The organism is Paenibacillus tianmuensis (genome assembly GCF_900100345.1).
GTDB lineage: Bacteria > Bacillota > Bacilli > Paenibacillales > NBRC-103111 > Paenibacillus_G > Paenibacillus_G tianmuensis.
Window position 1 is genome coordinate 1 of record NZ_FMTT01000017.1, and the last position, 105,846, is coordinate 105,846.

General features: G+C 49.5%; 105 protein-coding genes, 3 tRNA genes, 2 rRNA genes, 2 pseudogenes and 2 riboswitches. Of the genes and pseudogenes, 101 read left to right on the forward strand and 11 right to left on the reverse strand.

Going from position 1 to position 105,846, the window contains the following annotated elements; translation table 11 throughout:
- The 12 genes from BLO51_RS12900 to map form a co-directional block, all read left to right on the forward strand.
- A 23S ribosomal RNA gene (locus BLO51_RS12900) occupies positions 1-112 on the forward strand; the annotation flags it as partial.
- A gap of 96 nt (positions 113-208) precedes the next feature.
- A 5S ribosomal RNA gene (rrf, locus tag BLO51_RS12905) occupies positions 209-325 on the forward strand.
- A gap of 184 nt (positions 326-509) precedes the next feature.
- Positions 510-1,967: an IMP dehydrogenase gene (gene guaB / locus BLO51_RS12910; RefSeq protein WP_090672143.1), complete on the forward strand. Its 1,458-nt coding sequence runs from the start codon at positions 510-512 to the stop codon at positions 1,965-1,967.
- Positions 1,968-2,089: 122 nt separating this feature from the next.
- The gene (locus BLO51_RS12915) at positions 2,090-3,391 is read left to right on the forward strand and encodes a D-alanyl-D-alanine carboxypeptidase family protein (protein WP_245719647.1); all 1,302 of its coding nucleotides are present in this window, start codon (positions 2,090-2,092) and stop codon (positions 3,389-3,391) included.
- A 119-nt stretch (positions 3,392-3,510) separates the two neighbouring features.
- On the forward strand, positions 3,511-4,392 hold the full coding sequence (gene pdxS / locus BLO51_RS12920) for a pyridoxal 5'-phosphate synthase lyase subunit PdxS (protein ID WP_090672148.1): 882 nt from the start codon (positions 3,511-3,513) through the stop codon (positions 4,390-4,392).
- Between the two features lie 40 nt (positions 4,393-4,432).
- A complete protein-coding gene (gene pdxT / locus BLO51_RS12925; protein ID WP_090672151.1) occupies positions 4,433-5,023 on the forward strand; it encodes a pyridoxal 5'-phosphate synthase glutaminase subunit PdxT in 591 nt (196 codons plus the stop codon).
- Positions 5,017-6,297: a serine--tRNA ligase gene (gene serS, locus BLO51_RS12930; RefSeq protein ID WP_090672153.1), complete on the forward strand. Its 1,281-nt coding sequence runs from the start codon at positions 5,017-5,019 to the stop codon at positions 6,295-6,297. The genes pdxT and serS overlap by 7 nt, the downstream gene beginning before the upstream one ends.
- Before the next feature lie 47 nt (positions 6,298-6,344).
- Positions 6,345-6,434, forward strand: a tRNA-Ser gene (locus BLO51_RS12935).
- Between the two features lie 115 nt (positions 6,435-6,549).
- A complete protein-coding gene (locus BLO51_RS12940) occupies positions 6,550-6,897 on the forward strand; it encodes a hypothetical protein (protein WP_090672156.1) in 348 nt (115 codons plus the stop codon).
- An 18-nt stretch (positions 6,898-6,915) separates the two neighbouring features.
- Positions 6,916-7,095: a hypothetical protein gene (locus BLO51_RS12945; RefSeq protein ID WP_090672160.1), complete on the forward strand. Its 180-nt coding sequence runs from the start codon at positions 6,916-6,918 to the stop codon at positions 7,093-7,095.
- A 17-nt stretch (positions 7,096-7,112) separates the two neighbouring features.
- Positions 7,113-7,256, forward strand: a complete 144-nt coding sequence (locus BLO51_RS12950) for a small acid-soluble spore protein P (protein WP_090672163.1) — start codon at positions 7,113-7,115, stop codon at positions 7,254-7,256.
- Between the two features lie 514 nt (positions 7,257-7,770).
- On the forward strand, positions 7,771-8,514 hold the full coding sequence (map, locus tag BLO51_RS12960) for a type I methionyl aminopeptidase (protein WP_090672170.1): 744 nt from the start codon (positions 7,771-7,773) through the stop codon (positions 8,512-8,514).
- Between the two features lie 54 nt (positions 8,515-8,568).
- Here map and BLO51_RS29205 read toward each other — a convergent pair whose 3' ends face one another.
- Together BLO51_RS29205 and BLO51_RS12965 are read right to left on the reverse strand one after the other, a co-directional pair.
- Positions 8,569-8,724 carry a hypothetical protein gene (locus tag BLO51_RS29205; RefSeq protein WP_167670193.1) on the reverse strand — a complete coding sequence of 52 codons (156 nt, stop codon included), beginning with the start codon at positions 8,722-8,724 and terminating at the stop codon, positions 8,569-8,571.
- Between the two features lie 122 nt (positions 8,725-8,846).
- Positions 8,847-8,919, reverse strand: a tRNA-Arg gene (locus tag BLO51_RS12965).
- A 133-nt stretch (positions 8,920-9,052) separates the two neighbouring features.
- On the opposite strand from BLO51_RS12965, the gene BLO51_RS12970 reads away from it, so the two are divergent.
- From BLO51_RS12970 to BLO51_RS12980, 3 genes are read left to right on the forward strand one after another with little or no spacing between them, the layout of a single operon-like run.
- Complete coding sequence (locus BLO51_RS12970) at positions 9,053-9,664, forward strand: RNA polymerase sigma factor (RefSeq protein WP_281180355.1); 612 nt, start codon at positions 9,053-9,055, stop codon at positions 9,662-9,664.
- Positions 9,661-10,173 (forward strand): anti-sigma factor family protein, encoded by a 513-nt coding sequence (locus tag BLO51_RS12975; RefSeq protein WP_167670194.1) that lies wholly within the window; start codon positions 9,661-9,663, stop codon positions 10,171-10,173. Before BLO51_RS12970 ends, BLO51_RS12975 begins: the two co-directional genes overlap by 4 nt.
- Positions 10,170-11,300, forward strand: a complete 1,131-nt coding sequence (locus tag BLO51_RS12980; protein WP_090672176.1) for a hypothetical protein — start codon at positions 10,170-10,172, stop codon at positions 11,298-11,300. The genes BLO51_RS12975 and BLO51_RS12980 overlap by 4 nt, the downstream gene beginning before the upstream one ends.
- Positions 11,301-11,428: 128 nt before the next feature.
- Here the strand turns inward: BLO51_RS12980 and BLO51_RS12985 are convergent, their stop codons facing one another.
- From BLO51_RS12985 to tadA, 3 genes are all read right to left on the reverse strand, one after another.
- Complete coding sequence (locus BLO51_RS12985) at positions 11,429-11,911, reverse strand: GNAT family N-acetyltransferase (RefSeq protein WP_090672181.1); 483 nt, start codon at positions 11,909-11,911, stop codon at positions 11,429-11,431.
- Positions 11,912-12,096: 185 nt separating this feature from the next.
- Positions 12,097-12,170: transfer RNA gene (locus BLO51_RS12990), tRNA-Pro, on the reverse strand.
- 115 nt (positions 12,171-12,285) lie between these two features.
- Complete coding sequence (gene tadA, locus BLO51_RS12995; RefSeq protein ID WP_281180356.1) at positions 12,286-12,759, reverse strand: tRNA adenosine(34) deaminase TadA; 474 nt, start codon at positions 12,757-12,759, stop codon at positions 12,286-12,288.
- Positions 12,760-13,093: 334 nt separating this feature from the next.
- Positions 13,094-13,182, forward strand: a riboswitch (cyclic di-GMP riboswitch).
- 98 nt (positions 13,183-13,280) lie between these two features.
- Here tadA and BLO51_RS13000 point away from each other — a divergent pair.
- The 76 genes from BLO51_RS13000 (at position 13,281) to BLO51_RS13375 (ending at position 90,154) form a co-directional block, all read left to right on the forward strand.
- A complete protein-coding gene (locus tag BLO51_RS13000) occupies positions 13,281-13,967 on the forward strand; it encodes a flagellar brake protein (protein ID WP_090672188.1) in 687 nt (228 codons plus the stop codon).
- A gap of 92 nt (positions 13,968-14,059) precedes the next feature.
- A complete protein-coding gene (locus tag BLO51_RS13005; RefSeq protein ID WP_090672192.1) occupies positions 14,060-14,779 on the forward strand; it encodes a peptidoglycan recognition protein family protein in 720 nt (239 codons plus the stop codon).
- Between the two features lie 167 nt (positions 14,780-14,946).
- Complete coding sequence (gene ychF, locus BLO51_RS13010) at positions 14,947-16,047, forward strand: redox-regulated ATPase YchF (RefSeq protein ID WP_090672196.1); 1,101 nt, start codon at positions 14,947-14,949, stop codon at positions 16,045-16,047.
- A gap of 175 nt (positions 16,048-16,222) precedes the next feature.
- The gene (gene prfA / locus BLO51_RS13015; RefSeq protein WP_090672429.1) at positions 16,223-17,302 is read left to right on the forward strand and encodes a peptide chain release factor 1; all 1,080 of its coding nucleotides are present in this window, start codon (positions 16,223-16,225) and stop codon (positions 17,300-17,302) included.
- Positions 17,295-18,212, forward strand: a complete 918-nt coding sequence (gene prmC, locus BLO51_RS13020) for a peptide chain release factor N(5)-glutamine methyltransferase (RefSeq protein WP_090672199.1) — start codon at positions 17,295-17,297, stop codon at positions 18,210-18,212. Before prfA ends, prmC begins: the two co-directional genes overlap by 8 nt.
- Before the next feature lie 142 nt (positions 18,213-18,354).
- The gene (gene spoIIR, locus BLO51_RS13025; protein WP_090672202.1) at positions 18,355-19,182 is read left to right on the forward strand and encodes a stage II sporulation protein R; all 828 of its coding nucleotides are present in this window, start codon (positions 18,355-18,357) and stop codon (positions 19,180-19,182) included.
- A 48-nt stretch (positions 19,183-19,230) separates the two neighbouring features.
- On the forward strand, positions 19,231-20,292 hold the full coding sequence (locus BLO51_RS13030; RefSeq protein ID WP_090672205.1) for an L-threonylcarbamoyladenylate synthase: 1,062 nt from the start codon (positions 19,231-19,233) through the stop codon (positions 20,290-20,292).
- 150 nt (positions 20,293-20,442) lie between these two features.
- Positions 20,443-21,006: a manganese efflux pump MntP gene (locus BLO51_RS13035; RefSeq protein WP_090672208.1), complete on the forward strand. Its 564-nt coding sequence runs from the start codon at positions 20,443-20,445 to the stop codon at positions 21,004-21,006.
- Positions 21,007-21,108: 102 nt separating this feature from the next.
- The gene (locus tag BLO51_RS13040; protein WP_090672432.1) at positions 21,109-21,693 is read left to right on the forward strand and encodes a low molecular weight protein arginine phosphatase; all 585 of its coding nucleotides are present in this window, start codon (positions 21,109-21,111) and stop codon (positions 21,691-21,693) included.
- A gap of 82 nt (positions 21,694-21,775) precedes the next feature.
- Positions 21,776-21,856, forward strand: a riboswitch (ZMP/ZTP riboswitch).
- 97 nt (positions 21,857-21,953) lie between these two features.
- The gene (rpiB, locus tag BLO51_RS13045; protein WP_090672211.1) at positions 21,954-22,412 is read left to right on the forward strand and encodes a ribose 5-phosphate isomerase B; all 459 of its coding nucleotides are present in this window, start codon (positions 21,954-21,956) and stop codon (positions 22,410-22,412) included.
- Positions 22,413-22,446: 34 nt separating this feature from the next.
- Positions 22,447-23,064, forward strand: coding sequence for a TIGR01440 family protein (locus BLO51_RS13050; RefSeq protein ID WP_090672215.1), 618 nt, complete (start codon positions 22,447-22,449; stop codon positions 23,062-23,064).
- Between the two features lie 51 nt (positions 23,065-23,115).
- Positions 23,116-24,363 carry a serine hydroxymethyltransferase gene (gene glyA, locus BLO51_RS13055; RefSeq protein ID WP_090672218.1) on the forward strand — a complete coding sequence of 416 codons (1,248 nt, stop codon included), beginning with the start codon at positions 23,116-23,118 and terminating at the stop codon, positions 24,361-24,363.
- A gap of 269 nt (positions 24,364-24,632) precedes the next feature.
- The gene (upp, locus tag BLO51_RS13060) at positions 24,633-25,262 is read left to right on the forward strand and encodes a uracil phosphoribosyltransferase (protein WP_090672221.1); all 630 of its coding nucleotides are present in this window, start codon (positions 24,633-24,635) and stop codon (positions 25,260-25,262) included.
- A gap of 28 nt (positions 25,263-25,290) precedes the next feature.
- Positions 25,291-26,433 carry a non-hydrolyzing UDP-N-acetylglucosamine 2-epimerase gene (wecB, locus tag BLO51_RS13065; RefSeq protein ID WP_090672224.1) on the forward strand — a complete coding sequence of 381 codons (1,143 nt, stop codon included), beginning with the start codon at positions 25,291-25,293 and terminating at the stop codon, positions 26,431-26,433.
- Positions 26,434-26,606: 173 nt separating this feature from the next.
- Positions 26,607-26,843 (forward strand): AtpZ/AtpI family protein, encoded by a 237-nt coding sequence (locus BLO51_RS13070; RefSeq protein ID WP_054977492.1) that lies wholly within the window; start codon positions 26,607-26,609, stop codon positions 26,841-26,843.
- Positions 26,844-27,209 (forward strand): ATP synthase subunit I, encoded by a 366-nt coding sequence (locus BLO51_RS13075; protein WP_090672227.1) that lies wholly within the window; start codon positions 26,844-26,846, stop codon positions 27,207-27,209. It abuts the gene before it with no gap.
- A gap of 26 nt (positions 27,210-27,235) precedes the next feature.
- Complete coding sequence (gene atpB, locus BLO51_RS13080) at positions 27,236-28,006, forward strand: F0F1 ATP synthase subunit A (protein ID WP_090672230.1); 771 nt, start codon at positions 27,236-27,238, stop codon at positions 28,004-28,006.
- Between the two features lie 93 nt (positions 28,007-28,099).
- A complete protein-coding gene (gene atpE / locus BLO51_RS13085; RefSeq protein ID WP_090672233.1) occupies positions 28,100-28,321 on the forward strand; it encodes a F0F1 ATP synthase subunit C in 222 nt (73 codons plus the stop codon).
- A gap of 91 nt (positions 28,322-28,412) precedes the next feature.
- Positions 28,413-28,898, forward strand: coding sequence for a F0F1 ATP synthase subunit B (gene atpF / locus BLO51_RS13090; protein ID WP_090672435.1), 486 nt, complete (start codon positions 28,413-28,415; stop codon positions 28,896-28,898).
- Positions 28,895-29,446, forward strand: coding sequence for a F0F1 ATP synthase subunit delta (locus tag BLO51_RS13095; protein WP_090672236.1), 552 nt, complete (start codon positions 28,895-28,897; stop codon positions 29,444-29,446). The genes atpF and BLO51_RS13095 overlap by 4 nt, the downstream gene beginning before the upstream one ends.
- 16 nt (positions 29,447-29,462) lie before the next feature.
- Positions 29,463-30,977, forward strand: a complete 1,515-nt coding sequence (gene atpA / locus BLO51_RS13100) for a F0F1 ATP synthase subunit alpha (protein ID WP_090672239.1) — start codon at positions 29,463-29,465, stop codon at positions 30,975-30,977.
- 154 nt (positions 30,978-31,131) lie between these two features.
- A complete protein-coding gene (atpG, locus tag BLO51_RS13105; RefSeq protein WP_090672242.1) occupies positions 31,132-31,989 on the forward strand; it encodes an ATP synthase F1 subunit gamma in 858 nt (285 codons plus the stop codon).
- A gap of 220 nt (positions 31,990-32,209) precedes the next feature.
- Positions 32,210-33,616 carry a F0F1 ATP synthase subunit beta gene (gene atpD, locus BLO51_RS13110; protein ID WP_090672245.1) on the forward strand — a complete coding sequence of 469 codons (1,407 nt, stop codon included), beginning with the start codon at positions 32,210-32,212 and terminating at the stop codon, positions 33,614-33,616.
- Between the two features lie 134 nt (positions 33,617-33,750).
- Positions 33,751-34,158 carry a F0F1 ATP synthase subunit epsilon gene (locus tag BLO51_RS13115; RefSeq protein ID WP_090672249.1) on the forward strand — a complete coding sequence of 136 codons (408 nt, stop codon included), beginning with the start codon at positions 33,751-33,753 and terminating at the stop codon, positions 34,156-34,158.
- 243 nt (positions 34,159-34,401) lie between these two features.
- Positions 34,402-34,767, forward strand: coding sequence for an NADH-quinone oxidoreductase subunit A (locus BLO51_RS13120; RefSeq protein WP_090672252.1), 366 nt, complete (start codon positions 34,402-34,404; stop codon positions 34,765-34,767).
- A complete protein-coding gene (locus BLO51_RS13125; protein WP_090672255.1) occupies positions 34,752-35,270 on the forward strand; it encodes a NuoB/complex I 20 kDa subunit family protein in 519 nt (172 codons plus the stop codon). Before BLO51_RS13120 ends, BLO51_RS13125 begins: the two co-directional genes overlap by 16 nt.
- Positions 35,267-36,040, forward strand: a complete 774-nt coding sequence (locus BLO51_RS13130) for an NADH-quinone oxidoreductase subunit C (protein WP_090672257.1) — start codon at positions 35,267-35,269, stop codon at positions 36,038-36,040. The genes BLO51_RS13125 and BLO51_RS13130 overlap by 4 nt, the downstream gene beginning before the upstream one ends.
- A gap of 6 nt (positions 36,041-36,046) precedes the next feature.
- Positions 36,047-37,150 carry an NADH-quinone oxidoreductase subunit D gene (locus tag BLO51_RS13135; protein ID WP_090672260.1) on the forward strand — a complete coding sequence of 368 codons (1,104 nt, stop codon included), beginning with the start codon at positions 36,047-36,049 and terminating at the stop codon, positions 37,148-37,150.
- The gene (nuoH, locus tag BLO51_RS13140) at positions 37,150-38,157 is read left to right on the forward strand and encodes an NADH-quinone oxidoreductase subunit NuoH (protein ID WP_090672263.1); all 1,008 of its coding nucleotides are present in this window, start codon (positions 37,150-37,152) and stop codon (positions 38,155-38,157) included. The genes BLO51_RS13135 and nuoH overlap by 1 nt, the downstream gene beginning before the upstream one ends.
- Before the next feature lie 45 nt (positions 38,158-38,202).
- The gene (gene nuoI / locus BLO51_RS13145; RefSeq protein ID WP_090672266.1) at positions 38,203-38,646 is read left to right on the forward strand and encodes an NADH-quinone oxidoreductase subunit NuoI; all 444 of its coding nucleotides are present in this window, start codon (positions 38,203-38,205) and stop codon (positions 38,644-38,646) included.
- Positions 38,646-39,173 carry an NADH-quinone oxidoreductase subunit J gene (locus BLO51_RS13150; RefSeq protein ID WP_090672271.1) on the forward strand — a complete coding sequence of 176 codons (528 nt, stop codon included), beginning with the start codon at positions 38,646-38,648 and terminating at the stop codon, positions 39,171-39,173. Before nuoI ends, BLO51_RS13150 begins: the two co-directional genes overlap by 1 nt.
- A gap of 3 nt (positions 39,174-39,176) precedes the next feature.
- Entirely contained in the window at positions 39,177-39,494 is a 318-nt protein-coding gene (gene nuoK, locus BLO51_RS13155) for an NADH-quinone oxidoreductase subunit NuoK (RefSeq protein WP_010499416.1), read from the forward strand.
- A 118-nt stretch (positions 39,495-39,612) separates the two neighbouring features.
- A complete protein-coding gene (nuoL, locus tag BLO51_RS13160) occupies positions 39,613-41,508 on the forward strand; it encodes an NADH-quinone oxidoreductase subunit L (protein ID WP_090672274.1) in 1,896 nt (631 codons plus the stop codon).
- A complete protein-coding gene (locus BLO51_RS13165; RefSeq protein WP_090672277.1) occupies positions 41,498-43,129 on the forward strand; it encodes a complex I subunit 4 family protein in 1,632 nt (543 codons plus the stop codon). Before nuoL ends, BLO51_RS13165 begins: the two co-directional genes overlap by 11 nt.
- Positions 43,130-43,133: 4 nt before the next feature.
- Positions 43,134-44,651: an NADH-quinone oxidoreductase subunit N gene (locus BLO51_RS13170; RefSeq protein ID WP_090672280.1), complete on the forward strand. Its 1,518-nt coding sequence runs from the start codon at positions 43,134-43,136 to the stop codon at positions 44,649-44,651.
- A gap of 204 nt (positions 44,652-44,855) precedes the next feature.
- Positions 44,856-47,375 (forward strand): S8 family peptidase, encoded by a 2,520-nt coding sequence (locus tag BLO51_RS13175; protein ID WP_090672283.1) that lies wholly within the window; start codon positions 44,856-44,858, stop codon positions 47,373-47,375.
- 75 nt (positions 47,376-47,450) lie between these two features.
- Positions 47,451-47,702: a DUF1146 family protein gene (locus BLO51_RS13180; RefSeq protein ID WP_090672287.1), complete on the forward strand. Its 252-nt coding sequence runs from the start codon at positions 47,451-47,453 to the stop codon at positions 47,700-47,702.
- 145 nt (positions 47,703-47,847) lie between these two features.
- Complete coding sequence (murA, locus tag BLO51_RS13185) at positions 47,848-49,173, forward strand: UDP-N-acetylglucosamine 1-carboxyvinyltransferase (RefSeq protein ID WP_090672438.1); 1,326 nt, start codon at positions 47,848-47,850, stop codon at positions 49,171-49,173.
- A 169-nt stretch (positions 49,174-49,342) separates the two neighbouring features.
- The gene (spoIID, locus tag BLO51_RS13190) at positions 49,343-50,398 is read left to right on the forward strand and encodes a stage II sporulation protein D (protein WP_174551244.1); all 1,056 of its coding nucleotides are present in this window, start codon (positions 49,343-49,345) and stop codon (positions 50,396-50,398) included.
- Positions 50,399-50,465: 67 nt separating this feature from the next.
- Positions 50,466-51,197, forward strand: coding sequence for a M23 family metallopeptidase (locus BLO51_RS13195; RefSeq protein ID WP_090672294.1), 732 nt, complete (start codon positions 50,466-50,468; stop codon positions 51,195-51,197).
- Between the two features lie 172 nt (positions 51,198-51,369).
- Positions 51,370-51,657 (forward strand): sporulation transcriptional regulator SpoIIID, encoded by a 288-nt coding sequence (spoIIID, locus tag BLO51_RS13200; RefSeq protein WP_036682840.1) that lies wholly within the window; start codon positions 51,370-51,372, stop codon positions 51,655-51,657.
- A gap of 280 nt (positions 51,658-51,937) precedes the next feature.
- On the forward strand, positions 51,938-52,936 hold the full coding sequence (gene mreB / locus BLO51_RS13205) for a rod shape-determining protein (RefSeq protein ID WP_090672296.1): 999 nt from the start codon (positions 51,938-51,940) through the stop codon (positions 52,934-52,936).
- A gap of 15 nt (positions 52,937-52,951) precedes the next feature.
- Complete coding sequence (locus tag BLO51_RS13210; protein WP_090672299.1) at positions 52,952-53,845, forward strand: flagellar hook-basal body protein; 894 nt, start codon at positions 52,952-52,954, stop codon at positions 53,843-53,845.
- A 52-nt stretch (positions 53,846-53,897) separates the two neighbouring features.
- Entirely contained in the window at positions 53,898-54,773 is an 876-nt protein-coding gene (locus BLO51_RS13215; RefSeq protein WP_090672302.1) for a flagellar hook-basal body protein, read from the forward strand.
- Between the two features lie 28 nt (positions 54,774-54,801).
- Positions 54,802-55,020: a DNA-directed RNA polymerase subunit beta gene (locus BLO51_RS13220; protein WP_245719648.1), complete on the forward strand. Its 219-nt coding sequence runs from the start codon at positions 54,802-54,804 to the stop codon at positions 55,018-55,020.
- 129 nt (positions 55,021-55,149) lie between these two features.
- Positions 55,150-55,671, forward strand: a complete 522-nt coding sequence (locus tag BLO51_RS13225; RefSeq protein WP_090672308.1) for a CDP-alcohol phosphatidyltransferase family protein — start codon at positions 55,150-55,152, stop codon at positions 55,669-55,671.
- 169 nt (positions 55,672-55,840) lie between these two features.
- Positions 55,841-56,281: a 3-hydroxyacyl-ACP dehydratase FabZ gene (fabZ, locus tag BLO51_RS13230; RefSeq protein ID WP_090672311.1), complete on the forward strand. Its 441-nt coding sequence runs from the start codon at positions 55,841-55,843 to the stop codon at positions 56,279-56,281.
- 38 nt (positions 56,282-56,319) lie between these two features.
- Complete coding sequence (locus tag BLO51_RS13235; protein WP_090672314.1) at positions 56,320-58,029, forward strand: phospho-sugar mutase; 1,710 nt, start codon at positions 56,320-56,322, stop codon at positions 58,027-58,029.
- Between the two features lie 33 nt (positions 58,030-58,062).
- The gene (locus tag BLO51_RS13240) at positions 58,063-60,108 is read left to right on the forward strand and encodes a DUF5693 family protein (RefSeq protein WP_245719649.1); all 2,046 of its coding nucleotides are present in this window, start codon (positions 58,063-58,065) and stop codon (positions 60,106-60,108) included.
- Positions 60,084-61,211, forward strand: a complete 1,128-nt coding sequence (gene csaB / locus BLO51_RS13245) for a polysaccharide pyruvyl transferase CsaB (RefSeq protein ID WP_090672320.1) — start codon at positions 60,084-60,086, stop codon at positions 61,209-61,211. Before BLO51_RS13240 ends, csaB begins: the two co-directional genes overlap by 25 nt.
- A gap of 214 nt (positions 61,212-61,425) precedes the next feature.
- Positions 61,426-62,544 carry a glycosyltransferase family 4 protein gene (locus tag BLO51_RS13250; RefSeq protein ID WP_090672323.1) on the forward strand — a complete coding sequence of 373 codons (1,119 nt, stop codon included), beginning with the start codon at positions 61,426-61,428 and terminating at the stop codon, positions 62,542-62,544.
- Between the two features lie 234 nt (positions 62,545-62,778).
- Positions 62,779-66,570 carry an S-layer homology domain-containing protein gene (locus BLO51_RS13255; RefSeq protein ID WP_090672326.1) on the forward strand — a complete coding sequence of 1,264 codons (3,792 nt, stop codon included), beginning with the start codon at positions 62,779-62,781 and terminating at the stop codon, positions 66,568-66,570.
- A gap of 287 nt (positions 66,571-66,857) precedes the next feature.
- Entirely contained in the window at positions 66,858-67,319 is a 462-nt protein-coding gene (locus tag BLO51_RS13260) for a hypothetical protein (protein ID WP_090672328.1), read from the forward strand.
- Positions 67,320-68,021: 702 nt separating this feature from the next.
- The gene (locus tag BLO51_RS13265; RefSeq protein WP_090672329.1) at positions 68,022-71,219 is read left to right on the forward strand and encodes an S-layer homology domain-containing protein; all 3,198 of its coding nucleotides are present in this window, start codon (positions 68,022-68,024) and stop codon (positions 71,217-71,219) included.
- 90 nt (positions 71,220-71,309) lie between these two features.
- Positions 71,310-71,915: a hypothetical protein gene (locus tag BLO51_RS13270; RefSeq protein ID WP_090672332.1), complete on the forward strand. Its 606-nt coding sequence runs from the start codon at positions 71,310-71,312 to the stop codon at positions 71,913-71,915.
- 89 nt (positions 71,916-72,004) lie between these two features.
- Complete coding sequence (locus BLO51_RS13275) at positions 72,005-72,274, forward strand: alpha/beta-type small acid-soluble spore protein (RefSeq protein WP_090672335.1); 270 nt, start codon at positions 72,005-72,007, stop codon at positions 72,272-72,274.
- 194 nt (positions 72,275-72,468) lie between these two features.
- Positions 72,469-73,674: a methionine adenosyltransferase gene (gene metK, locus BLO51_RS13280; protein WP_090672338.1), complete on the forward strand. Its 1,206-nt coding sequence runs from the start codon at positions 72,469-72,471 to the stop codon at positions 73,672-73,674.
- 174 nt (positions 73,675-73,848) lie between these two features.
- Positions 73,849-76,470 (forward strand): stalk domain-containing protein, encoded by a 2,622-nt coding sequence (locus BLO51_RS13285; protein WP_090672341.1) that lies wholly within the window; start codon positions 73,849-73,851, stop codon positions 76,468-76,470.
- An 88-nt stretch (positions 76,471-76,558) separates the two neighbouring features.
- Entirely contained in the window at positions 76,559-77,713 is a 1,155-nt protein-coding gene (locus tag BLO51_RS13290) for a sensor histidine kinase (protein ID WP_090672344.1), read from the forward strand.
- A 5-nt stretch (positions 77,714-77,718) separates the two neighbouring features.
- A complete protein-coding gene (locus BLO51_RS13295; protein ID WP_090672347.1) occupies positions 77,719-78,444 on the forward strand; it encodes a response regulator in 726 nt (241 codons plus the stop codon).
- Positions 78,445-78,533: 89 nt separating this feature from the next.
- The gene (locus BLO51_RS13300) at positions 78,534-78,932 is read left to right on the forward strand and encodes a hypothetical protein (protein WP_090672350.1); all 399 of its coding nucleotides are present in this window, start codon (positions 78,534-78,536) and stop codon (positions 78,930-78,932) included.
- Positions 78,933-78,963: 31 nt separating this feature from the next.
- Positions 78,964-80,826: an ATP-dependent helicase ComFA gene (locus BLO51_RS13305; protein WP_090672353.1), complete on the forward strand. Its 1,863-nt coding sequence runs from the start codon at positions 78,964-78,966 to the stop codon at positions 80,824-80,826.
- A 17-nt stretch (positions 80,827-80,843) separates the two neighbouring features.
- A complete protein-coding gene (locus BLO51_RS13310) occupies positions 80,844-81,623 on the forward strand; it encodes a ComFC family protein (protein ID WP_090672357.1) in 780 nt (259 codons plus the stop codon).
- Between the two features lie 110 nt (positions 81,624-81,733).
- Entirely contained in the window at positions 81,734-82,159 is a 426-nt protein-coding gene (locus tag BLO51_RS13315) for a flagellar protein (protein WP_090672360.1), read from the forward strand.
- A gap of 92 nt (positions 82,160-82,251) precedes the next feature.
- Positions 82,252-82,515 (forward strand): flagellar biosynthesis anti-sigma factor FlgM, encoded by a 264-nt coding sequence (gene flgM / locus BLO51_RS13320; RefSeq protein WP_090672363.1) that lies wholly within the window; start codon positions 82,252-82,254, stop codon positions 82,513-82,515.
- A gap of 19 nt (positions 82,516-82,534) precedes the next feature.
- Positions 82,535-83,035, forward strand: coding sequence for a flagellar protein FlgN (locus BLO51_RS13325; protein ID WP_090672366.1), 501 nt, complete (start codon positions 82,535-82,537; stop codon positions 83,033-83,035).
- Positions 83,036-83,063: 28 nt separating this feature from the next.
- Positions 83,064-84,677: a flagellar hook-associated protein FlgK gene (gene flgK / locus BLO51_RS13330; RefSeq protein ID WP_090672368.1), complete on the forward strand. Its 1,614-nt coding sequence runs from the start codon at positions 83,064-83,066 to the stop codon at positions 84,675-84,677.
- A gap of 19 nt (positions 84,678-84,696) precedes the next feature.
- Positions 84,697-85,593, forward strand: a complete 897-nt coding sequence (gene flgL / locus BLO51_RS13335; protein WP_174551245.1) for a flagellar hook-associated protein FlgL — start codon at positions 84,697-84,699, stop codon at positions 85,591-85,593.
- Between the two features lie 19 nt (positions 85,594-85,612).
- Positions 85,613-86,179 carry a DUF6470 family protein gene (locus tag BLO51_RS13340; RefSeq protein ID WP_090672372.1) on the forward strand — a complete coding sequence of 189 codons (567 nt, stop codon included), beginning with the start codon at positions 85,613-85,615 and terminating at the stop codon, positions 86,177-86,179.
- A 49-nt stretch (positions 86,180-86,228) separates the two neighbouring features.
- The gene (gene fliW / locus BLO51_RS13345; RefSeq protein WP_167670195.1) at positions 86,229-86,660 is read left to right on the forward strand and encodes a flagellar assembly protein FliW; all 432 of its coding nucleotides are present in this window, start codon (positions 86,229-86,231) and stop codon (positions 86,658-86,660) included.
- Entirely contained in the window at positions 86,654-86,881 is a 228-nt protein-coding gene (csrA, locus tag BLO51_RS13350) for a carbon storage regulator CsrA (protein ID WP_090672377.1), read from the forward strand. The genes fliW and csrA overlap by 7 nt, the downstream gene beginning before the upstream one ends.
- Positions 86,882-87,022: 141 nt before the next feature.
- Complete coding sequence (locus BLO51_RS13355) at positions 87,023-87,829, forward strand: flagellin N-terminal helical domain-containing protein (protein WP_090672379.1); 807 nt, start codon at positions 87,023-87,025, stop codon at positions 87,827-87,829.
- Positions 87,830-87,895: 66 nt separating this feature from the next.
- Positions 87,896-88,957: a glycosyltransferase gene (locus tag BLO51_RS13360; RefSeq protein ID WP_090672382.1), complete on the forward strand. Its 1,062-nt coding sequence runs from the start codon at positions 87,896-87,898 to the stop codon at positions 88,955-88,957.
- Positions 88,958-89,015: 58 nt separating this feature from the next.
- Positions 89,016-89,390, forward strand: coding sequence for a flagellar protein FlaG (locus BLO51_RS13365; protein ID WP_090672384.1), 375 nt, complete (start codon positions 89,016-89,018; stop codon positions 89,388-89,390).
- Positions 89,391-89,396: 6 nt separating this feature from the next.
- Complete coding sequence (gene fliS / locus BLO51_RS13370; protein WP_090672387.1) at positions 89,397-89,786, forward strand: flagellar export chaperone FliS; 390 nt, start codon at positions 89,397-89,399, stop codon at positions 89,784-89,786.
- A complete protein-coding gene (locus tag BLO51_RS13375) occupies positions 89,783-90,154 on the forward strand; it encodes a hypothetical protein (protein WP_090672390.1) in 372 nt (123 codons plus the stop codon). Before fliS ends, BLO51_RS13375 begins: the two co-directional genes overlap by 4 nt.
- Positions 90,155-90,210: 56 nt before the next feature.
- Here BLO51_RS13375 and fliD read toward each other — a convergent pair whose 3' ends face one another.
- The 3 genes from fliD to BLO51_RS13390 form a co-directional block, all read right to left on the reverse strand.
- Positions 90,211-92,082, reverse strand: a complete 1,872-nt coding sequence (gene fliD / locus BLO51_RS13380; protein ID WP_090672393.1) for a flagellar filament capping protein FliD — start codon at positions 92,080-92,082, stop codon at positions 90,211-90,213.
- Positions 92,083-92,178: 96 nt separating this feature from the next.
- A complete protein-coding gene (locus BLO51_RS13385) occupies positions 92,179-94,113 on the reverse strand; it encodes a glycosyltransferase family 2 protein (protein ID WP_167670196.1) in 1,935 nt (644 codons plus the stop codon).
- A gap of 59 nt (positions 94,114-94,172) precedes the next feature.
- Positions 94,173-94,367: a hypothetical protein gene (locus tag BLO51_RS13390; protein WP_090672399.1), complete on the reverse strand. Its 195-nt coding sequence runs from the start codon at positions 94,365-94,367 to the stop codon at positions 94,173-94,175.
- A gap of 169 nt (positions 94,368-94,536) precedes the next feature.
- Between BLO51_RS13390 and BLO51_RS31185 the strand changes: the two are divergent.
- Positions 94,537-95,220 (forward strand): annotated as a pseudogene (locus BLO51_RS31185) (helix-turn-helix domain-containing protein); the annotation flags it as partial.
- Between the two features lie 163 nt (positions 95,221-95,383).
- On the opposite strand, the pseudogene BLO51_RS31015 reads toward BLO51_RS31185, so the two are convergent.
- Positions 95,384-96,083, reverse strand: a pseudogene (locus tag BLO51_RS31015) (transposase).
- A 200-nt stretch (positions 96,084-96,283) separates the two neighbouring features.
- On the opposite strand from BLO51_RS31015, the gene BLO51_RS13405 reads away from it, so the two are divergent.
- Genes BLO51_RS13405 through BLO51_RS28590 form a run of 8 tightly spaced genes read left to right on the forward strand, consistent with a single transcriptional unit; the run spans position 96,284 to position 103,473 of the window.
- Complete coding sequence (locus tag BLO51_RS13405; protein WP_090672402.1) at positions 96,284-97,891, forward strand: glycosyltransferase; 1,608 nt, start codon at positions 96,284-96,286, stop codon at positions 97,889-97,891.
- A 2-nt stretch (positions 97,892-97,893) separates the two neighbouring features.
- Positions 97,894-98,664 carry a glucose-1-phosphate cytidylyltransferase gene (rfbF, locus tag BLO51_RS13410; protein ID WP_090672405.1) on the forward strand — a complete coding sequence of 257 codons (771 nt, stop codon included), beginning with the start codon at positions 97,894-97,896 and terminating at the stop codon, positions 98,662-98,664.
- Positions 98,665-98,668: 4 nt separating this feature from the next.
- Complete coding sequence (gene rfbG, locus BLO51_RS13415; RefSeq protein ID WP_090672408.1) at positions 98,669-99,727, forward strand: CDP-glucose 4,6-dehydratase; 1,059 nt, start codon at positions 98,669-98,671, stop codon at positions 99,725-99,727.
- Complete coding sequence (locus BLO51_RS13420; RefSeq protein WP_090672411.1) at positions 99,724-100,965, forward strand: class I SAM-dependent methyltransferase; 1,242 nt, start codon at positions 99,724-99,726, stop codon at positions 100,963-100,965. Before rfbG ends, BLO51_RS13420 begins: the two co-directional genes overlap by 4 nt.
- Positions 100,962-101,492, forward strand: coding sequence for a dTDP-4-dehydrorhamnose 3,5-epimerase (gene rfbC, locus BLO51_RS13425; RefSeq protein ID WP_090672414.1), 531 nt, complete (start codon positions 100,962-100,964; stop codon positions 101,490-101,492). Before BLO51_RS13420 ends, rfbC begins: the two co-directional genes overlap by 4 nt.
- 1 nt (position 101,493) lies before the next feature.
- Positions 101,494-101,982 (forward strand): acyltransferase, encoded by a 489-nt coding sequence (locus tag BLO51_RS13430; protein ID WP_090672418.1) that lies wholly within the window; start codon positions 101,494-101,496, stop codon positions 101,980-101,982.
- Positions 101,979-102,800 carry an NAD-dependent epimerase/dehydratase family protein gene (locus BLO51_RS13435; RefSeq protein WP_167670197.1) on the forward strand — a complete coding sequence of 274 codons (822 nt, stop codon included), beginning with the start codon at positions 101,979-101,981 and terminating at the stop codon, positions 102,798-102,800. Before BLO51_RS13430 ends, BLO51_RS13435 begins: the two co-directional genes overlap by 4 nt.
- On the forward strand, positions 102,781-103,473 hold the full coding sequence (locus BLO51_RS28590) for an LbetaH domain-containing protein (protein WP_217266739.1): 693 nt from the start codon (positions 102,781-102,783) through the stop codon (positions 103,471-103,473). Before BLO51_RS13435 ends, BLO51_RS28590 begins: the two co-directional genes overlap by 20 nt.
- A 266-nt stretch (positions 103,474-103,739) precedes the next feature.
- Here the strand turns inward: BLO51_RS28590 and BLO51_RS13440 are convergent, their stop codons facing one another.
- On the reverse strand, positions 103,740-104,981 hold the full coding sequence (locus tag BLO51_RS13440; RefSeq protein ID WP_090672423.1) for an ISL3 family transposase: 1,242 nt from the start codon (positions 104,979-104,981) through the stop codon (positions 103,740-103,742).
- Positions 104,982-105,099: 118 nt separating this feature from the next.
- Positions 105,100-105,315, reverse strand: coding sequence for a hypothetical protein (locus BLO51_RS28595; RefSeq protein WP_143006887.1), 216 nt, complete (start codon positions 105,313-105,315; stop codon positions 105,100-105,102).
- Positions 105,316-105,642: 327 nt separating this feature from the next.
- On the opposite strand from BLO51_RS28595, the gene BLO51_RS29790 reads away from it, so the two are divergent.
- A partial coding sequence (locus BLO51_RS29790) for a hypothetical protein (RefSeq protein ID WP_217266740.1) occupies positions 105,643-105,846 on the forward strand: 204 nt, incomplete at its 3' end.

Genomic DNA, 105,846 nt, shown 5'->3' on the forward strand with positions numbered 1-105,846 from the left:
GAGATTTCCCAGTATGTAAGACCCCTTGTAGACGACGAGGTTGATAGGTTCGGGGTGGAAGCGCGGCAACGTGTGCAGCTGACGAATACTAATCGGTCGAGGGCTTATCCAATACATTCGCTTTACGCTTTGTTTCGGTCCAGTTTTCAGGGTGCAAGTCGCCTTGAGAAAAGTAAAAGATGTTTCGTGGCAGAAACATCGACATCCGTTTGGTGATGATGGCGGAAGGGAACCACGCGTACCCATCCCGAACACGACCGTTAAGCCTTCCAGCGCCGATGGTACTTGGACCGCAGGGTCCCGGAAGAGTAGGACGTCGCCAAGCACAAGAGCTTCTTCGGATTTTATCCGGAGAGGCTCTTTTTCTTATGGAAATTGGCATACTAAATAACAAATTGCCATGGAAACTTCATGACTTTTTGCTTGACACTAAAAATGGGCTTTTGATAAGATTGCTATTAATATCTTGCGGCATGTATAGCATGAAAAAAATAAGGAGGATTATTTTTGTGTGGGAGACTAAGTTTGCCAAAGAAGGTTTGACATTTGACGATGTATTGCTGGTACCGAGAAAATCGGATGTGTTCGGTAAGGAAATCGACATATCGACAAAACTGACAGACCACATCAATCTGAACATTCCTTTTTTAAGCTCGGCCATGGATACGGTAACGGAATCGGCTTTGGCAATCGCTATCGCTCGAGAAGGCGGAATCGGGGTCATCCACAAGAATATGACGATTGCACAGCAAGCGGAGGAAGTGGATCGGGTAAAGCGCTCGGAAAGCGGCGTAATCACTAATCCGTTCTCCCTTACTGCGGAGCATCATGTCTATGATGCCGAAGAGTTGATGGCTAAATATCGGATTTCCGGTGTGCCGATTTGTGACGAGAACAAGAAGCTTGTCGGTATTTTAACAAACCGGGATCTGCGCTTCGTTCATGATTATTCGATTAAAATTAAAGAAGTCATGACGAAAGAAAATCTTGTAACAGCTCCTGTGGGCACGACGCTTCAACAAGCAGAAGGCATTCTGCAGCGGCATAAGATCGAGAAGCTTCCGTTGGTTGATGAGAATGGGATTCTCAAGGGCTTGATTACGATTAAAGATATCGAGAAGGCCATTCAGTTCCCGAACTCGGCAAAGGACAAACAAGGCCGTCTGCTGGCCGGCGCCGCGGTAGGCGTAGCCAAGGATGTCATGGAGCGTACGGCAGCTTTGGTCGAAGCTGGCGCGGATTTGATCGTCGTTGACTCGGCGCACGGGCACCATATCAATATAATTAATACCGTTCGCAAAATTCGCGAGCAGTACCCTGACCTGCCAATTTGTGCAGGCAATGTGGCGACTGGCGAAGGGACGAAGGATCTGATCGAGGCTGGAGCAAGCATGGTGAAGGTCGGAATCGGGCCAGGCTCCATTTGTACGACGCGGGTGATTGCTGGTATTGGCGTACCACAAATTACGGCGATTTACGATTGTGCGACGGTTGCGCAGCAGTACAACGTGCCGATCATAGCCGATGGCGGTATTAAATATTCCGGAGACGTCGTCAAAGCGATCGCAGCTGGAGCCAGTGCGGTCATGCTCGGCAGCTTATTCGCCGGTACGGAAGAGAGTCCGGGCGAATCGGAAATATTCCAAGGCCGCCGCTATAAGGTTTATCGGGGAATGGGGTCGATTGGCGCAATGAAACAAGGCAGCAAAGACCGCTATTTCCAAGAGAACGAAAGCAAGCTTGTACCAGAAGGTATCGAGGGTAGAGTTGCTTATAAAGGACCATTGGCCGATACGCTTTATCAGCTGGTTGGCGGACTGCGTTCCGGGATGGGCTACTGCGGAGCTAAAAATATTTCGGCGCTTATCAACGAAACATCCTTTACCCGCATTACGGGGGCGGGCCTTCGGGAAAGCCATCCGCATGATGTTCAAATAACAAAAGAAGCGCCGAACTATTCGTTGTAGTCCTACGAAGGGGTCGTGCAAAAAAGAACGGAAGCCTGGGGCTTCCGTTTTTGCTTTTGTAAAGCGAAAGAGGCTTGTGGTACAATTAAACGTACGTTATTTTTATAAAATTTTTTTTAGGAGTGAGTTGGTTGTTTTTTAAAGTAAAACGCGTTTGTTCGATCGTAGCTGCGACTCTTTTGCTGAACGCCACTCTTGTTCTGGTACAATCCGCTTCCGTACTAGCAGCGGATGCCCCGGTAGATTTGAAGCTCAATGTCAGATCTGCGATTCTCATGGAAGCGAGTACCGGGCAAGTCTTATATGAAATGAATGCGGACGAAGCTTATCCTCCCGCCAGTATGTCGAAAATGATGACCGAATATTTGGTGATGGAAGCTATTAAAAGCGGAAAGCTTAGTTCTACGGAAATGGTGAATACAACTCCAAATGCGGCCGAAGTCATCGGCTCGGGCGGCCTGCTGGCTTTGAATGAACAAGCGACCGTAGATGATATGTTTGCTGCAATGTCGATCTATTCGGCGAATGACGCTTCGGTGGCGTTAGCGGAAAGAATTGCGGGCAGCGAAGAACTATTCGCCAAGATGATGAACGAGAAGGCAAAACAGTTCGGGCTTTCGGACAAGGCTCATTTTATAAATGCGACTGGCTTGCCAAGAGCGGATATGGGGAAATATGCACCTACTGAAGTGCAAGGCGAAACGATGCTGACAGCCAGAGATACCGCTCTTATCGCTTATAATCTTATTAAGGACCATAAGGAAGTATTGAAATACACGGCGACCCTGTCCAGGAAGTTCCGCGAGAAGGACAAGTCACCGATGATTAACTGGAACTGGATGTTGGAAGGAAACAAGGATAATGTCAATCTTAAAAAGTATGCTTACCAGGGACTAGACGGTCTGAAGACAGGCAGTACGAAAGAAGCGCTTTATTGCTTCACAGGTACGGCCGAGCGTAACGGAATGCGTTTAATCAGTGTCATTATGGGTGCTCCGAAGGAACCGGACCGCTTTATCGAAACGCGCAAACTACTCGACTACGGCTTTACGAATTTCGAATTCGTGCCCGTGTTGAATGCGAAGCAGGAAATAGAAAAATTGAAAACAGTCAATATTAAAAAAGGCGTTGCCACGCAAGTTCCGGTCGTTACGCAATCCGAACTTAGAATTATCGCGAAAAAAGGCACATCTAAAGAGCAATTCCAAATCACGGCGGAGCCGCTGGCGGATGACAGCAAGCTTGTCGCGCCAATTGCTCAAGGGCAAGTGCTTGGAACGGCAAAAGTGACGTATGGCGGCAAAGAATATCCGGTCAATCTGGTTGCTGCGGAGGAAGTGGAGAAGGGCAGTTGGTTCCGGTTGTTGTTCCGGGCGGTTAAAGACTTCTTCGTCGATCTGTTCAGCGGTGCCAAAAAGGGATAAAATCAAGGCGAACGGGTTGTTAAATTGAAGCGCTTGCTGTAAAATAATTGACTAGTAGCTTGTCCTAATTTCAGTGGATGGAAGTAATATTAACGATATGTTCCCAGGAGGAATCGGATATGGAAACAGGTACATCCCGCGTTAAAAAAGGTATGGCCGAAATGCAAAAAGGCGGCGTCATTATGGACGTCATGAGTGCAGAGCAAGCGCGCATTGCTGAAGCTGCAGGCGCTTCTGCTGTTATGGCTTTGGAAAGAGTTCCTTCGGATATTCGCGCGGCAGGCGGCGTTGCCCGGATGGCTGACCCTACCATCGTAGAAGAAGTCATGAAAGTTGTTTCCGTTCCGGTTATGGCCAAGGCGCGTATCGGACATTTTGTTGAAGCAAAGGTACTCGAATCGATGGGCGTGGACTATATCGACGAGAGCGAAGTATTGACTCCTGCCGATGAAGTGTTCCACATCAACAAAAGGGAATTTACGGTACCGTTCGTGTGCGGCGCAAGAGACCTCGGCGAGGCGCTTCGCCGGATCGGTGAAGGTGCATCGATGATCCGTACGAAGGGCGAACCGGGAACGGGCAATATTGTTGAGGCTGTTCGTCATATGCGTATGATCACGGGCCAAATCCGCAAAATCCAAAGCTTGTCCAAAGACGAGCTGATGGCGGAAGCTAAAAACTTGGGCGCCCCTTACGAACTGCTGCTGCAAGTGCACGAAACCGGAAAATTGCCAGTCGTTAACTTTGCGGCCGGCGGTGTAGCGACTCCTGCAGATGCCGCGCTCATGATGCATTTGGGCTCCGATGGCGTGTTTGTAGGATCGGGTATTTTCAAATCGGAAAATCCGGAGAAATTCGCAAAAGCGATCGTTGAGGCTACGACCCATTATACGGATTATGAGTTGATTACCAATATTTCGAAAAATCTGGGTGCGCCGATGAAGGGGATCGAAATTTCGAAGCTGCATGTATCCGAACGGATGCAGGAGCGCGGCTGGTAAGCCGGCTGGAGCTTGTTTCTCGGGAAGAAGGTATAGAGGGATGAACATAGGTGTTTTGGCGCTGCAGGGTGCCGTAGCCGAGCATATCCGCATGATCGAAAAAGCCGGCGGAACCGGCGTCGCGGTGAAGCGGACGGAGCAGCTGGCGGAGATTGACGGAATCATTATTCCGGGCGGCGAGAGCACGACGATCGGCAAGCTGATGCGAACCTATCAATTTATAGATGCCCTACGCGAATTTTCGCGGCAGGGCAAGCCGCTTTTCGGCACATGCGCAGGACTGATTGTGCTCGCAAAACATATTGCAGGGCAGGAAGAGGCTCACCTTGGGCTGATGGATATTCAGGTTGCGCGCAATGCTTTTGGCCGGCAGCGGGAAAGCTTTGAGACGGACTTGGATATTAAAGGCATCGATCGGGATGTGCGCGCGGTATTCATCCGTGCGCCTCTGATCGAACAAGTGGGTGAAGGCGTGGAAGTGTTGGCGACGTACCGTGACCAGATCGTTGCAGCCCGTCAAGGGCATTTGCTGGCTGCATCGTTTCATCCGGAGCTGACCGATGATGAACGAATGCACGCTTATTTTTTGGACATGGTACGTGAGATGAAACAGGAGGGATCTCCTTGTTAGATATAAAATTGCTGCGCGCAGATTTGGACAAAGTGAAACAAGGTATGGCCAACCGAGGCAAAAACTTGGAGGAGCTGGACCGTTTTACGAGTCTGGATTTGAAGCGCAGAGAGCTTTTGCAAGAAACGGAACAATTGAAAAACCGCAGAAACGTCGTTTCGCAAGAAGTGGCGCAGCTGAAAAAGGCGAAAGAAAACGCCGATCACTTGATCGAAGAGATGAAGGTTGTCGGCGATCGGATCAAGTCGCTGGATGAGGAAATTCGAGGTCTGGAAGCCGAGCTGGATGCCATCCTGCTGGCGATTCCGAATATGCCGCAAGCTGACGTGCCGGTAGGCGGTTCGGAAGAGAATAACGTGGAGATTCGCCGGGTAGGTGAAGTACCGTCCTTTTCTTTCGAGCCGAAGCCGCACTGGGAAACAGCACAAGAGCTTGATATTTTGGATTTTGAAGCGGCGGCGAAGGTTACGGGCTCTCGGTTCGTGTTCTATAAAGGGCTTGGGGCGCGTCTGGAACGGGCTCTGATCAATTTTATGATGGACCTGCATGCGGACGAGCACGGGTATACGGAAATGCTTCCTCCATACCTTGTAAACCGTGATAGTCTTACGGGAACCGGGCAACTGCCGAAGTTCGAAGAAGATGTGTTCAAAATCGAAGGCGTGGACTATTTCATGATTCCGACCGCCGAGGTGCCGGTGACGAATTACCATCGGGACGATATTTTGGCTCTGGAGGATCTGCCGAAATATTTCGTGGCGTTCAGCGCTTGTTTCCGCTCCGAGGCCGGTTCGGCCGGGCGTGATACTCGCGGACTCATTCGTCAGCATCAGTTCAACAAGGTAGAACTCGTGAAGATGGTTCTTCCGGAGAAGTCGAACGAGGAGCTTGAGAAGCTGGCTGGCGAGGCGGAGAAGGTGCTGCAGCTCCTGAAGCTTCCTTACCGCGTAATGGCGCTTTGTACAGGCGATTTGGGCTTCTCCTCGTCGAAGACGTACGATCTGGAGGTATGGTTGCCTAGCAGCAATGCGTACCGTGAAATCTCGTCGTGCAGCAACTTCGAGGATTTCCAGGCGCGCCGTGCGAACATCCGCTTCCGCCGCGATGCGAAAGCGAAGCCGGAATTCGTTCATACACTGAACGGATCGGGTCTGGCGCTGGGCCGGACGGTCGCTGCGATTCTCGAAAATTACCAGCAGGAAGACGGCAGCGTGCTGATTCCGGAAGTGTTACAGCCTTATATGGGGAATGTTACACGGATCAGCAAGAAATAGAGCTTGAAAAAGCTTTTTGATTTATGATACAATGCTTGGTGTCACCCGGAGAGGTGGTCGAGTGGTTTAAGGCAGCGGTCTTGAAAACCGCCGTGTTCGTGAGGGCACCGTGGGTTCGAATCCCACCCTCTCCGCCATACATACAAGTATACGACCCTAAGGGTCGTTTTTTTGATGGCTTTTTTTGCTGCTTCATCCTTGGTATAAGAAGGTCGCGGACTTCGCATGTTAACAACCATGGAGGTGCGACTCATGAGCAAAAAGGACAGCTTGCAAGTGGACAATCAGCGTTTGGCGGAAGCTTGGGCGAGAACGCTGCCGACCGTCCTGAACGCCTCGGACCGTGCGGAAGTGAAGGCGGATGAAGCGGAAGCGAACGTCATTCGGGTTCATCTCGCGACAGCCGGACGAAGCAATTACAGCTTCGATTTTAAATGTACGTATGTCGATTCCCGGGAAGTGCAGGTGGAACTGATCGACGTTGAGAGGGAAGGGACGGCTGTCGACGAGCGGACCGACGTCATTCAAACGCTTGTGGACGATTATGTAAGACATATCCACGAATGTGCCCAGCAGCTTCATGCTTTTACGCATAGCTAAACGGAGGAAGGTCACGTCATGACTCAAAATAAAAGCAGTGTCGATAAAAATTTGCAAAATGTCGTGAAGGATTTGGACAAAACGACGGTAACCGGCCATCAGGCTCAACAAGTACAGCAGCAAACAAACGATCACCGGCACCAGGATGCCCTGAACCACGATAAACCGCCTCATGAGCCGATGTCCGATATCGACTGAAGGGAGAAGGTCTAACGATGCCTAAAGACATTCCACAGCCGGTCAACCCTCCAAGCGGCCGGCATAACCGGGAAGAGAGCCGTCAGCCGAATGCCCCCTTATCCGGTTCGAAAAAAGTAAAAAATCAAAACCATAGCCGTCAAAATAACGGCGAAGGGTAACACAAACAGCCTCTTACTTATTGTAAGAGGCTGTTGTTTTTATATTACGTGGTTATAGATTGTTTTTTTCTCTCTCCACCCTAAGAAAACATTCGTTCAATAACAAGTGAGCCATTTCTTCGTTATCCGTATATCCGTATAACAAAGACCCGCCTGCCATCGCATCACATACATCGTCTAACATGGTACAAATGGAAATGGAGTATTCATCATAAATGATGTAATAGCAGCTATTTGCCGGCATCATGTCCACCTCGATTTTGTGATTGAAACCTTATTTTACCATAGAGCGCAACAAAAGAGAATGCATTTTTTGCGTGATATTAATCACTTTTTGCGTCATTATGCAAAAACTATTGCATACATTTGTAATCGGAAAAGGGCTTATCTCGAGCTGAGTGGCAGGACATGGGGAATCGTCGTAAAATAGTTGGAAACCGACTGTTGTCTGCCGTGCACCGGGTTTCCTCCACGTCGCACGCAATCAATGATCGTCGGAGGGAGGAGTGGTCTGATGATTCATTTGAAAACGCCGCAAGAAATTGCTTTAATGGCCAAAGCCGGAGCCGTATTAGCCGAATGCCATCAAGAAATTTCCAAGATGGTTCGTCCCGGGCTGACGACACTTGAAATCAACGATTTTGCCGAACGGTTCATAAACGAGCATGGTGCAAAACAAGTGACTAAGGGTTTCAAAGGGTATCCGTTCGCCACCTGCGCTTCCGTGAACGATGTCATTGCCCATGGCTTTCCTAACCAAGAGCCGCTGCAGGAGGGGGATATCTTAAAGATGGATATTGTCTGCAGCTACGATGGGTGGATGGCCGACTCTTGCCGTACGTATGCCGTCGGAAAGATATCGGAGGAAGCGGAGCGGTTGGTTCGGGTCACGAAGGAGTGCCTGGATCTGTCCATCCCTAAGGCCATTGTCGGCAATCGAATCGGGGACGTCATGCACATGGTCCAGCAGCACGCTCAGCAAGCCGGCTTTTCCATCGTTCGCGATTTGGTCGGACACGGCATCGGACGCGAGATGCATGAAGAACCTTCTTTTGCACATGTTGGCAAGCCGGGGCGCGGATTTCTGCTGCAGGAGGGTATGGTGATCACGATCGAGCCGATGATCAACGCGGGAAAGCATGAGATGTTTATCGACTTCGACGGCTGGACCGCGAGAACGTACGACGGCAGCCTGTCGGCGCAATTCGAGCATACGGTTGCCATTACCCGTGACGGCCCGCTCATTTTAACCGAATGAAGTACAAGAGCCTGCGGTACGAAACGAACTCGTACTGCGGGCTCTTGGCTGTGGTCAAACTTGCTCGTTTGGTTGGTTTTTTGACGTTTCAGAGACATCCGCCGCCCCTTTGGAAGAGCTCCGTTCTCCGGTGGCGTCTGTCTTGACATCGTTAATCGCTTCGTTGTTGAAAATGTAAATCTCTTCGTCCGAATCGTTCCTGTTGGCCATCGGCGTCACCTCTACACTAGTGTGGTATGGGGAACGTTTTTTTATGCATATATGCGGGCCGGAAAAGCAAAAAGAGGCCCCCTTTAGGGCCTCAGCGGTAGCGGATTACATAAGTGTGTAAACGTCCCCGAGAGGACTCGAACCTCTATCGGTCCTTTAGGAGAGGACTGCTCTATCCTGTTGAGCTACGGGGACTTGATTCAAGCAATACTCATTATACCACACCGCGCAAAGGGAATAAAGTCGGTCTCGGCTTTTGTTTTCCATTGTTCCCGGTCAAGATGACCATTACAATAAAAAGATATTTTTTTAAAATTTTTAAAAAATCATGCAGGGTTTGGTTTGTCTGAGTTCGTCTATTCGCAGAGAAGGGAGGGGGAGAACGATTACAGAAGAAGCATGGATTGCGCGCATCATATCGGGCGACGCGGATGCGTTCCGCGAACTGGTGGACAAATACGGACACTATTTGTTCCATGCGGTCTACGGGGTGCTGCGTTCGACGAAAGATGCAGAGGACGTCACGCAGGAAGCGCTGCTGAAAATATATGCGTCTCTCCCCCAGTACCGGTACCAAGGTCTTAAAACTTGGCTCACGCGAATCGCCGTCAACAAAGCCATCGATTTCAAACGGTCACAGGACCGCAAGAAAGAAGACTTAACGGATGACTGGGAGGGACGTACGCCTCCCGAACCGCTCCAGACAGACAGTCCCGTAGAGACGCAGGTCATCCGACGCGAAAGAAGCACGTACGTTCGTGAACGTTTGGATTGTCTGCCGGAAAATTACCGGGATGTCGTGGTCGCCTTTTATATTGAGGAGAAAAGCTATCAACAGATTGCCGAAGAGCAGCGGGTCGCGATCAAAACGGTGGAATCGAAGCTGTACCGGGCAAAGCAATATATGCGGAAAGTATGGAAGGAGGAGGAGTGGGAATGAATCAACACAGGCCGCTGAACATCTGGATGCAGTATGTGAATGATGAGTTGCCGCCGGAGGAGAGGGAGCGCTGCGAGGCGCATCTGGACGGCTGTGACGCCTGCTTGGAGTTGTACATGGAGTGTATCGGGCAAATGGCAGACGGGCTTCCGGTATTACCAGATACGGACGCTTTTGCCGCTGCGGTCATGCAGCGTTGGACGGAAGAGCAGCCGCCTGCTCCCGGGGCCGATGATAATCCGGCGAACCAACCGGCAGAGCGTAAACGGCGTATTCCCTGGACGCAGAGTCCCTTCTTCCATTATGCTGTTGCTGCGGCCATCACGCTGCTCTTAATGAGCACCGGGGTGTTCCACTCGCTCACGGGCAATCTGGAACCCGGCCGCATGTCCTATTCCGCATCCGATCAAGCGGAAGCCTACGTTCCGTTCTCCGAAATGTTGCTGGAAAAAACGATCGGCTTGCTTGATTCCATCCAACCGAAACATGAAAGAGGAGGTATCCGATGAACATATATAAAAGTCCGGTTACGGCGTTCCTGTTGTCGTTCATTCCCGGACTAGGCCACATATATATCGGACGCACGTTCCGGGGGTTAATGTACGGATTCGGATTTTTCGGCCTAGTGCTACTGACTTTCGCTGTCGGTGTATTATCAGGGGAACGCAACGCGTTTCCCGTTATCTTACTTGCAGTCGCTGTAGCCGTTGTGAACGTCATTGATATGGTCTTAGTATTGATCATCCGAAGCGGCCGTCCGCCTGCCGGCTGGCAGCCTACGGGCGGGGATGGCCAGCGTTATGGACCGGCAGATGGAAGTTACCGGTCTTGGGCGCAAGATGCCGCAGCTCCAATGAACGATCGTTTTCGCACCATTGTGCTTTCTTTCGTTCCGGGGCTCGGTCATCTTCACCTCGGGCTTATGCAGCGCGGGCTTGGCTTTATGGTCTTGTTCTTCGGACTGACGGTGATGATCTTCTTCCTCAGCGTCATTACGCACCGCGACGTATTTCTGGTATTCCTCGGCGCCCTGCCGGTCATTTGGCTGTACTGCATGTTCGACTGCGTGCAGCAGTATGGACGGAAGGAGCGGGGAGAGGCTCTAACAAACCTGACGATCTTTGAAGAATTTCAAGCGAGCCGGGAGTCTGGCAAGAAGAATAAAACGCTGGCTACGCTACTCTCGATTTTCCCCGGGGCGGGGCATATGTACTTGGGCTTGCAAAAGCGCGGCCTGCAGCTTATGGCAGCCTTTCTGCTCTGCATCTATATCATGGACGTGATGCGGCTGTCACTGTTCATGTTCCTGATTCCGATCCTGTGGTTTTTCAGCTTCTTCGACGCGCTGCAGATGGTATCCAAGAGCGGCCGCGAGGAATTGAGAGATGTGCCGATCGTTAACTGGCTCCTGCACCACCAGCGATGGCTAGGTTACGGATTGCTTGCGCTCGGGGTGTACTATTTGCTCGATCGCGTGCTGCTGAGTACACTGGGAATATGGCTTTCCGCAGAACAGCAGCAGCAGATCATGCGATGGTTCGGTCAGTATTTCCAAACGTTCGTCATCTCGGTGCTGCTGATCGGCGGGGGCATCCGGCTTCTGCTCGGAAATAAAAAGGGCAAAAGGGATCGCTAATTAAATGGATATGAGCGTTACCGTGGTACTGCCGCGGGATAGGTATCGCAACCAGATTGAGGTCAACGGGTAATCGAAAATGGGCCGTGTACTCACGGTCCATTTCGCATTGAGCCAGCGGCTGTTTTTTACGGGACCGATCGAAAGATTTGAATGGGTCCTTCCCAATCGTCTCTCGTCATCTCTTGATAGTTACTCTTCGAATATTCATCAATAATCCGTCTCCAGAACGTATGGGCCGGCACATTCTCCTCCATTTGCGCCACTTCCCATTGACCTGGAAACCGGTTAAACAAAGCAAAAGCCATTTCACGCCCGACCCCATATCGGCGGTATTTTTTCATAACAAAAAATTCGGCGACTGAATACACCCGCTCATCCGCCCCTAACTCCCGAATCAAGGCAAACCCGGCCAGCTTCCCGTCCACATGAACAAGGAAAGGATGTCTTCCTTCCTCCGTCCAATAATGATCAAGGTACGGATATTCGAATAGTCCGTGCTCGTTTACGTCTTCCGGATCGAATTCGGTAAAATCATATTTGTACAGCTCCAGCAAATTACGCATGACGGATTTTTGCTCCGCCGCTGCTTTCGAAACGACAATTTCCATCTCGGCTCTCCTTTTCCACAATCATGTAGCATTCGTTTTTTATTATACATTGACGGTATGGAAAGTACGACTAGTCCGGGCCACGTTGGAAGGGATGAATTATGCAAGACTTCTTGTGTAGGTTTTTCGTCGAAGAAAATAAAAAAATTGCGGTCGATTTGACCGCAATTCTTGTCTTAAAAGTATCGAGACGACAGGATTTGAACCTGCGACCTCTTGGTCCCGAACCAAGCGCTCTACCAAGCTGAGCCACGTCTCGTCGGTGTGCCTTAGCACGAAGCTTTTTTATTCTACCACCGTCCTAAGAAAATGTAAAGAGGACGGCCTCTTTTTTGCCGTCACAAATTGCGGCAGCTTGATGTAGAAGCCGGCGTTTACTCTTTTCCCCGCAGCTTGCGGAAAAACTGCGTCAGCATCGTTCCGCATTCCTGCTGCATCACGCCGCCGATTACCTCGACCCGATGATTGAACCGGTCTTCTTGGAGCAGATTCATCAGCGTGCCTGCGCAGCCGGCCTTCGGGTCCGGGGTACCGAAGACGACTTGGCTGATTCGGGCTTGCACGATCGCACCCGCGCACATCGGACAAGGCTCCAATGTAACATAGAGCCGGCAGTTCAGCAGACGCCAGGCACCTAGATGTTCGCTCGCTTGCTTAATCGCGATCAGTTCGGCATGCGCCAGCGGGTCCCGCGTCGTTTCGCGGACATTGTGGCCGCGGCCAATGATCTCGTCGCCGAGCACAACGACTGCCCCGATCGGCACTTCGCGTATCGCTTCCGCCTTATGGGCTTCTTCGATCGCGGCTTTCATAAAAGGCAAATGTTCTTCCCATAATGCTGCGGACAAGCTGGACACCTCGATTATCGTAATTGCACAATGTGTTCTCGAACAAATATTCGTTGTTAACACACTGTGGATAAATTTGTGGATAACAAGTGTTATTTTCAATTCATTGTAGATAATCCGAGTCGAAATAGCAAGGAATAATACGAATTTTGAAGTTATCCACAGGCCGTTGAAGATGTGAATAGCAAAGTTATCCCCATTGTGAATTATTAAGAAAAAATGAATTTTGGCGATGATGATTGGGGATCGGCACTAAATATAGTATCGATTAGGTAAATTGTCCTATAATTGATTGATTTGACATATACGATAATGATAATAAAGTATTGCAATCATTCGTTCATGGCAAACCTGCCGAAAGGCAGCGACGCAAAGCTTAGGGTCTAAGGTTCGCAGACGGACTACGACAGCCTGGCCGCCGAAAAGATGCGGAATTCGCCGGCTGTTTCTTCTGTTACGGGGGGAGGCGGCCTTTTTGCGCCAAGGACATCACTAAAAAACCAAGGATGGTGACGTAGCGGATGAACACACCGGCTGTTTCCCGCAAGCATCTTGACAATTCTAAAGAAAGACACCGCAGCTCGGGAACGGTTATGCTGAACAGCCGAATTGTAGTGGAGAAAGAGAAATTTGTATCCACCGGGATATTGACGTACGTCGAAGGGGATATTCTCGAAATCGAAATGTCGGAGTACAAAGCGTTCGAATTGGGGGATGCGGTCAAGCTGACGATTTATTCGCCGGGCGGCTTTTACCCGTTCGAGTCGACGGTCGTTGCCAAGGATCAGGGCGTGGTCATGGTCCTTATTCCACCCCAGCATCAGAACCGGTTCGCGGAAAAGCGCGAGCATCCCCGGGTCCAGGTGAATCAAAAGGGCGCTCTCGTTTCGTATCGCAACGAGGACGGTTCCTGGCAGGTACCGGAGGGGCAGATTCCGCTTACCGTTAAAAACATCAGCCTCAGCGGGGTAGGTTTTATCATTGAAGAGCCTGTTGAGCTGGATCGGGACGCGCTGGTGCAGCTGCATCTCGACCTTGGCTTCGCGATGCACTGCCGTGCGGAAATTATACGAACGGAGCCGGTGGAGTTCGGCTGCTACTACGGGGCCCATTTCGACGAGCTGGCCGCGGATAAGGCCAATTCGCTGCGCGCATTCATTCTGAAAAAACAGGTGGAGACGCATTTTGCGCAGAAACGGGAAGAGTAAAAAAAGGGCGCAGCCTTCATCGACAAACGCGTCTGACCGGATAAGGACTTGGAGCATATCTTAAAGATAAAAGCTTCGAGGTGGTGATCAGCGTGGCGTTTACGATGAAATACGAGATCGTTCCCCGGTATTTGACGGGGCCGAGCCAACGCCGTCCGGTTCTTGCTCTGGACCCGTGCCGCTTCATGGTGGCGCACGATACGGGCAATCCCGGTGCGACGGCTGCATCCAACGTAGCGTATTACGAACAGACCCGAAACGACATATCAGCTTCGGCGCATTTGTTTGCGGACGACCGAGAGATTATCGAGTGCATCCCGTTTTTGACGGGGGCTCCGGAGAAGGCGTATCACGTTGTGTATAACGTAACGACGGACAACACCCGTTACGGGGTGGATGCCAACGATGCGGCCGGTGCGGTCGAGCTCTGCTACGGCGGAAGCATCGATCTGGGCGAAGCGTACAAAAGATACGTTTGGGTACTGGCGTATGCCTGCTACCGGTACGGCCTGAATCCGGAGACGGACATTGCCGGTCATTACATGCTTGATCCGGCACGGCGCACGGACCCCAAGGAGCCGCTGAGACTGCTTGGCAAGTCGTTTGACGATTTGCTGCAGGACGTGGCGAACGAGTACGCTTCCAGCGTTACGCCGGACCCGCCGGATACGCTTCTTAGCGTGGAGGATGCGAATAACCTGATCCGTTTTTTGTCTGCGTCGTATTTGGCAATTGACGATGCGGAAGGTCAGGCGGAATTTCACCGGCTGGCGAACGAGCTCAGAAAGGCTTCCGGTCAACCGGAAGAGTAGGCTGCATACGAGAGAAACGAAGACAGTATGCGAATAGAGCCGGCCTTGCGGAACGCGAAGCCGGTATTTTTTGCTGTGCGGGCATGAGGTGACACAAAGGCCGGTTTTGTAGTATAATTTTAAGTTAGGAATTTGCTTAGAAATACACTGAAGGAGTTGTCCTTTTCATGGCATTGAAAGCAGGGATCGTCGGACTGCCGAACGTTGGCAAATCTACGTTATTTAACGCGATTACGCAAGCCGGTGCGGAGTCGGCGAACTACCCGTTTTGTACTATAGATCCGAACGTCGGTGTCGTCGAGGTGCCGGACGAGCGTCTTGACCGGTTGGCCGAGATCGTGAATCCGAATCGCATCGTGCCGACGGCATTCGAATTCGTCGATATTGCGGGCCTGGTCAAAGGCGCCAGCAAAGGCGAAGGACTGGGCAATAAATTTTTGGCGCACATCCGTGAGGTGGATGCGATCGTTCACGTCGTGCGCTGTTTCCAGGACGAGAACATTACCCACGTTTCGGGCACGGTCGATCCGATCAGCGATATCGAGACAATTAACCTCGAGCTGATTTTGGCGGACGTGGATTCCGTCGATAAGCGCATTGATCGCTCCCGCAAAAACATGAAGGGCGGCGACAAAAAGTACACGCAAGAGGTCGAAACGCTCGAACGGATCAAAGAAGCGCTCTACAACGATAAACCAGCGCGCAGCGTGGAGCTCAGCGACGAAGAGAAGCTGTTGATCCGCGATCTGCATCTGCTGACGATGAAGCCGGTGCTGTACGCGGCCAATGTGAGCGAATCGGAAGTGGCCGATGCCGAGGGCAATCCGTACGTGCAGAAGGTACGCGAATACGCGGTGCAGGAAGGCGCGGAAGTCGTGCCGATCAGCGCGAAGGTTGAATCGGAGATCGCGGAGCTGGAAGGCGAAGACAAGGCGATGTTCCTTGAGGAGCTGGGGCTGCAGGAATCCGGCTTGAATCGGCTGATTAAAGCGGCTTACAAGCTGCTTGGCTTGTATACGTATTTTACGGCTGGCGTTCAGGAAGTTCGAGCTTGGACGATTCGCATGGGTACGAAAGCCCCGCAAGCGGCGGCGGTGATTCATACGGACTTCGAACGTGGCTTTATTCGGGCAGAGGTCGTTGGCTATGAAGATTTGATTGGGTCCGGTTCGATGAATGCGGCGAAAGAAAAAGGACAGCTGCGTCTGGAAGGCAAGGAATATGTCGTTCAGGACGGCGACGTCATGCACTTCCGTTTCAACGTATAGCGAGGCTGGGCTGAGGGACTTGGGGGACCGTCTTTCGCTTCGGCCGCGCGATTCGCGGTGAAACGGAGAGAGGAGCAGCAGCCGGGAGAGAAGGCTGTGGGCTCCACGGGAGCTGCAAAGGAACCGGAACGGGTAAACTTACGAAAAAACGGAACAAAAGAAAGGGTGAATGACGATGCTGGACCGGCTTCAAGCCTTGGCTGACCGTTATGAAAAGTTGAGTGAGCTGCTGTGCGACCCGGATGTTGCGGGGGACGCGAAGAAGCTGCGGGAATATTCCAAAGAGCAGTCCGATCTGCAGGAGACGTACGACGCCTATATGGAGTATAAAAGCGTCTCCGAGCAATACGAAGCGGCGCGGGCGATGCAGAACGAAAAGCTTGACGACGAAATGAAGGAGCTCGTTAAGATGGAGCTTGACGAGCTATCGGAGCGCAAAACGGAGCTTGAGGAACGCATTAAGGTTCTCATGATGCCGAAGGACCCGAACGATGACAAGAACGTCATCGTGGAAATCCGCGGCGCGGCCGGCGGGGACGAGGCGGCTCTGTTTGCGGCCGACCTGTACCGGATGTACTCCAAGTTTGCCGATGCGCAGGGCTGGCGTACGGAAGTGATGGACGTCAACACGAACGATCTCGGTGGCTTCAAAGAGATCATTTTCATGGTGAACGGTAAGGGCGCTTTCAGCAAGCTGAAGTTCGAGAGCGGGGCGCACCGCGTGCAGCGCATTCCGACGACGGAGTCGGGTGGGCGCATCCATACGTCGACGTCGACGGTAGCGGTTATGCCGGAAATGGAAGACTTTGACATCGAGATCAACGATTCGGACATTCGCGTCGACACGTTCTGTTCGAGCGGCGCGGGCGGACAGTCCGTCAATACGACGAAATCCGCCGTTCGGGTGACACACGTTCCGACCGGGATCGTGGCGACGTGTCAGGACGGCAAATCGCAAAACTCGAACAAAGAGAAGGCGCTGCAGGTGCTGCGCGCGCGGATTTACGACAAGATGCAGCAGGAAGAGATGGAAAAGTACGGTGCCGAGCGGAAGAGCAAGGTCGGCACGGGCGACCGCTCGGAGCGGATCCGTACGTACAACTTCCCGCAAAGTCGGGTGACCGATCACCGCATCGGCTTGACGCTGCACCGGCTGGACGCCGTGTTGAACGGCGATATGGACGAGATCATTTCATCGCTGACGATTGCCTCGCAAACCGAGCAGATGGAAAAAGGAGAATACGCCGGTGCGTGACGAGCGGCGGATAACGATACGTGAAGCCTATGCCGAGGCTTCTTCTTTTTTGCGGCAGCGCGGGGTGCGGGAGCCGGAGGCGAATGCCGGGCGGCTGCTGGAGCACCTGCTGGGCGAGAGCCGCAGCGGGCTTCTGCTGCGCTGGCCGGAGCCGTTCCCGCAGGAGCGGGAGGCGGACTGGCAGCGGCTGCTGGAGCGCAAAGCGAGCGGCGAGCCGGTGCAGTACATCATCGGGGAGCAGGAGTTCTACGGGCTCCCCTTTACGGTGACGCCAGCGGTGCTCATCCCGCGGCCGGAGACGGAGCTGCTGGTCGAGCAGGTGGTCCGGCTCGGGCGGCAGCTCTTTGGCGAGGCCGCGGGCGGGCCGGGCGCCGGAGGTGTGGCTTCGCCGACGATCGCAGACGTCGGCACTGGCAGCGGCGCGATCGCGGTGAGCCTCGCGGTGCTGTGCCCGTCGTGGCGCGTGACGGCGTCGGACATCGCGCCGGACGCGCTGGCGGTGGCGCGAGCGAACGCCGAGCGCAACGGAGTGGCCGGACGGGTCGCCTTTGTGGAAGGGGACCTGCTCGGCCCGTGGATCGAGCGCGGCGAGCGGCTCGATCTGGTGGTGTCCAATCCGCCGTACATTCCGGAGGCGGATGAGGCGGGGCTGCAGCCCGAGGTGCGGCTGTTCGAGCCGCGGACGGCGCTGTACGGCGGAGCGGACGGGCTGGAACCGTACCGCCGCCTGACGGCGCAGCTGGGCGAGCTTCCGGCGCTGCCCGCGCTGGTCGGCTTCGAGGTCGGCCAAGGGCAGGCGGACGAGGTACGCCGTTTGCTGGAGCGGGCGGCCGATTGGGATGAGGTGCGGATCGTGCCGGATTTGGCCGGGATCGACCGGCATGTGATCGCTTATCGAAGAAAGGATTGAGCCTGAGGACAGGCAGGCTGGGCCTCCAACCGCTATACAAACACAGCGTGCGGAACTTTATTTTCCGGCCGAGTATAAACTCTCTCAAACCCGAGCATACTGACAACTAGAAATGCTAGAGTTCGAGAGGGGCTGTTCGGAGATGGTCAAACGGTTTGCGTGGAAACGATATGCGTACTTGGTTTTTGCTCTTATGGTGATGCTGGCCTGTTGGGAAACGAACCGTTCCAATGCGATGCTGGTTTTGGCGGAGCGCGAAATGGAAACGGGAAGCTCGATTCCGAAGGAAGCGATCCGTCTGCGCATTCTGGCCAACTCCGACGCTCCGGCCGATCAGTGGGTAAAGCGCGAAGTGCGCGACGCCGTCATGGAGCAGATGAAAAGCTGGGCGACCGAGCCTCAAGGCATCGAAGCGGCCCGCCAAACCTTGCGCGACCATCTACCCGAGCTCGATAAACTCGTCGGCGAAACGCTGCGCAAGAATGGCTTTGACTATACGTATCGCGTGGAACTGGGAATGGTCCCGTTTCCGGCTAAAGTATATAACAACGAAGTGTATCCCGCGGGGGATTACGAAGCGCTGCGCATCGCCATCGGCGCCGCCGAAGGGCAGAACTGGTGGTGCGTGCTGTTCCCGCCTTTATGCTTCGCAGACACGGGTGTCGTGAAAAAGAACAATACGGCGTATGCCGCCGCTTCGGAAGAGTCTGCGGAAAATGGCGGATCGGCTCCAAGCGAAAATGCCCCGGCTTCGAAACGGAGCGCTGCCGAAGCGGGGGAGAAAAGCCAGCCAGAGAGTAAAAAGAGAACCGCCGGAGGCGACGCCAAGGTCCGGAACGGAAAAGCAGCGGATAGCGGCAAAGTATCCGTCCCATCCAAAGCTCAACCGGAAACTCCGGATGCGCCGCAGCCGGAAGTGCGCTTCCTTTTATGGGATCTCATGAACAAAGTCGGCTCGTGGTTTGCCTGAAGCGGCGGCCCGTCCGGGCCGGCCTGTCAGGAAAGGAAGATAACGAACATGACGACGGAAACAAAGGTGTGGAAAGTGAGCGCGGGAGCCCCTTCACGGGAAGCATTGCTCGAAGCGGCCGCGCTGCTGCGGAGCGGACGAACGGTCGCGTTTCCGACCGAGACGGTGTACGGCCTCGGGGCGGACGCGCGGAACACGGAGGCCGTTGCGGACATTTTCGCAGCCAAGGGCAGGCCGTCGGATAACCCGCTGATCGTTCATATCGCGGACAGGTCTCAGTTGGAGGAGCTCGTCGCTCCGCCGGAGGAGGCCGTTTTGCGTTTACTGGACGCCTTCTGGCCGGGACCGCTGACCGTCGTGCTGCCGGTCAAGCCGGGCGCGCTGTCCCCGCTCGTCACGGCGGGACTTTCCACGGTCGGGCTGCGCATGCCGGGCCATCCTGTCGCGCTCGCGCTGATTGAAGCCTCCGGCTGTCCGGTCGCCGCTCCGAGCGCGAACCGTTCCGGCCGTCCGAGCCCGACGAACGCATCGCACGTGCTGGGTGATCTTGTGGGTCGCATAGCGGGAATCGTCGACGGAGGAGAGGCCGGGGTCGGCCTGGAATCGACCGTGGTGGAATTCGCGGGCGATGTGCTTTATATTTTGCGGCCCGGGGGGGTTACGGCGGACCAGCTTCGCGAAGCGCTGCCGGGTATTCCCGTGATCGAGCCGCAGGCGGAGCACCGCGAGCCCGACGCTCCGCGCGCACCAGGCATGAAATATGCGCACTACGCTCCACGGGGGACGATGGTGCTTGTGCAGGGCGCTTCGGACGAGCTGGTGCATGCCTGCATGCAGCGCGAGCTGGACGAAGCCCGGGCGCGGGGCGAGCGCACCGGCGTATTGACCTACGCGGAGCACGCGGACCGCTTCCGCGCGGACCATGTCGTGCCGTGCGGCCGCATGGACGCCCTGGAGACGGTCGCCCATGGGCTGTACGCGGCACTGCGCGAGTTCGACGAAGCCGGGGTCGGCTTCATCGCAGCCGAGGCTTGCCCCGAAGAAGGCCTCGGGGCCGCCATTATGAACCGGCTGCGCAAAGCTGCTGGAGGCCGCATTTTAACGGTGTAGCCATTATTTCAGCTTCGTGTCTTCCGCCCCGTGTGCACACAATAGGATTCACTCGCCTTCTATAAGATTCGTATAGAATTTGTATAGAATTCATGTTTACCCTCTTGTCCGCATATGTTGGTTAAGAAGAGGACAGGGGGTAGGGGAAGCATGGATTTGGCATCGCCGCTGCTGTGGGGACAATTCATTTCCATCGGACTTATGGCGCTTGCCCTCGGTCTGGATGCGTTATCACTGGGGCTTGGGATCGGCATGCGGGGCATCCGCAAGCTCGATATTGCCAAAATCAGCATCGTAACCGCTCTGTTCCACATTTTGATGCCGCTGGCGGGAATGTGGACGGGCGGCTATATCAGCGCGCTGATCGGCAAAGTCGCCACGATCTGCGGGGGCGTTCTGCTGCTGCTGCTCGGAGCGCATATGGTTTACAGCTCCTTGCGTGCGGAAGAGTCCCCGACGTACGATCACCGTTCCTTTTGGGGGCTCATGCTGTTTTCGCTCAGCGTCAGTATCGATTCGTTCTCGGTTGGCGTCTCGCTCGGGATGTTCGCAGGGGATGTCCTCATGACCGTTCTCATGTTCGGTACAGCAGGCGGGCTCATGTCGGTCGCCGGGCTGACGCTCGGCCGAAGGGTCGGCGAATGGGTGGGAGAGTATGGCGAAGCGCTGGGCGGCGTCATCCTGCTTGCGTTTGGCATTCGATTTTTGTTGTGACCGATCCGCATCCGCCTTTGGGCGGTTTAGAGGTAAATCGGATGGTTTTGAGGTAATATATAGGGGAGAACCATTTTAGAGATGAAAGAGGGGGAGAATGCGATGAACCGGATCTTGTTCGTTTGTACCGGCAATACTTGCCGCAGTCCGATGGCGGAAGGATTGATGCGAAAAATACTGGCGGACGAGGGGCTGGCGGGGATTGAGGTACGTTCCGCCGGGGTGGCCGCCCAAGACGGGACTCCGATCTCCGAGCACGCAGCGACTGTGTTGAAATCAAACGGCGGCACAAGGCCCCAGCGTTCCGCTGCCCTTTCGCCATCGACAGTCGAGTGGGCGGAATTGATCCTGACGATGACTTCCGCGCACAAAAGATATACGATTCAACGGTTTCCGGACGCCGTGGACAAGATTCATACCTTGAAGGAATACGTGGAATCCGATTCGGCAGCCGCGACGAAGATCGCCGAGGTCGAAAGGCTGATGACCGATATCCAACTGAAGCAAGCGCTGGCGAAGCCGGTGACGGACGAAGAGCGGTCCCGTATTGTGACGCTGCAGCGGGAGCTTTCCACTCCGGACATCGCCGATCCGTTCGGCGGCTCGCTGCAGCAGTACGAGAGCTGCGCGGCCGAAATTCACGCCTGTCTAATCAAGCTCGCGGCCAAGCTAAAAGAAGCCCGCTGAAGCTCCTTGCGTTACCGCTCAGGCAGCGAGATAGGCTTTACACCGGGCGCAGAATCGGATATGATGGGACGTATACATGAAGGAATCCCGATGTAACTGGCGACGAGTGGGGGCAACCACAGTGGAGCATCGGGACATACGGCCGGTCGCCTGGGCAAAGAGCATCGCAAGCGAATACGCATGCGTCATGCTCTTTTTTCGTTTTTGTCGCGGTTGGGTTATAATTAAATCGACATTATCGAGGAGGCGAATTCACGAAAATGAAAATTGCAATGGGTGCGGATCATGCGGGGTACCGGCTGAAGGACGAGCTGAAGCCTCTGATCGAATCATTGGGGCACGAAGTACAGGATTACGGCTGCAGCTGCGGTGATTCCGTCGATTACCCGGATTATGCGCTGGCTGTGTGCGAGAAAGTGGCGGCCGGCGAAGCGGACAAAGGCATTCTGATCTGTGGGACAGGCATCGGCATGACCATCGCGGCCAACAAAGTGCCGGGTATCCGCTGCGCGCTCGTGCACGATTTGTTTTCCGCCAAAGCGACGCGAGAGCATAACGATTCGAACGTGCTCGCGCTGGGCGAGCGGGTCATCGGCCCGGGGGTTGCGCAGGAAATCGTCAAGATTTGGCTCGAAACCGAATTTTCGGAAGGCGAACGCCACCGGAATCGGGTGAACAAGGTCAAGGCGCTCGAAGACAAATTCGCCATACATCCTTAAATTTGCCATACGGCAGGAAAAGAGGGTGAGATCGATGATCGAACAGCCGAACGTTAACAGCGGGAAGGAAGCGGATTCGCCAGTTTCCGCCGTCCGTACGCAAGTCGAAACGATCGTCCGGGAGTTGGTTCAGGCTGGGAAAATCGAGCCGGGCCAGCTCATCGTGATCGGGACGAGCACGAGCGAAGTGCTTGGCCGCCATATCGGCACCGGGGGCAGCGAAGCGGTCGCCGGGGAGATCTACGAAGCGGTGGAAGCCGTAAGGGCAGAAGCCGATTTCTTCCCGGTGTATCAATGCTGCGAGCATTTGAACCGGGCGCTCGTGATGGAGAGGGAAGCGATGCGGCGGTACGGCTTGGAGCAGGTAAGCGTCATCCCGGTACCGAAAGCCGGCGGCTCTATGGCCTCTTATGCCTACCGGAAGCTGGCCGATGCCGTCGTCGTAGAGACCGTGGCGGCGCATGCCGGCATCGATATCGGAGGCACGTTGATCGGGATGCACTTGAAGCGCGTAGCTGTACCGGTCCGGCCGTCGATTCGGCAGATTGGCGAGGCGCCCGTGCTGATGGCGGTTACCCGCCCGAAGCTGATCGGCGGAGCCCGTGCCGTCTATACGGCAGAGCCGCCGCGCGAAGAAGGAAGCTGCGATTAACAGTCATCATATACAATCAATCATTTTAACTATGAGGAGGACTTATTCATTATGGAACATTTGCGCAAACAAGATCCGAAAATCGTCGAGGCCATGAACTTGGAGCTCGGCCGTCAACGCGACAAAATCGAGCTGATCGCCTCCGAAAACTTTGTCAGCCAAGCCGTGCTTGAAGCGATGGGTACGGTACTGACCAATAAATATGCCGAAGGCTATCCGCACAAGCGCTACTACGGCGGCTGCGAATACGTTGACATCGTGGAGGACATCGCCCGCGACCGCGCGAAAGAATTGTTCGGCGCCGAGCATGCGAACGTGCAGCCGCACTCCGGAGCGCAGGCGAACTTGGCCGTCTATCTTGCGGCGGTGAAGCCAGGCGATACGATTCTCGGCATGAACTTGTCCCACGGCGGTCACTTGACACATGGCAGCCCGGTGAATGCGTCCGGCATTCTGTACAATTTCGTTGAGTACGGCGTATCCGAAAAAGATGCCCGCATCGATTACGACGACGTCCGCAAAGCGGCGTTCAAGCATAGACCTCGCCTGATCGTAGCTGGCGCAAGCGCATACTCGCGCACGATCGACTTTGAAGCGCTCGGTAAAATCGCTGAAGACGTCGGCGCGCTCTTCATGGTAGACATGGCACATATCGCGGGATTGGTCGCAGCCGGTCTGCATCCGAATCCGGTGCCGCATGCGCACTTCGTCACCACGACGACGCACAAAACACTTCGCGGTCCGCGTGGCGGATTGATTTTGTGCCGTAAGCCATGGGCGGCGGCAATCGATAAAGCGGTCTTCCCGGGCACGCAAGGCGGTCCGCTGATGCACATCATCGCAGCGAAAGCCGTAGCGTTCGGCGAAGCGCTCCAGCCGGAGTTCAAGACGTACGCGCAAAACGTCATCAACAACGCCAAAGCGTTGGCCGAAGCATTGTCGGCCGAAGGCATCGACATCGTGTCCGGTGGTACGGACAACCACTTGATGCTCATCGACTTGCGCAGCTTGAACATTACGGGTAAAGCAGCCGAGCATCTGCTTGATGAAGTCGGCGTCACCGTCAACAAAAACGCGATCCCGTACGATCCGACCAGCCCGTTCGTAACGAGCGGCATCCGTCTGGGTACACCGGCGGCTACGTCCCGCGGCATGAACGAAGAAGCGATGAAAACGATCGCGAAGCTCATCTCTCTTACCCTGAAAAATCCGTCCGACGCGGCGGTCCATGACAAGGTGCGGGGGATGGTCAAAGACTTGACCGCACAGTACCCGCTTTATTCGGGGCTTCAATACTAATTCGCTTTTGCAAAAGAATCGGACCTTTTCTCGCGAAGGGGCCGGTTCTTTTGTGTTGTTCGCTTCGGCTGGTCTCGATAAGCTCCGGACGGACTCGGACCCCGGCTAATGGCAGGCCTGCCGCTCCTTACCGCGTGCTAATTTTATTTGTTCCACGTGGATCATTTTTGTCGAAGCTGCATATTTTTCGCGCGATTTGGGATTACTTCTTATAGTTGTGGTATAATAGACAAGGTTTGGCTTCATAGCGTTAGTAGGGGGAGCAATGCATGGGAAAAGTATTTGTTTGCGATCATCCGCTGATCCAACATAAGTTAACGTACATTCGGGACGAAAATACGACAACAAAAGATTTTCGCGAGCTTGTCGACGAGGTGGCCACGCTGATGGCCTATGAGATTACGAGAGATATTCCGCTGGAGAAGGTGGAGGTGCGCACGCCCGTGACCACGGCGGAAGGCCGGGTCATTTCCGGGCGGATGCTCGGGCTTATTCCGATTTTAAGAGCGGGGCTCGGCATGGTGGACGGCATTCTGAAGCTTGTCCCGGCGGCTAAAGTGGGTCACATCGGATTGTACCGGGACCCGGAAACGATGGAGCCGGTCGAATATTACGCCAAGCTGCCGACGGATGTCACGGAGCGCGAGCTGATCGTGATCGATCCGATGCTGGCCACCGGAGGCTCGGCAAATGCGGCGATCGAGGCGCTCAAGAAGCGCAGCTGCACCCAGATCAAGCTGATGTGTCTGATCGCCGCTCCCGAAGGCGTCCAAGCCGTTCAGCAGGCGCATCCGGACGTCGATATTTACATAGCGGCCATCGACGATTATTTGGACGATCACGGCTATATCGTGCCCGGACTCGGAGACGCGGGCGACCGGTTATTCGGAACGAAATAAAGCTTCGGGGAAGGGGAAACCGCAGAGCATGAAAAAAACTAAAGTCATTACGATTTTCGGGACAAGGCCGGAAGCCATCAAGATGGCTCCGCTGGTGAAAGAGCTGGAGAAGCACCCGGAGCACATCGAGTCGCTCGTATGCGTTACGGCGCAGCACCGCCAAATGCTCGATCAAGTGCTCGATATTTTCAAAATCAAGCCCGACTACGATCTGGACGTCATGAAGGACCGCCAGACGCTGAACGAAATCACCATTCGCGTGCTGCAGGGACTCGATCCCGTGTTCAAAGAAGAGAAGCCGGACATCATTCTCGTTCACGGCGATACGCTGACGACGTTCCTTGCCAGCTATGCGGCTTTCTTGCAGCAGATTCAAGTGGGGCACGTCGAAGCCGGACTGCGCACGTGGAACAAACTCTCGCCGTATCCAGAAGAGATGAACCGTCAGCTTACGGGTGTGCTGGCTGATATGCATTTTGCACCGACGAATTGGTCTGCCGGTAACTTGCGCAAAGAAAATAAGCCCGAGAACGCGATCTATGTCACTGGCAACAGCGTGACGGATGTGTTTCAATATACGGTACAGGAGCAGTTCACCCATCCGGTGCTGGATTGGGCGAAGGGCAAACGCCTCGTGCTGATGACCGCTCACCGCCGGGAGTCGCAGGGCGAGCCGCACCGGCAAATTTTCCGCGCCGTGCGCAGGCTGGTGGACGAGTTTGAAGATATTGTCATCGTGTATCCGGTGCATCCGAGTCCGGCCGTCAAGGAACCGGCTCACGAGATGCTCGGCGGGCATGACCGGATCAAGCTGCTGGAGCCGTTCGACGTGTTGGAATTCCACAACTTTTACCGGCATGCGCATCTGATCCTGACCGATTCGGGGGGGATGCAGGAAGAAGCTCCTTCGTTCGGCGTACCGGTGCTCGTGCTGCGCGAAACGACCGAGCGGCCGGAAGGGATTGACGCCGGGACGCTTGAGCTGGTGGGGACGGACGAACAGCGTGTCTACGAACGGGCGAAAGCGCTGCTCAGCGATGAGGCGCTGTACGAAAGGATGAGCCGTTCGGCCAATCCTTACGGCGACGGAAAGGCGTCCGAACGGATCGTTCAAGCCATCCTGTACCATTTCGGGCATACGCCAGATAGGCCGGAGTCGTTCCAACCGTGACAATATATTGACAAACGCTACAGCGTACAGTTGCACTGTTTGGTTTGAGAGCCAAAAAAACCTTGATATACCAACGTTTTTGTGATTTTTGTCATAGAAAAAATGCTAAATTGCACAATTGACAAAATTGACTTTGCTTCGATAAAATATACTAGGATTGTAGGGTGACACCTATGAATGAAAAGGATCCGTACAATCAGCCTTGGCGCGCGGCCGCATTGGTCAGCGCTCTGGGTATCGACATTGTCGTATGCACAACGGTTGGGTATTTCATAGGGAGCTTGGCCGACAAACATTGGGGTGGCGGTACAAAGGCTTGGTTGATCGGCGGGGTATTGATTGGTTTTGCAATCGGTATCTTTACGGTCATACTGGTACTAAAACGGTTTCTGGAGGACAAACGGGAATAAATGAAGAACCAGTTAAAGTCTGTTGTTCGTGTTACGCTGTATTTTTTGTCTGCCTTGCTGCTGGTGTGGGCCTTCTTACCGGCTTACCGGACCTACGTGTGCGGATTGATGCTCGGTCTGGCGGTCAGCCTGATCAACGCCTGGCTTTTGGCCATGAAAATTGAATCGGTTTCCCGGAATGCAAACGAGTACATGGGCAAGCGAGTCAATTTAGGAACGGTCTCCAGGATGTGCATGGCGCTAATCGCAGTGATGATCGCCGTGAAGCTGCCGCAGTTCAACCTTGTTTTTACCATTATTGGATTATTTTTTGTCCAATTGGTAACACTCCTGATGGGTATATTTTTTAGAAGAAATGAATCGTAGTGCATGGAAAGGAGGGAAATGTAAAAATGCATAAATTTCCGGTATGGCAGCTCGGTGGATTGAACATCGATATCTCCACGTTTCTGGCGATTATCGTCACTTGCGTCATCGTGTTTACTCTGGCCAGGTTGTCCGTAAGGAGCCTGTCCGTCACCAATCCTTCCAAGATGCAAAATTTTCTGGAATGGGTTGTCGAGTTCGTACATGGCATCGTTGCCAGCACCATGCCTTTAAACAGAGTGAAGCCTTATGTTTCGCTAGGTATGACCTTGATTATGTTTATTTTCGTAGCTAACCTGTTGGGGCTTCCCTTTGGTATCGTTACGACGCATGATCAACCGCTGACGCTGTTCGGGTATACGGTCGTTTCCGAGGAGATGATCAAAAGCGCCCACGGCGGTCACGGAGTCGAGGTGGCTTGGTGGAAATCGCCGACGGCCGATGTATCGGTCACTTTCGGGTTAGCTGTGATCGTATTTGTGCTGACACATTATTTAGGTCTTAAACTCAATACCAAGCATTATTTGAAGCATTACTTCGAACCGTTCTGGTTCTTCTTCCCTCTGAATGTAATCAAGGAAATTTCGAAGCCTCTGACGCTCGGTCTGCGTTTGTACGCGAACATTTTTGCGGGTGAGGTGCTGATCGCCACGATTCTGATGGCCGGGATCTTCGGAACTCCGCTGCTTGCAGCATGGCAAGGCTTCAGTCTTTTCGTCGGTGGCATTCAGGCATTCTTGTTCACCATTCTTACCATGGTTTATATCTCGCAAGCTACCGTGCACGAGGAGCATTAATTTGATGCCCACCTTCGTGACACTTCGTGACAGTTTGCGAATTTAAGGAAATCAAACAAAAAAATTAGTTATTAGTTGAGGAGGATTTTAACAATGGGATTTTTGGCAGCAGCTTTGGCAATCGGTTTGGGTGCGCTTGGCGCAGGTATCGGTAACGGTTTGATCGTCAGCAAAACAGTAGAAGGTATCGCTCGTCAGCCTGAGCTCCGCGGTACTCTGCAAACGACCATGTTTATCGGTGTAGGTATCGTCGAGGTTGTTCCGATTATCGGTGTCGTACTTGGATTCTTGATCTTCTTCGGTGCTGGTGCTTAATTGAATGAAATTGGTTTGGCGCGGAAGGCAAGAGCCATCCACGCCTTCGTTTTGCCTGAAATGACTGAAAGGAGTGGCATAGATGGGTGGTATGGGTTGGCACTGGGAATCTTTTGTATTCGCAATAGTAGCCTTTCTGATCCTGTATTGGCTATTGAATAAATACGCTTTCGGACCTTTGATGGGAATCATGGAAGCGCGCAAGCGCATGCTTGCTGAGCAAATCGAATCTACGGACAAAAATCGCCGTGAAGCGGAGCAACTGCTTGCCGAACAAAAGCAAGCGATGCAGGATGTTCGCAAGGAAGCTCACGAGATTATCGAGCAAGCCCGCAAATTAGGCGGCAAACAAGGCGAAGAAATCGTGGAGCAAGCGAAATCGGAGGCAGCTCGTTTGAAAAACGAAGCGCTTCAGGATATCGACAGCGAGAAAAACAAAGCGATTGCGGCCGTTCGCGGTCAAGTCAGCGCTTTGTCCGTCATGATCGCTTCCAAAATTATCGAGAAGCAAGTTGACGAGAAGTCCCAGGAAGAGTTGGTTGAACACTACCTGAAAGAAGTAGGGGGCAACCGATGAGCCAGGATCTGATCGCAGCCAAAAGGTACGCCAAGGCATTATTCGATGTTGCTAGGGAGTCCGACCGGGTTGCTCAATTTGAGCAAGAGCTCGGAAAGGTCATTGCGGTCTTTAACGAAAATCCGGACCTGTTCAAGCTCATCAAGCATCCGGGCATCGAGGCTGATGTAAAGATCGGGTTGATCAAGCAAATATTCGATGCGGACGTATCCGAAGTCGTTATTAACACGCTGAAGCTGCTCATCCAGCGCCGCCGGGAAGGATCTCTGGAAGCTTTCGTGACAGCTTACAGCAAAATCGCCAGCGATGCGCTCGGTCAAGCGAACGCCACGGTGTACTCGCCAGTGGAGCTTAGCGAAACGGAGCTCGGCACGATTGCCGAAACGTTCGGCAAATTAACCGGCAAACGAATCCGTGTAGAATCGGTTCTCGATAAAAGATTGCTCGGAGGCATTCAAGTCCGCATTGGCGACCGTCTGTATGACGGAAGTTTGGCGGGCAAGCTGGAGCGTCTGCACAAAACGTTGAATCAATCTCAAGCACTGTAGATAGGGGTGAGGGAATTTGAGTATCAGACCGGAAGAAATCAGTACGCTGATTAAGCAGCAGATTGAACAATATAAATCCGAGATTCAAGTGGTTGACGTAGGTACGGTTATTCAGGTCGGCGACGGTATTGCCCGTGCTCATGGCTTGGAGAACGTCATGGCAGGCGAACTGCTCGAGTTTCCCAACGGCGTGTTGGGACATGCGTTTAACCTTGATGAAAGCAACGTAGGTATCGTTATTCTGGGGCCTTATACCGACATCCGCGAAGGCGACCAAGTGAAACGTACCGGCCGCATCATGGAAGTTCCCGTAGGCGAGGAACTGCTGGGTCGCGTCGTGAATCCGCTCGGTCAACCGGTTGACGGCAAAGGTCCGATCAACACGACGAATTTCCGTGCAATCGAGTCTCCGGCTCCGGGTGTCATGGCCCGTAAATCGGTTCATGAACCGATGCAAACCGGGATTAAAGCAATCGACGCGATGGTTCCTGTCGGCCGCGGTCAGCGCGAGCTTATCATCGGCGACCGTCAGACGGGTAAAACCGCCATCGCGATCGATACGATCATCAACCAAAAAGGCAACGGCGTAAAATGTATTTACGTAGCGATCGGACAAAAGCAATCCACGGTTGTCGGCGTAGTAGAGCAGCTGCGTAAAGCAGGTGCGCTCGAATACACGATCGTGGTTACCGCTTCGGCTTCCGAGCCGTCCCCGATGCTGTGGCTTGCTCCTTATGCGGGCTGCGCGATGGGCGAGTACTTCATGTACAAAGGCGAGCACGTCCTGATCGTTTATGACGACTTGTCCAAACAAGCGGCCGCGTACCGCGAGCTGTCCTTGCTGCTTCGCCGTCCTCCGGGCCGGGAAGCTTATCCGGGCGACGTCTTCTATCTGCACTCCCGTTTGCTGGAGCGTGCTGCAAAATTGAACGACGAGCTGGGCGGAGGTTCGATCACCGCGCTGCCGTTTATCGAAACGCAAGCAGGCGACGTATCCGCATATATCCCAACCAACGTAATCTCGATTACGGACGGACAGATCTTCTTGGAGTCCGACTTGTTCTACTCCGGCCAACGTCCGGCGGTTAACGTCGGTATCTCGGTATCCCGGGTAGGCGGCTCCGCACAAACGAAAGCGATGAAAAAAGTTGCCGGTACGCTCCGTGTCGACTTGGCTCAATACCGCGAGCTTGCCGCATTCGCACAGTTCGGTTCCGACCTGGATAAAGCGACGCAAAGCCGTTTGAACCGCGGTGAGCGCACGCTTGAAATTTTGAAGCAAGGCGTTAACCAGCCGATGGGTCTGGACCGTCAAGTGGCTTCCCTCTTTACGGTTGTCAGAGGACATCTGGACGATATTCCGGTAAAAGACGTGCTTCGTTTCGAATCCGAATTCCTGGCATACTTGGACTCCAGCCGTCCGGAAATTCTCCAAAGCATCCGCGACACGAAAGACTTGACCGCGGACAACGAGAAAGCATTGACGGACGAGATCGCACAGTTCAAAAGAAGCTTCTCGGTTTCCGAATAATATATCATTAACCTGGGAATCTGGTGAAGAAACCCGGTGCTCTACGATAGGCCTGAAACAAGCGTTTCGATGAAGGTTCTTCCTTGCGGAAGCTTCTGGCCGTTCAGGGCCTGCGGAAGCAAGCGGAGAAGCCTCGAAAGAGAGGTGAACAGGTATGGCAAAAGGGATGCGCGAGATTAAGCGCGCGATCAGATCCAAGCAAAACATGAAACAAATAACCAAAGCCATGGAAATGGTTTCGGCTTCCAAGCTTAGAAGAGCCCAAATAGCGGCGGAATCCGCCCGTCCTTACGCGGATAAGCTGAAGGAAGTGGTCGGCAGCATCGCTGCGGGAACGAAGGGTGTGAAGCACCCGATGCTCGAAACCCGCGAGGTGAAGAAGACCGGTTATTTGGTCATTACGTCCGACCGCGGTCTGGCCGGCGGTTACAACGCCAACGTGTTGCGGAAGGTGATGGCGGAAATTCGGGAAAAGCACAACTCTCCTGCCGAATATTCGATCTTCGTGATCGGACGCAAAGGCAGAGACTTTTTCAAGAAGTTGAACGTTCCGCTTCTGGAGGAAGTCACCGGGCTTTCCGATTCGCCAACGTTCGCGGATATTAAGTCGATTGCCGCTGCGGCGGTAGCTAATTTCGAAAACAGGTCGTACGACCAATTATTTTTGGTCTACAACCAGTTTAAAAATGCGATGACCCAAATCCCGACCATCAAACGCCTTCTCCCGATGGAGGACGTATCTGTCGAAACAACAGCAGCCTACGAGTATGAGCCGTCTGCCGAAGGCGTATTGGAAGTGCTCCTTCCCAAGTATGCCGAGACGCTCATATACAGTGCGGTACTGGACGGAAAGGCCAGCGAGTTCGGTGCGAGAATGACGGCGATGAGCAGCGCGACGAAGAACGCGACGAAGATGATCAACGAATTGACGTTGTCTTACAACCGCGCGCGTCAGGCTTCGATTACCCAGGAAATTTCCGAAATCGTCGCCGGTGCGAACGCTCACGCCTAGATCGAATTAGGGTATGTTAATGGCTTTGCCTCCGGCAAGGCTCGGATAAATGCTTACGATGCAGTTTTGCCTACGGCAAAACTTAAGCGGATGCTTACGAAGACAGTTTTGCCATAGGCAAAACTTGGTGGTGCTTACGAAGATAGCTTTGCCTCCGGCAAAGCTCAGATAAGGCTTACGAAGCAGTTTTGCCTACGGCAAAACTTTGAGGAGGGAAAACATGAGCAAAGGGCGCGTTGTGAATATCACAGGGCCGGTCGTTGACATTGAGTTTGAACGTGGACACCTCCCTGAGATTTTGAATGCTATTAAGATTGAAAAGAAAGCCGAAAAACAAGGCGAGCACGACATCAGCCTGACGGTTGAAGCTGCGGTACATCTCGGCGACAACCTGGTTCGTTGTGTCGCTATGTCTTCCACGGACGGTCTGGTGCGCGGTACGGAAGTAGTTGACACCGGAGCTCCGATTTCCGTACCGGTAGGACCGGCTACGCTGGGTCGCGTATTTAACGTGCTTGGCGATCCGATCGACGGAACAACGGAAGTTGATCGTACCAACATCAGCCCGATTCATAAAGCCGCACCTGCGTTCGACAACCTGTCGACGAAGGCGGAAATCCTTGAAACGGGAATTAAAGTTATCGACTTGATGGCTCCTTATGCGAAGGGCGGTAAGATCGGTCTCTTCGGCGGTGCAGGCGTAGGTAAAACCGTTACGATGCAGGAGCTTATCCACAATATCGCTCAAGAGCACGGCGGTATCTCCGTATTCGCGGGCGTAGGCGAAAGAACGCGTGAAGGGAACGACCTTTACCACGAGATGAAGGATTCCGGCGTTATCTCAAAAACCGCGATGGTGTTCGGACAGATGAACGAGCCGCCGGGTGCGCGTCTTCGCGTGGCATTGTCCGGTTTGACGATGGCGGAATATTTCCGCGACGAAGAAGGCCGCGACGTGCTTCTGTTTATCGACAACATCTTCCGCTTTACCCAAGCGGGTTCCGAGGTTTCCGCATTGCTCGGCCGTATGCCTTCCGCGGTAGGTTATCAGCCGACGCTGGCTACCGAGATGGGTCAGCTGCAAGAGCGGATCACTTCGACGAAAAAAGGTTCCGTTACTTCCATCCAAGCGATTTACGTTCCGGCGGACGACTACACCGACCCGGCTCCGGCAACGGCGTTTGCCCACTTGGACGCAACGACGAACCTCGAGCGCAGCATCGCTGCCGCCGGTATTTTCCCTGCGGTAGACCCGCTCGCTTCGTCTTCCCGGATTTTGACGCCGGAAATTCTCGGCGAAGTGCATTACACTGTCGCTCAAGGCGTGAAGCGGATTCTTCAGCGCTATAAAGAGCTGCTCGATATTATCGCGATCTTGGGTATGGACGAGTTGTCCGACGAGGACAAACTGGTCGTACACCGCGCTCGCCGTCTCCGTTTGTTCCTGTCCCAGCCGCTTCACGTGGCCGAGGCGTTCAACGGGATTCCTGGCTTGTACGTGCCGGTTAAAGAAACCGTCCGCAGCTTCAAAGAAATCCTCGAAGGCAAGCACGACAACCTTCCGGAGCCTGCGTTCCACAACGTAGGTACGATTGAAGACGCGATCGAAAAGGCAAAAACGCTGTAATGCAATAGAACGTTGCTGAAGCGCCGATTCCGCAAAAGAATCGGGCTTCGGCGACAAACGGCTTTTTAACGAAAGCCCAGCATATGCTTACGAAGTAGTTTGCCCCTAGGCAAACTCTTAGGAGGGGAATCCAAGTGAGCACATTCCTGTTGGAAATCGTCACCCCCGAGCGTAAAGTGTACGCCGAACAGGCGAACATGATTGTCGTAAAGGGCGTTGAAGGGGAGCTTGGAATTCTGCCGAATCACATTCCGCTGGTCACTCCATTACGGATCGCTCCGATTACTGTGAAAAAACGCGGGTCGAAAGACGAGGTTATCGCAGTAAACGGCGGTTTTATGGAAGTGCGCAAGGATAAGGTGGTTATACTGGCGGAAAGCGCCGAGCTACCGGAACAGATCGATGTCGATCGTGCACAGAAAGCGAAAGAACGGGCGCAAGGTCGTTTGTCTCCAGCCAAACAAGACCATGTCGACTTCAAGCGGGCCGAACTCTCTTTGCAGCGTGCACTGAATCGAATTGACGTCTCTGGGAAAAAATAATAAATGAACCAAAAAGACGGAGGAGCGCGGTTCCTTCGTCTTTTTTTCTAATCTTTCCTTGGCGCCATACGAAAAGTACGGGATTAGGCTTCCCGACTTATGAAGGCATTGTGAAAGTAGATGAAAATGTTAGACACCCCAAAAGGCATTTGTTATAATTGGGAAGGCATAACATTAACAACAGTCCTGCAGAAGTAAGACACAGGCGGGACCCAATATAATAAGGGAGGCGGTTCGTTCGCGATGTACATGAACAATTACGTGGTCGTAACGATTTTTCTCTTTTTAGCGGTATTGCTTCCAATTGCAGCGCTTACAATCGGTCGCTGGCTCCGTCCCTACAAACCGGTGGAGGAAAAGTACACGACTTATGAAAGCGGTAACGAGCCGGTAGGTACGGGCCATGTCCGATTCAACATCCGGTATTACCTCTTTGCGCTGATGTTTGTCATCTTCGATGTGGAAACCGTATTTTTGTACCCATGGGCCGTTGCTTATAAGCAATTAGGCTTGTTTGCGCTTGTAGAGATGTGCATATTTATAGGCCTGCTGATCGTAGGCTTACTCTACGCTTGGAAGAAGAAGGTGCTGCAATGGACTTCAATTTAGAGAGCATTACGCCGGAGGAACGGCAGGAGCTGGATCGCAACGTGTTCATGACGACGCTGGAGCAGGTGAAGGCGTGGGCCCGCAGCAATTCGCTGTGGCCAATGACTTTCGGACTTGCTTGCTGTGCCATCGAAATGATGGGTACGGGCGCGTCCCATTATGATTTAGACCGTTTCGGCGTTATTTTTCGGACGTCCCCGCGCCAGTCGGACGTAATGATCGTCGCCGGTACGGTGACGAAGAAGATGGCCCCGCTATTAAGACGCTTGTACGAGCAGATGCCGGAGCCAAAATGGGTCATTGCCATGGGTTCCTGTGCCACGGCAGGCGGCCCATATGTGAAATCGTACGCGGTAGTGAAGGGCGTTGACCAAGTCGTTCCGGTCGATGTATATATTCCAGGCTGTCCGCCGAATCCGGCTGCCCTGATCTACGGCATCAATAAGCTACAGGAAAAAATCCGCTATGAAGCGAAAACCGGTAAGCAGGTGACCAATCGATGAGCGAGGAGCAAAAGCGAGAAAAAGCTGATGCAGCCGCTGCCGAAGAGCAGAAGCAAGCGAAAGCGGACGCCAGCACAAAGCCGTCAGGCGATCAAGCGGAATCCGCTTCCAGCGAGCAGCCAGCGAATGATAGAGTGAAAGCGGGTACAGCCGGCGAGCAGGCAAGCGATACGGCGAAAGCAAGCGTAAGCCAAGCACCCGTTAGGGAAGCGGTCGCCGAGGCGAGAGCCGCGCGGGCGAACGCGCGCGCCGCGAAAGCGGAAGGGGCGGAGCCCGAGGCGCCGAAGGAGCCGTCGCAGAACCAGCCGCTGCTGGACCGGCTTGTGGCGATATTGAAAGATTTTCGCGCGGACGCGGTCGAAGAAGCTTTTATTAATGAAAAAGACGGGCATATTCCCTATGTTATTGTTAAAGCCGAGGCTTGGCCGGGCGTGGCAGAGCTGCTGCGGACGCATGAGGAGCTGAAGTTGAACTACTTGCGCAATGTGTCCGGGGTCGATATGGAGACCCATATGGAAGTGGCATACCATATCATCTCATTGGAAACTAAGCGCAATTATTGCGTGAAAGTGAAGACGGACCGGGAATCGCCGTCCATTCCTTCCGTGACTCCCGTTTGGCCAACGGCCGATTGGAACGAAAGGGAAGTCTATGATTTGTTCGGCATCGATTTTCCGGGACATCCCGACCTGCGCCGGATTATGATGGCTGACGATTGGGTCGGTCACCCGCTGCGCAAAGATTATGAGCCGCTCGACCCGGAGGTGTGATGAAGTTTGGCCATTAGAACGGAAGAACTGCTGCTGAACGTAGGCCCGCAGCATCCGAGTACGCATGGAGTGTTTCGGATCGTCGTCAAGCTCGACGGCGAAATCATCACGGAAGCGATCCCGGTCATGGGATACCTGCACCGGGGAACGGAGAAGCTGGCCGAAAATTTAACGTATACCCAAATCATCCCCTATACCGACCGGCTGGACTATGTATCGGCAATGACGAACAATTACGTGCTTGTCAATGCTGTGGAGAAGCTCATGCAGCTGGAAATCCCAGAGCGCGCAGAGTTTTTGCGACTGATCGTGATGGAGCTCCAGCGGGTCGCCAGCCATATGGTATGGTGGGGGACGTACTTGCTCGATATTGGGGCGATGAGCCCGTTCTTGTACGCGTTCCGCGACCGGGAGATTATTATCGACCTGTTCAACGAGCTGTGCGGCGCCCGGCTGACGTACAACTATATGAGGGTCGGCGGAGTCAAGTGGGATGCGCCGGAAGGCTGGATTCAGAAGGTGCGCGAGTTTGTTCCTTACATGAGGGGCAAGCTGGACCAATATAACGAGTTAGTGAGCGGAAACGAAATTTTTCTGGCCCGGATCAAGGGGGTTGGCAAGTACGACGCGGAGGCGGCTATCGCCTACGGGCTGAGCGGCGCGAATCTGCGCTGTACGGGAGTAAACTGGGACCTGCGGAAGGATCAGCCTTACAGCATTTACAATCGTTTCGATTTCGACGTCCCGGTAAGCACAGGTGGCGATTGCTACGCCAGATATTTGCTGCGGCTGGAGGAAATCCGCCAATCGCTGCGCATTCTGGAGCAGGCGGTCGAGCAGTTCCCGGCGGAAGGCGAGATCATGGGCAAGGTGCCCCGTGTGCTACGTCCCGCCGAAGGGGAGGTGTATGCCGGTATCGAATCGCCACGCGGCGAAATCGGCTGCTATATTGTTTCCAAAGGAAAAGATAAGCCGTACCGCCTGAAGTTCCGCAGACCGTCATTCGTCAATCTGCAGATCCTGCCGAAGCTGCTGATCGGCGAAACGATGACGAACCTGATCACCATTCTCGGAGGCATCGATATCGTTGTCGGGGAGGTGGATAGCTGATGCCGGATTTATTGCAAGAGCCGTTAACATGGACGAACACGGCCATTTTCTTCGCATGGGGCGTCGCGCTGCTTTTGATCGTGCTTGGCTTTGTAACGTATGCAATCTACTTCGAGCGCAAGGTCATCGGCTGGATGCAGATGAGGATCGGCCCGAACCGCGTCGGCCCGCTCGGACTGCTGCAAACCGTCGCGGACGTACTCAAGCTCTTGATCAAAGAAGACACGATTCCGAAAAAAGCCGAGCGCGAGCTCTTCATCCTCGCTCCGCTCATCACGTTTATTCCCGCGTTTACGGTCATTGCGGCCATTCCGTTCACAGACCGGCTGATCAGCAGCGACCTGAACGTCGGAGTGCTATACTATGTCGCGCTTTCCGGGATCTCGACCATCGGCATCGTGCTCGGCGGCTGGGCTTCCAATAACAAATACGCCCTGCTCGGCGGAATGCGCTCTGCTGCCCAGATGATCAGCTATGAAATTCCGCTGGTCATCTCCATCGTTGGCGTCGTGATGATGTCCGGCAGCATGAACCTTCGTACGATCGTGGAAGGTCAGGCGGGCGGGTTCTGGCACTGGAATTTTTTGCCGCAAATTATCGGCTTTGCCGTGTTTATCGTGGCTGCCGTTTCGGAGCTGAACCGGACGCCCTTCGACTTGCCTGAGGCCGAGTCGGAGCTGGTTGCAGGCTACCACGTCGAGTACAGCGGTTTCCGCTTTGCCTTTTTCATGCTTGCCGAATACGTCTACGTGTTCGCTATCGCCGGCTTGACGACGACCGTGTTTTTGGGAGGATGGCAGGCGCCGCTTCCGTTCCTCGATTTTATCCCGGGGATCATCTGGTTTTTGCTGAAGTTTGCGTTCATCGTATTCTTCCTGTTCTGGCTGCGCGCAACGATGCCCCGGATTCGGGTGGACCAGTTGATGGGACTCGGCTGGAAGGTGCTGCTGCCGCTGGCGCTGGTTAATATTTTTGTAACGGCCATCTATATGGCGATTGCGATGTAACAAGGACCCGGCAGCCGGATGCCGAGGATGAAAGGGTGATTGACTATGAAGGGCATCATGAAGGGACTGGGCGTGACTTTTAAATCCATGACCCAGAAAAAAGTGACCTACGCTTATCCCGACGTTCCGCTTCAAATGCCGGACCGGTTCCGGGGCATCCAGCATTTTGACCCCGAGAAGTGCATCGTCTGCAACCAATGCGCGCGCATTTGCCCGACGGAGTGCATCAATCTGGTCGGCAAGCCGAACCCGGACCCCGAGAAAAAGGGGAAAGTAATCGATACGTACGATATTAACTTTGAAATATGCATTTTGTGCGATCTGTGCACGGAAGTATGTCCGACTGAAGCGATCGTGATGACCAACAACTTCGAACTGAGCACGTACAGCCGCGACGATTTGTTCAAAAACCTGCAATGGCTGAACGAGAACAATCACAACGTGCGCAAGGAGAACAACTCCGCGCTTCCGAAAGGCGGGGCGAAATAATGTTCGGAAATATCGTCGACTTTTTGTCCCGCGGCGAAAATATCGCGTTTTTCATCTGTGCGCTGCTTGCCATCGGCGGGGCGATTTTCATGCTCAGCTTCACCAAAGTGGTCCACATGGTCTTGGCCGTGGCACTGACGTTCATCAGCTTGGCCGGGCTGTATGTCGTCCTCGAAGCGGAATTTGTGGCCGTCGTTCAGATCTTGATCTATGCAGGCGCCATCTCCATTCTGATGATTTTCGGGATCATGATGACCAAGCATACGAAGGAAGAGGAAGAAGAGCCGAAGCGGCCTTGGCATAACGGACTGTTGTTTGTCGGGGCGGCAGGACTGTTCGGCATCATCTTCTACGCGATCCAGCAATCGCAGCTTCCTTCCGGCGAATACCCGTCGATGCAGGACAATACGATGGAGATCGGGAAGCTGCTGTTTACCAGCCATGTGATCCCGTTCGAGTTGATGTCGGTGCTGCTGACGGTCGCTTTCATCGGTGCGATCATCGTGGCGAAGAGAGAGGAGGACTGAGGGATGGGAGCTACCGGACTGGCTACGCCTTACTTGACGCTGGCAGCGATTCTGTTCTGCATCGGATTGTATGGGGCGCTATCGAAAAAGCACGCCGTCATTGTCTTGCTGTCTGTCGAGCTGATGCTCAACAGCGTCAACCTGAACCTCGTCGCTTTTTCCAAGCTGGGCGTCAACCCCGGGTTAACCGGGCAAATTTTCTCGCTGTTTAACATTACGGTGGCCGCGGCGGAAGTGGCTGTCGGCATTGCGATACTGATTGCGCTGTACCGCAACAAAGGAACAACGGATGTCAACGAGATGGACTCGATGAAGCGATAGCGCAGCTTCCGCAGGCGCTTGTCCGGAGGCAGGGAAGGCTTATCCGATCCGGACAGGAAATCAGAGATCGTGTTCTTAGGCAAGCTTGCGGTAATCTCTTGGAGGAGGACTTAAGCCCATGGTATCGGCTTATTCGCAATACGCTTGGCTCATCCCGTTGTTCCCTTTGCTGTCGTTTCTCATTTTAACGGCGGTGGGGCGCAGCTTGCGGGAGACGGGCGTTTATATCAGCATAGTGGCCGTGTTCGCTTCGTTCGCGCTGTCCGTCCTTATTTTCTGGGAACGGATCGGCGGGAACGTCGAAGATTTCACGTGGAACAAATTACAATGGCTCCATCTTGGCAACGTTACGCTGAACATGGGCTTCGAGGTTACGAATTTAAATGCGCTCATGCTGGTCATCGTGACCTTTGTCAGCTTGCTTGTTAATATTTATTCTAAAGGCTATATGCACGGGGACGAGCGAATTAACGTGTTTTTCGCTTATATCGCCCTGTTTACGTTCTCCATGCTTGGGCTTGTCATCTCGGAGAACCTGGTGCAATTCTACATATTCTGGGAGCTGGTCGGCGTCTGCTCGTTCCTGCTCATAGGATTTTGGTATTTCAAGCCGGAGGCCCGGGCGGCCGCCAAGAAGGCGTTCATCGTCACCCGGATCGGCGATGTCGGGTTGTTTCTCGGCATTTTGCTGCTGTTCTGGGTTATGCCGAACCATGCGCTCGATTTCAGCTCGATTCATAATGCGCTGTCCGGCGGAAAAATTTCCGGCGATATGGCGACTTGGATTGCCATCTTGATTTTCGTCGGCGCCATCGGCAAATCCGGCCAATTCCCGCTGCACACGTGGCTTCCGGATGCGATGGAAGGTCCGACGCCGATCAGTGCGCTGATCCATGCCGCGACCATGGTTGCCGCCGGGGTATATCTCGTAGCACGGACGTTCGACATTTTCACGGCATCGCCTGTTGCTTTGACGGTAGTAGCTGTGGTCGGTGCGTTCACAGCGATTTTCGCTGCCACGATCGGTACGGCGCAGAACGATATTAAGCGGATCTTGGCCTATTCTACGGTCAGCCAGCTCGGCTACATGATGATGGCGCTGGGGATCGGCACGACCGTGGCGTATACGGCCGGCATTTTCCATTTGTTCACGCACGCGTTCTTCAAGGCTCTGCTGTTCCTTGGCGCAGGCAGCGTCATTCATGCGGTGCACACGCAGAATATTCACGAAATGGGCGGCGTCGGCAGCAAAATGAAAGTTACGGCGTGGACGTTCGCCATTGGCGCGCTTGCGCTCAGCGGAATTGCGCCGCTGTCCGGCTTCTGGTCCAAGGATGCGATTCTTGCCGAAGCGTATAACACCGGACATACCGGATTGTTCTGGGTCGGGCTGATCGCAGCGTTTTTTACGGCATTTTATATGTCGCGCTTGTTCTTTCTGGTGTTCATGGGCAAATCCCGGCAAAAGGAAAATCACGGTCCGGTTCACGAATCTCCCGGCTCCATGACCTTCCCGCTTATCGTGCTGGCGGTCCTTGCCGTGGTGGCCGGCTTCGTCTTCACACCGTTCAATCCGTGGCTGGGCTCGTGGCTAACCGGTCATGCAGAAGAAGAGCATGCTTCCTGGTTCGTCATGGTGATGTCCAACGTCGTCGGTTTGCTCGGGATCGGACTGGGATATCTCGTCTATCTCAAACGCGTGATTTCGGCCGATGTCGTCTCGGCTGGCGCGCCTTGGCTGTACCGGTTGCTTAATCGCAAGTATTACATCGATGAGCTGTATCAGACGATCATCGTGCGTCCGCTTCAGGGAATCGGATCTTTGCTACACCTGTTCGACGTCTATGTGGTCGACGGCGTCGTGCGCTTGGCCAGCTATACCGTAACCGGCCTCGGACGTCTCGGGTCCCGGATGCAGAACGGACAGGTGCAATCGTACGGGCTGGTCACGCTGCTCGGGCTGTTGATTTTGATACTGGCCATTGCGGGAAGGAGGTTCATCGATGTCGGATAGTATTCCTATTTTATCGCTCATCGCTTTTTCGCCGCTCATCGGTGTGCTGATCCTGATGTTTATGCCCAAGACACAGGGCCAGTGGATCAAAGCGACGGCGATTGTCGCGACACTTATTCCGCTGGTGCTGTCCGCCTGGCTTTACGGGCAGTTCAACCATAATCTCGAAGGCATGCAGTTCAGAGAAGAGGTACCGTGGATCCTCGTTCCGCTGAACAAAGAGACGCAGGGACTCAGTCAATTGACGGCCTACTTCTTCGAATTTAAGTATACGATGGCCATTGACGGCCTTTCGCTGCCGCTCGTCTTCTTGACCGCAATTGTCGCAACGATGGCTGCGCTGGCGTCGGTGTACATCAAGAAGCGCTGGAAATCGTATTTTATTTTGTTCCTGCTCCTCGAAACCGGCATGTTCGGCGTCTTTATGGCGCAGGATCTGTTCTTGTTCTTCGTCTTCTTCGAGCTGACGCTGATCCCGATGTTCTTCTTGATCGGCATTTGGGGGTATATGGACCGGGAGCGGGCGGCGAACAAGTTCTTGATCTATAACGGAATCGGTTCGGCGATTATGCTGATCGCTTTTCTCATCCTCGTCAGTACAGCCGGCTTCGGCCAAACGATGGGGGATAACGGCATTTCGATTCACTATTCCGGGGATATCAACGTGATTATGGAGCATCTGTTCCAGAGCGCGGATTCGTATGTGAATCAAGGCGATCTGGAGGGCAACCCATTCTATTTAAGCGAAACGATGAAATGGGTGCTGTTCCTGATGATGCTCGTGGCCTTCGGCATCAAGCTGCCGATTTTCCCGTTCCATACGTGGATGCTGAAAGTACACACGGAAGCGCCGCCGTCGATCGTTATGATTCACTCCGGCATTTTGCTGAAAATGGGCGCTTACGGCCTGATCCGCTTCGGGATTCTGCTGTTCCCGCAGCAGGCGGTGCAGTGGGCTGCCGTACTGGCGATTCTCGGTGTGATCAACATCGTGTACGGAGCGATTCTGGCCTTCGTGCAAAAGGAGTTCAAGCTGGTACTGGCTTACTCCAGTATTAGCCATATGGGCATCGTGCTAGTCGGCATTGCCGCGTTTAACCCGGCCGGTCTGGAAGGAGCCATATTCCAACTCGTCTCTCACGGTCTCATCTCGGCGCTGCTGTTCCTCCTTGTTGGGAGCATCTATGAGCGTACGCAGACAACGGAGCTCGACCAGCTTGGCGGCTTGGCCAAGTCGGCGCCGTTCATTTCCGGCATTCTGCTCGTAGCCGGGATGGCCTCGCTCGGTCTGCCCGGGTTGTCCGGCTTCATCGGCGAGTTCCTGGCCTTCCTGGGCTTGTTCGAGAAGTATAAGATCATTACGGCCGTCGGGGCGCTTGGGATCATTTTGGCCGCGGTCTACGTGCTTCGCGGGGTGCTCGGTATCACGTACGGACCGCAGAAGACGGAGCTGCCGAAGATGCGGGACGCACGGCTGATCGAAGCGATTCCGATGATTGCGCTTGTCGCTTTCATCGTGGTGCTCGGGATTTACCCGGGCGTACTGAGCAATCCGCTGCATCAAACCGTCAGCAGCTTCGATCAATTCATTCACAGCGTTTCTGCGAAGATAGGGGGTTAGACCGGTGGAACCGATACGTCTTGAGCTAAGTGATCTGGGTCTGCTGGCTCCGGAGCTGACACTTGTCGTCGCCGCTGTGGTGTTGTCGCTGCTCGATCTGCTGCTGCCGCGTCAAATGAACCGGAACTGGCTGGGCTGGCTATCGCTGGTGGGCATTATTATCGCCGCTGTATTTGCGGCGGGGCAGCTCAATCCTGCGGAACCGAAGCAGCTGCTGAACTTCAGCTACCGGGTCGACGATTTTGCGGCCATCCTGAAGCTGGTGCTGCTGACGGGAGCCGGGCTGATTACGCTTATGAGCATCGGCTCGGTGAAAGAAGATGAAATTCCGCATGTCGGCGAATTTTATTATTTGCTTCTGCCGGCAACGCTTGGCGGTATGATTATGGCTTCGTCCGGCGATCTGATCACCATCTTCGTCGGCTTGGAACTGCTCAGTATCACTTCGTATATTTTGGTAGCCATGCGTAAAAAAGACAAGCGCTCGAACGAGGGGGCTTTCAAATACCTTGTGCTGGGCGGTGTATCGTCAGCCGTCATTCTGTACGGAATGTCCTTCTTGTATGGCATGACGGGCTCGACGGTGATCAAGGAGATTAACGCGGGACTCGGGCAGGCGTCCCATGGAATGCTTCCGCTCGTCTATTTAAGCTTTTTCCTGCTGCTTGCGGGGTTCGGCTTCAAAGTGGCGGTGGCGCCGTTCCATATGTGGGCGCCGGACGTATACCAAGGAGCGCCGACGCCGGTTACCGCTTTCCTTGCGGTCGTGTCGAAGGCGGCGGCATTTGCGATTCTGTTCCGGTTTATGTACAACGTCTATGCGATCGGGGATCTGATGAATCTTCCGTTCCATCAGGATGTCTTGCTATCGCTGATGGTCGTGGCGGCGGCCGCGATGATCGTCGGTAACTTCATTGCTCTGCGGCAAACGAACATGAAGCGGCTGCTCGCCTATTCGGGTATCGCCAACTCCGGCTATTTGATGGTGCCGATCGCGATTCAGTTCTCGATGATGCATTACTCGAATTTCGCCGAGTTCGCTTTTTACCTGATCGCCTATCTATTCATGAACATCGGGATTTTCGCGGTGCTGATGATCGTCGAACGCTCGACGGGCGACGATGAGATCAAAGGCTTGGCCGGGTTGTATTACCGTGCGCCGGGAACGGCTGTTGCCACCGTGCTGCTGGTGCTGTCCTTGGCAGGGCTGCCGGTGTCAGGAGGCTTCTTCGGGAAGCTGTACATTTTGCTCGGCACGCTGCAAACGCAGCATTACTGGCTTGCGGCCGTCATGATCGGAACGAGCGTCGTTTCGTACTACTTCTACTTCGGCTTGATCCGCCAAATGTTCATGCGCAGCGAAGACGGAGGAGCGCAGCTGATCCGCATGAGCGTTCCGCTTGGCGTAACGATGTGGCTGTGCGTAGCGGCGAGCGTAGTGCTCGGATTGTTCCCGCACTGGGTGCTCGGCTACTTGGAGCGCATCTTCTCGCTTGCGCAGGATTTGTTCATATTTAGCTAGTCCGGGTGGACATATGGTCCCGCTCGTCCATGCGAAAACCCGCTTTTCCTTGACCGGAAAGGCGGGTTTTTTCGGCGTATGTGTCCGAATGGTGAAACTTTTCGCTCAGGTTTTCAATTCCAGTTGCAGGGAGTCGGCTTAAAGCTTAGAATGAGATAATGGGGTTAGGCTGAAGAAAAATCATGATAAAGGATTCTGAATGCGATGAACGGCATAAATCTTAAACATACCATATACTCATCATTCTTAGGCCTCACGATTTTCCTCATCAGCACCGGTACGGTTTTTGCTTTGGAGGCGGACGATCCGTTCTACGCCAAGCAAACTTACCTCAAGCAAATTCATATGAACGAAGCCTGGAATGTGACACAGAGCAACAGCGGCATGATTATCGCGATCGTCGATACCGGAGTGGATTTGGCGCACCCCGATTTGAAGCCTAATTTGGTGCCGGGCGTCAACCTGATTCATCCGAAACAGCCGCCGGCGGACGACAACGGCCACGGCACTAACGTAGCGGGTGTCATAGGTGCTGTGGGAAATAACGACCGGGGCGTTGCCGGCATGCTGTGGAATGCTCGGATCATGCCGATCAAAGCGCTTGAAGCGGACGGGACCGGCGGCGAGCAGAAGCTCGGCGAAGGGATTCGTTATGCCGTCGATCATGGCGCCAAGATTGTTGTTCTCTCGCTCGGCCTCAATAAATACTCCGCTTACATGAACGATATCGTACGGTACGCGGAGGAAAGAGACGTGCTGCTGGTAGCCGCTACGGGCAACGAAGGCAACCGCGTCAAATATCCGGCGGCGTATCCTACCGTCCTCGCGGTTGGCGGAGTGAATGCCAACGGTACGGTGAACGAAATGTCCAACACGGGGCCGGAGGTCGACGTCGTCGCGCCTTGGGATGTGTTCACGACAGCGGCAGGCGGTTCGTACAAAGCGAACGACGGGACGTCGATGGCTGCACCGCAAGTCGCGGCTGCGGCTGCGTTGCTATGGGGACGGAATCCGCAGATGAAAGCGTATCAGGTTCGTCAATGGATTCGCCAAACCGCGGAGGATTTGACCGGAAAAGGTTGGAATCCGCGGACCGGCTACGGCTTGCTTCGGGTAGACCGATTGCTCAGTGAGCCTTATTTGACTGACATGTACGAGCCGAACAACCGTAAGGATCAGGCCAAGGCGATCTCCATCAGTAAAAAAATTACCGCATCCTTCTTGGACGGCACGGACAACGACTGGTTTGCTACGGATGCTTCCTACGATGGAAGCGTAAATGTTACGCTGGAGCTTGATAGCAGCTTGTCGGTGAACGTGCAGCATACGGACGCTTCCGGCGTGCTGACGACCAAAACTGTGCAAGGGGGCCAGACGGTTCCGTTCAAGGTAACGAAAGGGCGCAGCTATTTTCAACTACAGCTTAGCGACCGCAACCGTAAAGTGGAGACGCCTTACGGACTGACGACTTCCTTTGACATTTACCGCGATCCGTACGAAGACAACGACCGCCAGTTCAAAGCGTTCGTGCTGCCTTCCCGGAGCGTGAAGGTCAAGGGGACGTTTCACCAATACAACGATGTGGACTGGTACGAATTCCCGGTTCAGCAAACTGGTTCGTTGCGTATTCATGTGACGACCGATACGGCGCGAATCGACCCGGTGCTTCTCGTTCAAAAGCAAGGAGAGAAGTCGGTGACGATCGACAAAGGAGACGACGGCGCAACGGAGTCGTACTCCTTGCCCGAAGTGTTTCCGGGCACCTACTACATTCGGGTGAACAACGTGAAGGATTATACGAACCCGGTTGTTGGCGAATATACGCTCGCGATCGAGTACGATGCGAAGCTGATCGATCCGAACGAACCGAACAACCGCTCTTATCAGGCGACAGTTATCTCAATGGATACTCCATATAACGGCCTGCTCGATAAGTCGGACGACGTGGACTGGTTCCAGTTCAAGGTAGAAGAGGAAAGCTTCGTTCGGGTCGGACTTAGCGACATTCCTTCCGGCGTGAGCATGTATATGCATTTATACGACGGGTCGATGAATTCGATGTCAACCTCGATGAACAGCAGCTCATCCGACTCGCAGGAGTTGTCCGGCCGTTTCAAGCCGGGGACGTACTATCTGAAGCTGACTTCAAACCGTCCATTCGATAACCGTATGTATCAACTGCTCGTTAACGCCAAGCCGCTGATCGGCGGCTATACGGATATTCGAGGGCATTGGGCGCAAAATGCGATCTTGAATTTGACCGGCAAACAGATCATTGACGGATACGACAACTATACGTTCCAGCCCAATCGCCCGATTACTCGCGCCGAAGCGACGGCGGTTATCTCTCGGGCGTTCCGGCTGTCGAAGCAAAGAGCGGTCAGCTTCTCCGATTTGCCGGAGACGCATTGGTCCTACGATCATGTGGCCCGGGCGACACAGGCGGGTATTATCGAAGGCTACCCGGATCGGACGTTTGCGCCGGACCAGCCGGTTACTCGCATGGAGATGACGGCGATGCTGGCACGCAGCATGAACATGGCGGGCAAACGAAGAGGCGCCCTTCCGTTCACCGACGTGGATGAAGAGTATTGGGGCACCGCTTTGCTCAAGCAGATGAAAGCCGAAGGACTGGTCGGCGGCTATGCGGACGGCTCGTTCCGGCCCGAGCAGCAGGCGACCCGGGCCGAATTCGTCCAGCTGCTGATGGGGATTCTGAAATAACCGGGCCCGGAAGCGGCTAATACGGCTTTTTCCGGATCGGCGGGACACTTCCGTGAAAGCGGGGAATGCTTTTCTATGGATTATTTGGATCAAATGAGCGCGTCGATGGGACTAAAGGGGATGATCAACATTGTGGTCGTCCTGGTATTCATCGGCGTCTCTTGGTGGGCTCTGCAGGAGCTGAAGCTGGAGATGATACTGAGACGCCCCAAAAGCGCCCAGGCCAAAATGCTGCAAATCCTTCTCTCGATCGCGCTGGGGTATCAAATTGCCCGCTTCGTGATCGACTATTTGGAGTGGTCGACTTGGTTCTCCGGAATGTTCTGAAAAAACATTTTTTCGAATAACCGAGGAGAATGTTGTCAACAATGGTTAGTACAACCGTTAAAAAATCCGCTCGGGCCACGAATGGTATCGTGACCGGCTAAAGACTATGAAACCGCAAGCAGAAATTACGCGGAAGGGGATCATGATGAACAAAATAATCGTCCGCGGCGGCAAAAAGCTATCCGGCAGGGTAAAAATACACGGCGCGAAAAACGCTGTCCTGCCGATCATCGCAGCCTCGATCTTAGGAACGGACGGAGTCAGCGTCATTCACGACGCGCCTCCCCTGGACGACGTCCTTGTCATTAACAAGGTGCTTGAAAGTCTGGGAATCAAGATTGAATATAAACATGAAACGGTCCGCATCAATGCATCCAAAATTGATACGTGCGAGGCCTCCTATGATCTGGTAAGAAAAATGCGGGCGTCGTTTCTGGTTATGGGTCCGCTGTTAGCCCGTGTCGGCAAAGCGCGCATATCGCTGCCTGGAGGGTGCGCTATCGGTACGCGTCCGATCGACCAGCATCTGAAAGGCTTCGAAGCGATGGGCGCAGAGATTGAGCTCGGCCAAGGGTATATCGAAGCGAGGGTGAGCGGACGATTAAAGGGTGCCAAGGTGTACCTCGATGTTGCCAGTGTGGGAGCGACGGAGAACATTATGATGGCCGCGGCGCTTGCCGAAGGCACGACCTTAATTGAGAATGCCGCCAAGGAGCCTGAGATCGTCGATCTGGCGAACTATCTTAACGCGATGGGCGCCAAAATCCGCGGAGCGGGTACGGGCATGATCCGCATCGACGGCGTATCGAAGCTCACCGGTGCAGTACATACGGTCATTCCCGACCGCATTGAAGCGGGTACATATATGATTGCCGCCGCCATCACGAACAGCGACTTGTACATCGAAGGAGCGATCGGCGACCATTTGCGTCCGATCATCTCCAAGATGCAGGAGATGGGCGTGCAAATAGAAGAAGATGAGAACGGCCTTCGGGTGTATACGGATCGTCCTCTCCGTGCGGTGGATCTTAAAACGCTGCCTTATCCCGGTTTCCCTACCGACATGCAGTCGCAGATGATGGCGCTGCTGCTGCTGGCAGATGGGACCAGCCTGGTTACCGAAACGGTTTTTGAGAACCGTTTTATGCATGTGGAGCAAATGTTGAACATGAATGCGCAGATTAAGGTGGAAGGCCGTACGGCGGTCGTTAGCGGCGGCAGCAAGCTCCAAGGGGCCAAGGTGTGCGCGACTGACCTGCGTGCCGGAGCGGCGCTTGTTTTGGCCGCGCTTGCGGCCGATGGCGATACGGAGATTACCGGCATTCATCACATTGACCGGGGCTATGTGAATATTGCCGAGAAGCTCAGTGTACTGGGGGCAGACATCCGCCGGATTCCTGTCGAGATCGTCGATACGGAAGAAGAGGAACAAACGCTCCCGCTGTTTTCCGTGCAGCCAAGCCTCGCTTAACGTCTATGGCTTCTATTCTCTTGGAACGGGAACCGACTCTTTCATTCGAAAAGGGTCGGTTCTCTTTCTTTTGAGGTTCTATTCTATCTTTTCGGTTCATAAGATGGTGTTACCTGCAGCCGCAGCGCTTGATTATGGAGAGCCGACAAAATGATGGAGGAACCCGTTGATGAAGTACAAGCTGACCCGGACGCAACAATCTTGGATTCGCTGGTTGGCCGTTTGGCTGGCCAGCTTCACAGCCGTCGTCGTGCTGGTACCCGGCCTGCTCATACGCACGGGGCCCGGAAAGAAGCCGGAACCTGCGCCGCCCGCTGCAGAGCAGCCGTCCGCAGCGCGGAAGCAGGACGAACTGCTTATTCCCGTTTACCGGGCAAAGGAGAAGAGAACGGAGAGAATGGCCCTTGAGCAGTATGTGCGGGGAGTCGTCGCGGCGGAGATGCCGATCGAATTCGAGCCGGAAGCGCTCAAAGCTCAAGCGATGGCCGCACGCACCTATATCGTCCGAAGACTGCTCGACGGCGACCAGAGCAATGTCCCGGATGTGAATGCGCTCGTAACGGATACGATCAGCCATCAGGCTTACGTCACCGATGAGGAGCTAAGGCAGCGTTGGAGCGATGAGGCGTTCCTCTCCCGCATGGACAAGCTGAAACGGGCGGTAGAGGAAACGAGGGATCTCGTGCTAACCTATCAAGGAAAGCCGATTGAAGCGAGCTTTTTTTCTACCAGCAACGGGTATACGGAAAATTCGGAAGACTACTGGAATTTCACCGTTCCGTATTTGCGAAGCGTACCGAGTCCTTGGGATGCTAAGCTGTCACCTCGCTATAAAGAGACGGTAGCTTTTACGTCCAAGGAGCTGCAGCGAAAGCTGGGTTTGCCCGGCGTCGTGCCGGTATCGGCCGGAAGCCCTCTCGGCATTAAGGTGATCGAGAAGAGCCAAGGAAAACGTATCAAGAAGCTGTCTATAGGCGGAAAGCTATTTACTGGAAGAGAGGTTCGAGAGAAGCTCGGACTGAATTCCAGCCAGTTTCAATGGTCATGGAGCGGCGGAGAATGGCGGTTTACGACATTCGGCTACGGACATGGCGTAGGGATGAGCCAATGGGGCGCCAACGGGATGGCGATGGAAGGACGCAAAGCGGAGGACATTGCCAAATACTATTATGCCGGCATAGCCATCGACCGGGCTTCCAATCTATTGAAAGGAAAAATTTTCTAATAAAATAGGTTTTCCCGCGTATAAATCTCGCGAACCTGGCAAGAATGGTTAGCGAGGTGATATACAAATGAGTGAACAAAAAAGAGATTTGGTCCAAGAAGAAGCTCCTAAATCTACCGAAGGAGCCCAAAGCGGCACATCGTCAACCTGGAAAAGATTGCTCGCCAAGAAGTGGGTATTTCCGGCAACGTACATGGCAGCTGCGGCAATCATCTTAACGTTAATGTGGTGGTACCAAGGGTCGAGCATCACGAAGCCTGACAAAAACGTCAGTCTTGATGCTGCGAAATCCGGTACGGTCACAGGAAACGTCTCGGGTACCGATGCGGTAGCTACCAACGCGAAACAGGAAACGATGCAATGGCCGATCAAAGAACGCAGCGAACTGGATGTCGTGCTTCCTTTCTTCGATAACAAAGCATCGAACGAAGTGCGGCAAGCCGCGATGGTCGAATACGGCGACACCTTCACCCCACATATGGGTATGGACTTCGCAAGACACGACAATCAAGTATTTGATGTATTGGCCGTTATGGGCGGTAAGGTCACGGCGGTACAGAAAGACCCGGTCGTCGGCAACTTGGTGGAAATTACGCACAGCAACGGGCTTGTTTCGGTCTATCAAAGCTTGGCCGAAGTCAAGGTCGCCAAAGACGCCGAAGTGAAGAAGGGCGACGTTATCGCCAAGGCGGGACGCAACGAGCTGGAAAAAGATCAAGGTACCCATTTGCATTTCGAATTGCGTCAAGGTCAAGGCGGTCCGGCGGTCAATCCGGAGCAATACCTCGGAGATCATTAATATCGGCAGAGCGGCAGGCAGGGGAACGTTTCCTCTGCCTTTTTGTTTTTGCGGAACGCATGTCCTTGAAATAATTGTTCGCTGCGGGCTTGTCAGCCTTCCAAAACAAAGAATATAAGCGTGGGCCCCTCATATAATGTACCAAACTAACTCGAGTAGGGAGGCGAGGGGAGTGCACGATTACATCAAAGAGCGAACCATTAAGATAGGCCGCTGCCTGGTGGAGACCAAGCATACGGTTCGCACCATAGCCAAGGAATTCGGCGTTTCCAAAAGCACGGTGCACAAGGACTTGACCGAACGTCTGCCGGAGATTAATCCGGAGCTTGCCAATCAGGTGAAGCATATCCTGGAATATCATAAGTCAATCCGTCACCTGCGCGGGGGAGAAGCCACCAAGATTAAGTATCGGAAAACCCGCAGCCCGAAGGCGCAAGAGAAGCTCGTTACCGTTAAGTAAGACCGGCCCCGTTGCCGGCGCGTTCCCAGCCGTACCGTGAGCTGCATTACTCAACGCGGAGGTAGGCCTATAGCCCTTGGAAGCAAACGGGCCTCCGCGCCGCTGACGGTACGCCCCTTCTCCCGAACCGGCCGGAAACGAAGCGATATTTGTCGAAAAATCGTTGAAGAAAAAGAGGAATTTTGAAATACATGGCGAATTTACCTAAGTAACGTATATAATAGAAGTGCCGCTTCTTTTACAATAAGAATGGACGGTTGGTTAGGGAGGATTAATAGGAATGTTAAGCAAGGATATCGGCATAGATCTTGGGACTGCGAACGTCCTGATTCATGTGAAAGGTCGGGGCGTAGTCCTGGATGAGCCGTCCGTCGTCGCCATCGAAAGCGATATAAAGCGAGTGCTGGCCGTGGGCGAAGAAGCGCGCCGCATGGTTGGCCGGACGCCTGGTAATATTGTGGCAATCCGTCCGCTGAGGGACGGTGTTATAGCCGACTTTGAAATAACGGAAATGATGCTGAAGTATTTTATCAATAAAGTCGGCGGGAAGAACTGGTACAGTCATCCCCGTATTTTAATCTGCGCTCCGACGAACATCACGTCGGTAGAGCAGAAGGCCATTCGGGAAGCGGCCGAACGGAGCGGGGCACGCGAAGTGTTTTTGGAAGAAGAGCCTAAGGCTGCGGCCATCGGCGCCGGAATGGATATATTCCAACCGAGCGGCAACATGGTCGTAGATATCGGCGGAGGTACGACGGATGTGGCCGTATTGTCCATGGGCGACATCGTTACCTCCTCTTCTATTAAAATCGCAGGGGACAAGTTTGACTCTGCCATTATGAAATATATTAAAAGCAAGTACAAGCTCTTGATCGGCGAACGAACGAGTGAGGATATTAAAGTCCGCATCGGGACGGTGCACCCGGACGGCAAACGCGAGACGATGGATATCCGCGGCAGAGATATGGTGAGCGGACTGCCGTTAACAGTGACCATCAATTCGCAGGAAATTCAAGAAGCGCTGTGGGAGTCGGTATCGTCTATCGTGGCGGCGGCCAAGAGCGTGTTGGAGCGCACGCCTCCGGAGCTGTCGGCCGATATTATCGACCGGGGCGTTATTTTGACCGGTGGCGGCGCGATGCTTCACGGCATCGATCAATTGCTGGCGGACGAGCTTAAGGTGCCCATCCTGATTGCAGAAGATCCGATGCACTGTGTTGTGAAAGGAACCGGCATTATGTTGGACAACCTGGATAAAGTAACCAAGCGCAAATTTTAGGAGGGTAACCATTCGATGTTAAGAGGCCTGTATACCGCCGCTTCCGGCATGATCGCACAGCAGCGCAAGCACGACATCGTTACCAATAATATTGCCAACCTCAACACCCCCGGCTTTAAAAGCGGCAACGGAATTAACCGGTCGTTCCCGGAAGTTCTGATTTCCCGTGTACGCAGCGGCAAGGACGAACCGGGTTCGGTGCCTGTCGGCCGGATTAATACGGGGGTTATGGCGGAGGAGAACGTTTTTCTGCATGTACAAGGCGATATTCAGGAAACGAAGAACCCTTTTAACTTTGCCTTGATTTCGAATATTCAGGTGCCGGGCGCCCGCTTTGACAGCTCAGGCAAGTACGTGGATCAGAACGGACAGCGAGTGATTCAGCCCCAAGCTTTCTTTACGATCCTGAACGCAGTCGGCGAACAGCGCTATTCCTTGAACGGCAATTTTTCGCTGGATGCGAACGGACGGATGATCGATTCCGAAGGCCATTCGGTGCTAGGTCGCGATGGGCAACCTATCGTGCTGATGGAGGGGGGGGCACCCGTCACAAATTTCCGTATGACCCGGACAGGACAGTTCACAAATGCGGACGGTCAGCCGATATTAAATGGGAACGGACAAGCTTTGAATCTGCTCATTACCCGGGTGGAGGATCCCAACCAGTTGGTCCGCGAGGGCAACGGACTGTACCGCTTAAATACACAGGATCAAGGCGGGTTCCGGCCGATTGACGCTCAAGACCAGATTGAAGTGAGACAAGGTTATATCGAACGCTCCAATGTTGATCCCGGCCAGTCCATGGTTGATATGATGTCGGCTTTACGGGCTTATGAAGCCAACCAGAAGATGATTCAGTACTACGATAAAAGCATGGAGAAAGCAGCCAACGAAATCGGGCGCGTCTAATCCCCCGTTATAGCTCGTCCAGCTGAGATTCACCCTTACAGGAGGAGTTTACGTGAATCATTCGATGATCAATTCATCCGTTTCGATGCATGCGCTTCAGCAAAAGCTCGATCTGCTTGCGAATAATATGGCCAACGTCAACAATACGGGCTATAAGCGCCAGGAAGCTTCGTTTCAAGACGTGTTGACCAATGTGAAGCAGCAGCCCCGCGGTTTTCAAAAGGAAGGCCGGCTCACGCCGCTCGGCTACAACCAAGGGTGGGGCGCCAAGCTTGTCGCACCCCAATTGAATATGACTCAAGGCTCGCTGCAGCCAACGAACAACCCACTTGACATGGCGATTGAAGGAGCCGGCCTGTTCGAAATAACGACCTCTTCTCTGGATGCAGCGGGTAATCCGGCTAGAGAGACCCGCTGGACGCGAGACGGTTCATTCCAACTGTCGCCGTCGGGCGATCCTCAGAACCCTGACGGCTTGATTTTGACTACGAAAGACGGTCATTACGTCATGAGTGCCGATAACACTCCACTTCGCGTGCCGAACAATCATCAGGTACAAATTCAGGCGGATGGAACGATTCTGGCCTATGATGAAGCGGACCCTAATGAGAAGGCGGTTCCGGTCGGGCAAATCAAAATGGTTCGCGTGGTTCGCCCTCAGCTTTTGCAGCAGCTAGGCGATAATGTGTTCGGATTGCCTTCCGATATTACGGCACAGCAGCGGGGCGACATTTTGGAGCCTGTAACAGCGGGGAACAACAACGTAGATCCGATTACGGTGCATCAGGGCTTTTTGGAACAGTCGAACGTCAGTCTGACAGACGAAATGACCGAGCTCATCATGGTTCAGCGGGCGTTTCAATTGAACTCCCGCGCAGTCGCATCGTCCGATCAAATGATGAACTTGGCCAACAACTTGCGTGGCTAACGGCATTACGCAAAGCGAGGTAGGGAACTTGAGCGATAACCGAAAGAAGGCGCCTGCAGAATCGAAATTATGGAAAAAAGCGGTTTTTACGTTCCTGAAGTGGACGTGGATTCCGTTCACTGGCATTGTGGCGCTTTTAGTAGGGCTTGCGATCGGGTACGTTTATATAGGAAAACAAGATTTTCAAGAGGTTTTCAATTTAAATACGTGGCGTCATGCGTTCGATTTGATCTTTGCTGATACGTAGTGATAAACTCCCGGGTAAGGGAGTTTTATTTTTTTCCTCATAAAGGTATAATGTATGGATGGGAAGCGTTATAGAGAGAGAATCGAGCTGCGACGATAACTTAAGCGGCTCAGAGGGGGACGCTATTTCGTGTTGAACTTGCCCAATGTACTGACCGTATGCCGCTTTGTTCTGATTCCCGTCTACCTCGTGGTATTTGGAGCAGGATATACTAAAAGCGCCTTTTTCGTCCTGCTTATTGCAGGGCTTACCGACGTACTGGACGGCTACATCGCGCGGAAACGAAATTTGGTCACCGAGCTCGGCAGTATGTTGGACCCGCTCGCGGACAAGCTGATGATGATCACCGTTATCTTGTCGCTGGTTTTCTCCCAGATGATTTCATGGCAGGCTGCAGGAGCCATGTTTTTACGGGATGCGGGCATGATCGTAGGATCAGCTATTTTTCACTTTCGGGGCAAAAAGACCGTTCCGGCGAATGCGATGGGTAAATTGACGACCGTCTTGTATTATGTTGCCATTCTGCTAATTGTTTTCGAACTTCCATACGCTCATGCGTATTTATGGTTTGTCATCGCCGTATCGTTTGTCACCTCTATTATTTATATTCTTCAGTTCAAGCTGCTGAACAAACGCGGCTTACATTCATAAGGGACCCCTTTTCGAAATAAAAAGAGCTCATGCCCAGGTTCACCTTATGGGCAAATCCGAACATAAGCTCCCTTATATCAACCTTCACTGCTGCAGCTCATGAAGGGACATTTGTATTGTAAGTTGAACCAGACGTTTTTATACTCACACCAAGAAAGGAGCATCTGCCTTGTTAGATGCCGTTCAAATTCAAAAGATTATTCCGCACCGTTACCCGTTTTTGTTGGTAGACCGCATCGTAGAAGTTGAAGCGGGCGTGAGAGCCGTAGGTATTAAAAACGTAACGATCAACGAACCATTTTTCCAGGGACATTTTCCAGGGTTCCCCGTTATGCCAGGAGTGCTGATTGTCGAAGCTCTTGCGCAGGTCGGTGCTGTAGCCCTATTGCAACTGGAAGCAAACCGTGGGAAAATCGGGTTGCTCGCAGGGATCGACAATTTTCGGTTCCGCGGCCAAGTGAAGCCGGGGGATACGTTAAGGTTAGAGGTCATGATTACGCGATCGAAAGGCATCATCGGCAAAGGGCAGGCAACGGCCAAAGTCGAAGATAAAGTCGTCGCGGAAGGTGAACTCATGTTCGCGCTTCAGGAGAACACCGATCATAATTAACATAAATACATAAAAATTCGGGTAGAGGAGATGGGACGATGAATACGGGGAAGCATGTACAGGAGCAATATGAGCTTTGGTTGAAGGATCCGGCAATTGACGAGGGCACCAAAGAAGAGCTTCGACAAATTGCAGGGGATCCCAAAGAAATCGAGGATCGGTTTTACCGCGATCTGGAATTTGGAACCGGGGGCCTGCGCGGCGTCATTGGGGCCGGTACGAACCGGATCAATGCTTATACCGTAGCCCGTGCTACCCAAGGGCTCGCGCAGTTCATGCTTGCTTCCGGCAACACATCGCTTTCCGCGGTCATTGCCTACGATTCCCGGAACCAGTCGCCCGAATTTGCGCTTGAAGCCGCTAAGGTGCTGGCAGGTAACGGAATTAAAGCGTATGTGTTCGAATCGCTTCGTCCGACGCCGGAGCTCTCGTTTGCCGTCCGGTATTTGAAGGCCGACGCCGGCATCGTTATCACGGCGAGCCACAATCCGCCCGAATATAATGGATACAAAGTATACGGAAACGATGGCGGACAGCTTGTTCCGGAGCAAGCTGAGCAAGTCATCGCTGAGATCCGCAAAGTGCAGTCGTTTGCCGACGTAAAAAGAAAGTCGCGTGCAGAGGCCGAAGGCGCCGGATTGCTGCAATGGGTCGGCGAGGCGGTGGATGCCGAATACATTCGTGCGGTCACGGCCATCAGCCGCAACCCGGAGCTGGTGAAGCAGACGAGCGATAACTTCCGCATCGTGTTCACACCGCTGCATGGAGCGGGCAATTTATCCGTTCGCGCGGCATTGGCCGGCATCGGCTTCGATCAGGTGCAGGTGGTTGCCGAGCAGGAACAGCCGGACGCCAACTTCTCTACAGTCAAGTCGCCGAATCCGGAGGAACGGGAAGCATTCGCTTTGGCGATTAACGAAGCCAAGAGAACGAACGCCGACATCATTATCGGAACAGACCCGGATTGCGACCGGATGGGCGCGGTCGTAAAAGATGCGAACGGCGAATATTTCGTGCTGACGGGCAATCAGTCCGGCGCGATTATGGTCGATTATCTGCTCAGCAGCCGCAAAGAGCGCGGCGAGCTCCCGGCCAACGGAGTCGTGATCAAAACGATCGTCACCAGCGAGATGGGTGCGGTCATTGCCGAGCATTATGGGGCTAAAGTATTGAACACGCTGACGGGCTTCAAATATATCGGCGAAAAAATGACACAGTTCGAGCGGACCGGCGAAGCCGAGTTTTTGTTCGGCTACGAAGAAAGCTACGGATATCTCGCCGGCAACTATGCGCGCGATAAGGATGCGGTGATCGCGTCGATGCTGATCTGCGAAGCCGCAGCTTATTACAAAAGTCAGGGCAAAACCTTGTACGATGTCCTGCAGGAACTGTATGCGCGTCACGGCTACTTTCTGGAAAAGCTCGAATCGCGCACGCTCAAAGGCAAGGACGGCGTCGAGAAAATTCAAAGCATCATGAGTGATTGGCGCAGTACCCCGCCGGAAAAGCTTAACGGATTGCGGGTCGTTAAGGTTGAGGACTTCTCTCAAGGATTGTACGGACTTCCGTCGGAAAACGTCCTTAAATATACGCTTGAAGACGATTCTTGGTTTTGCCTCCGCCCATCGGGCACGGAGCCGAAGATCAAAGTATACTTTGCCGTTCGAGGCATCTCCGCGCAGGCCGCTTCCGAAGCGATCGAACAACTGGTGCAGACTGTTATGTCCCGCGTGGACAATCACAACTAACTTTGGGAGTGGGCCGTGTTGAAGGGAACGTACATGAAATGGAACCAACGAGCGCTTAAATGGTTGTGGTGGCTGGTTATCCTTGGGATGCTGGCTTCCATCCCCGTAGCGTTCGAGCGGAATGAAACGGAGCAGAAAACGGGACGAAAGGTCGAGTTCGTCTTCGATTACCGCAATTTGCTGGAAATATCCGATTTGCAAACGGACCCCCGCAAATTCGTATTGGAGCAGTTGGACGAGATGAAGCAGCATGGCATTCAGTCCATGGCTGTCTATGAAGCGACTCTCAACGAACTGAAGCTGGGCCGTCGCATCGAGCTGTTTACATCGCATGAAGCGTCCGCTTTGACCCAGACGCCCATTTCGCCGAATGAAAACTTTACGTATCTTTTGTTTGCCGAAAAAGAATCCGAGCAGCAGCTTCAGCCGATAATTCAAAAGGCGTTTGCCGAGTTGAATGTCAAAACAAGAGCATGGAACTACAAAAATCAGCCGGGCATGATCATCGAGATGGCGATGGAAGATGCGCTTTTGAAAACGATGGACCCGGACCCGATCACATTGCAGCTGCTTAAGGAAAAAGGGTATACGATTGTCATCCGGTTATCCAACCGCCGAGCTTTCAATGAGGCCCGCATCGATGAACTGTTGGGAAGACTGCATACTCTTGGGATTAAGCGAATGATTATCGATGGCGAAACCGTGCCCGGTTTCGTGAGCGATAAAGATTTGCACAATCTCGACTTGATGGCTGAGCTTATGAAAAAGCACCAAATTGGTTTGGCTTCGACCGAAGCCTTGTACCAGAAGACGCCGCCGCGCGGCTTCAACAACATCGCGAAGAAGATCGATTACAACGTGGTTCGTCTTCACCCGCTTACGGAATCCGACTCCCAGAAGCTGATGGAGAACATTACTCCCGAGGAGCTGAAGGGCCGCATTCAGGATTACGCGGACCGGTTTTTGCTGGCGGTGAAGGACCGCAACATCCGGATGATCTTCCTGCATGCCAAAGCGGTAAAGAGTACGGACAAAGGGAAAATCTTACATCCGCTCGATTCGATTTACTTGACGTTGAAGGGGCCGGACGGGGCTATTTCTCAGATTCATAAGGTAGGCTATCTAAGCGGGCCGGCCACGGCGTTTGTACCGGTGCATTCAGGCTGGCAGCCGGTCGCCAAGGCACTGTTGTCGATTGGAGCCATCGCTTTAATTGCGCTGACGATCTCTTACTTCGTCCCTGAGCTTGCGCTAGCTGTCTTTTTGCTCGGATTGGTTGGCTCTGCAGGGATGTATGTCTGGAACAACAGTTTATTTTCCCAAGCGTTGGCACTTGGCGCAGGAACCTGCGCGCCGACTCTCGCCATGATGTTTGCTATCCGAACGGCGCGGAATAAGCTAAACCGCACGGGTGAAAAAAGATGGATGTTTGCTGCGGTACTTCTTCTGAGGACCACTCTTCTCTCGTTAATCGGTGCTCTATTTATCGTAGGGCTGCTGAATCAAATCACGTATTCTTTGGTACTGGAACAATTCCGCGGCGTCGGCATCCTGCATGCGGCTCCGATCGCACTAACAGTTCTGTACTGGCTGCTGTTCAGCGACGATACTTCTTACCGGGATAAGATGCGGCGAGTTCAAGGCTCCCTTCACGCGAATATTCGTGTTATATGGGTCATTGTTGCCGTAGTCGTTGCGGCAGCAGGCTTTTACTACATTTCGCGTACCGGCAACGAGGGACAGGCATCGTCATTAGAGCGCTATTTCCGATCCTTCCTAGAAAATACGCTCGGTGTGCGGCCGCGGACGAAGGAGTTTTTGATCTCCCATCCTTTGTTCCTGCTGGGAGCGTACTTGTGCTATAAGTACCGCAGCGCGCTTTTGCTTGTTCTGATCGGCGTGATCGGTCAAGCTTCGGTCGTAGATACGTTCGCGCATCTGCATACCCCGCTCGTCATCTCGTCGATTCGTGTCGTCTACGGTTTGGCTTTCGGCCTGTTGATCGGAGCCGTCTTGATTGTGGTCTGGGAAATTATCGCAAGGAGTTGGCAGCGTTGGGTACCCCGGTTAAGCGAATAGTATTGTCCGGTTACTACGGATTCCATAACAGCGGCGACGAGGCCGTACTGCAATCGATTCTGCTGGCTTTGAAGGAACAAGGGGAACGACAGGGCGTAACATTCGTCCCTGTCGTTCTGTCCATAAACCCGGAGGAAACGGCTCGGACCTACGGCGTAGAAGCCGCTCACCGAATGCGCCCCGCCGAAGTATGGCGGACGCTGCGTGGAGCCGACGGACTTATAAGCGGAGGCGGCAGTTTGCTGCAGGATGAAACGGGAACGAAAACGATCCCATACTACATTGCCATTATCCGGATTGCCCAATGGCTTCGAAAGCCCGTATTTATTTATTCTCAAGGCATCGGTCCGGTACACCGGCCGTTTTTCTACGGATGGATTCGTTCTGCCTTCAATCGATGCGCGTTTATTTCGGTCAGAGATGACGAATCGAAAGCACTGCTGGGACGAATGGGTGTTCCTGCAGACCGGGTTGAAGTGGTGCCGGACCCGGTAATGGGGTTATCGCTTCGCGAACAACGCTCCCCCCAAAGCGATACGCTTAATACGAAGGCTGTTATTGGCGTTTCCGTCCGATTCTGGAACGAAGACCGCTCGGAGTTAAAGGCTGTTGCTGATGCGCTTAAGCTGGTATTGGAGAAATCAGATGCGCACATTCGTTTCCTGCCGTTTCATTTGCCATCGGACGAGCAAGCTTCCTTGTATGTGATGGAACATATGGGGGAACTCTACAAAGAGCGAATGAGTATGGCGCCTCCGATTGACCATCCGCAGGATATGCTGGCAGAGGTTGCTTCTTGCCAGATGTTGGTCGGAATGCGTCTCCACTCCTTGATTTATGCGGCCGGTCAATTCGTTCCTATGGTTGGATTATCGTATGATCCGAAGATCGATCAATTTTTGAACCGGCTCGGGATCAAAGCCGCTTGCAGTACCCAGAAGCCTGATGCGAACGCGCTGGCCGAAGAGACCTTGCGGGCATGGAACGGCGTGGAAGCATGGAAGCGGGAGAAACAGCCGGCCATCGAGCGGCTGAAAGTCGAAGCCGGGCGCCCGGCGGAACGAATCGCTTTTTATTTTGCCAATCAACTTAAAGGGAATTAAATCGTTATGCAATAAAAGTGTGCTTATTTTGCCGTAATTCGCAGTGAGAGTGAATCGTAGAGAGGAAAATGTGCGGAAACCTGAAAATATCTATGAAAATAACCTGAAAGCCGCCCAAATTGCCTAAATTCATGATGGTATTTCGGAAGCCGTCAAGGTATAATTTGAAGTGTTTGGGGGTTTGTCATAGAAAAAAGGGGCTGTGAAAACACACATGAACTTGTTATACGGTATCGGCTTTGTTGCTGCTTTACTGATCGCATTGCTGATGACACCGCTTGTAAAACGCTTTGCTTTTTGGGTTGGTGCCGTGGATGCGCCGAATCATCGCAAAGTACATAGCCGGATCATGCCGCGACTCGGCGGGCTAGCTATTTTTATTGCATTCATCGCAGCTTATTTCGTTGTTTCTCCTGCTATAAATACATTAAAAACGGACGTTGTTTTCGGCCTTTTGGTAGGTGGGACGATCGTCGTATTGATCGGCGCACTGGACGATCGGTTCGACCTGTCACCCAAAATCAAATTGCTCGGTCAAATTTTGGCTGCTAGTGTGGTGGTCTATTCCGGAGTTGTGATCGATCTGGTTAACCTGCCCTTTGGCGACGGGGCCGTTTCTTTAACATGGCTTGCTGTTCCGCTAACGATCTTCTGGATCGTAGGTGTGACCAACGCCATTAACCTGATTGACGGATTGGACGGTTTGTCCGCCGGGGTATCGGGGATTGCAACGACGACGATTCTGGTATTGGCCCTGATGATGGGGAACGTTACCGTTGCATTGCTGTGTGTCTTACTGCTCGGCTCGATCGCCGGATTTTTGTTCTACAATTTTCATCCGGCCAAAATTTTTATGGGCGACTCAGGAGCTCTGTTTCTCGGGTTTTGTCTGGCTACGCTATCCGTGCTCGGATTTAAGCAGGCGACCGTCGTATCCTTGCTGGTACCCGTCATGATCTTAGGGGTCCCGTTGTCCGATACGTTCTTCGCCATTATTCGCCGGTGGGTTAATAACTTGCCGATCTCGGTTGCGGATAAAAGCCACTTGCATCACTGCTTGCTTCAACTTGGCTTCAGCCACCGGACAACGGTGCTCATTATATACGGTATCGCCGTATTTTTCGGCTCTTCCGCCGTGCTGCTTTCCTTCATGTCGGAGCAGGACGCGTTATGGGGCGCCGTGCTTTTGATTGCCATTCTGCTCTTTGTGCTGGTGCTTGGCGCGGAAGCGATCGGCATCGTCAGCAAAACGAAAAAGCCGGTGCTTCGGTTTTTGAATAAAGTCCGCGTAAAAACAATGCAGCTTAGTGCCCGTTCCCGGATATCAAAATGATGATCTTGCATCGCTGGAAATCCCAGACCTTAATCGGTTTGGGATTTTTTTGTTGCGCTTCTTGCAAATTCCCCTAAAAAAACGATGCCATTCGGCCGATATGTAAAGTACAACTATTTTTTTGGCGAATGATGTCAAATCTTTGCCGGTTTCAGACGGGGGAGGTTGTTTTTAACCGGATTGCTTTGAATCGTTAATTTGCCTACACTTCTATTACATAAGGAGGTACTTCTCTTGAAACGACTCACCAATCGTACCGTCAGCTTCGCGATCATCGTTGCCCTGCTGGTGTCGATGATCGTACCGTTCTCCGCGATGGCCGCGGGCGGTTCGCTGATGAAAGTCAAAGGATACAGTACGACAGCGGCAACCCCAACTCCGGTCACCAGCGAGACGGTTAATATTTCCGTCGAAATCGATAATATCGACGATGCTCAAATCTCTTCTATTTATTATGAGATTGAGAACGTGACGACCAGCCCCGGAAGCCCGGTAGAAAACAAATCCAACAAGGGCATGAAAACTGGCCCGTACGAAGTGACCTTCAATAGCGTCAAGCTGTCCGAAGGGACCAACAAAATTACGTTTTTCATGGGAGACGTCAGCAAGATTTCTTCTCAGCCTGCCTACCTGACATTTACGCCGACAACGAACATTACAGACATGAAGTTTAACGAAGTACCGATCGAAGATGGCAAAATGTATCCGAAGGACCCGATGCAAACGGCGTACGTGATTACTGGTAAATCGCCGAACGCGACGACGATTCAAGGTTACTTGCTCGGTCAAGCCAATCCGATCACGGCGTTCCGCAGCAATAATGGCGACTTTACGTTTATTCCGAACCGGAATACGGATTTCAACATGCAAGCCGGGGACAACATTTTTAAAATTGTCGCCAGCAACAACACGAATACGTACAACACGACTAAAAAATTCATTTTCAACAACGGTAAACCGTTTTTATTTGACGGCGCACTAAATACGGGAACCAGTCCACCACAGAAACTGATTAATGATCCGTTTCCGCAATTGAATCAAACGACGGCTAACCTTACGGGTAAAATGAAGGTCGATCTGGTCCCGGGCTCTTCTACGGTTACGCAGTATGTGTATGCAGATATCACCGTAGTAGGCGGGAGCCAGTTAAACAAACGGGTATATTTCTCGGGAACCACACCGGCGCCGCTTGCCGAAATCCCGGCAGAGTCGACCTCGACTTATAAGGTATTTGATCTGGGTTCTTTTCCGCTGGCTTTTCCGACGAACCGGAATCAGACGCTTATCGTGACGTTCTATACAGGCAGCGGCTTGGTAGGTCAAGCGCCACAGCAGACGTTTACGTTCAATTATTTTGATCCGAATGCACCTTATGTAACTAAAGTAACTAAGGATCTTGGTAAAGATTCTGTAACGGGTCAGCCTGTCGAAGTGGCTCTTAACGAGAACGGGGATAACGAAATTAACGAGTTGCCATCCACGTTCTATATTTATACGACCGGTGTAGCTCCGGCGCCGACGGGTAATGTTAAGGCTCACATCGGTGGAGATGCTACTGGTATTGCTGCTACTTATGTTGGACCTGATGGCGCCCAACAAAAATGGAAAGTACAAGTTAGTGGCATTCGCGATGGAAGAGCCGTGATGTCCGTAGTACCAAGCGGTTTAACAAACGGAAAGCTGGACTTCCCATTAGTTATCACGAGTACGCCGTATATCATTCCGGGTAACTTCTATAACAATATGGTAATCAAAAACGCCGCATTGGAGACACCTTATTGTACTCCAGGTACAGGCGGTACTCCTTGCTTGCAGGCGAAGATTATGAACTTGCCTGAAGCTGAGTATGCCAATGTTGAGGTATCTGTTAACGGTTATACAACCAAACTGGTTGCAGGAGATTTTCGCGATACCAATGCAAAATCGACTTTTATGCTGGATGTGAGCAAGGCCGGCAGCCGTTGGTTGCCTAATGACAACAAAGATTTGCTCAACGAAGGACGTAATACGGTAAAAATCAACTTGCGCTTGAACGGTGCTGTTGTAACGACTGTACAGTATGAGATCTTTAAGTTTACGCTGCCGACTCCCGCATTTGTAGGAGATATCCTGCCAAGTCCGTTGGAGAAGTTCACCAAGGCACAAACGCCGGATAAATACGCGACAAATGCAAACAGCGTATCTTTCGTAGGCAACTTCGTGAATGCGGATAGTATTAAAATGACCGTTCGCAAAAAAGACGCTCAGGGCAACCCGGCTGTTACTTTCGATGCCCGGAACAGCACGAATACATGGAATTATCCTGCTGCTCCGGCCAACGGCCAGCAAAACTATCTGAATAGCGTCGGGACGGGAGCCATTAATACGGCTAGCATTCCTCTTCCATTTACCGGGGATGTCATCGTCGAATTTATGATTTCCAACAAAACGGGAATCACCGAAACGCGGAGCATCACGATTTCCCGGGAACCGGTACCTTACCGTATTATCGAGCCGGTTCTTGTCAAGAGCGGCAAAGATGACGTGGCTACAATCAACGGCAATTTCGTGGACATCAAATTAGAAGCTGAGAACGCAGATAGCGTAAGCTTCGGTAAAGACGCCAATGTGCTCAGCAAGATCGATCCGTCCGATAACAAGCCTTACTTCTACTATCGTTACCAAAACTTGAAGGCAGGCCGTAATACGATTAGCTTTACCGTTAACCGCGGCAAAGAAAGCTCCAAAGGCAGCTTTATCGTCAACAACGTGAATACGTCGGTAGAAGGCGCACAAATGTTGATGCCGCTTCAAAACAAATACAAGCTATTTGAGGGAGATCTTGAGCTCAGCTTCCCGGCTAACACGAAGCTTATGCGCAACGACCCAACAGCAACGAATCAGTACTTGACGGCAGACCGTAAGCTGATGTTTGGACTCGCCAATGTAAAGGATGGCCGCGTTAACAAAGCCTACAATACAGACTACAGCGCATCGTTCTTCCTGCGAGAGCCGACGGACAAATTCCGTCCGGTAAGCAAGCTGTACTGGATTAACGGCGGCTCCGTCGGCCAAGACGATTATTTGGACAAGGACAAGCTGAAGGAAGCTTTGACCGGCTACGGGCGCGATCCGTATAACATTGACGTAAACAACGCGAACGTAAAATTTTACCAGAGAAATAACGAGAACGATTTGAAAAATATGTTCGTACCGACCAAACACGGCGAGTTGACGTTGAAGTACGACGATTCGATCAGACAAGATTCTTGGAAGTATGTCACCGTTTATCAAATGGATATCTACGAAGACTACCGGGGCATGACGACCTTGGCTTGGAAAAACATCGGCGGCGAAGTCAATCCGCAGAAAAACACGATCACGGTTCCGATCGATCATTTCGGTTATTTCCAAGTCATGTACATGTATGACAGCTTCAACGATATTACGAGCCACGAATGGGGCCGTGATACGCTTGATACGCTTTATTCCAAAGGATTTATGCTCAATAAATTGCAATCGCTCTTTGTACCGAACGAATCGATTACGCGCGGTGAGTTTGCTACGCTGCTCGTAAAAGCTTTCGATCTCCCGCTTCAGTACTCCGGCAACCTGACGTTCAGCGACGTGCAGAAGTTTGCAAGCAGCAATCCGCTATACGATTATAAGTACATTGAAACAGCAGCACGGGTTGGTATCGCACGCGGTACTGCCGGAGGCCGGTTCAAGCCGGACGAGGCGATTACGCGTCAAGATGCGGCCGTAATGATTGCGAGAGCGGCAGAGCTGAAATTGAATTCGGACAGTAACAAGTCACTTGCTACGCTTCAAAAGCAATTTACCGATGCAAAAGATATCGACTTCTATGCTTTGCCGCCAGTTGAAGCCGTGTCCAAAGCCGGATTCATTGAGGGCATCGAGAACGTTCTTCTTACCGGTCAGAAGAAGAAGACGTATCGTTTTGACCCGCGTCAAAACTTTACGCGTGTTCAAGCTGCTGCTGTCATGGAACGCATCCTGAAGAAGGAAAAGAAATTCCCGAAATAAAATAGAAATTTTAAGTGCCAGCAAGCAGTTGAGGCAAGGATGTCCTTGCCCAACTGCTTGCTTTTTGACTTTACCTTCTTTGGGGGTGGCTGCACACCATTAATTCACGTTTGCAGCCTTTGTGGTAATTTTCTTCAAATAAAAATTTTTGCATATATAATACAATTGACCTATAAAAACGAAAAAATAATATACTTTTAGAACTATTCCAATATTATACTATATAGTTTATATTTGCTTTAGAAGTTTCTGGCCAGACTTCAATACAGTTTAGGGAGGAATAATCCTTGAAAAAGTTGAAATCTATTCTGCTTTCTGCCACAGTTGCTGTTTCTCTCTTGAGTGCTTCCTCTTCGGCGTTTGCTCTTGGGGATGCGAAAGAACCGGATAGCTTTAATGATCCAAATGTTTTTAGTGGTATTAGTGATGCTTTTGAGGGCACGATTGTGCTGGATCCAGATAAGGGAATGGATTTTGATTATTACAAATGGACCAACGATACTGGGCAGGATAAATCTTTCTTTGTGAATTTTGATACGTATCAAAATCGCAGCTTGGATTATATGATTAGAGAGATCGATGTTGGAGGGTCCTCAAATCGGATATCTTCTGAAACTGGACGGGAAGTTTGGCAGATTTATCTTCGTGCCGGTGAAACACTTAGAATTAAAGTTGGTGCACGAAATGCTTTACAAATCGATCCCAACGTGAAGTATGTTATTAGCTTAGGAAATAATCCTTGGTTTTAAAATTCTTTAGCGGAACACTTAAAGTCATGACGACATAATCAAAACGGGCTGTCCTTGAAAGTCATTCAAAGATGACATAGGGACAGCTCGTCTTAATTTAATAAACTAAAAAGAAGCAGACCACGCGAATAGGAACTTATTATTAATGATTGAAATTCGTTTTATCTTGTTTGTTGTCGAGGATGCAATATTTCTAAGTTCCGCGCATTGACAAGTTGCCGCTAACCTCTTTACAGTCATTCATGATTAGTATCATGTCTTCATTCAAAATTAGGAAGAAACTTAAGCAAAGGGTCATGATCTGGAAAATTATTAATGATGACGCGTGCAGATATATCGTTGTATACTACCTTTTGTGGGCGTTCGTTACAATACATAATTGATAGACGCTCCTGCTACATTTGTTTCAAGGTTGGTCTCAAAAAAAACCAAAAAAGTTTTTTTCAAAGAGCGCAACTTTTCGAAACAACGTGCGTTTAATACATTGAAACAAACAGAAAGCAAGATAAAGAGCAGTGAACTTTGGATAATTTTCACAAAATCGCTCTTTACCTTGTCAGCATGTCGGTGTATAATGTTAGATGGCATGCGATTCTATCCTTAATCTTCCTATTGGTTTACTAGTTTCTGCAATTTTTACGTTGCAGACATCTTCAATAAAAACTCATTTTGCTCAACTCTGGGAAGGGGGTGAATCGGCTAATGAGGAAATCAAGCTTTAATTTTTCTACACAGAACTCTCAACAACCGAAAGATATTCGAGGAGGAGAAAAAAAGGTTATGAAGAAAAGTTTATCTGCAATCCTGTCCCTGGCTATGGCATTCTCCATGTTTTCTTCCGTAGCACTGGGTGCAGACGCTAAGAAAACTTCTGCTGATTTCACAGATCTGAAAGATCTGGATGCAGCTACGAAAGCAAAATTTGACGAAATGATTTCCGCTGGTATTTTCGACGGCGTTAAAGAAGGTACATTCGGTCTGAAAGACAAAATGAACCGTGCGCAATTCGCGAAAGTAGCAGCTTTGATCTTCAACTTGAAAGTTGACACTTCCCTGAAAACTTCCAGCTTCTCCGATGTGAAGTCTATTTCTGAAGATCCGGCTAACGGATACGCTCTGCCTTACATCGAAGCTGTTAAAGCTGCTGGCATCACGGACGGTTACGCTCCTGGCCAATTCAACCCGGCTGGTGACGTAACGAAAGAGCAACTCGCTACTTTCTTGATTCGCGGTCTGAACAAAGACTCCGAAGGTAAAAACAAAACCGGCGTGAGCGACAAAACCGTCTCCGACTGGGCAAAAGGTTATGTTGCACTTGCACTTGAACTGAAATTGCTGGGCAACAGCACTGACGGCGCGTTCGGCGGTACTTCGGCAGCAACTCGCGACCTGTTGGTAACGAGCTCCTATGAAGCTAAGAAACAATACGTTGACACCAACAAACCGGCTAAAGCTTCCGTTAAAGAAGTAAAAGCTGTTGACTACAACAAAGTCCAAGTAACTCTGGATAGAGAAGTAGACGCAGACAAAGCTACGTTTGTTCTGAAAAAAGGAACAGCTGAGACGAAATACGAAGCAAAAGACAAAGACGTTAAATGGTCCGAAGACAAAAAAGTTGCTACGGTTACTTTAAAAGACGGACAAAAAATCGTTGATGCTACGTACACTGTAACTCTCGGCGGTTTGGACGCTTCCACAGTTGACAAAGTTTCCGGCGAATTCAAAGGCGAAAACGAGAAGCTGTCAAAAATCGACTTTGTAACAGCTAACGATACTGTTGCGAGATCGAAACAAGTTCGCATCCAAATTAAGCCGACGAACCAATACGGACAATTGGCTTCCATGCCTGCAGGTAACTACTCCGTTAACATTCCGCTTCCGGATAGCAACGCAACAGTCAAAAAGTCCAGCGATGGCACTAAAATGTACGTAGAGCTCAACACGGATATTCAAAACATCTATTCAAATTATAACTTCACTGTAAACGTCTGGTCTACCGACCAAAGAGAGATTTCCCAAACTAAAGTCTTTAAAATTGGGGAATATCCGTACATCGCTAAAATCGAATTGGGCGAAGTAAAATATAATAACGATAAAGAAGCCATTACCGCCTCTGGTAACGAAGCTGTAGTTAAAATGACTCAGTATGACCAATACGGTGGCGAAATCACGGTTAATTCCGGCGGGAATCAAAAAATTCAAGACTCGAAGCCTAACCTTATGCCTAAGAACAGCGGCGTTTTTGATGAGGCTTTGGATACTAAAATTGAAGACAAAGACGGCGACGGCATAAAAGAAGTTATTGTCTTTGTTAAGTCTGACAAGAAAATTAAAACCAGCGGTGAGTTCACCCTTCAAGTATGGGGTGGCGGTACCGGTTCCACTGCTACAATCAAAGTTAGCGCGACTAAAATTGCGACTAAAGTTGAATTAGGCGATTTCAACAAAAGCAACATCGCTACTAACGATAAAGACATTTATCTCGACTTGATTGCTTATGATGCTGCTGGTACTAAGTTAACTCCTGACGAGATTGTTGATAACGTTAAAGACAATCGCTTTAACATTTCGGTTAACGGTCCGCTCGATTTTGGTCCGTCTGATAACGTTCCAAAATCTATGATGGATATCAAAGGGCAAGTTGTAACGGCTGGCGAGCATAAAGGCAAGCTTCACTTTGCCAAAGTAGCCTCCAAGAACAGCGGTTCCGTTTGGGTTTACATTAACAACATGACCGGCCCTGATAATAACAAGAGCAAGCCTTACAGCATAGTTGATGCGCGTTATCCAGTAAGCATTAAAACAATTACCGAGGGTGCTAACAAAGCAGTTGCAGGTGCTGATATTAAAACTAAATATCAATTGATTGATAACTATCAAGAAGTTATCAAGGATAACTTGGATGGCTTTAGAGAGAACAACTCTAATAAAAATGTATCTTATGATGTATACGCATCAGTTGCCAACAGCGGCGGCGTTCAATTCAAACTTACTGACATTAAAGTAAATAAGAAAGAAACAAACCAAATTAGCCCTGAAGGCAAGATCCTGTCCATGAAAGACTTTTCGGATAAAGAAATGGAACTGAAAACAAGCACTACGTTTGGCGTTGGTTCGACTGATGTGAAATTTACGATCCGTAAATATGTTGACGGTCAAGTGACCGATAATAATGTATCATCTGTAACGAAGAAGATTTCCGTTATTGATCCAACAAAAGAAGATCTGAGATACAGCTTGGCTCCGCTTGATAGTCTGTTTAAAACACTCGATGACAATGCTTACAAAGGCGATGAGATGAACAGACTTGCGGATGGAACAAGTAAATTAGCTAGAGAAGTAAAAATCGAAGCTAGGGACACATCCGGTAGTTTGGTTGCTTATCCTGCAAAAATTAGTGAAGTAACGGCAGACAACATCAGTTTTGTTAGCACTACTGAGGGTAAACCTGTAAATAACAAAGGATATGTCCTTGGTAATAAACCAGGTACGGCAAACATAACCGCCTACTTCTTAAACGCTAAAGGTGAGAGTGTTTCAGCAAGTGGTACTGTCACAGTTAAAGGTGATGCCATTAAGATGGTGACACTCGAGCGCGACGACTCCAACAAAAATGTGAGCGTCGGTACTTATAACGCTTGGGATTTGATGGGCAACATCACATTGAAAGATAACTATGCGAATGAGTTTAAAAATGATTTCATCCACAAATACGACAAAATTACTAAGGTAAGATATCTTATTAAGGATGCTAGTACCCTTGCTGATGGCAAGACAGCAATTGCACAAGTTGACGCTTCTCAACCAGATAGAATCAAAATCAACGGAACAGGTACGTTTACGATTACAGCTACAACCTCTAACGGTCTGTCTGTTATCACAACGGTTAACGTCAACTAATCCTAACGGATTAAAAAAAGAAGACCCCTGCGGGTCTTCTTTTTTTATCAAGACCCGGCTACTTACATATAATCCAAAGCAGGTGAACCCATGAAAACAAAAATTACTTTTGTTACTATAGTGCTAATCCTTTTGTTTGCGACTATCGTTTATGCAGACTCTAATAATGTAACTACCCAGCCTGGTTCTGTTGATGATCCCATCATCACAAAGAGCTACTTTGAACAAAACATTGCCAAGCAAGTAGCAGATGAATTCACCAAACAAAGCGTAAATGGAGAAAAAATCAAACAAATTATCGCGGCTGAGTTGGCGAAGCAAGGAGTTGGAAGTGGAACTTCCCCTTCCATAGGCTCCGGTACAAACGGCAACACACAGCAACCGGCTGTCCCCAATTCCGGACTAACTGTCGTTAAACTTCAGCAAGGGCAAACACTTTACGGTGGGGCAGGCACGGAATTTATAGTCCGAACCGGGAAAGTTATAGCGGTGAGCTCCGACGATAACGGAATTCCGGACGCTACCTCTGGCAAAGATATTGCTGCCGGAGCAACGGTTGAGCTTAACCACCTGCTTATCGTTCCGCGGGAAGGACGTGGCGTTAAGCCTGACGCCAAGAACAAGCAGGAAATTTACGTTATGGTACGCGGCAGCTATTCGATTATGAATGCGGATGGAACGAAAGCCGCATCATAATTTTACCCATTTCACCAATCATTCATACGTTTGGGGTTTACCTCGGAGTGGGATAATAGCACTACATCCTACTTAAGGAGGTATCCTTGATGTCGAGAAGCAACAAGAAAGTGGTACCGGAAAGCGGAAAAGCACTGGATGTCCTAAAATACGAAATCGCCGCTGAGCTGGGGCTTCCGGTTGGCAAGCAGCTAGCTAACGCCAATGTGGAATTTGCCACGGAGCTTGGCAGTATCCCATCTGCTTCTGTGAAAGAAGATTATTGGGGGCACATTGCTTCCCGAGATGCCGGCGCCGTAGGCGGGACGATTACGGCAAGATTAATCAAGAAGGCCGAGGAAATGATGTTAAGCCTGTAAAAAAGAAAACAATTATCTACAGGAATGTTAATTTTACGCGATCTGATCATATTTTATTGACAGTCCTCTACAAATCCAGTAACATACAATAAGAAGGTAGCAGCTAAAGAAACCTTTTCCACCCGGAAAAGGTTGATTTTTTGTATGTGGACTTAAGCCTTTATCCATAATAATTGCAGTAGGAGGTTTTTTTCATGTCCAATTCTGTGGGCCGCCGTTTGTTTACCTCGGAGTCTGTAACTGAGGGGCATCCGGATAAAATCTGTGACCAAATTTCCGACTCCGTACTTGACGCATTTTTAACGAATGATCCGAATGCTCGCGTAGCTTGCGAAGTTTCCGTAGCTACCGGTTTGGTTCTAGTCATCGGTGAAATTACAAGTCAATCGGAATATGTCGATATTCAATCCATTGCACGTCAAGCTATCAAAGATATCGGCTACACTCGTGCGAAATACGGTTTTGACTCCCAAACTTGCGCGGTGCTTGTTTCCTTGAACGAGCAGTCGCCTGATATCGCCCAAGGCGTTAACAAAGCGCTTGAAGCCCGTGAAGGCCAAATGACGGACGATCAAATCGAAGCGATCGGTGCCGGGGACCAAGGCATGATGTTCGGCTTTGCGGTTAACGAGACACCGGAACTGATGCCGCTGCCGATTTCGCTGTCCCACCAACTGGCACGCCGCTTGTCGGAAGTTCGTAAGAACGGTACGCTTAACTACCTCCGTCCGGACGGCAAAACGCAAGTAACCGTAGAATATGAAGGATCTAAACCGGTTCGCGTCGATACGATCGTCGTCTCTACCCAGCATGCCGAAGAAGTATCGTTGGAGCAGATCCAAGCCGACATTAAAGAACACGTTATCAAGCCGATTGTTCCGGAGGCTTTGATCGACAACGATACGAAATACTTTATCAATCCGACAGGTCGTTTCGTTATCGGCGGACCGCAAGGCGACGCAGGATTGACCGGCCGTAAAATCATCGTCGATACGTACGGCGGATACGCACGCCATGGCGGTGGCGCGTTCTCCGGTAAAGATCCGACGAAAGTCGACCGTTCCGGCGCTTACGCGGCTCGTTACGTTGCCAAAAACATCGTAGCTGCAGGTCTAGCCGACAAATGTGAAGTTCAACTCGCTTATGCGATTGGCGTTGCTAAGCCGGTTTCGATTTCTGTCGATACGTTCGGTACAGGCAAAGTAAGCGAAGAGAAGCTTGTCGAAATCGTTCGCAAAAACTTTGACCTGCGTCCAGCCGGCATTATTAAAATGCTTGACCTGCGTCGTCCGATCTACAAGCAAACGGCAGCTTACGGTCATTTTGGCCGTACCGACATCGATTTGCCTTGGGAGCGTACGGACAAAGCGGAACAGTTGAAAGCTGACGCCCAAGCTTAAAGTTATCTCAACAACCATATAGATCCAGATCTGTCTAAGCAAGACGGTCCGTTCTTTACACGGATCGTCTTTTTGCATATTTGTCGAATTTTATAACCTGTTATTACCGTAACTTTTTAGATATTCATTGAGTCTATATACAAGGAGAGTGGAATACGAGAGGAGAACAGATACGTGATTGTGCAGAAGAAATGGCGGAAGTTGTCGGGTGCCGTTTTGGCAGTGTCGTTGCTGCTGTCCACATGGTCGGTACCCTATAGAGCAGAAGCGGCGGATTCGGCTCCGACAGTGGTAAGCCAAGAAATTTTGACGACCGGTGCCGTGTTAAAAAAATATGTATGGCAGTTTACGAGAAGCAAAAAAGACGTCAAAGTCAATGCGAATGTCGTGGAAGTGGATTTGACGAATCCATATGTCAAACTGGATGTCATGTCAGGGACCGAGAATCAGTTTACGCGCAAGCAAAGCGTGCTGGACATGGCCAAGGAAACGAAAGCCGTCGCAGGGGTGAACGGCGACTTCTATAACACTCAGGCGGAAGGTGTCCCGATGGGGCCAGAGATTGCCAACGGGCAGTTAATGGCAACGCCGCCGTATTTGCCGGGTTTCTACTCGTTTGCGTTGGATAAGGACAACAATCCTATTGTGGACCTATTTACGTTTAAAGGCTCGATTATTGCGAAAGACGGGCAAAGCTATGCGCTTGGCGGGATTAACAAAACATACTACTGGTTCGAGCCCGGCGGCGAGCACAGTCATATCGACGGCTTGTTCATGTATACGAACGCTTGGGGACGAGTGGATCGTTCCAATGACGGCGTGACCGTTCCTACGGAAGTCCTGGTTCAAAACGGGATTGTGAAAGAAATTGTAGATAGCAGTATTATTAATATGATTGCTCCGAAAGACGGGTATATTTTGCGTGCATCGGGCAAAGCTGCCGATTTTATCCGAACCCATGTCAAAGTAGGCGATCCGCTGAAGGCAGACTACCAAATCCTGCCCCAGGACCCGAACAAGAAGTATGATGCGAGTACGTTCAAAATGATGATCGGCGGTCACACGATTTTGGTGGATGAAGGCAAGCCATCGGAATTTTCTCGCCCGGTGAACGATCTTTGCTGCACACGTTCGAGGACGGTGCTTGGCTATTCCAAGGACCAGAAGACGGCCTACGTCATTACGGCGGACTACAGCGGCGACAGCAAAGGCTTATCGATGACTGAGCTGCAGCAGTTCATGATTCAAGTTGGCGTATGGAAAGGGCTAAACCTTGACGGAGGCGGTTCCACGCAGATGGCAGCCCGGCCGCTTGGCGAAATGACGCCGGTGCTTGTAAATAAGACCGAAACCGGAATTCAGCGGAAGGTCGTGAACGGAGTAGGGGTATTCTCGACAGCGCCGCAGGGCGAAGTGAAGGAATTGTTTATTCAGGCGCCAAGCGTGCTTTTTGTCGGCGAGCAGGCTCCGCTTGGTTTTAAAGCCTACGATGTCTATTATAACCCGGTGGTCAACACCGATAAAATTACGGCCCAGTGGAGCGTAGCCGGCAATAAGGGTACGTTCAAGGATAACGTATTTACGCCAAACCAACCTGGGATAAGCAAAGTAACAGCGGTGTCGGGTCAAGGCACCTCGACGGCGGATGTTGAAGTCGTGGGCCGGAATCAGCTGACCAGCATGAAAATTACGTCTGACAACCTCGCGCTGTCCGAAGGTGAAACGTACAAGCTGCCGGTCGTGGCGACGACAACGTCGGGCAAAACGAGAGAAGTTCCGCCCGAGCTCATTCAATGGGAAGTGCTTGGCATCCAGGGCGAAATTACGAATGGTATACTGAAGGTCACAAGCTTGGCGGGAAGCACGGGCGGCGCGCACCTGATCGCCCGATATGACGGCTTCAGCACGACGACGACGATTCCTGTCGGAATTGATAAGGTATGGTATGATCTGGACAAAGAGTCCGTATTGACGATGTCGGATGTGAAGCCGAAAGAAGTGACTTCTTCCGTCAACACTGTGCCCGATACGAACGGCAATAAATATTTGGAGCTTAACTACGACTTTACGCAAGGAAAAGGCACCAAATGGGCCTATGCAACGATGGATACCAACATTCTCATTGAGGGCCAGCCGCAATACATGAAAATGAGAGTCAACGGCGACGAGAGCTTGAACTGGCTGCGTGCGGAGCTGCTTGACAATGCAGGTAAAATTCATTATGTTGATTTCGCGAGAAATATAAACTGGAACGGATGGAAACAAATTACTGCCGATCTAACGGACTTGAAGCTGAGCTATCCGATTCGCGTCAAGAGCGTCTATGTTGTAAATGAGGAAATCGGGCAGGACGAACGGGCAGCCAAAGGGAAGATCGGCATCGACGATATTACGTTTACATACCGCGGCGCGGTACAGCAGCCATCGAATAATTCCGTCCAGCTGACGGTTAACAAAAAGGCCGTGACGGTTAACGGCAAAGCGATGACACTGGAACAAGCCCCGGTCATCACGGAGGGGAATACGCTTATCCCGATCCGTTTTGTTACGGATGCACTAGGCGGAAAGGTGAGTTGGGACCCGAACGAGCGTAAGGTGACGGTCCTTCGAGGCGGTAAAATGATCGACCTGTGGATCGATAACAAAGGCCTGATTGCGAACGGGAAGCGGATTACGGCCGAAGTGCCGCCGGTCATTATGAACGATTTGACGATGGTGCCTCTGCGTATTTTGTCTGAGAACTTGGGCTGGAAAGTAACCTGGGATGGGAAAACCCAGCAAATCACCCTGCAATAATTAGTGCTATATGCTCTCACAATCTTCCGAAAATATGGTACTATATTGCTAGTACGTCCGAGAAAAATGGCGAAGGAGCTTTGTCCGGATGCAAGTCGACGTTTTTGACCGCGTCATCAGAAATGCCATTGATGTCATGGAAAACAGCAAGTACCAAATTTTTGAAATCTGTGAGAGCGTCCGGGCCGAGCGCGAAGCGCTGAACAAGGAATTGCAATCGGTGATTGAAGAAACGGGCCGCATGATCGATACGGTGGATCGATTCGAGGTAGAGTATCGACGCTCTCGTGTTCGTTTGACCGAAGTGAGCCGCGATTTCAAGCGCTTCAATGAGGAAGATATTCGGGCGGCTTACGAGGCGGCAACCCAACTGCAAGCCCAACTGGCCATTCACCGGGAAAAAGAGCTGCATTTGAAAGCGCGACGGGACGACCTGCAGAAGCGGTTGAAAAATGTCGACAAACAGCTGGAGCGGGCAGAGTCTTTAGTCTCTCAATTCAATGTAGTGCTTGAGTACTTATCCGGCGATCTCAATCAAGTGACACGTCTTCTGGAATCGGCCAAAAACCGGCAGCTGCTGGGTCTTAAGATCATTTTGGCACAGGAAGAGGAACGAAAGAGAATTGCCCGGGAAATTCATGACGGTCTAGCGCAAAATATGGCAAACATGGTCCTTCGCACCGAAATTACCGAGCGGATGCTGGCCAAGCAGGCCTATAATGCCGTAAAAGATGAACTGAATGATTTGAAAACGGGTGTCCGGGGCGGGATTGAAGAGGTTCGCAAGATCATTTTCAATCTTCGTCCCATGGCGCTTGACGACCTCGGATTAGTCCCCACCTTGCGTAAGTTTGTGCAGGATTACGAGGAGAGAACGAAAATTCGCACCAGAATCGAACTGGTGGGAAAAGAAGTCCGCCTGCCTTCCGGTATGGAGGTAGCGCTATACCGCTTGGTACAGGAAGCGTTCTCTAACGTCATCAAGCACGCAGAAGCCTCCCATGTCTCACTGGAGCTTACGTTCCAGCAGCAGATGATTAAAATATCCGTATCCGATAATGGCGTTGGTTTCATCACCGACAATATCGACAAGAAGATTGCACGCGGCAGTCATTACGGCTTAATGGGCATGCGCGAGCGCGTAGAGCTGCTTGAGGGGCGTATGGATATCGAATCGGCGCCGGGGGCGGGAACAAAACTATCCATGGTCATCCCGATCAAGTCAGAATCTAAGGAGGAGTAATCAATATGGACATTATGGGCAGCGCCAAACGCCCGATTAAGCTGGTTTTAGCAGACGATCACCAGCTGTTTCGCGAGGGGGTCAAACGAATTTTAAATATGGAGAGCGATCTGGAGGTCGTCGGTGAATGCGGCGATGGCATTCAGGTACTGGAGCTCTGTAATACCCTGAGCCCGGACATCGTCTTGATGGACATTAACATGCCTATAGAGAACGGTGTCGTAGCGACGGAGAAATTAAAGGATATTTTTCCGGACATAAAAGTGATAATTCTTTCGATTCATGACGATGAGAGCTACGTCTTCGAGACACTCCGTAAAGGGGCGTCCGGTTATCTGTTGAAAGATATGGAAGCGGAATCTTTGATCAACGCGATTCGTTCGGTTGTGGCCGGGCATGCCTACATTCATCCGAAAGTGACCGGGAAACTCATCAACCAGCTTCGGCGCATGACGTATTTGGACGAGCAGGGCGTAGCCGGCTCCGGCGCGACGTCGAAAGAAGCAGGCGTGAAGTACGTGCATATGGACAACAGCCCGCTGACCCGCCGGGAAGCGGAAGTGCTTCGCTTAATGGCCGAAGGCAAAAGCAACAAAATGATCGGTGAGTTTCTGTATATCAGCGAGAAAACGGTTAAAAATCATGTCAGCAGCATTTTGCAGAAGATGGAAGTTGACGACCGGACGCAGGCAGTTATTATCGCGATTAAAAATGGCTGGGTGACGCTGTAAGCGGTTCGCAATAGCTGTCTTTCTTTCAGGCTTGGCAGGAACCATCTCCCTTCAATCGGCATATACTGCTGTTAAGGGAGGGAGCCGCTATGATGTTAGGCTTGGCTTGGATTATCGGTTGCTACGCCGCAGGGTTCGCCATCATCCATTGGCTCCATCGGCAGTGGAGGCGATACGGAAAGCCCCGAACGACGCATTACGTGCTGCAAACCTACAATAATCAGCTGCAGGTGGAGTGGTATCTTCGCTCGCTGTATTTTTTTTCATGGATGAAGGGCAAGGTGATATCGGTGACGTTGGCGGATAAAGGTTCGACGGACGACACGTTGGAGATTGCCCGAAGGTTAAGTCTGGAGCACCAGTTGAGCATCTGTACGATGGCGGAACGGGACTTGGATGATTGGGTCCTGAAGCATGCAGATGAACAGGTGGTTGTGGTCCGGCTTAACCAAAATGAAGGTTTAGAAATCGCTTTCAAATACATGTAATCGTAAAAAAATAATTCGAACCAGGTGATCCATGAAAGCTTTCGTATATGCCGTAACGACGGCAGAAGGTTGTTCCTGGCACGTTTCCTTGGATATGCGGGCCGACCGGGATTACTGGACGGATCAAGCCGGTAACCGCTTCAAGCTGCGTGTGCTGGAACCCGCCTTATCGTTCGGACAAGCCTGTGAAATTAAGCGCAAGATGAAAGCATCTCCGTCCTCGTCAGACATGCTGCAAAGCTTGCGAACAGCTGCCCGTGAGATTGGCCTTTATCCGGAGGCCGTGGCAGATTGGAAGCTTTGGGAGTGGAACGGGACGGCAGAGGGGTTGTCCGAGGAAGCCAGAATCTTTGCTAATAGGACGATGAATGCCATGTGCCTGGCCCTGAAAGGCCGGTACCTTCTTATGGAAGAGTTTATGGGCTTGATGCAGCATGAAGGGAGTCAAGCTGTGGCCGAATCACCGACATACTTTTTACAGCTTGCTTGGATTCAGGGGAGGATTGAGCTGGAAGTCGGGGTGGAGTTAGATCGAAACGAAGGCCGGCGGTGGTCCTTGCTGCCCCAGACATTAAAAGGGAAGTGCAAGCGCTGCGGAAGCCAAGGAATGTTCGAAGGACAGGCAGGCGTCGAGGCATCGCCAGTTCGTTGGACGCATTGTGCGGATTGCGGCGGACCGTGCGCTTACTGTGAAGCTTGTTTGACCATGGGAAGAGCGCGGTATTGTACTCCGATCGTTCGGGTGAATAGCACTTCCGACATGAACAAAGTGCTACTGGCGGATGAAGCCATGGAAGTTTATTTACAAGCGTGGGGGCTTAGTGATGTGCAGGCGGAAGCGTCGGGTTTGGCGTTGCAATTTTTGAAAGCAAATAAGTCCCTTTCAAACGGAAAAGCACAGAGTCCCACTGCGCCGCGGTTCCTTATCTGGGCTGTAACGGGAGCCGGGAAGACGGAAATGATTTTTCCGATGGTTCAATATACGTTGGCTAGGGGAGGCCGGGTTGCCATTGCTACTCCGCGTCGCGATGTTGTCTTGGAGCTGAAGCCAAGGCTGGAGAAAGCTTTTCCGCATACGCAGGTTGTCACGTTATATGGCGGAAGCGAGCAGCGGTGGGAGCAAGGCGAGCTAACCTTAGCGACGACGCATCAGCTGATGCGATTCCGGCATGCGTTCGATTTGGTCATCGTCGACGAAATCGACGCGTATCCGTACCATAATAATCCGATGCTGATCTATGCCGCTGAAAAGGTATGCGCTTTAGGCGGAGCGTACATTTTGCTGTCGGCGACACCGCCGGAGGAGCTGCAGCGGGCTGTAAAGCGCAATCGGCTGCCTCATGCGCGAGTAGCGGCAAGGTACCATCGTCACCCGCTGCCCGAGCCATCGCTTCTCACGTGTCCGCCTTTGCGTCAAATGCTGGCCCAGAACGGGCTGAACGCCAAGCTAAAGGGACACTTGGCCGCCTCATTGGAGAGGGGAGCGCAAGTATTCGTCTTCGTCCCGAAGATCGCCATGGTCGAGCCGTTCGTGGCTTTACTTCGACAATCGTTTTCCTCCGTCAACGTTCAAGGCACTTCTTCCAAAGACGCCGACCGCTCGCAAAAGGTCACCGATTTTCGAGCAACCTCGATTCGGATGCTGGTCACCACGACCATCTTGGAGCGGGGAGTGACGATTCCGAAGTCGGATGTATTTATTCTCGATGCCGATTCCCCGGTGTTCGATTCGGCGGCGCTTGTGCAAATGGCAGGACGGGCGGGAAGATCCGCGCAAGATCCCCGAGGTCGAGTTTATTTTGCGGCCAAAGAAAAAACACGCTCTCAACTGCACGCCAGGCGACAAATTGCCGAAATGAACGTCATCGCACGGAAAAAAGGTTATATCGACTGAGAAAAGGGGTACGGACGATGAGTTGGACCGAACAAGCCGGAAAGTGGGTTCGCCGACTTCTGAACGGGGCGGAATCGCTGCTGGCCTCCAAAATGGTGTCTTGCGTCGCCTGCGGCGCGCCAAATGACGGAACCCGTAAGCTGCCGGTTTGCCGGCGCTGCTGGGAAGCGATCCCGTGGATTCATGAAGTTCGCTGCGCCAAGTGCGGCCGTTATGAAGCTTGTCCCGACTGCGCCCGGCGAACGACTACATACTTCGACCAGAACCGCAGCGCTGTTCGTTATAACGAACGAATGAAGGAATGGCTCGGACAGTATAAATACCGGGGCCAAGAATCGCTGCGCAGCGTACTCGGCCCGATGCTGCTGCACGCCTATCATCTGCATCGGCAAGGGCCGTCCGGCGGTGCGGACTTCGGGAAGCCTGCCTCCGAGTTCATCTCTTACGTGCCCCTGAGTGAGCAGCGATATGCGGAACGCGGTTTCAACCAGGCTGAACAGTTGGCCTCTGAGCTGGGAAGGCTGACGGGCTTGCCTGTTCTCCCGCTGCTGCTGCGAACGAGACATACAGACAAACAAAGCTTCAAAGGAAGAATGGAACGTTTGGACGATCTCCAAGGCGTTTTTGCACTGGAACCGGGGGCTGCTTCCCAAGTGGCGGCAGCATGCAGACAAGGGCGAGTAAGGGTTTATTTGATCGACGACGTGTACACGACCGGAAGCACGCTAAACGAATGCGCAAGGGCGCTGAAGACGGTTCTTCCTCTGGAGGTGTGCGGCATTAGTTGGGCCAGGTAAGTTCGTTTGCGGCAAACGTCCAGTTTCCGACAAAAAATGAAGTGCAAACTTCGATAATTTCAGCTATATTAGGAATATTAGGCCTTGCTCTTGAGAGGAGTAGAATGAACATGAGTCTGAATGTAGCAAACTGCGACCGCTGCGGAAAAATATACATGAAAAACAATTACGGCTTGTGTCCGAATTGCCTTCGGGAAATGGAGAAGCAATACGAGACGTGTTTAAAATATTTGCGTGAGAACCGCGCTTGCTCGATACAAGAATTAAGCGATGCGACCGAAGTACCGGTCAAACAAATCGTGAAGTTTGTCCGTGAAGGGCGCATTTCGATAAAAAATAATCCGAACATGACTTACGAATGCGACGTTTGCGGAGCGCAGATTCGCGAGCACAACATGTGTGAAGCGTGCCGGGCGCGGTTGACGAAGGAAGCGCGAAACATGGCCGAAGACGAACAGCGCAAAAAGCAGCAGGCCGAGCAAGGGAAGCATGCTTCTTTTCTTATTAAAGACCGCTTGCAGGATCGAACAAAATAACGAATACATCTAAACTTTTAAAATCCGCCCACCGATAAAAGTAATAACGCTGAATCGGTGGGTTTATTATGTAGTTAATCGAGGTGAGTTTGATGAAAATTAATGGAACGAATCAGGTAGGTGCCGTGAATCAATATAAGAGGAATCAGGAAGCTCAGCAGGCATTTGCCGCAGGGAAGAAACAAAAGCAAAAAGACCAGGTTGAGATATCCAGCGAAGCCAAAGAACTTCTGGGAACGGAAGCAGCGGGAGCCAGCCGTGAAAAGCTGGAAGAGCTTAAGCAATCCGTAAATTCAGGGACGTACGTCGTTGATGCGCGCAAGCTGGCCGAGAAAATTTTCCCGTTTTTGAAATAATTTTTGAAGGTGGAGAGCCATGTCTTTTGAAGCCGTGTTGCAGACCATGTCCGAACTGAACGATGTACATCTCACTTTGTTGGAGCTGGCGGAGCAGAAAAAGCATGCGCTTATCCACAATCAAGTGGAGCAGTTGACGCAAATCGTAACGAAAGAAAATAAGCTGCTCAAGCGGATTGGGGAATTGGACCAGCAGCGGGTGGATGCGATCGGTAATTTCTTAATCGAAAAAGGATACAAACCGAATCCGCGGGTGACAGTCAGCGACTTGACCAAGATCATATTTAACGCCGAGGAGAAGCGAACCTTGGTCGATTCCCAGAAGCAGTTGCTGGCTACCATCCGTAAGCTGCGGGAGTACAATGAGTTAAATCAACAGATGATCGAGCAGTCGCTCGCGTTTATTAATTATTCGATAGATATCATGTCCGGTTCTGACGGAGATGAACTGATTTATTCGAATCCCAATCAGACTACTTCGGGTTCCAATCGAAAAGGATTATTTGACGCCAAGGCATAATCAGATGCTGCGAAGGAGATGAGAGTCCATGCGTTCCACCTTTACCGGTATTGAAATATCGAAACGTGCTTTATTCACGCAGCAAGCTGCTCTTACCACAACGGGACATAACATATCGAACGCAAATACACCGGGTTATTCCCGCCAAGTAGTAAATATGGTCGCTTCCAGACCGCTCGAATATCCGGGGATGATGCGTAGCAACGTTCCGGGGCAGATGGGACAAGGTGTAGAATTTACATCGATTACGCGAATCCGCGAAAGGTTCTTGGACGATCAGTTTCGCAATGAAAATAAACAGTTTGGGAATTACTCGATTCAAAATGATACGCTGGATAAGCTCCAAGCGATTGTAAATGAGCCAACGGATACGGGTATACGTTCCGTGTTGGATAAATTTTGGAAGTCGTGGACCGATCTTGCCAAAGACCCGGAGAACGTATCGGGACGCAAGCTTGTCCGGGAGAACGCCAATGCGTTGGCAGATGCTTTCAACGCGACCAGCAAGCAATTGAGTGATTTAAGTAATGATTTGACTAGTAACATTGATGTCAAAGCAAATCAAATCAATTCATTGACCAGCACAATTTCTTCTTTGAATAATGAAATTTTCCGAATTGAAGGACTTGGAGATCATGCTAACGATTTGCGGGACCAGCGCGACTTATTGACGGATCAATTATCCAAAATCGTAAATATCTCTGTTGTTGAAACTCCGCAAGGATATACCATTAACATGGGGAATACCAACTTGGTTACAGGCCAAACCGAGACCGCTGTTACCGCGGCTACACTTGCAACTGCTATGAACAGTGGAGATTTAAATAGCGGTGAGGTCTATGGCATGATTGTTTCCAGAGACCGTTATGTTGCCGATTATCAGCAGCAGTTGGATACGCTTGCGAATTCCATCGCTAACGGCCAAGTGCAAATCACAATTCCAGCCGGGTCCGTTATCCCTGACGGTTCCGTAGTGATGGTCCCCACCAATAATCCGACCGGTCCGGCGTATACTCCGGTAACTTATTCTGGCCCTGTGGCTAACCGTACATTGGCTTCCGATTTGACGGTTATGGTCCAAGGGATCAACGGGTTACACAAACTGGGTTATACTTTTGCAACACCTGCTGCTAAGGGAGTAGATTTCTTTACGGCTAAGGCGGGGGCTACGGTTACGGCAGCTACTTTTCAACTCAATCCGGTCATTGCGAACGATCCAAATTATATTGCCACTTCCATGAGAACGACGGGGACAGCCCCGAACGAAACGGCAGTCAAAGGTAATAACACGTTGGCTCTCTTGATATCACAGTTGAAAGATTCGAAGTTTTCTTTTAACAATGGAGGAACCACCAATGGCGCGCCATCGATTATGAATGGTACCCTGGATGATTACTTCCGCTCCATTGTCGGTCAATTGGGCGTTCAAGCGCAAACGACTTCCCGCCAAACGGATAATCAAAAGGCTTTGGTTGATCAAATTGAGGACAGACGGCAGTCCGTGAGCGGGGTCTCGCTTGACGAAGAGATGTCCAACATGATTAAGTTTCAGCATGCATACGGCGCAGCGTCTCGATTTATGACGACCTTCGATCAGGTTCTTGATAGGCTGATTAACAACACTGGAGTAGTCGGAAGATAATAATGAGGAGGTCAAGCCTGTGCCATTGCGCGTTACTCAAAATATGATGCACTCTCAGGTTCTCGGGAATATTACAAATAATTTAAGGCGGATGAGCAATAATCAGGATATGTTATCCACGGGCAGGAAAATCAACCAGCCCTCCGACGATCCAGTCGGTATCACTTATGCATTGCGTTATCGCAGCGAATTGTCTATGAATGAGCAGTACCAGAAAAATGTGGATATGGCTAAGTCGTTCTTAGACCACACCGATACGGTAATGGGACAGATCGGCGAATTGCTGCAAAGAGCGAAGGAACTGACAACGCAAGGGGTGAATGGGACTAACCCGCAATCTGCGTTGAATGCTATTGCTCAAGAAATGGGTCAAATCTACGAGCAGGCCGTAATGCTTGGAAACGACAAAATGAACGGGAAATATATCTTTAACGGTCAGTTTACTGATAAGCAACCTTATTCCCTTGCAAGCGCCGCTTCGGATCAGACAGATATTCAAAATATTAATTTTCAATTTGGAGCGGGCATCACACTTCCAATTAATATTACTGGAGAACAGGCATTCGGATCTCCTAACGATGGGGATAATATGTTTGCTGTCTTGAAAGGACTCCAGAATGCATTTTCTTCTGGAAATCAAGCGCAAGCCAGGGTTTTTATGGATAAACTTGACACGCGTTTCACTAAGTTTTTGGATATGCGTGCAGAGGTTGGGGCTCGGGCAAACCGAGTCGACTTAATTGATAATCGTTTGGAAGATCTAACTCAAAACTTGACTGCATTGGATAGTAAGGTAGAAGATGCTGACATGCCGAAAACGATTATCGCTTTAAAACAAGACGAGAATATTTATCAAGCTTCTCTTTCTGTGGGTGCTAAAATCGTTCAACCCAGTTTATTAGATTACTTAAGGTAATCAACGGGAGGATAGTCCCATGAACCAGCTTCGCCTTTCCATTCGCCAAGGTTTTGGACAAATTGGCATAGAAACTCAAAACGCTTCCGTTGATATCCGTTCTCCTATGGGACAGTTGTCCATTGATCAGCAACCTGCACAAATGGATTTTCATTCTGAACCTGGTGAATTGCTAATCGATTCGTCAGCGGCTTGGTCTGCTTTGGGCTCAGGTCCTCATATGGAATGGTTAAATTCCATATATAGTCAAATTCCTAACATCGTACTGCAAGGCATAGCCAAAATAGTTGAAGACGGCAACCGGATGGCACAAATCACCAACCCGCGCAATGCCTTTGCTGAATTAGCGCAAAATGCTTTATCTAACGAAAGTTCGATTGAGTATGTTGGCCCGGCGTCCTATTTTAATGTTAAAATTCAATATGAGCCTAAACCTGCTGTCACCCATATTGAACCCGTTAAGCCTGACATTCAATACACACCAATGAAACCCGAGTTCGAATATAACCCGGGGCGAGTTGAAGTTTACCTGAAACAGCGAAATTGGATCGATATACAAGTTACCACTTATGACTGGTATAGATAATAATGCTATAGCTAAAGCTATAGCATTAAGTTTTATTAGGAGGGTGCCCATGCTTAGTGTACTGCACAACAAATCCATATCGTTTCAAGGAAGCGTACTTGGATTTGAAAATTTCGATCGGTTTCGTTTTTCGGTTGTAGATGAGGAACAATTGTATGGCTATTTGCAAAGCGAAGATGATGAAAGTATCGGTTTTCTAGTTATTAATCCTTTTGTCATTTATCCAGATTATGTTTTTGAAGTTGAGGAAAATACAAGAGAAAAATTAGGTATAAAATCCCCAGAAGAAGTTGCAGTAATTGGAATTATTACCATTCAAGATCCATTTAGTAAATCAACTTTAAATCTGTTGGCGCCGCTAATCATTAACGTAACCAACGGGAAAGGTACACAGATTGTTCTCCCTCCTAAAAGCAACTATCGGACCAAAGAACCATTGTTTAAATACCTGCCTGCAGAAAGTGGGGAGAAAGGATGCTGATTCTGACAAGAAAGAAAGGACAATCAATTGTTATAAATAATAATATAGAAATCGTTATTTCCGCAATTGACGGGGATCAGGTGAAAATCGGAATTGTGGCACCCTCTGAGGTAAACGTCCTAAGGAAGGAAGTATATCTTGCCGTTCAGCAAAGTAACCGCGAAGCGGCAAGTCCCCGAATTAATCTAGCGGAGTTAAAAAAAATAACTCGTCCGAAATGAAATGTCATGTCAATAAATTAAAATAGAAAAATGACTAAAAGCTCTAAACAAATCAAATAGATCCACCGATATATATATTGTAAGGCTTTAAGCCTACTCCACATGGAAGTGGAAATTCAAACATTCAGGGAGGAACACGAAATGATTATCAACCACAATCTTAACGCAATGAACGCACACCGCAACCTGCAATTCAACAACATCCAGCAAGGTAAATCCAGCGAGAAATTGTCTTCCGGTTACCGTATTAACCGCGCTGCTGACGATGCTGCTGGTCTCTCGATCTCTGAGAAAATGCGTTCCCAAATCAAGTCCTTGGATCAAGCAAAACGTAACACTCAAGACGGCGTATCCTTGGTACAAACGGCAGAGGGCGCAATGAGCGAAGTGTCCGACATGCTGACTCGTATGAAGGAATTGGCTACGCAAGCAGCGAACGGTACTTATAACTCTACCGACATCTCTGCAATCAACAATGAGTATACCAAGTTGACGGGTGCTATTAGCGATATCGCAAAAAACACCAAATTTAACGGTATTAGTTTGCTTGATAGCGGTGCAACTGATGTTGATATTCAAACTGGTGTTGATAGTGGTGTAAAAGTAACAGTAAAACTTGGCGGAATTAAGCTTGACACATTGGCTATCGGTACAATTACTGACCAAACTACCGCTAAAGCTGAATTGGGTAAAATCGATAAAGCTATCGAGTCTGTCAACACCTCCCGTTCCGAGCTGGGTGCTACTCAAAACCAATTGGAGCATGTATTTAATAACTTGGGCGCAACGGCTGAAAACCTGCAAGGTGCGGAATCCCGTATTCGTGACACCGATATGGCTAAAGAAATGATGAGCTATACCAAGTTCAACATTCTGCAACAAGCTGCACAGTCCATGTTGGCTCAGGCGAACCAAGCTCCTCAAGGCGTACTTCAACTGCTTCGTTAATTTGTGGATAAAAAAGAAGCCCATTGATTTCAATGGGCTTCTTTTTTACAATCGGAGGTTGTGACTATGTTGGTCAGTGTTTGTATGATTGTGCGAGATGAGGAATGTAACATCGAACGTGCGCTTCAAAGCATCCCAGACTCCTACGAAAAAATTGTAGTGGATACCGGATCGAAAGATGCGACTGTTGAAATCGCTAATCGAAACGGTGCTGTTGTAAAATATTTCGATTGGATTCAAGACTACTCCGCGGCTAGAAATTATTCGATGTCCTTTGCAAGTGGCCAGTATATCCTGATATTAGACGCAGATGAAGTGCTTGCAGATCATACTGAACAACAAATTCGCGAATTTGTAGAAGTTTTTCCTGGAAAAGCAGGAACGGTAAGTGTCGAGAATTGGATCAAAGATGAATGGCATACACATCGTTCAATTCGATTGTTTCCCAACGACGTTAGTACATTTTATTATCAAGGCAAAGTTCATGAGACGCTTTGCCAGCAGGGCAAGGACGTACTGTTTGAGAACACGGGAGTAACTATCTATCATTATGGTTATGAAGAAGAATTATATCAAAATGGAGGTAAAGCTCAAAGGTATTTAGATTTATATCAGCAATGTTTATTAGAAAATCCGGACGACGGTTATATGCTTTATCAATTAGGTAAGCTATACTTTTCTATCGGAGAAAAAGAACGAGCATTGGACGCGCTAGAACGCTGTTTGGCAGTGAACGAACAGAATAACTTATATTACCCGGTAATGTTAGTGATGCTGGGTTATATACTAAAGGATATAGGGCAAAGTAAGCTAGCGGAAGAACTGCTTGAGCCTTTTACTAACGTATACATGGATTATCCGGATATATTTTTCTTACTTGGTTTGCTTGCAATGGACACTGGTAGAATTCGAGAGATAGAAGCCTATTTTTCTCAAGCAATAAAGATAGGAGAAACAAAAAAATATTCCTCTGTCAAGGGGGTAGGCTCTTTTAAGGCGGCTTATAATTTGGGGGTTTATTACGAAGTAACAGGCAATAGAGAAATGGCTATTAAGCATTACAGGCAATCTGCACAGCACGAATTTCATCCTGCCATAGAAAGACTACAAAATTTGAAAAAACCTTAAAAATTTGCTGTTAAATTTCGATATATATATTATAAACCAGTTGGGAGGTTAAAACATAGTGACCATCCAATCTTTTAATACAAGTCAAATTTTTCATTCAGCCAGTTTGTCGACAATAAGCGGTAATTTTGAGGCTGAAAGTATTAAACACGTGTCTCACGAATCAGCCAAAGATTTAATGCGTAAAGAAAAGTATGAGCTCTCCATTTCTGAAGAAGCTTTGGTTAAGGCGCTTGAACGTGTAAATAAAGCACTTGCAGGTACTCCAAGTCATGTAGAATATAGTATCCATAAGTCTCATGGCGATATCGTTGTAAAGTTAATTAATAGCGAAACGAAGGAAGTGATTCGCGAATTTCCGTCGGAGAAAATATTAGAATTATTGGACAAGCTGGAAGAAATAAACGGAAAGATTGTTGATGAAAAGAGGTAATCAGTTATGAATCCAGCCAACAATATCTATTTGAAAACGCAGATTAATACATCTCATCCGGGTGAACTTACTTTGATGCTTTATAACGGATGTATTAAGTTTATGAAGCAAGCACTAGATAGTATTCAGCAAAAAGACTTCGAAGGTAAGAATGAATATATTAAGAAGTCATTGGATATTATAGACGAATTAATTATAACTCTTGATATGAACTACGATATCTCCCGTAATTTGTACAGTTTATACGAGTTTATGAAAAACAATTTGATCAAAGGGAATATGAGCTTGGATACACGTTGTATTTTGGATGTAATTGAACTAATGACAGAGTTGCGAGATACATGGGTCCAAGCATTAAAGCAAGCCAAAACGAATGGCACTAAGGTAACCGTATGAAAGAATGGTCTCGTCTCGAAGAAGTTTTTCTACAACTAAAAAGTAATTCCAAACAAATGGCTATCCTTGATTTGCAAAATGAAGATGACGTAGAGCGTCTGGAAGAATTGCAGCTGCAACAAGCCGATCTTCGGACACTGGCTAGTGATCTTCGGCTGGAGATCTCTAAAGTCGATCTTCCAAAAGAATTACTAAGCTTAATCAATGAATGCTTGGAAGAAGAGCGGGCTTTTGTAGACAGATTGTATAGGCTACGTATGGAATACTCAAATAAAATTCAAGAATTTAGAAATGCAGCAATAACGAAACAAAGGTACGAAAGCAATTATTCACAAACCGAAGGTTTTTTTGTAGATCGGCAACGTTAAAAAAGATGCTCCCGCAAGCAATCTTCGGGAACATCTTTTTTTACTTGATATTACAATCATCTCATCTGGCTTTGTAGCCAAGAAATTTGAGAATTGCTTTTACCGATGGCAGAATCCATTTTAGCGAAATTCTTGTAGTAGTATTTTTCCTTAGCGTTTAACTTATCTTGCCATGAGGCGATTTTGGTAGTAAGGTCGCTGATTTGTTTGCCCAGAAGGAATGAAGCATTGTCAAAAGAATTGGATGCACCACCGGCCGATTTTATAACCGAACTAACGGTCGTATTGGCTGTATTATATATCTGCTGCATGATCCCTTTTTCGCCAGCCTTACCAGTAGCCGATGTATGAGTGAATAAATCAATAACTCCTTGTGGATTTTGTGCAATGGCTGCTTTTAATGCGCTACTATCAACCTTTAGTTTACCTGCATTAATAGCATCGCCTTGTACATAAGTTTGCGTTGTGATGCCAATCTTATAAAGCGCGTTATTAGCTGAAGGTAAAGTTTCCACAGTGGAATAAACAATCTGCCGCAGACTGTCGCGGAATTTAGTAAGCATGGCATCCCCGCCTAACAGCCCACTCTTTGCTTTTTCTTCCCAGTTTTTTATATCCGAATCTTTCATTTGGCTTTTCTGGTCGCTGGTAAGAGGTTTAAAATCCCGATATTTGGGTTCATTAATCAAAGTATTGATTGCACTCAGGAGATCATTATATTTGTTTACAAAATCCGTGATATTATTGTAAAGAGCATCTTTGTCCGGGCTGCTGCTAACGGTGACGCCGGCTGCACCAGTAACGTTTTTAAGTGTGTAATTGATTCCGTTGTTTGTAAAAGAATTTGATGTGAATTCAGCTGCTACTCCATCGATTGACACCTGAGCATTTTGGCCTGGGGAGTATTGTGCTTTATCGGGAGCAGCAGCTGTAACATCTAAGCGTAGATTTTTTACAAAGTTGCTGTTTGCTCCGTCTGCAATGCTTATGGTTGCGCTAGAACCGGTATCCTTCGTGTTTAAAACAATACGGTCCGAAACCGAATCGTGGGACATTGTAACGCCTGCATTAGAGCTATTTACTTTAGTAATAATTGAATTTAACGAGTCGGTGGATGTATCGAACGTAATGGTTTGCCCGTTTACGGTGAAGCTTCCCTGCGTATTGCTTGGATCAACCGTGAAAATGCTGCCAGCTTGAATTTTACCAACTTGTGTATTAAGCACAGCTTTTGGATCAATTCTGTTGTTTGAACCATCGGTGTAGCCAAGGGCACTAATGCCTGTATTACCGGCAGATGTGTTAACAGTAATTTGAGCTGTAGATCCTGGTATACTCCCGGTAGTAAGCATAATTTTCCCTGAAGCAGTAGTTGTGTCTACTTTAATCTGATTGGCCCCGAATGTTGAATTAATCGCAGTTTGTAAAGCGGCGCCGAGGTCACTGGAGTTATTATAAGTTCCATCAGCAATCGTAACAGTTCTAGTCACACCATTAATTGTAATATTTACTTTGTTATTATTACTTGAGTTTGCAATGCTAACTGGGGCAATAGTATCAGAAGTTAAAGAAGAATTTGATACAGGTGCCCCGCTAGATAGCGTTCCTCCGCTTGCAAGCCGGGTTACGACAATATTGTGTGTTGCAGCGGAAGCATTCCCGCCTGCTGAAGCTTCAACCAAGCTGGTGTTCGCAGAAGATACTGTGTTTGGGTTCCACGCAGTGGAGCTTCCGAAGCGCAAAGTTGACAAAGAATCGCGGAAAGCAGCTATTTTCGTATTGATATCCCGGTAAGCTTGGGTCTTCCATGTTAATGATTGCTTTTGTTGATTAAGTTTGTCTACTGGTGCCCGTTCTGCGGTCATCATTTTTGCAATTAACCCGTCGATGTCCATACCTGAGTTTAGGCTTGATATTCTTGTTACCATGATAATCACTCCTTTAGATATAAAATATAAAAGCCTTACTGTAATTATCGGAATCTTGCATTGTTTTATTAAGTTGTGTGGAGCCGTTTACCAAGGTTAAGCAAAATTAATATGTCTGCAGCTTGGAACTAAATTATTAAATTTTTCGCGATATTTCGCGTTAAGCTCAGGATCCGTGCAGTGCTCCAGCCAAGTTGCATAGAAAGGGAGGTGTCCTGGCTCTATCTCAATAGCTTGTTTCAGAAAATGCAGTCCCTCCTGCGGTTTGCCTTCATAAAGATGAACCAAGGAAAGGTTGTAATAACCCATGGCCTCCATTTCGTGGTTTTCTATTAAAATGGAATAATAGTTGATAGCCATTTCAATATAATTTTGGTTATAAAAATAATGTGCTAATTTATTTAGGAGAGACGGTTTTACATATTGATTGATTAATAAGTCGTAGGCTTCGTAAGACTGTACGGTAAACAGGTCTATAAGGATTGTATAAAGTAAGTCCTCATGATCTAAAATATCTTCGTTTTGGGAACCAAAAATAGCTTGGCCTAAATTATATAGACGAGCCCGTTCTTCTGGCAGATCGGCAAGAGGTATAAGATAGGCTGGATCTTGCCAAGTTAACGCGGCCAGAAGTAAAAGCTTGCAAGCTTCGTCAGAGGCGATGCCAAAATTCATTTCTAGTACCTTATTTTGAAACGAAGTTGGTTCGTTCAAAAGTAAGTAATAGCGAAGTATGTCTGCTTCTGAGAGTAAGAGTTTATGTTCTATGCAGAGATTGTAATAATGCTGAGTCAGAGTGCCTTTTCCCAGGAGCAAGAAAGTTTGAAATAACAACAAACAATTGGATGCTTTGCTCGAAGAGTACAGCTTTTCGAAAAAAGCGATCGTATCCTTATCAGCTTCTTGTAATGATAAAAGATGAGCCAGCTTATATAAGGCTTGAAATTGATTACGATCTATGTTTAAAACTTTAGTTAGTGCAAATACGGTTTTATTTAAATTTCGTTGTTTATAATATATTTCGGCTAGCTTTTGATAAGGGAGAAACTTTCCGTGGTCAAGATGAATTTTCCAATATTGTTCGTTTTGAGATTCTAAATTTTCGGCTATTCGAATGCTTTGCTCCATTTTGTTTTGGCAAGCTTTTTCAAATCCAAATACATCAAGTAACATTCCTTTAATGGTATGAAAATCGGGATATTCCGACCATCTCTCCAGGCATTCCTCAGTAAGTTGAAAAGCTTCCTTATATTTTTTAAGGATTTTATATACCGTAATGAGGCGATCCGCACAGTGAGGGATCCAGTAGTTATTTTTATCCTTACAACGACGGTAAGCTTTTTCATAAGAATACAGTGCCTTAGGCAGGTCTCGCAATTTCGCATATTCATTAGCTAAAGTAAAATCGTCATAAGGGGTTTTTAATTGATTTCGTTTTTTTAATTCGTTAAAAATAGTAATATTACGAGTGGCTTTGTCTTTCTCTTGGTTTATTTGATCGGTATAACCGATATGATAAATATAGAAAGAGTGTGAGTAGGTCTCAAATGCTCCGGTCGGACTCACAATTTGTTCATGAATAGCGCCTTTATATAATAGACCGCGACCGTTCAAAAAAATCCGGATAGAATGCGATTCCATGAATCCAGTACTTTCGGCTTCCGTTGCACCCAAATAGTTCAAAATGGAGAATGTAATTCCTATAGCCTCTGGAGAATGACTATGCTTTCTAAGGATGTCTTTTAATTCTTGATGTTGTTCATTTTGAATGTATTCATCGGCGTCTAAAATGAGAATCCATTTTCCGGTGGCGCGGCGGATTCCTTCATTACGAGCTGCTGCAAAGTCGTTAGTCCACTCATAATCATAAATGTGGTCCGTATACTCCAAGGCAATTTCTTTAGTAGTATCCGTAGATCCTGAATCTATAATGATAATTTCATCCACTAAATCTTTAACGCTCTCTAAACACCGACGAAGCACTTTTTCTTCGTTTTTAACAATCATACATAAGGATAACAGTTTTTCCATGGTGCCTCCTGTAAAAAAGACTGTAGAGTTGTAATACGTCATCAGACACATTTTAATTATTAATTGTGTTTTTTGACTTTGTTTCCAAATTTGGTATAAATGAGGACACTAAAATATTTCTCGATTTCTTGAAGTTTGAAGGGATCTTTATCAACGACACCTACTAAATCGACTGGTTGTAGATAATGGTAGTTTCTTACGTGGTGAATTCCCATGTTGCCTGCATCTATAACACTTACAGCAATCCGCTTCATAATTGTTAACCCTCCGATGGTATACAAACTAAAAATAATATCGGTTATTTATTAAATTTGTATAATAGATATAGCGAATTATTATAGAATAAGCTTCTTCGCCGTTATAAATGCGAACATCTGTCAATATTGGAAATTAAAGGACCGGTTGAGGACGAGGTGTTTTCATATGTTTGCAGCAAATTTAAAGGAAGGCCAACTCGAGGTACTGCTTCACATTCCGGAGCCGTGGTATATCATCGCGTCAATTTCAGCCTAGAGGCCAAACAGTTAGACGTGTATGTCAAGTTTCGCAAAAGAGCCTTGTTCCCTTGCTCGAATTGTGGGGCGCCGGACCAACCCGTTCGGGATATCGCCAATCATGATCGCACATGGCGTCATCTCAATTTCTTCGAATATCCGAGTTACATTCATGCTGAGCTTCCCAGAACGAATTGTGGCAAGTGCAATACCATTACCCGAGTAAACGTACCGTGGGCCTTGAACAAACCGAAGCACTATTTCACCCTGCACTTCGATGCGCTTATTATTGCACTGGCCAAAGATATGCCGATGAATGCCGTTAGCCGATTTGTCGGTGAGCACGACACTCGCTTATGGCGGATTTTGCATCACTACGTCGATAACGCCATTGCGGCGCAGGATCTTTCGTATGTGACGAAGATCAACACAGACGAAACGTCCGCTAAACGCGGGCATAATTACATCACCATTTTCATAGATCCGGAGCAAAAGAACGTCATCTGCGTAACCAAAGGCAAAAATTCCAGAATATGGGATGAGTAGTAAAAAGCAACTGGAAACCCATGGCGGCAAAGTAGAAAACATTACGGAGGTCTGCATGGACATGTCGAAAGAGCTTTGTAGCAAGGTTCGTACATAAAACGAACGTCATACACACTGTAAAAAGAAGGGTATTTTCCAGCGTGTTAGAGTCTACTTCATAAATTGCGGATAGTTCTTCCCCTTCCCCATTCAAGAGGCTGTGCGGTTTCCGTGTTAGATTATGGGAATCGTCATTCCAGTAGGGCCATCTTCGCCTCGATACGCTTCCATGCGTACCGGTTGGCAACGTCTTTTGCCAGCTTGAGCACAATGGCTCGGCTATGGTGGATGATCGTAGCGGCACAGTGGAAGAATTCCAAGCGGAATCTGGCAATTGAGTATCTCTGATGAACCGATTCGCAGCAATCGCGCTTGAAGCGTTCAAACAGGTTATAGGCAAGCAGTTTGATCAGCAAGTCCAGTTCATTTGCTTCAAAATCGCTTGTGGCGATGCGAACCGTCTCTACTGTGGAATCCAGATCGAGAATGATGTTAACCGGCAAGCAGGGACGGATGATTTCCTGATTGAGCGCCCGCAGCTCAGTCGCTAGTTGCGAACACGACCGGCCTAGCCTTCCCAGTTCCTTATACAACAGGCTATGATGCGGACAACGCCCGCCCAGGAAACGATTAAGCAAGACGTCATGTTTGCAGTTTGCAAAAATGAAAAATCCGCTCGCAGCCAAGCATCTAATCTACGACGAGATAGAGCAGAATGCGATGAATAGGGAAAATCGAGTTGTGCGCTTTGCCGCCGGAGAGGCTGCTCATCGCTTGCGCTAGCTTGATTTTTTCGAGATAGGCTAGAAAGATTTTGACGCTTCCAAAGCTTGTTGCATTTTGCAGTGAAAATTCGCTCTTGATTTTACTAATGGATGTGATAGACTTCACCTTAAAGGTGCTCCTCTCTTTGGCTGATGTTGTGTCGACAAACACCATTCTACCAAAGATCCGGAGCCCTTTTCACGTTTTCATAGAGTCGTACTTTCGAATACGGGGTGAAATGTCTTTAATTTAATAAGATACCCTATAAAAGTTGGACTAGTTTTGGACGATATACTAATTAAGACAAATGATTGGGGACTATCATCATGAATATAAAAAAGCAAATTAAAAACTTAATTGAATCATTCAAACTTGAGGAAGCGTATTCTCTAATATTGGAATATGAGGGAAACTGGGAAATTGATGCGGAAATTCTCACCATGAAAGCAATCATTTCTGTTATGAAAAGCGAATTAGGAGAAGCTGAAGGTTTTTTAAATGAAGCTTTATTGATTGATCAAAATTACCCGGATGTACATTATAATTTAGCTTACATTAAACAAATGAGGGGAGAACTAGAGAACGCCATTGCTAGTTATAGACAAGCCTATCAACTAACAAATAGCGAGGAGCTGAAAAAAATAATCGAGGAGACAATAAAGTCTTTGAAGTCGGATGAACGACATCATCCGTTAGTTAGTATAGTTTTGCTGGCTTATAATAATATAAACTACACAAGAATGTGTGTAGAAAGTATTTATAAATATACATCTCATATTAATTTTGAGTTTATTCTTGTGAACAACGGTTCAAGTGATGGCACGAAAGAATATTTTGATTCCTTGCCTAATGCCAGACCAATACATCTTGACCAAAATGTTGGTCCTGTGAATGGATTTAATGAAGGCATGAAAGTTGCCAAAGGGAAGTACATTGCATGTGTTTGCAATGATTTTATTTTTACACCACGTTGGATGGATAATCTATTAAAGTGTATAGAGTCTGACGAAAAAATTGGTTTTGTTTCTCCAGGGGCCAGCAATATAAGTAATTATCAGCAGATTGTTGGAAATTACACTACTATTGAAGAAATGCTTAATTTTGCCGACGAATACAACCATACCAATCCTCTTAAATGGGAGGAGAGGGTCCGTCTTTTACCTTGTGTTTTATTAATTCGTTCAAGCATTTTTAGAGAAATTGGCGGGTATGATCCGCAATTTTATTTTGGTGAATTTGCTGATGACGACATAGCATTCCGTATACGACGTGCAGGATACAAATTAATTTTTTGTAAGGATACGTTTACTTACCACTTTGGTTCCATTACGACTAGAGAAGATCAAGTTAAAAACAATTCCTTTGCGATAAGTAGAAAAATATTTATGGACAAATACGGTTTGGATGTATGGACCGAGGCCAGTTTTAATGCCGAATTTATAGAAAATATAAAGGTCTCTACAAAGAAAGTCAGGCAATCAATACTAGGTATAAATACCAGGTGCGGGGCAGACCCGCTACAATTAAAAAATAAACTAAGAAACCATGGAATATTTGACGTCTCTATAACCAATTATTGTATAGATGAAAAATATTTCTTTGATTTAACGACAGTGTCCCATCATGTGATAGTTGGTTCTCTTAACGAAATTGCTGGTAATTTGGGCCATGTTCGATATGATTATATTGTTTGTGAAAATAATTATAGTAACTTGGTCAACAATCCTTCATTTATAAGTTCAGTATTAGAAATGTTGAACTATGAAGGAATAGCAGGGTTTGTTGTGCCAGTAACTGAAGAGCTTATAGAGATAAGTAAAGAGAATATTGGGAGACTATTTTCCGAAAACGGTTTTCATATTACATCAATAATTCTAGGTCAAGAGAGTAAATATGTGTATAAATATCTCATTACTATACAAAGGGGCAGCTAATCATGAAAGCAGTCATCTTAGCAGGGGGCCTTGGAACAAGACTTAGTGAGGAAACTATTTTAAAACCAAAACCTATGGTGTATATCGGAGAAAATCCAATATTATGGCATATAATGAAGATTTATTCCTCTTATGGTATCAATGACTTTATTGTTTGTCTTGGCTATAAGGGCTATATGATTAAGGAGTTTTTTGCCAATTATTTCTTGCATCAATCCGATGTTACATTTAATTTATTAAATAATCAAGTTGAAGTACACAATAATTACAGCGAACCTTGGCGAGTGACTTTGGTTGACACAGGGGCAAATACAATGACAGGAGGACGACTTAAGAGGGTCCAAAAATACGTGGGCGATGAAACGTTTTGTTTTACGTATGGCGATGGTGTAAGTGATATAAATATTAACAATTTAGTAGCTTTTCATAAAAATCATGGAAAAAAAGCTACCTTAATGGCTGTGAAACCGCCGGGCCGTTTTGGAGCGTTGGAGTTCTCAGGATCATCCATTTCCAGCTTTGTTGAGAAACCAAGTGGCGATAATTCATGGATTAATGGAGGTTTTTTTGTATTAGAACCAAGTGTATTCGATTATATTAAAAACGACTCCACCTTGTGGGAATTAGAACCACTTGAAAATCTATCGAAAGAAAATCAGCTTTTTGGTTACAAGCATGCGGGTTTCTGGCATCCTATGGACACTCTTCGGGACAGAACAAAATTAGAGGAACTTTGGGAATCTGGAGAAGCGCCTTGGAAAGTGTGGGAATAATATTATGGGATTTTGGAGTAACAAGCATGTCCTAATAACGGGACATACAGGATTTAAAGGGAGTTGGCTTTCTTTATGGCTACAACGACTTGGTGCTAACGTTATAGGATATGCATTAAAATCGCCAACGACACCGAATTTATTTACAAAAGCTCGGGTTGCTGATGGAATGATATCTATAGAGGGAGATATTCGAGATGAGAATGCCTTTACAGAGATCGTTCGCAAATTTAATCCCCAAATTGTTTTTCACCTTGCTGCTCAACCGCTTGTGCGTAAATCATATAATGACCCAATTCACACATTTGATGTAAATATAATGGGCACGGTTCATGTTCTAAATGCCCTGAGATATTCTGAATCGGTCAAAGTCGTTGTTAACGTTACAAGTGATAAATGTTATGAAAATCGAGAATGGCCGTGGGGATATCGAGAAATCGATCCGCTTGGAGGTTATGATCCGTATAGTAGTAGTAAGGGCTGCGCTGAAATAATAACAGACTCGTATCGCCGTTCTTTTTACAAAGAAAAAGGTATCCATTTGGCTAGTGCACGTGCCGGTAATGTTATTGGAGGTGGCGATTGGTCGGAAGATAGACTAGTACCGGATATCATTCGTTCTTGTAAAGAGAGGCGTTCACCGCTTATTCGTAATCCATTAGCAATCCGTCCATGGCAGCATGTTTTAGAGCCACTGAGAGGTTATTTGAATCTCGCAGAAATGTTATGGGATAAAGGTGAATTATTTGCTGAGGCTTGGAACTTTGGGCCCAGTGATGAGCATGTTAGGAACGTCGGTGAAGTGACAAGAGCTATAATAGAATTGTGGGGTCAAGGATTATCTTGGGTTTACGATAATAGTTATCAGCCTTATGAAGCGAAATTATTGAAACTGGACTGTTCCAAAGCAAAAGTTCGTCTAGGCTGGCATTCCAGACTTTCGTTAGAAGAAACGATAGAATGGACAGTTAATGCTTATAAACACGAAGCAGAGGGTAATGATATGAGGGAATTGGTTCAATCGCAAATTGAGGCTTATGAGCGTAAGGAGTTAGTAATGTGAACAGACGAAAATGCCGCTTTTGTCAAGCTCAACTGAATGTTTCATTTGTTGATCTAGGTTTATCGCCCTTATCAAACGCTTTTACTGAGCTTGGGAAAATAAATGGAGGAAATAGATTTTATCCCCTGCATGTTTACGTATGTGAACAATGTTTTCTTGTTCAATTGGAAGAATTTGAATCACCCCAGGATATATTTGGGGAAGAGTACGCTTATTTTAGTTCTTTTTCTGAGAGTTGGCTTCAGCATGCAAAAGAATATGTTGATAATATGATAGAACGATATAGTATTAATTCATCATCAAAAGTTGTTGAAATTGCATGTAACGATGGTTACCTCCTTCAATATTTTAAGGAACGAAATGTACCTGTTATCGGTATTGAACCAGCAGGTAATGTAGCAGAAGAAGCCAGAAAAAAAGGAATACCAGTTGTTTCTGATTTTTTCGGCGAAAAGTTAGCAGAGCTTTTTGTAGCACGCGGCGAACAAGCTGATCTTATAATCGGAAATAATGTGCTGGCACATGTCCCAGATATAAACGATTTTGTTAAAGGGTTGAAACGGCTCTTAAAAGATGGGGGATTAATTACAATAGAATTCCCTCATCTTTTGGCTTTAATACAAGAAAATCAATTTGATACAATTTATCATGAACATTTTTCATATTTTTCATTATCGACTGTTCAGAAAATATTCTCGTATCATGGATTGACAGTATTTCATGTTGAAAAACTACTTAGCCATGGCGGATCTCTTCGTATATATGCCAGACATAAACAGGATTTTTCTCGGTCTACAACAACTACCGTCGACGAGATAATAAAACTAGAAAAAGCAAAAGGTTTGCAAGATATAGAAACCTATCGTTTGTTTTTCCAACAAGTGGAGAAAACAAAGCGGAACATCTTGGCGTTTTTAATCCAATTAAAAAACGAAGGTAAACGTATCGTTGGGTATGGAGCGCCAGCTAAAGGAAATACCCTTTTAAACTATTGTGGTATTCGCAGTGATTTTATTGATTACGTCGTAGACATAAACCCGTATAAGCAAGGTTTGTTGCTTCCGGGATCTCTCATTTCGATTTACGAACCGGAACGTATTCGGGAAACGAAACCGGATATAATTGTTATAATGCCATGGAACATTAAAGAAGAGGTAATGGAGCAGATGTCATATGTACATGAATGGGGGGGGGAATTCGCAGTTTTTATTCCCAACCCTAAGGTGCTTAAACTATGAAGTTCATCCCTTTAAATCTATCCGGAGCTTTTTTTGTTGAAATAGAGGCAATTGTCGATGAACGTGGCTTTTTTGCTCGCTCTTGGTGCACTAGAGAGTTTGAAGCTAGAGGGCTTCAAAATAGGTTGGTTCAATGTAATATTTCCTATAATGCTCACCGAGGAACATTGCGTGGGATTCATTTTCAAACCAAACCTTACGAAGAAGTGAAATTAGTTCGATGCACGCGAGGTTCTGTTTTTGACGTGATAGTAGATCTACGGCCAACGTCTTCAACATATAAGCAATGGGTGGGGATTGAGCTTTCAGCAAATAAAAGGAACATGGTGTATATACCCGAAGGATTTGGGCACGGATTTCAGACTCTAACAGATGATACCGAACTATTTTATCAGATGAGTGAATTCTATTATTCAGAATGTTCTCGGGGCATTAGATGGGACGACCCATCGATTGGAATCACATGGCCGATACAGGATCCTATAATTAGCGACTGGGATCGTAATCTGTCTGTTATGGAGGCTTAACATGCTGATTATTTCTGAGAAAGCGAATATTTCCAGAATGGCCGATATAGAACCCTCTGTTCGAGGAACTCGTATAGTTGTTGAAGAAGGCGTAATGATAGATTCATTTGTCAAAATTAAATGTGTAGGCGGTACAGGTGACATTTATATTGGGAAAAACACTTATATCAATTCGTGTTGTGTGCTGTATTCAGGAAACGGTCTGACAATTGGTCAGGATGTCCTCATTGCTGCAAATTGTACATTTGCCCCTGTTAATCACGAATATCGTTCTAAAGATAAAATTATTAAGGAACAAAGGTTCATGCCGAGTAGGGGGGGGATTATCATCGAAGATGATGTTTGGATTGGGGCCAACTGCGTATTATTAGATGGTGCTACTGTCCGAAAAGGATGTGTAGTAGGGGCAAACTCACTTGTAAAAGGAGAATTGGAACCTTACTCTGTTTATGTAGGAAGTCCTTGCCAAAAAGTGGGTGTTCGCAAGTGAAAGCAACTGTTATCGGTGCACAAGGATTTATCGGACGACATCTAGTTAAACTTCTTGAAAGTAAGGGATATGAAATTTATGCCCCCTTGCGAGATGATCCTCAATTATTAACGTCGTCTCTTGGTAACGTCTTTTACTGTGCAGGTGTTACCTCAGACTTTCGTAAACGTCCCTTTGACACAGTAAAGGCACATGTCGGCGACTTGCGTTTGTTACTAGAACATGCTGATTTTAATACTTTTCTCTATTTATCATCAACAAGAGTTTATTCGAATCAACCGCAAGATAAAATTGTTCGTGAGGAAGATCTGCTTAGAGTAAATCCCCTGCATCCTGAAGATTTATTTAACTTGTCTAAACTAGCGGGGGAGTCACTTTGTTTAACAGTTGAAAGGCCAAATGTTAAAGTTGCAAGAATATCTAATGTTTGTGGTGCTGATTTCGAGTCAAACAATTTTTTATATTCTATTATAAAAGATGCAATAAATCATAGGGAGATCGTTTTACGTTCTTCACTTGAATCAGAAAAAGATTATATAAGTGTTAACGATGTGACAAGTTTATTGCTTCAAATCTCAAAAATGGGTGTGCAACGTATTTACAATGTTGCGAGCGGTAGAAATATTTCCCATGAAAAATGGGTGGAGCATTTAAAAAAATACACTGGATGTAGGGTGACCGTTATTCCAGATGCTAAGGTCCAAAAGTTTCCTCCTATATCCATCGAAAGGATTCAATCCGAGTTCAATTATGTCCCCACAAATTGCCTAAGTATGGCGCAGTGCTTAGTTGAATATTATGTTAAAGAAAAGAAGTGAACATGTGGATCTTTCTTTACCTCTTCAAGCATTTCGAGCGTATGTTTCCAGTCAGTTTAACCATTTTTTTCCCGATGGGGAAAACGTGCGATTTGATGACTATGCTAAAATTTTCGAAAAAGCCATTCACCGTACAGAATTTTGTTTTTCTCATGTTACATTAAGTTCTTATTACAAATCGCAAGGACCTTCATTAAACCATCTGCATTCTGACCAATATGCAGTCTTTCTTTGGTTCTTGTCTAATACGGTGTGGGTCGAAACAGAAAATCAAATACTAGCAAACAAATTATTTTATCTTAACAAAACTCTTCATGGTTTTAGTTGTATGTATGACACAAAGCTTCCTGACATATTTTTACTTCTCCATACAGTTGGCACGGTATTAGGGAAAGCTAATTATTCAGACTTTTTAGTGGTAGCACAGGGAACCACGGTGGGAGCTCATAACGGTGTATATCCTGTATTAGGAAAAGGAGTTTCCTTGCTCCCTTATTCCTCCATAGTTGGACGCTGTACCATTGGAGATCGGGTATCTGTAGGTATAGGGGCTTCGGTTTATCAGCAGGATGTACGGTCAGATACAGTAGTTTTTCGCAACGAAGATGGATCAATACGCTACAAGCAAAAAGATAATTGCTGGGCCCAAAAATTGTTTAACGTAAAAATATAAAAATGATGGTAAGATTAGTTTTTCAAAAACCATTTAGGTCATGGGTTTAAAGAAAAAGCATGCTTTATGAAGAACAGCTTTGCACCTAAGATTGTAGATAGAATAACATGTAAGTAGCTAGAGAAGTATAACTCTCCTTTGCGGCTTTAAAAAAGCCCCCTTAGAATAATGTGTTAATTTTCCACTAGTTCTAAGTGGAAGGGGATCTGTTCTAATTAATATGCCAGAAGATTAATCGGCTCAACCTCAAAATCAGTGCTTGACTGCTAGCCCAACATCCGATGGCGGTTACAATCGATGAGAATGCCAGCTTTATAGCGACTGCGACTTCGTATGAAGTAATGGCGGCGCTGAAAAGCTTTTATACGATTGTGTCGACCTTCTACCGTTGCGTTTGTCCAGCGGCAATGATGGTAGTTCACGATCTCCTCTTTCCAATTGCGCATCGTCTTGAGGGCGCTTCGAACCGCGGCGTGGTCGATTCGATCACCTTGCTCACACCAACGTTCAAATCCCAATCTGGCAATGGCCAAGTCCGGCGAGCAGTCATACCAGGTCGTGAATGCTTCTTTCCACTCCCACACGCTTCGAAGCAGAGGAGAGTAGTTCTGCAGCGTTTCCAACCGTTTTTTACTTTCTTCGCCTAGCGACTCTGCTGGCGGGTTCAACAAGCGATGATTGGCTTTCAGATACGCCTTAGCCCTTGATGACAGGGTGTTTTGGACCGTTTTACGAACTTCCTGTACACTTTCAATCACATAACCGTGAACGTGAAAACGGTCCGCAATGCGAATCGCATTCGGAAAACACTCGCTGATCCAAGTATGGTAAGCTCGGGCCAAATCCAAGACCACGGCTTTCGGGTTAAGCAAAAGGAAATCGGGGTGATCTTGGGCATACGACCGCAGTTCTTCCAGCTTTCGACCCGGCAGCAGGTCCAGCATCGTCTCGCCTTTGAGGTTGTGAATACCGGTGTTATACGCATGACCCTTCTTGATTGCAAAGTCATCGGCACCTAAAACCAGATCAGTCGTTTCTTTGGCTTCTTCCCACACTTGCTCACAGACCCGCTCGTACTCAACCGGAACCGCCTCGTTATGAATGCGTTGCACGGTGCTGACTGGCGCTTGCTGCATGCGGGCGCTATGCGCTGCTGTAGAACCGAATGCTTGTTCAGCGGTATGGGACCGGAAAAGTCTGCTGTAGCGCTGCTTCGGTCCGACAAATTCGTACATCCATACAAACCCAGCTTTGCAGCGCGTACATAACAGGCGAGTGGACGGTACATGCAAATAGGTTTTCTTCTCAAACACGGACAGATGCCGGACGATCCGCATGTCATTGCTTCCCTTGCGAATGACAGCTTGATCCGATCCACAGCAGGGGCAGCATTGTTTGTTGTCCAGTGGTACAGCTTCTATGTGAAGTTCATCAGCATTGATGGATAGAATTTGGTTTATCTTTAGCTCTGGCAAGTTGAGCATTTCATTGATATACTGGGTTTGCATCTGTTTATTCCTTTTTGTTGTTTGGTCGGACTTACAACAATACAGGATTAGCAGATGTTTTTCCATTTTTTTAGCCTCAGCTTAATTCGTCAAGAACTGATTTCGGTTTTGAGCCAGATTAATCATTAAGTTTTTTGGCCGAAACTCCGTAGAGGTCTTGCGTGATGTTAAGATGAGGCAATGCCTTCCAAACCGTTCCGTCTGTAGAAGTTGCAATATACCCGCCATTTCCAACAGTGATGAATCTTCCGTTATCGGAATCAAATACAACTTTATTTAAGGTAGTTCCTGAACTTTGCGTTGTGGTCCAGGATGAGCCATCAAGCAATTTCATGACAAGTCCATTAGTCCCCACTGTAATATACATATTGTTTCCAAAAGTTACGCTTTTTAAAGATCAGCCAAAGGGAACGGGGGTATAATGATGAGATACTGCCCAGTCCTTACCATTTGTAGAGAGTGCCGTAATACCTTATAAGTGTCCGCTTGCCCCACGGAAACAAACTTTCCATTTCCATAAGTTACATCCGTAACGGAACCATCGCTACTAAAGCCTGAAGATCCGCCAGACCATTTCTCTCCATCATTTGAGACGAGAGAAACGGGCCATAGATTAAATTGACCGACCGAAACGAATATACCATTCCCGTATGCTGAAGCTTTGACAATACCATTGAAGACTCCTGTGGGGGAATTATTATTAGATTTACTACCAGCTATCGTATTTTTCCAATTAACACCATTGTCAGATACATATCCACGGGAAATGATTAGGGCGTGTCTGAAAACTCATCATAGTGGAACTACTTCAACAAAATCATGGCAGAAGCCAAAAAAGCAAAGCTCAAAAAGTTTCGAGAAAGTT

What these genes read in the sequence shown, in the direction of transcription:
- pdxS (WP_090672148.1), top strand. Translation starts at nt 3,511, where the DNA reads ATGGAAACAGGTACATCCCGCGTTAAAAAAGGTATGGCCGAAATGCAA.
- pdxT (WP_090672151.1), top strand. Translation starts at nt 4,433, where the DNA reads ATGAACATAGGTGTTTTGGCGCTGCAGGGTGCCGTAGCCGAGCATATC.
- BLO51_RS12940 (WP_090672156.1), top strand. Translation starts at nt 6,550, where the DNA reads ATGAGCAAAAAGGACAGCTTGCAAGTGGACAATCAGCGTTTGGCGGAA.
- BLO51_RS12945 (WP_090672160.1), top strand. Translation starts at nt 6,916, where the DNA reads ATGACTCAAAATAAAAGCAGTGTCGATAAAAATTTGCAAAATGTCGTG.
- BLO51_RS12950 (WP_090672163.1), top strand. Translation starts at nt 7,113, where the DNA reads ATGCCTAAAGACATTCCACAGCCGGTCAACCCTCCAAGCGGCCGGCAT.
- map (WP_090672170.1), top strand. Translation starts at nt 7,771, where the DNA reads ATGATTCATTTGAAAACGCCGCAAGAAATTGCTTTAATGGCCAAAGCC.
- BLO51_RS29205 (WP_167670193.1), bottom strand. Translation starts at nt 8,724, where the DNA reads ATGGCCAACAGGAACGATTCGGACGAAGAGATTTACATTTTCAACAAC.
- BLO51_RS12970 (WP_281180355.1), top strand. Translation starts at nt 9,053, where the DNA reads ATGCAGGGTTTGGTTTGTCTGAGTTCGTCTATTCGCAGAGAAGGGAGG.
- BLO51_RS12975 (WP_167670194.1), top strand. Translation starts at nt 9,661, where the DNA reads ATGAATCAACACAGGCCGCTGAACATCTGGATGCAGTATGTGAATGAT.
- BLO51_RS12980 (WP_090672176.1), top strand. Translation starts at nt 10,170, where the DNA reads ATGAACATATATAAAAGTCCGGTTACGGCGTTCCTGTTGTCGTTCATT.
- BLO51_RS12985 (WP_090672181.1), bottom strand. Translation starts at nt 11,911, where the DNA reads ATGGAAATTGTCGTTTCGAAAGCAGCGGCGGAGCAAAAATCCGTCATG.
- BLO51_RS13000 (WP_090672188.1), top strand. Translation starts at nt 13,281, where the DNA reads ATGAACACACCGGCTGTTTCCCGCAAGCATCTTGACAATTCTAAAGAA.
- ychF (WP_090672196.1), top strand. Translation starts at nt 14,947, where the DNA reads ATGGCATTGAAAGCAGGGATCGTCGGACTGCCGAACGTTGGCAAATCT.
- prfA (WP_090672429.1), top strand. Translation starts at nt 16,223, where the DNA reads ATGCTGGACCGGCTTCAAGCCTTGGCTGACCGTTATGAAAAGTTGAGT.
- spoIIR (WP_090672202.1), top strand. Translation starts at nt 18,355, where the DNA reads ATGGTCAAACGGTTTGCGTGGAAACGATATGCGTACTTGGTTTTTGCT.
- BLO51_RS13030 (WP_090672205.1), top strand. Translation starts at nt 19,231, where the DNA reads ATGACGACGGAAACAAAGGTGTGGAAAGTGAGCGCGGGAGCCCCTTCA.
- BLO51_RS13035 (WP_090672208.1), top strand. Translation starts at nt 20,443, where the DNA reads ATGGATTTGGCATCGCCGCTGCTGTGGGGACAATTCATTTCCATCGGA.
- BLO51_RS13040 (WP_090672432.1), top strand. Translation starts at nt 21,109, where the DNA reads ATGAACCGGATCTTGTTCGTTTGTACCGGCAATACTTGCCGCAGTCCG.
- rpiB (WP_090672211.1), top strand. Translation starts at nt 21,954, where the DNA reads ATGAAAATTGCAATGGGTGCGGATCATGCGGGGTACCGGCTGAAGGAC.
- BLO51_RS13050 (WP_090672215.1), top strand. Translation starts at nt 22,447, where the DNA reads ATGATCGAACAGCCGAACGTTAACAGCGGGAAGGAAGCGGATTCGCCA.
- glyA (WP_090672218.1), top strand. Translation starts at nt 23,116, where the DNA reads ATGGAACATTTGCGCAAACAAGATCCGAAAATCGTCGAGGCCATGAAC.
- upp (WP_090672221.1), top strand. Translation starts at nt 24,633, where the DNA reads ATGGGAAAAGTATTTGTTTGCGATCATCCGCTGATCCAACATAAGTTA.
- wecB (WP_090672224.1), top strand. Translation starts at nt 25,291, where the DNA reads ATGAAAAAAACTAAAGTCATTACGATTTTCGGGACAAGGCCGGAAGCC.
- BLO51_RS13070 (WP_054977492.1), top strand. Translation starts at nt 26,607, where the DNA reads ATGAATGAAAAGGATCCGTACAATCAGCCTTGGCGCGCGGCCGCATTG.
- BLO51_RS13075 (WP_090672227.1), top strand. Translation starts at nt 26,844, where the DNA reads ATGAAGAACCAGTTAAAGTCTGTTGTTCGTGTTACGCTGTATTTTTTG.
- atpB (WP_090672230.1), top strand. Translation starts at nt 27,236, where the DNA reads ATGCATAAATTTCCGGTATGGCAGCTCGGTGGATTGAACATCGATATC.
- atpE (WP_090672233.1), top strand. Translation starts at nt 28,100, where the DNA reads ATGGGATTTTTGGCAGCAGCTTTGGCAATCGGTTTGGGTGCGCTTGGC.
- atpF (WP_090672435.1), top strand. Translation starts at nt 28,413, where the DNA reads ATGGGTTGGCACTGGGAATCTTTTGTATTCGCAATAGTAGCCTTTCTG.
- BLO51_RS13095 (WP_090672236.1), top strand. Translation starts at nt 28,895, where the DNA reads ATGAGCCAGGATCTGATCGCAGCCAAAAGGTACGCCAAGGCATTATTC.
- atpG (WP_090672242.1), top strand. Translation starts at nt 31,132, where the DNA reads ATGGCAAAAGGGATGCGCGAGATTAAGCGCGCGATCAGATCCAAGCAA.
- atpD (WP_090672245.1), top strand. Translation starts at nt 32,210, where the DNA reads ATGAGCAAAGGGCGCGTTGTGAATATCACAGGGCCGGTCGTTGACATT.
- BLO51_RS13120 (WP_090672252.1), top strand. Translation starts at nt 34,402, where the DNA reads ATGTACATGAACAATTACGTGGTCGTAACGATTTTTCTCTTTTTAGCG.
- BLO51_RS13125 (WP_090672255.1), top strand. Translation starts at nt 34,752, where the DNA reads ATGGACTTCAATTTAGAGAGCATTACGCCGGAGGAACGGCAGGAGCTG.
- BLO51_RS13130 (WP_090672257.1), top strand. Translation starts at nt 35,267, where the DNA reads ATGAGCGAGGAGCAAAAGCGAGAAAAAGCTGATGCAGCCGCTGCCGAA.
- nuoH (WP_090672263.1), top strand. Translation starts at nt 37,150, where the DNA reads ATGCCGGATTTATTGCAAGAGCCGTTAACATGGACGAACACGGCCATT.
- nuoI (WP_090672266.1), top strand. Translation starts at nt 38,203, where the DNA reads ATGAAGGGCATCATGAAGGGACTGGGCGTGACTTTTAAATCCATGACC.
- BLO51_RS13150 (WP_090672271.1), top strand. Translation starts at nt 38,646, where the DNA reads ATGTTCGGAAATATCGTCGACTTTTTGTCCCGCGGCGAAAATATCGCG.
- nuoK (WP_010499416.1), top strand. Translation starts at nt 39,177, where the DNA reads ATGGGAGCTACCGGACTGGCTACGCCTTACTTGACGCTGGCAGCGATT.
- nuoL (WP_090672274.1), top strand. Translation starts at nt 39,613, where the DNA reads ATGGTATCGGCTTATTCGCAATACGCTTGGCTCATCCCGTTGTTCCCT.
- BLO51_RS13165 (WP_090672277.1), top strand. Translation starts at nt 41,498, where the DNA reads ATGTCGGATAGTATTCCTATTTTATCGCTCATCGCTTTTTCGCCGCTC.
- BLO51_RS13175 (WP_090672283.1), top strand. Translation starts at nt 44,856, where the DNA reads ATGAACGGCATAAATCTTAAACATACCATATACTCATCATTCTTAGGC.
- BLO51_RS13180 (WP_090672287.1), top strand. Translation starts at nt 47,451, where the DNA reads ATGGATTATTTGGATCAAATGAGCGCGTCGATGGGACTAAAGGGGATG.
- murA (WP_090672438.1), top strand. Translation starts at nt 47,848, where the DNA reads ATGAACAAAATAATCGTCCGCGGCGGCAAAAAGCTATCCGGCAGGGTA.
- spoIID (WP_174551244.1), top strand. Translation starts at nt 49,343, where the DNA reads ATGAAGTACAAGCTGACCCGGACGCAACAATCTTGGATTCGCTGGTTG.
- BLO51_RS13195 (WP_090672294.1), top strand. Translation starts at nt 50,466, where the DNA reads ATGAGTGAACAAAAAAGAGATTTGGTCCAAGAAGAAGCTCCTAAATCT.
- mreB (WP_090672296.1), top strand. Translation starts at nt 51,938, where the DNA reads ATGTTAAGCAAGGATATCGGCATAGATCTTGGGACTGCGAACGTCCTG.
- BLO51_RS13210 (WP_090672299.1), top strand. Translation starts at nt 52,952, where the DNA reads ATGTTAAGAGGCCTGTATACCGCCGCTTCCGGCATGATCGCACAGCAG.
- BLO51_RS13235 (WP_090672314.1), top strand. Translation starts at nt 56,320, where the DNA reads ATGAATACGGGGAAGCATGTACAGGAGCAATATGAGCTTTGGTTGAAG.
- BLO51_RS13240 (WP_245719649.1), top strand. Translation starts at nt 58,063, where the DNA reads ATGAAATGGAACCAACGAGCGCTTAAATGGTTGTGGTGGCTGGTTATC.
- BLO51_RS13250 (WP_090672323.1), top strand. Translation starts at nt 61,426, where the DNA reads ATGAACTTGTTATACGGTATCGGCTTTGTTGCTGCTTTACTGATCGCA.
- BLO51_RS13265 (WP_090672329.1), top strand. Translation starts at nt 68,022, where the DNA reads ATGAGGAAATCAAGCTTTAATTTTTCTACACAGAACTCTCAACAACCG.
- BLO51_RS13270 (WP_090672332.1), top strand. Translation starts at nt 71,310, where the DNA reads ATGAAAACAAAAATTACTTTTGTTACTATAGTGCTAATCCTTTTGTTT.
- BLO51_RS13275 (WP_090672335.1), top strand. Translation starts at nt 72,005, where the DNA reads ATGTCGAGAAGCAACAAGAAAGTGGTACCGGAAAGCGGAAAAGCACTG.
- metK (WP_090672338.1), top strand. Translation starts at nt 72,469, where the DNA reads ATGTCCAATTCTGTGGGCCGCCGTTTGTTTACCTCGGAGTCTGTAACT.
- BLO51_RS13290 (WP_090672344.1), top strand. Translation starts at nt 76,559, where the DNA reads ATGCAAGTCGACGTTTTTGACCGCGTCATCAGAAATGCCATTGATGTC.
- BLO51_RS13295 (WP_090672347.1), top strand. Translation starts at nt 77,719, where the DNA reads ATGGACATTATGGGCAGCGCCAAACGCCCGATTAAGCTGGTTTTAGCA.
- BLO51_RS13300 (WP_090672350.1), top strand. Translation starts at nt 78,534, where the DNA reads ATGATGTTAGGCTTGGCTTGGATTATCGGTTGCTACGCCGCAGGGTTC.
- BLO51_RS13305 (WP_090672353.1), top strand. Translation starts at nt 78,964, where the DNA reads ATGAAAGCTTTCGTATATGCCGTAACGACGGCAGAAGGTTGTTCCTGG.
- BLO51_RS13310 (WP_090672357.1), top strand. Translation starts at nt 80,844, where the DNA reads ATGAGTTGGACCGAACAAGCCGGAAAGTGGGTTCGCCGACTTCTGAAC.
- BLO51_RS13315 (WP_090672360.1), top strand. Translation starts at nt 81,734, where the DNA reads ATGAGTCTGAATGTAGCAAACTGCGACCGCTGCGGAAAAATATACATG.
- flgM (WP_090672363.1), top strand. Translation starts at nt 82,252, where the DNA reads ATGAAAATTAATGGAACGAATCAGGTAGGTGCCGTGAATCAATATAAG.
- BLO51_RS13325 (WP_090672366.1), top strand. Translation starts at nt 82,535, where the DNA reads ATGTCTTTTGAAGCCGTGTTGCAGACCATGTCCGAACTGAACGATGTA.
- flgK (WP_090672368.1), top strand. Translation starts at nt 83,064, where the DNA reads ATGCGTTCCACCTTTACCGGTATTGAAATATCGAAACGTGCTTTATTC.
- BLO51_RS13340 (WP_090672372.1), top strand. Translation starts at nt 85,613, where the DNA reads ATGAACCAGCTTCGCCTTTCCATTCGCCAAGGTTTTGGACAAATTGGC.
- fliW (WP_167670195.1), top strand. Translation starts at nt 86,229, where the DNA reads ATGCTTAGTGTACTGCACAACAAATCCATATCGTTTCAAGGAAGCGTA.
- csrA (WP_090672377.1), top strand. Translation starts at nt 86,654, where the DNA reads ATGCTGATTCTGACAAGAAAGAAAGGACAATCAATTGTTATAAATAAT.
- BLO51_RS13355 (WP_090672379.1), top strand. Translation starts at nt 87,023, where the DNA reads ATGATTATCAACCACAATCTTAACGCAATGAACGCACACCGCAACCTG.
- BLO51_RS13360 (WP_090672382.1), top strand. Translation starts at nt 87,896, where the DNA reads ATGTTGGTCAGTGTTTGTATGATTGTGCGAGATGAGGAATGTAACATC.
- fliS (WP_090672387.1), top strand. Translation starts at nt 89,397, where the DNA reads ATGAATCCAGCCAACAATATCTATTTGAAAACGCAGATTAATACATCT.
- BLO51_RS13375 (WP_090672390.1), top strand. Translation starts at nt 89,783, where the DNA reads ATGAAAGAATGGTCTCGTCTCGAAGAAGTTTTTCTACAACTAAAAAGT.
- fliD (WP_090672393.1), bottom strand. Translation starts at nt 92,082, where the DNA reads ATGGTAACAAGAATATCAAGCCTAAACTCAGGTATGGACATCGACGGG.
- BLO51_RS13385 (WP_167670196.1), bottom strand. Translation starts at nt 94,113, where the DNA reads ATGGAAAAACTGTTATCCTTATGTATGATTGTTAAAAACGAAGAAAAA.
- BLO51_RS13390 (WP_090672399.1), bottom strand. Translation starts at nt 94,367, where the DNA reads ATGAAGCGGATTGCTGTAAGTGTTATAGATGCAGGCAACATGGGAATT.
- BLO51_RS13405 (WP_090672402.1), top strand. Translation starts at nt 96,284, where the DNA reads ATGAATATAAAAAAGCAAATTAAAAACTTAATTGAATCATTCAAACTT.
- rfbF (WP_090672405.1), top strand. Translation starts at nt 97,894, where the DNA reads ATGAAAGCAGTCATCTTAGCAGGGGGCCTTGGAACAAGACTTAGTGAG.
- rfbG (WP_090672408.1), top strand. Translation starts at nt 98,669, where the DNA reads ATGGGATTTTGGAGTAACAAGCATGTCCTAATAACGGGACATACAGGA.
- rfbC (WP_090672414.1), top strand. Translation starts at nt 100,962, where the DNA reads ATGAAGTTCATCCCTTTAAATCTATCCGGAGCTTTTTTTGTTGAAATA.
- BLO51_RS13430 (WP_090672418.1), top strand. Translation starts at nt 101,494, where the DNA reads ATGCTGATTATTTCTGAGAAAGCGAATATTTCCAGAATGGCCGATATA.
- BLO51_RS28590 (WP_217266739.1), top strand. Translation starts at nt 102,781, where the DNA reads ATGTTAAAGAAAAGAAGTGAACATGTGGATCTTTCTTTACCTCTTCAA.
- BLO51_RS13440 (WP_090672423.1), bottom strand. Translation starts at nt 104,981, where the DNA reads ATGCAAACCCAGTATATCAATGAAATGCTCAACTTGCCAGAGCTAAAG.
- BLO51_RS28595 (WP_143006887.1), bottom strand. Translation starts at nt 105,315, where the DNA reads ATGAAATTGCTTGATGGCTCATCCTGGACCACAACGCAAAGTTCAGGA.